General features: G+C 60.7%; 95 protein-coding genes, 1 tRNA gene and 2 pseudogenes (2 of these 98 running past the window's edge). 53 read left to right on the top strand and 45 right to left on the bottom strand.

Annotation, left to right across the window (positions count from 1 at the left end; translation table 11 throughout):
- Positions 1-700, bottom strand: the 5' portion of a protein-coding gene (locus ACIQWO_RS10395) for an MFS transporter (RefSeq protein ID WP_402822875.1). The gene continues 494 nt to the left of window position 1, outside the view; only the first 700 of its 1194 coding nucleotides appear in the window; it begins with the start codon at positions 698-700; its stop codon lies beyond the left edge, outside the window.
- A gap of 212 nt (positions 701-912) precedes the next feature.
- On the opposite strand from ACIQWO_RS10395, the gene ACIQWO_RS10390 reads away from it, so the two are divergent.
- Positions 913-1824, top strand: coding sequence for a LysR family transcriptional regulator (locus ACIQWO_RS10390; protein ID WP_402822872.1), 912 nt, complete (start codon positions 913-915; stop codon positions 1822-1824).
- A gap of 43 nt (positions 1825-1867) precedes the next feature.
- Here ACIQWO_RS10390 and ACIQWO_RS10385 read toward each other — a convergent pair whose 3' ends face one another.
- Complete coding sequence (locus tag ACIQWO_RS10385) at positions 1868-3214, bottom strand: MFS transporter (protein ID WP_402822869.1); 1347 nt, start codon at positions 3212-3214, stop codon at positions 1868-1870.
- 261 nt (positions 3215-3475) lie between these two features.
- Here ACIQWO_RS10385 and ACIQWO_RS10380 point away from each other — a divergent pair, with 261 nt between their 5' ends.
- Entirely contained in the window at positions 3476-4375 is a 900-nt protein-coding gene (locus ACIQWO_RS10380; RefSeq protein WP_402822866.1) for a LysR family transcriptional regulator, read from the top strand.
- Between the two features lie 48 nt (positions 4376-4423).
- Positions 4424-4807, top strand: coding sequence for a hypothetical protein (locus ACIQWO_RS10375; protein WP_039394469.1), 384 nt, complete (start codon positions 4424-4426; stop codon positions 4805-4807).
- 55 nt (positions 4808-4862) lie between these two features.
- Here ACIQWO_RS10375 and ACIQWO_RS10370 read toward each other — a convergent pair whose 3' ends face one another.
- Entirely contained in the window at positions 4863-5219 is a 357-nt protein-coding gene (locus tag ACIQWO_RS10370; RefSeq protein WP_402822862.1) for a DUF2288 domain-containing protein, read from the bottom strand.
- 145 nt (positions 5220-5364) lie between these two features.
- On the opposite strand from ACIQWO_RS10370, the gene ACIQWO_RS10365 reads away from it, so the two are divergent.
- Entirely contained in the window at positions 5365-5787 is a 423-nt protein-coding gene (locus ACIQWO_RS10365) for a hypothetical protein (RefSeq protein WP_039394462.1), read from the top strand.
- A gap of 107 nt (positions 5788-5894) precedes the next feature.
- Here the strand turns inward: ACIQWO_RS10365 and ACIQWO_RS10360 are convergent, their stop codons facing one another.
- Both ACIQWO_RS10360 and pepE read right to left on the bottom strand, forming a co-directional pair.
- The gene (locus ACIQWO_RS10360; protein ID WP_402822859.1) at positions 5895-6839 is read right to left on the bottom strand and encodes a DMT family transporter; all 945 of its coding nucleotides are present in this window, start codon (positions 6837-6839) and stop codon (positions 5895-5897) included.
- 189 nt (positions 6840-7028) lie between these two features.
- Entirely contained in the window at positions 7029-7742 is a 714-nt protein-coding gene (pepE, locus tag ACIQWO_RS10355) for a dipeptidase PepE (protein ID WP_402822856.1), read from the bottom strand.
- A gap of 440 nt (positions 7743-8182) precedes the next feature.
- Here pepE and ACIQWO_RS10350 point away from each other — a divergent pair, with 440 nt between their 5' ends.
- Positions 8183-10363, top strand: a complete 2181-nt coding sequence (locus tag ACIQWO_RS10350; protein ID WP_402822853.1) for a malate synthase G — start codon at positions 8183-8185, stop codon at positions 10361-10363.
- A 90-nt stretch (positions 10364-10453) separates the two neighbouring features.
- Here ACIQWO_RS10350 and ACIQWO_RS10345 read toward each other — a convergent pair whose 3' ends face one another.
- On the bottom strand, positions 10454-10996 hold the full coding sequence (locus ACIQWO_RS10345) for a hypothetical protein (RefSeq protein ID WP_402822850.1): 543 nt from the start codon (positions 10994-10996) through the stop codon (positions 10454-10456).
- A gap of 217 nt (positions 10997-11213) precedes the next feature.
- Here ACIQWO_RS10345 and ACIQWO_RS10340 point away from each other — a divergent pair, with 217 nt between their 5' ends.
- Positions 11214-12482: a DUF445 domain-containing protein gene (locus ACIQWO_RS10340; protein ID WP_402822847.1), complete on the top strand. Its 1269-nt coding sequence runs from the start codon at positions 11214-11216 to the stop codon at positions 12480-12482.
- Between the two features lie 30 nt (positions 12483-12512).
- Here ACIQWO_RS10340 and ACIQWO_RS10335 read toward each other — a convergent pair whose 3' ends face one another.
- Positions 12513-13346 carry a hypothetical protein gene (locus ACIQWO_RS10335; protein WP_402822844.1) on the bottom strand — a complete coding sequence of 278 codons (834 nt, stop codon included), beginning with the start codon at positions 13344-13346 and terminating at the stop codon, positions 12513-12515.
- Positions 13347-13633: 287 nt separating this feature from the next.
- Positions 13634-14575, bottom strand: a complete 942-nt coding sequence (locus ACIQWO_RS10330) for a hypothetical protein (protein WP_402822841.1) — start codon at positions 14573-14575, stop codon at positions 13634-13636.
- Positions 14576-15097: 522 nt separating this feature from the next.
- On the opposite strand from ACIQWO_RS10330, the gene ACIQWO_RS10325 reads away from it, so the two are divergent.
- Together ACIQWO_RS10325 and ACIQWO_RS10320 are read left to right on the top strand one after the other, a co-directional pair.
- Complete coding sequence (locus ACIQWO_RS10325) at positions 15098-16228, top strand: porin (RefSeq protein WP_402822838.1); 1131 nt, start codon at positions 15098-15100, stop codon at positions 16226-16228.
- A gap of 154 nt (positions 16229-16382) precedes the next feature.
- Complete coding sequence (locus tag ACIQWO_RS10320) at positions 16383-17372, top strand: nucleoside hydrolase (protein WP_402823913.1); 990 nt, start codon at positions 16383-16385, stop codon at positions 17370-17372.
- A 118-nt stretch (positions 17373-17490) separates the two neighbouring features.
- Here ACIQWO_RS10320 and ACIQWO_RS10315 read toward each other — a convergent pair whose 3' ends face one another.
- A complete protein-coding gene (locus ACIQWO_RS10315) occupies positions 17491-18519 on the bottom strand; it encodes a LysR family transcriptional regulator (protein WP_402822835.1) in 1029 nt (342 codons plus the stop codon).
- Between the two features lie 200 nt (positions 18520-18719).
- Between ACIQWO_RS10315 and ACIQWO_RS10310 the strand changes: the two genes are divergently transcribed.
- Together ACIQWO_RS10310 and ACIQWO_RS10305 are read left to right on the top strand one after the other, a co-directional pair.
- Positions 18720-20111, top strand: coding sequence for an NCS2 family permease (locus ACIQWO_RS10310; RefSeq protein WP_402822832.1), 1392 nt, complete (start codon positions 18720-18722; stop codon positions 20109-20111).
- Positions 20112-20181: 70 nt separating this feature from the next.
- Positions 20182-21291, top strand: coding sequence for an adenosine deaminase (locus ACIQWO_RS10305; protein ID WP_402822829.1), 1110 nt, complete (start codon positions 20182-20184; stop codon positions 21289-21291).
- Between the two features lie 278 nt (positions 21292-21569).
- Here ACIQWO_RS10305 and ACIQWO_RS10300 read toward each other — a convergent pair whose 3' ends face one another.
- A complete protein-coding gene (locus ACIQWO_RS10300) occupies positions 21570-21887 on the bottom strand; it encodes a DUF4148 domain-containing protein (RefSeq protein ID WP_402822826.1) in 318 nt (105 codons plus the stop codon).
- A gap of 433 nt (positions 21888-22320) precedes the next feature.
- On the opposite strand from ACIQWO_RS10300, the gene ACIQWO_RS10295 reads away from it, so the two are divergent.
- On the top strand, positions 22321-22446 hold the full coding sequence (locus tag ACIQWO_RS10295) for a hypothetical protein (RefSeq protein ID WP_402822823.1): 126 nt from the start codon (positions 22321-22323) through the stop codon (positions 22444-22446).
- Positions 22447-22639: 193 nt separating this feature from the next.
- Positions 22640-22891 (top strand): hypothetical protein, encoded by a 252-nt coding sequence (locus ACIQWO_RS10290; protein WP_402822821.1) that lies wholly within the window; start codon positions 22640-22642, stop codon positions 22889-22891.
- A gap of 106 nt (positions 22892-22997) precedes the next feature.
- On the opposite strand, the gene ACIQWO_RS10285 is transcribed toward ACIQWO_RS10290, so the two are convergent.
- Both ACIQWO_RS10285 and psrA read right to left on the bottom strand, forming a co-directional pair.
- Positions 22998-24305 (bottom strand): MFS transporter, encoded by a 1308-nt coding sequence (locus ACIQWO_RS10285; protein ID WP_150575023.1) that lies wholly within the window; start codon positions 24303-24305, stop codon positions 22998-23000.
- Positions 24306-24549: 244 nt separating this feature from the next.
- Complete coding sequence (psrA, locus tag ACIQWO_RS10280) at positions 24550-25647, bottom strand: iron-containing alcohol dehydrogenase PsrA (RefSeq protein WP_402822816.1); 1098 nt, start codon at positions 25645-25647, stop codon at positions 24550-24552.
- Positions 25648-25796: 149 nt separating this feature from the next.
- Between psrA and ACIQWO_RS10275 the strand changes: the two genes are divergently transcribed.
- Positions 25797-26660, top strand: a complete 864-nt coding sequence (locus ACIQWO_RS10275; protein WP_402822813.1) for a LysR substrate-binding domain-containing protein — start codon at positions 25797-25799, stop codon at positions 26658-26660.
- Here ACIQWO_RS10275 and ACIQWO_RS10270 read toward each other — a convergent pair whose 3' ends face one another.
- Together ACIQWO_RS10270 and ACIQWO_RS10265 are read right to left on the bottom strand one after the other, a co-directional pair.
- A complete protein-coding gene (locus tag ACIQWO_RS10270) occupies positions 26661-27512 on the bottom strand; it encodes an undecaprenyl-diphosphate phosphatase (protein ID WP_402822810.1) in 852 nt (283 codons plus the stop codon). It abuts the gene before it with no gap.
- Between the two features lie 254 nt (positions 27513-27766).
- Positions 27767-29083, bottom strand: coding sequence for an O-acetylhomoserine aminocarboxypropyltransferase/cysteine synthase family protein (locus ACIQWO_RS10265; RefSeq protein WP_402822807.1), 1317 nt, complete (start codon positions 29081-29083; stop codon positions 27767-27769).
- Positions 29084-29335: 252 nt separating this feature from the next.
- Between ACIQWO_RS10265 and ACIQWO_RS10260 the strand changes: the two genes are divergently transcribed.
- Complete coding sequence (locus ACIQWO_RS10260; RefSeq protein WP_402822804.1) at positions 29336-30265, top strand: dienelactone hydrolase family protein; 930 nt, start codon at positions 29336-29338, stop codon at positions 30263-30265.
- Between the two features lie 499 nt (positions 30266-30764).
- Here the strand turns inward: ACIQWO_RS10260 and ACIQWO_RS10255 are convergent, their stop codons facing one another.
- Positions 30765-31073 carry a DUF4148 domain-containing protein gene (locus ACIQWO_RS10255; RefSeq protein ID WP_402822801.1) on the bottom strand — a complete coding sequence of 103 codons (309 nt, stop codon included), beginning with the start codon at positions 31071-31073 and terminating at the stop codon, positions 30765-30767.
- Between the two features lie 254 nt (positions 31074-31327).
- On the bottom strand, positions 31328-37273 hold the full coding sequence (gene uvrA, locus ACIQWO_RS10250) for an excinuclease ABC subunit UvrA (protein ID WP_402822798.1): 5946 nt from the start codon (positions 37271-37273) through the stop codon (positions 31328-31330).
- 566 nt (positions 37274-37839) lie between these two features.
- Between uvrA and ACIQWO_RS10245 the strand changes: the two genes are divergently transcribed.
- From ACIQWO_RS10245 to ACIQWO_RS10230, 4 genes are all read left to right on the top strand, one after another.
- Positions 37840-38373, top strand: coding sequence for a sigma-70 family RNA polymerase sigma factor (locus ACIQWO_RS10245; protein ID WP_402822795.1), 534 nt, complete (start codon positions 37840-37842; stop codon positions 38371-38373).
- Positions 38370-39470, top strand: a complete 1101-nt coding sequence (locus ACIQWO_RS10240) for a FecR domain-containing protein (protein WP_402822792.1) — start codon at positions 38370-38372, stop codon at positions 39468-39470. Before ACIQWO_RS10245 ends, ACIQWO_RS10240 begins: the two co-directional genes overlap by 4 nt.
- Before the next feature lie 126 nt (positions 39471-39596).
- Complete coding sequence (locus ACIQWO_RS10235; RefSeq protein WP_402822789.1) at positions 39597-42110, top strand: TonB-dependent siderophore receptor; 2514 nt, start codon at positions 39597-39599, stop codon at positions 42108-42110.
- Between the two features lie 132 nt (positions 42111-42242).
- Positions 42243-43883 carry an SH3 domain-containing protein gene (locus tag ACIQWO_RS10230; protein ID WP_402822786.1) on the top strand — a complete coding sequence of 547 codons (1641 nt, stop codon included), beginning with the start codon at positions 42243-42245 and terminating at the stop codon, positions 43881-43883.
- On the opposite strand, the gene ACIQWO_RS10225 is transcribed toward ACIQWO_RS10230, so the two are convergent.
- The 3 genes from ACIQWO_RS10225 to ACIQWO_RS10215 all read right to left on the bottom strand — a co-directional run bounded on the left by ACIQWO_RS10225 (position 43884) and on the right by ACIQWO_RS10215 (position 46373).
- Positions 43884-45116: an NAD(P)/FAD-dependent oxidoreductase gene (locus tag ACIQWO_RS10225; protein ID WP_402822783.1), complete on the bottom strand. Its 1233-nt coding sequence runs from the start codon at positions 45114-45116 to the stop codon at positions 43884-43886.
- Between the two features lie 133 nt (positions 45117-45249).
- Positions 45250-45603 (bottom strand): RidA family protein, encoded by a 354-nt coding sequence (locus tag ACIQWO_RS10220; RefSeq protein WP_039394400.1) that lies wholly within the window; start codon positions 45601-45603, stop codon positions 45250-45252.
- 110 nt (positions 45604-45713) lie between these two features.
- Entirely contained in the window at positions 45714-46373 is a 660-nt protein-coding gene (locus tag ACIQWO_RS10215; protein WP_402822780.1) for a TetR/AcrR family transcriptional regulator, read from the bottom strand.
- A 158-nt stretch (positions 46374-46531) separates the two neighbouring features.
- Here ACIQWO_RS10215 and ACIQWO_RS10210 point away from each other — a divergent pair, with 158 nt between their 5' ends.
- Positions 46532-47833 carry an NAD(P)/FAD-dependent oxidoreductase gene (locus ACIQWO_RS10210; protein WP_402822777.1) on the top strand — a complete coding sequence of 434 codons (1302 nt, stop codon included), beginning with the start codon at positions 46532-46534 and terminating at the stop codon, positions 47831-47833.
- 149 nt (positions 47834-47982) lie between these two features.
- Positions 47983-48339: a DUF3331 domain-containing protein gene (locus ACIQWO_RS10205; RefSeq protein ID WP_402822774.1), complete on the top strand. Its 357-nt coding sequence runs from the start codon at positions 47983-47985 to the stop codon at positions 48337-48339.
- 156 nt (positions 48340-48495) lie between these two features.
- On the opposite strand, the gene ACIQWO_RS10200 is transcribed toward ACIQWO_RS10205, so the two are convergent.
- Positions 48496-49026 carry a DNA-binding protein gene (locus ACIQWO_RS10200; protein WP_402822772.1) on the bottom strand — a complete coding sequence of 177 codons (531 nt, stop codon included), beginning with the start codon at positions 49024-49026 and terminating at the stop codon, positions 48496-48498.
- Positions 49027-49569: 543 nt separating this feature from the next.
- Here ACIQWO_RS10200 and blaPNC point away from each other — a divergent pair.
- Positions 49570-50793 carry a PNC family class C beta-lactamase gene (gene blaPNC / locus ACIQWO_RS10195; protein WP_402822769.1) on the top strand — a complete coding sequence of 408 codons (1224 nt, stop codon included), beginning with the start codon at positions 49570-49572 and terminating at the stop codon, positions 50791-50793.
- A 162-nt stretch (positions 50794-50955) separates the two neighbouring features.
- The gene (locus ACIQWO_RS10190) at positions 50956-51945 is read left to right on the top strand and encodes an alpha/beta hydrolase (protein WP_402822766.1); all 990 of its coding nucleotides are present in this window, start codon (positions 50956-50958) and stop codon (positions 51943-51945) included.
- Between the two features lie 29 nt (positions 51946-51974).
- Here the strand turns inward: ACIQWO_RS10190 and metC are convergent, their stop codons facing one another.
- The 7 genes and pseudogenes from metC to ACIQWO_RS10155 all read right to left on the bottom strand — a co-directional run bounded on the left by metC (position 51975) and on the right by ACIQWO_RS10155 (position 58893).
- Positions 51975-53228: a cystathionine beta-lyase gene (metC, locus tag ACIQWO_RS10185; RefSeq protein ID WP_402822763.1), complete on the bottom strand. Its 1254-nt coding sequence runs from the start codon at positions 53226-53228 to the stop codon at positions 51975-51977.
- Positions 53229-53321: 93 nt separating this feature from the next.
- Positions 53322-54923: a rhodanese-like domain-containing protein gene (locus ACIQWO_RS10180; RefSeq protein ID WP_402822760.1), complete on the bottom strand. Its 1602-nt coding sequence runs from the start codon at positions 54921-54923 to the stop codon at positions 53322-53324.
- 226 nt (positions 54924-55149) lie between these two features.
- Positions 55150-55746: a hypothetical protein gene (locus tag ACIQWO_RS10175; RefSeq protein WP_402822757.1), complete on the bottom strand. Its 597-nt coding sequence runs from the start codon at positions 55744-55746 to the stop codon at positions 55150-55152.
- A 97-nt stretch (positions 55747-55843) separates the two neighbouring features.
- Complete coding sequence (locus tag ACIQWO_RS10170) at positions 55844-56611, bottom strand: amino acid ABC transporter ATP-binding protein (RefSeq protein WP_402823910.1); 768 nt, start codon at positions 56609-56611, stop codon at positions 55844-55846.
- 81 nt (positions 56612-56692) lie between these two features.
- Positions 56693-57349 (bottom strand): annotated as a pseudogene (locus tag ACIQWO_RS10165) (amino acid ABC transporter permease); the annotation flags it as partial.
- 2 nt (positions 57350-57351) lie between these two features.
- Positions 57352-58044 carry an amino acid ABC transporter permease gene (locus ACIQWO_RS10160; protein ID WP_039394371.1) on the bottom strand — a complete coding sequence of 231 codons (693 nt, stop codon included), beginning with the start codon at positions 58042-58044 and terminating at the stop codon, positions 57352-57354.
- Positions 58045-58059: 15 nt separating this feature from the next.
- Complete coding sequence (locus tag ACIQWO_RS10155; protein WP_150663771.1) at positions 58060-58893, bottom strand: transporter substrate-binding domain-containing protein; 834 nt, start codon at positions 58891-58893, stop codon at positions 58060-58062.
- A 226-nt stretch (positions 58894-59119) separates the two neighbouring features.
- Between ACIQWO_RS10155 and ACIQWO_RS10150 the strand changes: the two genes are divergently transcribed.
- Positions 59120-59998 (top strand): LysR substrate-binding domain-containing protein, encoded by an 879-nt coding sequence (locus tag ACIQWO_RS10150; RefSeq protein WP_402822751.1) that lies wholly within the window; start codon positions 59120-59122, stop codon positions 59996-59998.
- A 36-nt stretch (positions 59999-60034) separates the two neighbouring features.
- Here the strand turns inward: ACIQWO_RS10150 and ACIQWO_RS10145 are convergent, their stop codons facing one another.
- A complete protein-coding gene (locus ACIQWO_RS10145) occupies positions 60035-60493 on the bottom strand; it encodes a MarR family winged helix-turn-helix transcriptional regulator (protein WP_402822748.1) in 459 nt (152 codons plus the stop codon).
- A gap of 177 nt (positions 60494-60670) precedes the next feature.
- Here ACIQWO_RS10145 and ACIQWO_RS10140 point away from each other — a divergent pair, with 177 nt between their 5' ends.
- Together ACIQWO_RS10140 and ACIQWO_RS10135 are read left to right on the top strand one after the other, a co-directional pair.
- A complete protein-coding gene (locus ACIQWO_RS10140; protein ID WP_150663769.1) occupies positions 60671-61081 on the top strand; it encodes an organic hydroperoxide resistance protein in 411 nt (136 codons plus the stop codon).
- A 27-nt stretch (positions 61082-61108) separates the two neighbouring features.
- On the top strand, positions 61109-62458 hold the full coding sequence (locus ACIQWO_RS10135) for an epoxide hydrolase family protein (protein WP_402822744.1): 1350 nt from the start codon (positions 61109-61111) through the stop codon (positions 62456-62458).
- 99 nt (positions 62459-62557) lie between these two features.
- On the opposite strand, the gene ACIQWO_RS10130 is transcribed toward ACIQWO_RS10135, so the two are convergent.
- The 6 genes from ACIQWO_RS10130 to ACIQWO_RS10105 all read right to left on the bottom strand — a co-directional run bounded on the left by ACIQWO_RS10130 (position 62558) and on the right by ACIQWO_RS10105 (position 70184).
- Positions 62558-63130: a DUF1993 family protein gene (locus ACIQWO_RS10130; RefSeq protein ID WP_402822741.1), complete on the bottom strand. Its 573-nt coding sequence runs from the start codon at positions 63128-63130 to the stop codon at positions 62558-62560.
- A gap of 119 nt (positions 63131-63249) precedes the next feature.
- Positions 63250-64113, bottom strand: a complete 864-nt coding sequence (locus tag ACIQWO_RS10125) for a class I SAM-dependent methyltransferase (RefSeq protein ID WP_402822738.1) — start codon at positions 64111-64113, stop codon at positions 63250-63252.
- A 104-nt stretch (positions 64114-64217) separates the two neighbouring features.
- Positions 64218-65114 carry a LysR family transcriptional regulator gene (locus ACIQWO_RS10120; RefSeq protein ID WP_402822735.1) on the bottom strand — a complete coding sequence of 299 codons (897 nt, stop codon included), beginning with the start codon at positions 65112-65114 and terminating at the stop codon, positions 64218-64220.
- Between the two features lie 52 nt (positions 65115-65166).
- A complete protein-coding gene (locus tag ACIQWO_RS10115; RefSeq protein ID WP_402823907.1) occupies positions 65167-65817 on the bottom strand; it encodes a cysteine hydrolase family protein in 651 nt (216 codons plus the stop codon).
- A 230-nt stretch (positions 65818-66047) separates the two neighbouring features.
- Positions 66048-67994, bottom strand: a complete 1947-nt coding sequence (locus ACIQWO_RS10110) for a hypothetical protein (protein ID WP_402822732.1) — start codon at positions 67992-67994, stop codon at positions 66048-66050.
- A gap of 246 nt (positions 67995-68240) precedes the next feature.
- Complete coding sequence (locus tag ACIQWO_RS10105; protein ID WP_402822729.1) at positions 68241-70184, bottom strand: hypothetical protein; 1944 nt, start codon at positions 70182-70184, stop codon at positions 68241-68243.
- 307 nt (positions 70185-70491) lie between these two features.
- On the opposite strand from ACIQWO_RS10105, the gene ACIQWO_RS10100 reads away from it, so the two are divergent.
- Entirely contained in the window at positions 70492-71157 is a 666-nt protein-coding gene (locus tag ACIQWO_RS10100) for a hypothetical protein (protein ID WP_402822726.1), read from the top strand.
- A gap of 174 nt (positions 71158-71331) precedes the next feature.
- Here the strand turns inward: ACIQWO_RS10100 and ACIQWO_RS10095 are convergent, their stop codons facing one another.
- Complete coding sequence (locus ACIQWO_RS10095) at positions 71332-72192, bottom strand: nickel/cobalt efflux protein RcnA (RefSeq protein ID WP_402822723.1); 861 nt, start codon at positions 72190-72192, stop codon at positions 71332-71334.
- Between the two features lie 109 nt (positions 72193-72301).
- Here ACIQWO_RS10095 and ACIQWO_RS10090 point away from each other — a divergent pair, with 109 nt between their 5' ends.
- Together ACIQWO_RS10090 and ACIQWO_RS10085 are read left to right on the top strand one after the other, a co-directional pair.
- Positions 72302-72571 (top strand): metal/formaldehyde-sensitive transcriptional repressor, encoded by a 270-nt coding sequence (locus ACIQWO_RS10090; RefSeq protein WP_150574985.1) that lies wholly within the window; start codon positions 72302-72304, stop codon positions 72569-72571.
- Positions 72568-73215, top strand: a complete 648-nt coding sequence (locus ACIQWO_RS10085) for an ATP-binding cassette domain-containing protein (protein ID WP_402822720.1) — start codon at positions 72568-72570, stop codon at positions 73213-73215. The genes ACIQWO_RS10090 and ACIQWO_RS10085 overlap by 4 nt, the downstream gene beginning before the upstream one ends.
- Before the next feature lie 108 nt (positions 73216-73323).
- Here the strand turns inward: ACIQWO_RS10085 and ACIQWO_RS10080 are convergent, their stop codons facing one another.
- Positions 73324-75444 (bottom strand): hypothetical protein, encoded by a 2121-nt coding sequence (locus ACIQWO_RS10080; RefSeq protein WP_402822717.1) that lies wholly within the window; start codon positions 75442-75444, stop codon positions 73324-73326.
- 281 nt (positions 75445-75725) lie between these two features.
- Between ACIQWO_RS10080 and ACIQWO_RS10075 the strand changes: the two genes are divergently transcribed.
- The 3 genes from ACIQWO_RS10075 (at position 75726) to ACIQWO_RS10065 (ending at position 78546) form a co-directional block, all read left to right on the top strand.
- Positions 75726-76196: a low affinity iron permease family protein gene (locus tag ACIQWO_RS10075; RefSeq protein ID WP_402822714.1), complete on the top strand. Its 471-nt coding sequence runs from the start codon at positions 75726-75728 to the stop codon at positions 76194-76196.
- Between the two features lie 243 nt (positions 76197-76439).
- Positions 76440-78326: a methyl-accepting chemotaxis protein gene (locus ACIQWO_RS10070; RefSeq protein WP_402822711.1), complete on the top strand. Its 1887-nt coding sequence runs from the start codon at positions 76440-76442 to the stop codon at positions 78324-78326.
- A gap of 135 nt (positions 78327-78461) precedes the next feature.
- Positions 78462-78546 (top strand) — tRNA-Leu (locus ACIQWO_RS10065).
- 69 nt (positions 78547-78615) lie between these two features.
- Here the strand turns inward: ACIQWO_RS10065 and ACIQWO_RS10060 are convergent.
- The 3 genes from ACIQWO_RS10060 to ACIQWO_RS10050 form a co-directional block, all read right to left on the bottom strand.
- Positions 78616-79152 (bottom strand): hypothetical protein, encoded by a 537-nt coding sequence (locus ACIQWO_RS10060; RefSeq protein WP_402822708.1) that lies wholly within the window; start codon positions 79150-79152, stop codon positions 78616-78618.
- A gap of 131 nt (positions 79153-79283) precedes the next feature.
- On the bottom strand, positions 79284-80612 hold the full coding sequence (locus ACIQWO_RS10055; RefSeq protein WP_402822705.1) for an MFS transporter: 1329 nt from the start codon (positions 80610-80612) through the stop codon (positions 79284-79286).
- Positions 80613-80751: 139 nt separating this feature from the next.
- Complete coding sequence (locus tag ACIQWO_RS10050) at positions 80752-81633, bottom strand: oxaloacetate decarboxylase (RefSeq protein WP_402822703.1); 882 nt, start codon at positions 81631-81633, stop codon at positions 80752-80754.
- Positions 81634-81863: 230 nt separating this feature from the next.
- On the opposite strand from ACIQWO_RS10050, the gene prpR reads away from it, so the two are divergent.
- Positions 81864-83876 (top strand): propionate catabolism operon regulatory protein PrpR, encoded by a 2013-nt coding sequence (gene prpR, locus ACIQWO_RS10045; protein WP_402823904.1) that lies wholly within the window; start codon positions 81864-81866, stop codon positions 83874-83876.
- Positions 83877-83950: 74 nt separating this feature from the next.
- On the top strand, positions 83951-84784 hold the full coding sequence (locus ACIQWO_RS10040) for a GyrI-like domain-containing protein (protein WP_402822700.1): 834 nt from the start codon (positions 83951-83953) through the stop codon (positions 84782-84784).
- A gap of 18 nt (positions 84785-84802) precedes the next feature.
- On the opposite strand, the gene ACIQWO_RS10035 is transcribed toward ACIQWO_RS10040, so the two are convergent.
- Positions 84803-85606 (bottom strand): class I SAM-dependent methyltransferase, encoded by an 804-nt coding sequence (locus tag ACIQWO_RS10035; RefSeq protein ID WP_402822697.1) that lies wholly within the window; start codon positions 85604-85606, stop codon positions 84803-84805.
- Positions 85607-85815: 209 nt separating this feature from the next.
- On the bottom strand, positions 85816-87159 hold the full coding sequence (gene gdhA, locus ACIQWO_RS10030; protein WP_402822694.1) for an NADP-specific glutamate dehydrogenase: 1344 nt from the start codon (positions 87157-87159) through the stop codon (positions 85816-85818).
- A 251-nt stretch (positions 87160-87410) separates the two neighbouring features.
- Between gdhA and fmdA the strand changes: the two genes are divergently transcribed.
- From fmdA to ACIQWO_RS09985, 9 genes and pseudogenes are all read left to right on the top strand, one after another.
- Complete coding sequence (gene fmdA, locus ACIQWO_RS10025) at positions 87411-88649, top strand: formamidase (RefSeq protein ID WP_402822691.1); 1239 nt, start codon at positions 87411-87413, stop codon at positions 88647-88649.
- Positions 88650-88674: 25 nt separating this feature from the next.
- Positions 88675-89013, top strand: a complete 339-nt coding sequence (locus ACIQWO_RS10020) for an FmdB family zinc ribbon protein (RefSeq protein WP_402822688.1) — start codon at positions 88675-88677, stop codon at positions 89011-89013.
- Positions 89014-89326: 313 nt separating this feature from the next.
- Positions 89327-90652 carry a CitMHS family transporter gene (locus tag ACIQWO_RS10015; protein ID WP_402822685.1) on the top strand — a complete coding sequence of 442 codons (1326 nt, stop codon included), beginning with the start codon at positions 89327-89329 and terminating at the stop codon, positions 90650-90652.
- Positions 90653-90853: 201 nt separating this feature from the next.
- Positions 90854-91930: a porin gene (locus ACIQWO_RS10010; RefSeq protein WP_402822682.1), complete on the top strand. Its 1077-nt coding sequence runs from the start codon at positions 90854-90856 to the stop codon at positions 91928-91930.
- A gap of 59 nt (positions 91931-91989) precedes the next feature.
- Positions 91990-93273 carry an MFS transporter gene (locus tag ACIQWO_RS10005; RefSeq protein ID WP_402822680.1) on the top strand — a complete coding sequence of 428 codons (1284 nt, stop codon included), beginning with the start codon at positions 91990-91992 and terminating at the stop codon, positions 93271-93273.
- A gap of 176 nt (positions 93274-93449) precedes the next feature.
- Positions 93450-94241: a 2-keto-4-pentenoate hydratase gene (locus ACIQWO_RS10000; RefSeq protein WP_402822677.1), complete on the top strand. Its 792-nt coding sequence runs from the start codon at positions 93450-93452 to the stop codon at positions 94239-94241.
- A gap of 40 nt (positions 94242-94281) precedes the next feature.
- Positions 94282-95052, top strand: coding sequence for an alpha/beta fold hydrolase (locus ACIQWO_RS09995; protein ID WP_402822674.1), 771 nt, complete (start codon positions 94282-94284; stop codon positions 95050-95052).
- 104 nt (positions 95053-95156) lie between these two features.
- Positions 95157-95360 (top strand): annotated as a pseudogene (locus tag ACIQWO_RS09990) (GntR family transcriptional regulator); the annotation flags it as partial.
- A 48-nt stretch (positions 95361-95408) separates the two neighbouring features.
- On the top strand, positions 95409-95843 hold the full coding sequence (locus tag ACIQWO_RS09985; RefSeq protein WP_402823901.1) for an FCD domain-containing protein: 435 nt from the start codon (positions 95409-95411) through the stop codon (positions 95841-95843).
- 4 nt (positions 95844-95847) lie between these two features.
- On the opposite strand, the gene ACIQWO_RS09980 is transcribed toward ACIQWO_RS09985, so the two are convergent.
- Complete coding sequence (locus ACIQWO_RS09980; RefSeq protein WP_402822671.1) at positions 95848-96648, bottom strand: GntR family transcriptional regulator; 801 nt, start codon at positions 96646-96648, stop codon at positions 95848-95850.
- A gap of 144 nt (positions 96649-96792) precedes the next feature.
- Here ACIQWO_RS09980 and ACIQWO_RS09975 point away from each other — a divergent pair, with 144 nt between their 5' ends.
- Genes ACIQWO_RS09975 through ACIQWO_RS09955 form a run of 5 tightly spaced genes read left to right on the top strand, consistent with a single transcriptional unit; the run spans position 96793 to position 101844 of the window.
- Positions 96793-97953 carry a Rieske 2Fe-2S domain-containing protein gene (locus ACIQWO_RS09975; RefSeq protein WP_402822668.1) on the top strand — a complete coding sequence of 387 codons (1161 nt, stop codon included), beginning with the start codon at positions 96793-96795 and terminating at the stop codon, positions 97951-97953.
- Between the two features lie 29 nt (positions 97954-97982).
- Positions 97983-99224 carry an NAD(P)/FAD-dependent oxidoreductase gene (locus ACIQWO_RS09970; RefSeq protein WP_402822665.1) on the top strand — a complete coding sequence of 414 codons (1242 nt, stop codon included), beginning with the start codon at positions 97983-97985 and terminating at the stop codon, positions 99222-99224.
- Between the two features lie 8 nt (positions 99225-99232).
- The gene (locus tag ACIQWO_RS09965; protein WP_402822662.1) at positions 99233-100174 is read left to right on the top strand and encodes a 2-hydroxyacid dehydrogenase; all 942 of its coding nucleotides are present in this window, start codon (positions 99233-99235) and stop codon (positions 100172-100174) included.
- An 18-nt stretch (positions 100175-100192) separates the two neighbouring features.
- Positions 100193-100510: a non-heme iron oxygenase ferredoxin subunit gene (locus ACIQWO_RS09960; RefSeq protein WP_402822659.1), complete on the top strand. Its 318-nt coding sequence runs from the start codon at positions 100193-100195 to the stop codon at positions 100508-100510.
- A gap of 56 nt (positions 100511-100566) precedes the next feature.
- Positions 100567-101844, top strand: coding sequence for a Rieske 2Fe-2S domain-containing protein (locus ACIQWO_RS09955; protein WP_402822656.1), 1278 nt, complete (start codon positions 100567-100569; stop codon positions 101842-101844).
- On the opposite strand, the gene ACIQWO_RS09950 is transcribed toward ACIQWO_RS09955, so the two are convergent.
- Positions 101808-102797, bottom strand: a complete 990-nt coding sequence (locus tag ACIQWO_RS09950; RefSeq protein WP_402822653.1) for a LysR substrate-binding domain-containing protein — start codon at positions 102795-102797, stop codon at positions 101808-101810. The two genes, ACIQWO_RS09955 and ACIQWO_RS09950, sit on opposite strands and share 37 nt — an antisense overlap.
- 316 nt (positions 102798-103113) lie before the next feature.
- On the opposite strand from ACIQWO_RS09950, the gene ACIQWO_RS09945 reads away from it, so the two are divergent.
- The 5 genes from ACIQWO_RS09945 to ACIQWO_RS09925 all read left to right on the top strand — a co-directional run bounded on the left by ACIQWO_RS09945 (position 103114) and on the right by ACIQWO_RS09925 (position 106982).
- Positions 103114-104049 (top strand): hypothetical protein, encoded by a 936-nt coding sequence (locus ACIQWO_RS09945; RefSeq protein ID WP_402822650.1) that lies wholly within the window; start codon positions 103114-103116, stop codon positions 104047-104049.
- A gap of 95 nt (positions 104050-104144) precedes the next feature.
- On the top strand, positions 104145-104969 hold the full coding sequence (locus ACIQWO_RS09940; RefSeq protein WP_402822647.1) for an aspartate dehydrogenase: 825 nt from the start codon (positions 104145-104147) through the stop codon (positions 104967-104969).
- Positions 104970-104976: 7 nt separating this feature from the next.
- A complete protein-coding gene (locus ACIQWO_RS09935) occupies positions 104977-105276 on the top strand; it encodes a hypothetical protein (protein WP_402822644.1) in 300 nt (99 codons plus the stop codon).
- The gene (locus ACIQWO_RS09930; protein WP_402822641.1) at positions 105260-106078 is read left to right on the top strand and encodes a hypothetical protein; all 819 of its coding nucleotides are present in this window, start codon (positions 105260-105262) and stop codon (positions 106076-106078) included. The genes ACIQWO_RS09935 and ACIQWO_RS09930 overlap by 17 nt, the downstream gene beginning before the upstream one ends.
- A gap of 55 nt (positions 106079-106133) precedes the next feature.
- Positions 106134-106982 (top strand): alpha/beta fold hydrolase, encoded by an 849-nt coding sequence (locus tag ACIQWO_RS09925; RefSeq protein WP_402822638.1) that lies wholly within the window; start codon positions 106134-106136, stop codon positions 106980-106982.
- Positions 106983-107100: 118 nt separating this feature from the next.
- Here ACIQWO_RS09925 and ACIQWO_RS09920 read toward each other — a convergent pair whose 3' ends face one another.
- Positions 107101-107643, bottom strand: a complete 543-nt coding sequence (locus ACIQWO_RS09920) for a hypothetical protein (protein ID WP_402822635.1) — start codon at positions 107641-107643, stop codon at positions 107101-107103.
- A gap of 712 nt (positions 107644-108355) precedes the next feature.
- Positions 108356-114784 (bottom strand): NACHT domain-containing protein, encoded by a 6429-nt coding sequence (locus ACIQWO_RS09915; RefSeq protein ID WP_402822632.1) that lies wholly within the window; start codon positions 114782-114784, stop codon positions 108356-108358.
- Between the two features lie 243 nt (positions 114785-115027).
- On the opposite strand from ACIQWO_RS09915, the gene ACIQWO_RS09910 reads away from it, so the two are divergent.
- Positions 115028-115343 carry the 5' end (the start) of a metallophosphoesterase family protein gene (locus ACIQWO_RS09910; RefSeq protein ID WP_402822629.1) on the top strand. The gene runs 1421 nt beyond the window's last position, so 316 of the gene's 1737 nt are visible here — the first part of the coding sequence; the start codon lies at positions 115028-115030; its stop codon lies off the right edge, out of view.

The raw sequence follows: 115343 nt of genomic DNA, 5'->3' as shown, positions 1-115343 counted from the left end.
AGAAGCCCGTCACCGTGGTGAGCAACGGCGCGATGTACGTGAACACGCCGAACACGCCCACCCATCCCAGCACGGTCGTCAGCAACCCGAGCAGCACCGGGCGACGTGCCAGCGCACGCAAGTCGGCACGCCAGTCGCCAGCGTCTGCCGGGGCCGCGATCTTCGGCACGAACCGGGCGATCACGAGGAATGCGAGGGCACCGATGACCGTCACGGCCCAGAAGCTGGCGCGCCAGCCGAAGTGCTGCCCCAACCACGTGCCGAACGGCACGCCAAGAATGTTGGCGACGGTCAGGCCCATGAACATCACGGCAATTGCCGACGCACGACGTTCGCGCGGCACGAGACCCGTCGCGACGACCGACCCGACGCCGAAGAACGTGCCGTGCGCGAACGACGTCAGCACACGCGCCGCCATCAGCGCGCCATAGCTCGGCGCAAGCGCACAGGCGGCGTTGCCGATGGTGAAGATGGCCATGAGCACTAGCAGCACCGTCTTGCGCGGCCAACGAGCCGTGGCGGTCGTCATGATGGGCGCGCCGACGACGACACCCAGCGCGTAGCCGGAAATCAATAGACCTGCGGCCGCAATCGACACGCCGAAATCGGCGCCGACGTTGAGCAGCAGGCCCATGATCACGAATTCCGTCACACCGATGCCAAAGGCACCGGCGGTCAGGGCATAGAGAGCGATAGGCACAGAAAACTCCTGTCTGAAAGACTGAATATCGGGCAGGCTCTGCCGTCGAATCGATATGCCGAATTTGTTAGCCATCCGACGCGCGTGAACCGATGTGCGGAATATAGACGTCCCTTCATTGATGAAATAGACTGCGCGAAGGAAATTCATTTGTGACTTCAAGTCACAAGACCACGCAAACGCCGTAACCTCAAAAATCGAGGACACCTCCGATGGGCCGACAGGACGTCAACCGCTCAGGCGACATGGAAGTTTTTGCGCGGGTGGTGGAGCTGGGTGGCTTCTCGGCGGCGGCGCGTGCTTTGCACATGACACCGTCAGCCGTGAGCAAGCTCGTCGCGCGACTCGAAGGGCGGCTGGGCGCGCGACTCTTCAATCGCTCCACGCGACGCTTGCAACTCACCCCAGAAGGCACCGCATTTCACGAGCGCGCATTACGCGTGCTGGCCGACATCGACGCCGCTGAGCGCGAAGCAGCGGCGGGCGCGGTGCCGCGCGGTTTGTTACGGGTGAATTCGAGTGTGCCCATCGGCACGCTGTATCTGCTGCCGGTTCTACCGGCATTCCTCGCGAAGTACCCTGAGATCCGGCTCGACCTGACGCTCACCGACACGGTCGTCGACTTGCTGTCACAACGTGCCGATGTGGCCGTGCGTGCCGGTCCGTTACGGGACTCACGGCTAGTGGCGCGCAAGCTCGGCGAGAGTCGCGTGCACGTGGTGGCATCGCCCGACTATCTGGCGCGCAACGCGGCGCTGAAAACACCGGCCGACCTGATCCGTCACAACGTCATGGCGTTCAATTTCGAGCGTCACATTCAGGGGTTGCCGTTCCTCGACGGCGCGGGCGGCGTCACGTTGTATCCGCCTGCTGGCAACGTGCTGGTCAGCGACGGTGAGACCATGCGCAAACTCGCACTCGAAGGGCTGGGACTCGCGCGCCACTCTCGATATCACGTCGACGCCGATCTGCGCGACGGCCGTCTCGTGACCGTTCTCGAAGACTACAACCCTGGCGATCTGGAGCCGGTGCATGCCGTTTATGTGGGACAGGGCGGCCACTTGCCCGCCCGCGTCCGCGCGTTTCTCGACTTCCTTGTGGAGAACGTGCACCTGCCGTGTTGAAGTCTTTGTGGCGGCGGGCGCTTACGTTCTCTTCACGCTCTCCTCATGCCGTCTTCACTGCGCGATGCGACCAGACGAACAGCGGCCATGCGAGTGCTGCGCAGATCATGCCGCCCGCCCAGACCAGTCCCCATCCGCCGAGCGAGAGCAGCAGCGGAATCGCCAGCGGCGTGAGGAACATCGTCAGGAAGACACCGGTGTTGCCGATGCCCAGCGCCGTACCCGCGCGGGACGCCCCGGCGAGCGTGGCCAGTTCCGTGAAAGCCACGCCGTGCCACGCCGAGGCAACTACACCGCCCACAATCAGCAGCACGATCATCACCGGGGTGCCGTGCGCGAGCCACTCAGGACGCATCGAAAGTAATCCCACCAGCGCGCCCAACATCGCGAACACCACGCCGACCACCAACGTGCAAACGCGCAGATAGGCGGGACGGTTGCGGCGCTTGTCGGTGAAACGTCCGCTCCACACGCGTGTGATTGCCGCGCCCGTCTGCACAGCCCCCAGCGTGAGCGAAATCGTCAGCACGCTCACATGGGCGAAGTCGTGCAGGAAGACCGTGCCGAAGGTGAGCACGGCGATTTGCGGCATGGCGAGCACGGCCATGCCGAGCGCGGTGCTGAGCAGGCGGGCGTCGCGCAACGGCGTATAGGCGGCAGCAGGGCGCCCGTTGGCGCTGGTCGATGTGGGGCGCGCCGCTTCATGCAGTTCCTCGGGCGGTTCGAGCAACCACAGCCATGCCATGCCCGATGCGGCCACACACGCGACTGCCAGGCCGATGAAGACCCCGCTGAAACCGAAGTGGACCGCCGTCCCCGGCAACAGCAACGCACCGATCCCGCCGCCCATCGGCACCGCGCATTGCCGCACGCTCATCGCGAGACCGCGCTCGCTGTCGTGAAACCATCGCATCACGGCGCGTCCGCTCGAACCGTTCACGCTGCCGCCCAGCACGCCGATCGCCAGCATTCCGGCCGCGAGCATCGGCATCGACGGGACGAAGTGCGTCGTCGGCACGACCCACAGGCCGAGGCCAAGCAGCGCCGCCGCTGTCACCAGCAATCCGACGAGCAACACGCGCCGGTCGCCCCATCGATCCGTGAGCATGCCCCACGGCAATTCCGAGATGGCAATGCCAAGGCCGATCATGCCGAGCACGAGGCCGAGGTCGCCGTTGGCCAGTGCGTACGCGCTGCGCATCTGCACGGCCGTGGCGGGAATGCCGCCCATCGCCGCCGCGAAGCTGGCATTGGCCGCCACGCCGACGCCCAGCACCTTCCAGCGATGGTTGCGGTTGAGTTGTGGGACGGCGGCATCCGGGGCACGCGGCACAGCAGTGACCGGAAGACGATTCGCCGCAGCAGGGGCAGAGCAAAGACGTTCGTTCATAAGTGACACGGTGCGCGGGGGGGCAAACACACGGCTCTCAAAGGGGGAAGGGAGAACTGGGGGCATCCCGGGGTCGCGCTTACGCGTAAAACCGGATGCCATGCTCCGCATCGTACGGAGGTACAATCCATCGGAAAAGCGGGAAAACTCGATGACATATATCGCGTTTTCCGGATTAACTCCAATGGCCTGCCGACGCGTCGTCAGTCCCTCGCAAGTCACGTGTCCGTCCCACGAATCGCCGTTCTACCGAGTGCCGCCATGAATGCCCGCGCCTTCGATCTGACCCAGCTACGTACGTTTATCGCCATTCACGACGCCGGTAGCATTTCGGGCGCCGCCGAACAGATCTTCCTGTCGCAATCGACCGTCAGCGAACAGTTGAAGAAGCTCGAAGAGCGGGCCGGACAGTCGCTGCTCGTCCGCTCACGCAAGGGCATGCGCGCCACGCCCGCAGGCGCGCGGCTGCTCGGGTACGCGCGTCAGATCACAGCGCTGTCGGAAGCGGCGTTCGAGGACCTTCAGGGGGTGTTGCTCGACGGTGAGCTGCGCATCGCGATCACGGACTATTACCGTCCGCACGACGTCGCCCGCGTCCTCAAGCGATTCACGAGCCTCTATCCGCGTCTGCGCCTGCATGTGAGCGCCATGCAGAGTTCGCAGATCGAGCGCTCGGCCATGACGGGCGAGCATTTCGACGTAGGGCTTGCGTTACGGCTGATGAACGAGGACGTGACCGATGGCACCGCGACCCACGATGACCTCGGCGGGGCGTCGGCCACGCTGGTGCGTCGCGAGCGGCTCGTGTGGGCGATGGCCGCGACGCAGACGGCCCCCGTCGACATTCCGCTGCCGCTCGTGACGCTTCCCCGCACGTGCGCGTTGCAAACGCTTGTCGCGGGCGTGTTGGAGCGGCACAAGGTGGCGTACCGGGTATCGCATTCGGCGGCTGGGGTCGCGGGTATGCAGTTGGCGCTGGCCGCCGGGTTGGGGGTGTCCTGCCTGAATGAGTCAGCGCTCACGCCAGAGTTGATCGTCTGCCCGCCGTCGCTCGGCCTGCCGCCGCTGCCGCGCGCCGAATTCCATCTGCTGCCGGGACGCGCCGATGAGACCGACCTGATCCGGCATGCGCGCAATGCGCTGTTGCGCCTGTTCGCGTGATACCTTTGCCGCTGATCTCGTTCTTGCCCGCAATTTGCGGTTGCCGTCATGCCGGAAGCCACGCCCAATCAACCGATTCGTCTGAATTTCAACACCCGCCGCGCATTGCTGTTCGCGCTGACGGCAGAGCGTCTGTCGGCGTTTTACGAGCATGGGCAATGGATGACGGACAAGCAGGGCGCGACGCTCGCCCAGATGTGGCTGTCGCGTTCGAAGTTGCAATTGCCGCTGGATGAGCGCCGTTTGCTGTCGTCGTTGAGCGACGATTTCGCCCGCGAGCTGGCGGGCACGCTCTCACGCGAAGCCGGGCTGTACACGGCGCATGAAATGACGGAGTCGCTCGACGCGGACTATGCGTACGCGTCGGTGGTGGCGCAGGACCTGCTGGAAGATTGCACGCGACGCCTCGTTGAAGCGGGCATCACGGAATAAGGCCGATCGCCCACGAAAGCGCCGCTATTTGCGCGCAGAATGGTCCGATACGTTGTCAGGTCTTGATACCGCGCTCTTGCACGAGTACCCACGGCGCGACGACGACGGCCCACAGTTCGGGCGTACGCGCGGCGAAGTCCGCGGCCGTGTCGGCCTGCATGCGTTGCACCATGCCTGACGTCAGCCATTGCGTGACGGTGGGTTTGTCGTCGTTGGCGACGGCTTCGGCAACGGAGACGAGGTCGACGCCGGGCGTGACGAACAGCAGAACGCCGCGTGCGAAGAACGACTCCAGATCCTTCCAGTCGATCTTGGCGGTTTCACCGAGCAGGCGCAGATAGGCCTCGCTGGGCTGGGTGGACGCATCGGAGGACGTGGCGGGGGTCGAATCGGTGGGCTTGGCGGAATCCATTACAGCGGCCGGTGAAGAAAACCCGCATTGTAATGCGCCCCGGCGAGCGCGACGGTGGTAGCATCGGAACCCCGCGTGCGGGCCGGTGTCGCAGTCACATGGCACGGCTGCCGCGAGGTGGCTAACGTTTTACCGAGGACCCCGCATGCCCAAACAAAAAACCGACCCCAAGCTTGAACAGGCCCTGACGCGCGGCGACCTCGCCATGCGCCAGATCAACTCCGCCCGTGCAACCGCGCTGCTGCGCTCGCTTGGCGAGATGATCGTGGCGGCGTCGGCGACGATCGGCGTCGAGGCAACGGTGGATGTGCCGAACGGCGACAAGGTCTACGATCCGGAAGACGGCGTCTGGCCGCAGGCACTCGTGGTGTCGTTCGACGGCCCCATCGAAGAGATGGACGAAGAAGAACTGCGTACGGTGCAATTGATCGCTGACAAGCATCCCGAGACGTTCGTGGCGGTGTGGCACCGTGCGGACGGCAAGATCGGCCGTCAGGAAGCGCGTCCGCTCGCGATGGTCGCGTTCCTGACCGACGTCGAAGTGCCCTGGCTCGACGACGACGCTTAAAGGCTGCGTCGATGCAAATGAGGGACGGCATCACTGTCGTCCCTCATTTGCACGCCTCTGAAACCGCCGCCCCTGGCTCACGCCGGGGCGGCGGTTTCGTTTGGGCGCTACTGACGCTGCACGGCGTCGCACGGCCCCGTGCGCGGGCGTCGTTGCCAGACCGCAATCACAAGTCCTGCCGCGATGGCCGCAGCACCGAGTACGCCGGTCTGGCTGAGCGCATCCCCAAAGACGAGGAAGCCGAACGTCGTGGCGAACAAGGGATCGCTCGTCTCGATGATCTGCACCTTACTCGCTTGTCCGTGCGCCACGGCACGCGTCGTGAAATAGAAACCGCCAATCGTGGGCAACACAATCAGTGCACCCAGCGTCAACCACTGCCAGCCGACGGGCAGCGCGAATCCCTCCTGCATCAGCGGTATCGACAGAAAAACGCTTCCGAACCCGAACAGCCAGACCAGCTGGGGCAGTCCAGCACCGACGCGAAACCATTTCGAGAAAAAGATGAAGAGGGCGTAGCCGCATCCACCGGCCAACGCCAGAACGATACCGTCGACGGTCCCTGAAATGCCGCCCTCGGCAAAGCACATCACGCCGACGCCCGCGACAATGACCAGAAAGGCCGCTCGCTTCTGCCACGTGATGCGCTCCCCGAGGCAGAGCGCGGAAAGCACGATGGTGGCTCCGCCAGCGGCGTAGGTAAGAAAGGAGACGAGCGGAATCGACGCCTGAGCGAACGCTTTCGTCTCGAAGAAGTAAAGACAGAAGATGCCGAGGAACGAGAGACAGGCGAAGCGCGGCCATCGGGAAGCAAGCGCCGCCGTCTGCCTGCGCAGCGCTTGTGTGCGGCTGCACAGGGCGAACACCAGCACGAACGCCCCGAAGCACCTCCAGAATGCTAGCGACGCCGACGTCGCCCCTTGCTCAAACCCTATGCGCGTCAACACCCCGATCGTGCCATTCAGACCAGCCGCCACCAGCGCAAAGGTCTCGGAGCCAAATCGCGCTTCGGGCGCTTTAGACGATTCAACACTGATATCTCTCTGCTCCACGATCCCCTCGATAAGCTGTGCGCTTCGGGGGGAAAGCGTCGCCAAGAAATTCGAGTCGGGATTGTGCCAGCAGATGCCCATCGGCTGACGCGACTTCAGCGCCGAATGAGCGATTTCGGAATTTACGGAAGACGCAGCGCGTGGTGCGTCATCCGTCAACGAAGGCGACGCAACGTCGCCCATAAAAACTCAAATCGACGCCAGCGCAAACGTACTGCCAGTAGCGATCTTGTCGACGGCACCGCCCTGACGGAAATGCAGGGCGTCGAATTCGCCGAGCACCGTCGCATTGTCGCCGTGCACGTGCAGCGCCACGCCTTCCGGAATCGCGACCACGCTTTCGTCCGGATTGATCGCCAGATACTCCGCCAGACGCTCCTCGCGCGATTCACCGTTATGTCCCGACGGCTTGCCGCTGATGAAGTGCGGGTTCACCTGAAACGGCACCACGCCCAGCGCCTTGAGCGTCGGCGGCTCCACAATCGGCATGTCGTTCGTCGTGCGGATGGTCGGGCACACCACGTTCGCCCCCGCGCTCCATCCCACATACGGCATGCCCGCGTTCAGCCGCTCGCGCAACAACCCCACGATGCCCGCGTTGTACATCCGGTCGAGCAATACGAACGTATTGCCACCACCGACGACCACCGCTTCCGCTTGCTCCACCGCCGCCCGCGCATCCTTGTGATGATGGATCGACGTCAGCTCGTAACCGAATCGCTCGAACGACGGCTTCACGCGCGATTCGTACTCGTCGAAACTGAACGTGATGCCACCCGCGTACGGCACGAACAGCACCCGCTCCGCGCGACCTTTGAGCACCGCATGCACCTGTTCCTCTGCATGCTCCAGATAGCCCGACACGCCCTTGCGCGAGCTGCTCATCATCAAGATCTGTTTCACGACTTCATGCCTCCTGGGCCGATGGTCTTTTTTGGGGGAAACGTCGAGTGTACCCGTCGCACGAACGATCAAATTCATATCGAAAGGAAACGCCACGCCGCATTCTCGGCGTCACCCCTTCATTTCTCATAAAGTGAAACGCCATACCGAATGCTGCAACTGCACACGAAAAATCGGGCATCGGCGGCAAAGCCTTATGGCGTCGATGTCATACGCAAACCCTTATCCCACCTATAAGCCGGGCGGGTGCGAGGACGCGAAATACCGGGTTTCCGAGTGACCTGAGAAGGATTACACTCAGACTCTTATATAAGACTGACCCCGATTGCCCCATAACGTCTGCTCTCCTGACGATGTGACCGTCGCGAAAAGCGTCGGCACACCAGCATTAGAACGGACGGAGTCGCGTCAACCTGGTTTTCAAACTCGAGTACAGCATCATGACTTCCACTTCCAAGCGTGGCGGCCTGACGGTCGCAGACAATCTGATCGCGTTCATCGAAAAGGAAGCCCTGCCGGGCACCGGTGTCGATGTCGACGCGTTCTGGAAAGGCTTCGACGCCATCGTCCACGATCTCGCCCCGAAGAACCGCGCACTGCTCGCCGAGCGTGACCGCCTGCAAGGCGAACTTGACGGCTGGCACCGCGCCAACCCGGGCCCGATTGCCGACGCCGCCGCCTACCGCGCCTTCCTCGAAAAGATCGGCTACCTGCTGCCCGCCCCGGCCAGCGTGAAGGCCACGACGGCCGAAGTCGACTACGAAATCGCCGAACAGGCGGGCCCGCAGCTCGTGGTGCCGCTGTCCAACGCTCGCTACGCCCTGAATGCCGCCAACGCGCGCTGGGGCAGCCTGTACGACGCCCTGTACGGCACCGACGCCATCCCCGAGACCGGCGGCGCCGAGAAGGGCACCGGCTACAACCCGAAGCGCGGTGAACTCGTGATCGCCTTCGCACGTGGCTTCCTCGATCAAGCTGCTCCGCTGGCCGAAGGCTCGCATAAGGACGCCACCGGCTACGCCGTCGAGAACGGCAAGCTCGTCGTAACGACCAAGAGCGGCAAGACGACGCTCGCCACCCCGGCGCTGTTCGCCGGTCATCAAGGCGACGCCGCGAAGCCGACCGCCGTGCTGATCAAGCACAACGGCCTGCACTTCGAAATCCAGTTCGACGCGAATCACCCGATCGGCAAGACCGACGCCGCCCATATCAAGGACGTGCTCGTCGAAGCCGCCGTGACGACCATCATCGACTGCGAAGACTCGGTCGCCGCCGTGGACGCCGACGACAAGGTCGACCTCTATCGCAACTGGCTCGGCCTGATGCAAGGCACGCTGACGGAAGAAGTCGCCAAGGGCGGCAAGACCTTCACGCGTCGTCTGAACGCCGACCGCGAGTACACCGGCGCCGACGGCCGCGCACTCAAGCTGCATGGCCGCTCGCTGCTGTTCATCCGCAACGTCGGCCATCTGATGACGAACCCCGCCATCACCGATCGTGAAGGCCACGAGATTCCGGAAGGCATTCTCGACGGCGTGGTGACCGTGCTCGCCTCGCTGCACGACCGCAAGCATCGCCTGAACTCGCGCACCGGCTCGATCTACATCGTCAAGCCGAAGATGCACGGCCCGGTCGAAGTCGCGTTCGCCGACGAACTGTTCGGTCGCGTCGAAGACCTGTACAGCCTGCCGCGCAACACGCTCAAGATGGGCATCATGGACGAAGAGCGCCGCACCAGCGTGAACCTCTCGGCCTGTATCGCCGCCGCTGCCGCACGTGTGGCGTTCATCAACACGGGCTTCCTCGATCGCACGGGCGACGAAATGCACACCGCGATGGAAGCCGGTCCGATGATGCGCAAGGGCGACATGAAGTCGTCGGCATGGATCACCGCGTACGAGAAGAGCAACGTGCTGGTCGGTCTGGCTGCGGGCCTGCGCGGTCGCGCGCAGATCGGCAAGGGCATGTGGGCCATGCCGGACCTGATGCACGCCATGCTCGAACAGAAGATCGCGCATCCGAAGGCCGGTGCGAACACGGCCTGGGTGCCGTCGCCGACAGCGGCTACGCTGCACGCGCTGCACTACCACGTGGTCGACGTGCAAGCCGTTCAGCAAGAACTCGAAAAGATCGATTACGCGAAGGAGCGCGACGCGCTGCTCGCCGGTCTGCTGACGGTGCCGGTCGTGGCCAAGGCCGAGTGGAGCGCTGAAGAAATCCGCAAGGAGATCGAGAACAACGCGCAGGGCATTCTCGGTTACGTCGTGCGCTGGATCGATCAGGGCGTGGGCTGCTCGAAGGTGCCGGACATCAACGACATCGGTTTGATGGAAGACCGCGCAACGCTGCGTATTTCGAGCCAGCATCTGGCGAACTGGATGCGTCACGGCGTGATCACGCGCGAACAGGTCGAAGAGACCATGAAGCGCATGGCTGCCGTCGTCGATAAGCAAAACGCCGGTGACAAAGCGTACGTGCCGATGGCGGGCAACTTCGACAACTCGCTGGCGTTCAAGGCCGCAAGCGCGTTGGTATTCGAAGGTCTGACGCAACCGAACGGCTACACCGAGCCGCTGCTGCACAAGTACCGTCTGGAACTGAAGGCGAAGCAACGCGGGTAAGCAAATAGCGCGGCCCAGTCGCGCGATCGGGTATCACCCCAGAGGGCGATACCCAGCGAAACGGCACATGATGAATGTGCCGTTTCGCGTTTACGTTGCGATGTCGACAGACGAGGGGGGGCGATAGCCAACACGGTCCTGCAGCGGAAAACTCGTGGGTATGCCGTCGTGTATGGCGGTATTGCCGTACGGCCCGGCGTAAGAGAGGACTACGGCCCCCTTTCCCGCTTCGCCTGCGATGTCGAGCGCGACGCGAAGAAATATCCACGGCTTGTGCGGCACTTTGCCGAAAGTCGCAATGACCTCATCATCGCGATACAACGTCACATGGCGCTCCGTCGGCACCATAGCAATGACCGGAAATGCTCCATTGATTGAACCCCGGATCGAGGCACATGTTTCGATGTCTCCATATAGGAGGACGATGGCGCTTTCCAACCGGGTTTTGTCCTCGGCACAGGCACGCAGGATCGTCCTGCCCAAGTCGCCGCCCACATGCTCCCGAACGTCCGGCGGCAAGACGCCTCGCTCGCTCTCGCAATCGATCAATACGGTGTATTTGTCGGCGAGTACATCGTGCAGCGCCCGCTCGACCGACGCGTGGATATCGTCCGAGGGCAACGTTTGGCGCAAGGCAGCAGACGTTAAGACGGTGGGAGGTAATGCGGAAGGAGAGAACATAATCGATCGCTTTTTCGAAGGGGACGAGAGATGAGCACGACATTCATCGTGCGCGCAGCGTCGAAGCACAGACTTCCACTTTTCGCCTCGTATCGAAGTCAAGCGCGGAATGAGGTAGTCTTTCCACGTGTTTGTCAGACCTCCCCGTCCACTCGAAAGCTCGCTACGCATGGACCCCGCCATCGCTCTGCAACGCGCCGAACGGCGTGCGCTGTCATTCCTTCTCGTCGCATTGGCGATCTTCATCGCCACGCTTTTCATGCCCGTTCACTTCCTCACCGGCTGGATTCGCGCCGCAGCCGAAGCGGCGATGGTGGGCGGGCTGGCGGACTGGTTCGCGGTCGAAGCACTGTTCCGTCGCATTCCGATCCCGGGACTCGCGCGGCATACGAACATCCTGATCCGCAAGAAAGACGCCCTCGGCGACGGCCTCGCCCGCTTCGTCCGTGAGAAGTTTCTCGACACGCCTTCCGTCGTGCGGCTCATCGAGCAACAGAATCCCGCAGATGCACTCACCCGTTGGCTCGGTTCGTACGAGAACACGCGTCAGTTGAGCGCCGTGCTGGTGAAGGTGACGAGCGGTGTGCTCGACGTGATGGACGAGCGCAACGTGCAAGCCTTCATCCGCCGCGCGCTCGACACGATGATCGACCGCCTCGATCTCTCACAATCGGCAGCAGCGATTCTCGACACGCTCACGCGCGACGGACGTCATCAGGCACTGCTCGACGAAACGCTCGACTATCTCGTCGAGTTGCTCAACGAGCCGCAAACGCGCGAGTTCATTTCGGCGCGCATCGTCGACTGGCTCAAATCCGATCATCCGAAGAAGGAGAAGGTGCTGCCGTCGGAATGGATCGGTAACAAAGGCTCGGACATGATCTCGGCAGCCGTGACACGGCTGCTTGCGCAGATGGAAGCGGACGAGTCGCATCAGTTGCGTCAGGCGTTCGACCGTGCCGTGGCGGGACTGATCGAGCGACTGAAACACGACGCCGAATTTCAGGCGAAGCTCGACGGCTTCAAGACGCAGTTGAAGGGCGACACTGCGCTGAACGCCTACGTGGGCGGTCTGTGGAACGAATGGCGCGACTGGGTAAAGCAGGATCTCGCGAAGGAAGATTCGGTAATCGGCGCAAAGATCAATGGCGCAGCAGCATGGATCGGGCAGGAACTCGCGCGCAGCGAATCGTTGCGAAAGGCGCTCGACGCGCAACTTAGAGATGCGGCCGGGCGTATGGCCCCGGGCTTTGCCGATTTCGTGACAGAACACATTCGGGCGACGGTGCATGGCTGGAACGCGGAGCATCTGTCGCAGCAGATCCGTCTCAGCGTGGGGCAAGACCTGCAATACATCCGCATCAACGGCACGCTCGTCGGCGGATTGATCGGTGCCGTGCTGTATCTGGTGGCGCAGGCGCCGGTGTTGATTGGGTAATGCCCCGCTTTTCATGGCCGGGAGAAGTCATCAGCCCCGGCGGTCATAAAAGTCCATATTTAGATCTGTCCATGCACTTTTCTTTATCCCCAAATAGTCGGTCAACTTTACAAACCAGTGCCGATCATCCGGTCGGAATTGTTCGTCTTCACGACGGTTATTTTTGTCAAAAAACCAGGGCTGATCGCTTTCCCCGTTCCCTAACTCATATCCATTTCGGTGTGCGAACGCCATTCTTCTGATGTACGTATTTTTAAGAAACTCATCCTGGAATTTGCGCGCATCGTCGGGATGCATGAACTTGTCTTCAAAGAATACTGGTTGATAGTCACGCCACGCCTCTGCCATTGCCTCGAAACCCCCGCCGTAGGCGAGCAATACGGATGGACGGTCACTAATTTGCGTCATTCTTCCATAAATCTCCTTGCGGCAATCTGGCATGAGCGTGATGTGTTCGTCGGTCGTACCCGTAACGACAATCTCGTGATCCCATCGCCCGTCTTCTTCCGGGTCATTACAAAAATTCCTAATCGCAAGCGTCTTTATCCCCAGATCCGACGCCACCCGCAGCGCCGCTGCCGGTAAACTATTTTTCCGAGGATTCGCAACGACGGTAAGCGAATACCCATCCCCTGGCCCCTGGTTGTACATCCTGGAAAGCGTCTCCCGAATATCGTCGAGGATTTCCTGCCTTCTATTCCCGTCTACGGGCCACTCTCCAACGATAGCCACGGAAGTTCCGTAACGTAGTAAGGCAGACACCGCTTTTTCCAACATGTCGTCGGAGGTCGCTATAGGCCGATCGGGATCAACCGCCTGAGTGCTGATCGACGGTGCCAACGGTGCATTCGGATTGACGTTCATGAGTTTCTCCTCGCAGGTAGCGATGTGGAAGGGGCATTGCTGTCCGTCGGCGTTTCGGATCGAAACCGGAGGCGGCGGTACTATCCACGCCTTCGCTACGCCGAAGACAACTCCAACATAGAACCTGCAACCCAACTCGATTTTCAAAATTCGCTCGGGGACTCGTGCGCCACTCCCTCCAACATCGGTGCCGTGCTGTATCTGGTGGCACAGGCACCGGTTTTGACGGGACGTTAGACCGTCGGGATCACCGGCGGCCTAATGCCTTATCGAAGGGTGCAAACGTATCAGTGCAGTGCTTGTGACTGGAGCGAGGGGGGCGTGTCCAGGCTCTGCCCGGATGACACGTCCTCTGCCTTCACCTTCGCATCGTTCAGGTTGTTCGGCGCAAGGCATTTCGGCACCAGCGTTACAGAGGTAAGTTTTGCCCTGCGAATATCACCCGCAGTAATCGCTACCGCCAGCCCTTCGAGGTTGTAAGTGATCGTCGCGATGACATCCTCATCCAAAGCACACTCTTGCGACGTCTTCGGATCGCCGCACAAGCCCGAGATAATGATGTGAATATTGCTGCTCGGTCCCGATGCTATCCGCTTGAGTTCGGCATGAAGATCTGAAAAGATCGAACCGTTATCCCCATAGCCGCCATCGGGCGGGGTGTCTGCAATCAGAATAATGTTCGTTCCGCGCTTGGCTTCTTTGAGAACGCTACTTGCAACCGACGGACTGTCCGCCCCATAGACGACCAACACCTGCCCGATCGCGCCTCGGTTTATCGAGTTAGCCGTCAAAAGTACGTCGCTGAACAGATCAGGTCGCTCGTTTCCAGATTGCTCTCCCAAGATTGTGAGGTGCGCAGCGTTAATGTGATTTTCCCGCTCGTCAGCGCTCGCGTCGCGATCAAATCCAATGTTCACGCATTCGCCGCACCTGAAAGCCTCTGCCAACTTTGACGCGAGCTGGCCGCCCTCCCTTTCCTCTCCGGTCAGGACGACAAATTCCTTATTAGAAGCGGCAAGGAATTTTGACGACACGGCTGCGCTCATCACATCTAACAATTCCCTTTCGGCGCGTCTTTGTCCGATATCTCCAAGCACCATGACGACGTTTTTGCCTTGAACATGATCAAACAACGCTGTATCCAGTGACGGAGGCGTTGCCTCATCTTCCGTCACAGCGGAAGTCGGGGATTGATACACCAGGGGCGGATTGACTGGACCCATTTCCATATTGCTTCTCCTTGAGATTCAAAACGGATTTAACGTCAAGGCGTGACCGCCATCTCGCAGACTCACGAAATCGGTCGAAGTCACGACATGTGTTCGCGCGAACGGCACTGCGCGAAATCATCCTTCTCCTGCCCTCGTCCTGGAACTTGCATGATTCGCCCCCGCTGCGCTGCGGTTTTGCCCGCGCTGACCCGGCAGTCCTCATATCCTTTGCGCCTCGAATTGCCAGCTTCACGATCCGGCGACACCGAGATTGAGACAACGCCCCATCCCACCGGCGGGTCGAGCCCCCCGACTCAATATCCGCCTTGTCGGACACACACAACACTCGTCACCACGCTCCGTTTCGGTGCATTCCGCCGCCCACCGAGATTCCACGCGGGCCTCGCCTTTGTATCGATGAAATTTATCGATATATAAAAAATCAAAATTATATTTATACAAGACCCTTCCCTATAGTTCGGTCCGAATCGCGCCAACTCTCGCAAGCGCGCGGACTTAGACCTTAGAGAAGCACACCTCATGAAGACCACGATTCTGGCCCGCCTGGGCCGTGCCAGCTTTATCGCCGCCATTGGCGTCGCCGCCACCGCCGCACACGCACAAAGCAACGTCACGATTTACGGCCTGATCTCGGGCGGCGTGGGTTATGTGAGTAATACGGGTGGCAGCAAGAATTGGCAGGCACTCTCGGGCACCAACCAGAATCCGCGCTGGGGCTTCCGTGGGTCGGAAGACCTCGGTAACGGCACCCAGGCCATCTTCACGCTCGAAGCAGGCTTCAGCATCGTGAACGGCACGGGCGCGCAAAACGGCCGTGCGTTCGGTCGCCAGTCGTTCGTCGGCCTCTCGGACAAGACGTGGGGCACGTTCACGCTGGGTCGTCAGTACGACACGATTCACGACTACGTCGGCCCGATCATCATTTCGAGCAACGGCGTGAACATCGGCGATAACGACAACGGCTACAACGATCTGCGCATGCAGAACTCGGTGAAGTGGGTCAGCCCGACGGTCGGCGGCTTCCACGGCACGGCGCAATACGGCTTCTCGAACTCGGCCACGGGCTTCCGCAACAACAACGCCTACAGCTTCGGCCTCGGCTACAAGTACGGCGACTTCGACTGGAACGCCGCGTACGCGCAGTACAACAATCCGTATAGCGGCACGAACAACGACGGCGCCATCGCCAACGACTACGCCAGCCCGCTGTTGATCTTCTCGAAGAGCGCCACGCGTGCGAACGTCTACGCGAGCCAGCAACGCATCTTCGCCACGGGCGGTTTCTACCGCTGGGGCCCGGCACTCATCGGCGCCATGTTCTCGGACGTCAACTACACGTACCTCGACAACTCGCACCTGCATCTCCAGAACTACAACCTGACGCTGAACTACAACGTCACCCCGGCGCTGGTGCTGGGCGCGGCGTACGGCTTTACGTCGGGCAAGTACGATGTGATCAATACGCGTCCGCAATGGCATCAGGTCAACCTGCAAGCCGACTACTGGCTGTCCAAGCGCACGGACGTCGCACTCACGCTTAACGCACAGCAAGCCGCTGGCGACGCCAAGTACGCGCAGCTCTTCGGCTACGCTGCGTCGAGCACGAAGCGTCAGATGGCCGTGACGCTGGGCATGCGTCACACGTTCTAATTCAAGCGGGTTCGACAACATGACCACAATGACCGAACTGAACGATACGACGACCGAAGACCGCCAGCACAGCCGCCGCAGCTTCCTGCGTACGTCGCTGGCTGCGTCGATGGCCACCGTCGGTGCATCAATGACCGGTAGCGCCTTCGCGCAAATGACGAAGACCGAAGGCGCGTCGCCGCTCACGGCAGAAGGCTCGCCGCGTCGCACGGTGATCATCGACTGCGACCCGGGTCAGGATGACGCCGTCGCGATCCTGATGGCGTTGGGCGCAAGTGACCAGATCGACCTCAAGGCGCTGACCGTCGTCGGCGGCAATGTGCCGCTGAGCCTGACCGAGCGCAACGCGCGTATCGTGCGCGACTGGGCCGACAAGACCAAGACGCTGCCGGTGTACGCCGGTTGCCCGAAGCCGCTCATGCGCGAACTGGTGACGGTAGCGAACGTGATGGGCCGCTCGGGTCTCGAAGGCGCGCCGTTGCACGACCCGCGTGCGCCGCTCGCACCGCAGCATGCCGTCACGTATCTGATCGACACGCTGCGCGCAGCGGCACCGGGCAGCATCACGATCGTCGCCATCGGGCCGCTCACCAACATCGCCACGGCACTGACGGCCGCGCCCGAAGGCGCGAAGGCCATCCGTGAAATCGTGTTGATGGGTGGTGCATGGTTCGAGCGCGGCAACTACACCCCGGCCGCCGAATTCAACATCTTCGTCGATCCGGAAGCCGCGAGCATCGTGCTCGGCGCTGGTGTGCCCGTGACCATCGTGCCGCGCGACGTCAGCCTGAAGACGCTGATTACGCCAGATCGCGTTGCCCCGTTCCACGCGCTGAAGAATCGCTGTGGTCCGATCGTCGGCGACATCTTCAATGCTGCGCTGGCGTATCAGAAGCGTCGCCGTGGCGTGGACGAGGCCCCGATGTACGACCCGTGCACCATCGGTTATCTGATCGACCCGACGATGTACGGCGGCCGTCGCGTGAACGTGGCCGTGGAGACGACGGGACAGCTCACGCTGGGTGAGACGGTGGTGGACTGGAACGGTCGCACGAAGCGTCCGGTGAACGCGCTGTGGCTCACCGATATCGACGCCGACCGCTTCTACGCCACGCTACTTGAGCGCATTTCGCGTCTGCCGTAATCGGACGGCAGCGTCACGTAGAAGACTGAAGCGAGCGAACACGGCGGCCCATCGAAAAGATCGGCCGCCGTGTTCGTACGTATGGACTGACGATGGACGCGCACGAAGCGCATTCGATTCACGTCACCAGATGTTGCGCGATCCAGTCGCGGCAAGCACTCACCTGCGGGCCGCGCTCCTTGCCGACGAGCGACATCAGCGCAACGGTGCGCGTCACACGCGGGGCGATGACGTCGAGCGCCACGAGCGCGGGGTCATGCAGGTGCAGGGTGTAGAGCTTGGGCAGAATCGCCAGCGCGAGGCCGCTTCGCACGAGCGCATAAAGCGGTTCGGTGTATTCCATGCGGTACTTCGGTTCGAGCCGCAGGTTTTGCGACCCACCCGTGCGTTGCAAGGAATCGCTGACGTTGCCGCGCACGAACACCGCCAGATCGCGCTCGGTGAGTTGCGACCAGCTGACGGACTCGGCGGACGCGAGCGCATCGTCGCGACGCGCCACGAGCACGATCTCGTCGTCGAACAGATCGTCGCAGCGAAAGCCCTCGGTGTTGGCCGCGTGACCGGCCTCGTCGGCTTCGTCGCGAATGCCGACACCGAGGTCAATCTCGCCTCGGGCGAGCGCTGCGACGAGCTCACTGTTCGGCAAATCGGACAGGGCGAAGCGCACGTTCGGATGGGCGTCTCGCAAGCTGCCGAGCACCGGCAACAAGCGGGCGGCGACCGACGGAATGAAACCGATGCGCACCGTCTGCGCCTGCAGCGTGAAGGTGCTCGTCATGTCGTCGAACGTACCGCGAGCGGCGTTCAGCAGACGCTCCGCCAGCGGCAGGATGGTGGTGCCCGCCTCGGTCAGCGTCAGACGATGGGCCGAGCGCTCGAAGAGACGTCCGCCGAGCAGGAACTCGATCTGACGGATGGCGGCGGTGAGCGCCGGTTGGGTGACGGAGAGCGCCTGCGCTGCCTGCGTGAAGCTGCGCGAATGGGCGAGGGCAACGAAGTACTGCACCTGTCGCAGCGTCAGCGCGGGCAGCGGCGGCACCTGCGGCGTAGCGGTGGACGAAGCCGTGGAGGCGACCGGCGTTTTGGACGTGGGCGTCTCGCCCGCGCGGCTCGCAGTGTTTTCGTTACGACGGGACGAAGTCGCCATGGCGCGCTCCAGAGGTGCCAGCAGTGTGTCGGACACAACAGTTTTGCGACGCCAGCCAGCCGGGACGGCCCCAAGGAAGCCCCGGAATCCGCCAGCGTCGCGAAGAATAGATTCGAATTATCGAATCATAAGTAATTTCATTTTTTATTTATAGTCGCACGCACGTAAAGTGCCACGCAAAGACCTTCTATTCTTGGCTTATGCAGACCTCTTCTCCTGAGCACAACGAGCGCACGGCTCCTGCCGGGCACGGCCAATCCCATGCAGCTACCGCCCCCGGCGGCTGGCTTGAGCGCCGCTTCGCCATCGGCAAACGCGGCTCGAGCGTGCGCACCGAAGTGCTCGCCGGTATCACCACATTTTTGGCGGCGGCCTATCTGCTGGTCGTGATTCCGTCGCTGCTCGCCACGGGCGGCATGGATCGCGGCGCGGCCACCACATCGGTCATGCTGGTGTTCGTGTTGTTCTCGTTGCTGATGGGTTTCTACGCGAACCTGCCGTTCGTCGTCGGCCCCGGCATCGGCGGCTCGGTCATCGTCGGCGTCACGCTCGCGGCCACCGAACACGTTGCCTGGCAGACGGGCATCGCCATCGCGTTCCTCTCCGGCCTGCTGTTCTTGCTGCTGACGGTGATCGGCGCCCGCAGCGTCGTGGCGCGTTTGATTCCGACGGCCATCAAGCTGGGCCTCGGCGCATCCATCGGGCTGTTCATTGCGGTGCTGGGTGTGCGTAACGCGGGCATGGTCATCGCCAATGCCAAGACGAATGCGTTCGCGCTGGGTGACTTCAGCAAGCCGGGCACCATCGTTGCGCTGATCGGCCTGGGCGTCGCGGTTCTGCTGCAAGGCCGCAAGGTGCCGGGCGCAATCCTCTGGTCGATTCTGATTGCCGCGCTCGCCGGTGTGCCGCTTGGCGTGACGAAGGTCCCCGAGTCGTTCATCTCGCTGCCGCACAGCATTGCGCCGGTCGCGTTCCAGCTCGATCTGAAGAGCGCGCTGACGATCTCCGCACTGCCGTATCTGTTCGCCTTCTTCGCGGCGGAATTCTTCTCGACGCTGGGCACCACGCTCGCTGTCGGCGGCAAGGCCGGTTTGCTCGACGAGCACGGCAACATGGAGAACATCAACCGTCCGTTCCTCGTCGATTCGATTGCCGCGACGGGCGGTGCGCTGCTGGGCATTCCCGCACTGACGGCCCTGGTCGAGTCGGCCGCTGGCGTGGAAGCGGGCGGGCGTACGGGTCTCACCTCGATTGCTGCTGCCGTGATGTTCGCGCTGGTGTGCTTCTTCGTGCCGGTGGCGCTGGCCATTCCGAAGGAAGCTACGGCCCCAGCACTGATCCTGATCGGCCTGTCGATGTTCAGCACGATCCGTCATGTGCCGTTCGACGACTTCAGCGACGCGTTCCCTGTGCTCGCGATGGTGCTGCTCACGCTGCTCTCGAACAGCTTCGGTACCGGTATCGCCGGTGGCCTGCTGTGCTACGTGCTGGTCAAGGCGCTGATGGGCCGTTTCAAGGAATTGCCGTGGGGCCTCTACGTGCTGGCCCTGCCGCTGGCGTATTACTTCTGGACGGTTGTGGGACGTCACTGATCGACCTGGCGGCGAACGACGCGTGTCGCGCCGCCCCCCTATGCCGATGACTTCACCAAGACAAGACGTTATGACAGAGACACCGGGCCACGTGCCCGCCGCACGCACCGGCGTGCAGATTCAGCAAGCGCATCGCACGTTCTTCCATGCGATGCCGAAGGTGGAATTGCATTGCCATTTGCTCGGCGCAGTGCGTCACGACACGTTCGTGGCGCTCGCCGAAAAGTCGAACGCGCCGCTCGATCGCGCCGAGATCGACGGCTTCTACACGCGCGGTGAAAAGCCCGTGGGCGTGCTGCGTGTGTTGCGCGCGCTCGACGAACATCTGCTGACCTCGCCGGACGATCTGCACCGCATCGCCTACGAATATCTGGCGGACGCCGCCGCGTACAACGTGCGCTACAGCGAGTTCTTCTGGAACCCGACGGGCACCGTGCGCACGTCCGGCATTCCCTACGCGAAGGCTCAGGACGCCATCGTTGCCGCCATTCGTGACGCCCAACGCGATCACGACATCGTCGGTCGTCTGATTCCCAGCATCGACCGCGAGGCCGATCCGCGCGAAGCCGTCGAGATGGTCGAGTGGATGCGCGCGCATCGCGCCGACGAAGTCATCGGCATCGGCATCGACTATCGCGAGAACGACCGACCGCCCGAGCTGTTCTGGAAGGCGTATCGCAACGCGCGTCTCGCAGGCTTCAAGACGACGGCGCACGCGGGCGAATTCGGCATGCCGTGGACGAACGTCGAGACCGCTGTCGAGTTGCTCAAGTGCGACCGCATCGACCACGGCTACACCATCGTCGACGCGCCGGATTTCGCGCGCGAATGCGCCGAGCGCGGCATCGTCTTCACGGTCGTACCGACGAATTCGTACTACCTGCGCACGCTCACGCCGGAGCGCTGGGCCAAGGATCACCCGATCCGTCGCATGCCCGGCCTCGGCCTGAAGATCCATCCGAATACGGACGATCCGACCCTGCACAAGGTCAACCCCGCGCAAGCCTGGGAGCTGATGTTCAGCCACTTCGGCTTTTCGCTCGGCGACCTGCGCGAGTTCATGCACAACGGTCTGGACGGCGCGTGGATCGACGACAGCACGCGACGCGAGTGGCACCGCAGCTTTGCCGCCGACTTCGATATCGCGCGTAATGCACTGACTCGGTCGTTGGCGGGCTGACACCGCCGCGACAACGCTTTTCCTTGGTCTCACCCGACCTTCAGCCGCCTCCGGGCGGCTTTTTTTGCCTGACGCTTTACCCGACGACCGGTCGTACGCGAAAAATTTCAAATCGAATTGCGTAACTCGTTCAGCGCGAGATGACCGCGTCAAGCGCCAACGCTTCGTACCCGGATGCCATGAAAAAAGCCGCCGACCTCATGCCGGTCGGCGGCTTCGCATCGCTTGGGGTCGATGCGTGGGTGCTGCGGTACTGCTGTACTACAGGGACGGTCAGATTACGAACGGCTGTCCTGTGCGAACACGTTGCGGTCGCTCAGTTGTGCACGAACGTCGGCGCGGGTCAGCGCTGCGGCGACCGGAGCGGCGTCTTGCGTTTGGGCAGCGGCCACCAGCGGTGCGCCGGTTTCGCTTTGCAGCAGTTGACCGTTTGCGGCGGCCTGGACCAGTTCAGCGCGGACTTCGGCACGGCTCAGTTGGCTTTGCGTTGCGGCCGGGACGTCAGGCGTATTGTCGTTGTAACGAGCGTCTGCGAAAGCCGAGGCGGAAACGAACGAAGCGGCGGCAACAACGGCAGCAAGGATACGGGTGTTCATGGTGAGACTCCTGTCAATTTGATTGAATACTTCGGGTTCAGCTAGCGTTCGGGGCATCATCAGCGTCGAGGCCGGGGGGCACTTCGTTTTGCTGCGTTGCGGTGTCCGTCGCGTTGGCATGAGTGAATCTTAGGGAAAACCCGTGGTTTTTTCGCAACTGAGCGTCTACGAAATGCAACCGATCGTCCGATTCGAAAAAACTATTGAAAATCAACCACTTAATGCCGTTGAACAGGATATGTGAGGTGATTTCGGCCCGTTTTTGAGCCGTTTTTGACCGGCATGCCGCTGTGCGCAACAGGGTCTTTAGCGCGATGGGGTTTATCGCGAAGTGCGTCAGCAGTAGAGTGACAACATGATGAAGTCAGCCGACATCGTGGCTCGCAGGGTGCGCCGCACCGCGGACGATGCCGGTCAGTACAGGAGCATTACCATGGCTGCCCTCGGTTCTTTCCTTTTGCTGGCGAGCGCTTCGCTGCTCACCGCGTCGTATCTTCGCAGCCGTGCCGCCCATTCGCGCCGTCAGCAGGAAGCCCGCGTGCGCGTGACGCGCCGCTGATTGGCCGTTGACCGGTCCGTCGAGCGCCGATTGCGCGACGGCCGGAACAATTTGGCTTAACTGAGCGTCGATTATTTCATTTTTAGCAATGCGTCCTTATCCAGGACCGCGTTTTTCTCCTTGTGCCGCGAGCGTAGATTGGCGGCAATGACGGCGCCCATGGTGGACGTCTCGCCAGACAGGAGAAATGAAAATGAAACACGCTCTGTTCGCATCGACCCTTGCCGCCGCCCTGCTGAGCGCAGGCGTCATGACCAGCGCAAGCGCTGCCGAAAACACGCAGCCGCCCGCCCAGCCGCAACAAGTTCAACAGCAAGTTCAGGCACAGACGCAAGTGCAGGCACAACCGGGTGCAGTCGCTGCGCAAGCCGGTTCGGTGGTCTCGCCGGTGTATGAAGTGCCGGGTCGCACCAACCGCGCCGGTTCGATCTACTTCGGTCAGTAATCCGCGCAGCAAAAAAACGGCAAGCCGGGGAGCCATCCACCGGCCTGCCGTGTTCCCGCAAGCGCGGGATCCTTCCCTCCAGATTCTCCCCCGCAGCAAATCCGCTTCAATAAGTCCGCTTCATCGCCTTCGCACACGCGGCAGACAGACATCCCACCCCCAGCACGTACACCGCAATCCACCACGGCTTGTGTCCGCCGTACTCCAGCAGCGTCGCGGCAATCAATGGCGTGATCGAACTGGAAACGATGCCCGACACCTGATAGACGACCGAGATGCCGGTGTAGCGCACGCGCGTGTCGAACAGTTCGCAGAACAACGACGCCTCCGGGCCGTACACGAACGCGTACACCACGCCCAGCGGCACGATCACAGCAAGCGACACCCACCAGACGTTCGACGAGAAGTGCATCACCGCGAGCGCGGGAATCGACGACACGCCACAAGCCAGCGCCCCCCACGCGAACACGCGACGCCGCCCGACGCGATCCGATAGCTTCGACGCGTAGGGAATCGTCACGACCAGCACGAGCGCAGCGAGGGTGACGGCCAGCAGAATCGGTGTCTTGGGAAAATGCAGTGTGCCGACGAGATAGGAAATCGCGAACACCGCATAGACGTTGAACACCACGCCGTCGATATACCGTGCGCCCCAGCCGAGCAACACGTTGCGACGATAGTCGCGCACGATCTCGGAGAGCGGCACGTGCGCCACGTGCTGACTGTCCTTGATGCGTGCGAATTCCGGCGTCTCCAGCACGCGCAACCGGATGAACATGCCCACGGCCACGAGCACCAGACTCAGCATGAAAGCGAGACGCCATCCCCACGACATGAACTGCGCGTCGGTCAGCGTCGACGAGAGCAGGGCGACGACGCCCGTCGACAAACAGAGGCCCACCGCCAGCCCGATCTGCGGATACGCCGCGAACTGACCGCGCTTGTCGCGTGGCGCGTATTCGAACGCCATCAGCACCGCACCGCCCCATTCGCCGCCGAGGCCGATACCTTGCAGCAATCGCAGGAAGAGCAGGATCAGCGGCGCGGCGATGCCGATGCTGTCGTACGTCGGCACGAGGCCGATCAGGAACGTCGACACGCCCATGATGGTGAGCGTGACGATCAACAGCGGTTTGCGTCCGAGCCGGTCCCCGAAGTGTCCGAAGAGAATGCCCCCGAGCGGTCGCGTCGCAAATCCCACCGCGTACACGGTGTAAGCGAGCGCCGTGGCGACGAAGGCGTCGCCGCTGGGGAAGAAGAGTTTGTTGAACACGAGACCGGTGATGGTCCCGTAGAGAAAGAAGTCATACCACTCGACGGTCGTGCCGATCAGGCTGGCCAGCGCGACCGTGCGCACCGCTTTTTCGTCGTTGACGGCATCGCGCGCGCCAACGCCGGTGAGAACCTGTTCCATTGCGCCTCCTGTTGATGCGCCGCGCCCCGGCGACGCGCTGCGACGCACCGGTCTGCGCCGGGCGTCTGTCTCCTGATGTCTCGGTGCCGCCCATGCCGGTGACCGGTGCGCGACTATCGTTTTGATGATGGATGTTGCGGGGACTGCGGGTAAGACGCGAAAACACGCAAACGGGGACTACTGGAACAACGACAACGTCGACAACACCGGGCGACGAACGCGACACCGCCCGTTCAAATCAGGTTCAGGCCACAGCACCGATGAAGTTACGTCCGCGCGGACCGTCGAGCGCGGCCGCGATCATCGCCGTCGATTCCGGCTCGCTCACGCCGTACGCAGAGAATTCCGTCGCCACGCCCAGCCCGTTGAGGAAGGCCGTCAGCCGCTCGGGTGCGCCTGCGATGTCGCCGTCGAACACTTGCGCCAGCACGGCGTCGCGATCGGCGCGGCGGCCGATGGCCAGACGCATCACCGTCGGCAGCGTGAACGAACACGCGATGCCATGCGGCAAGCCGTGACGAATCGTCATGTCGTACGAAATCGAATGCGCCAGCGCCGTCTTCGTATTGGAGAACGCCATGCCCGCCTGAAGCGCAGCGAGCGCTGCCTGCGAGCGCAGCGTCATGTCGTCGAGCGCTGTCATGAGACTCGGCAGCACACGCATCATGTCGCGCGCGGCCGTCACGGCGAAGGTGTCGGAGACGGGATTGGCGTTCACGTTCCAGATCGCTTCGAGCGCGTGGGAGAGGGCGTCGAGACCGCTCTGCAACGTGACGCTGCGCGGCAGGGAACGCGTCAGCACCGGGTCGACGATGGCCGCCTCGGGCCACGTCTCGGGCAGATGCAGCGAGTACTTCTTGCGCTTCACGTGGCGGTCCCACAGTGTGGCCCACGGGGTGACTTCGCTGCCGGTGCCTGCCGTCGTGGGAATGGTGATGAGCCGTTTGGTGCGCGTAGGACGGAAGGTGCCACCGGCATCGAGCGCGTCCACCAGCGTGGCGAATCTGTCGTCGTCGCCAGCGACCATCAGCAGCTTGGCCGTGTCGAGCGCACTACCGCCGCCCAGCGCCACGATGACTTCGCATTGGCCGTAGCGCCGCCAGAAGTCGCCGTACATCGGCGCGAGTTCGCGCACATCCGGGTTCGGGCTGACCTGATCGATCACGCCCGCGAGCCGTTGGCCCAGCAGCGCTTCGATGCGCCCGGTCATGCCGAGCGCACGCGCCTCGGGCATGGTGACGAGCACCACGCGACGGTTGCCGACAAGCTCGGGCAGGGCGTCCAGCACGCCCGGACCGAAGTGGACGTCGACCGGATTATGGAAACGCGAACGTGCAGTCATGATGGTGTTTGGGCCGCCGCGCCGGATGACGTTGCGATCGATTGGCGAAGATTGAGCTGGATTATGGTGAGCGCCGTCCTATACTTCCAATTCACATTTTTTCGTCAATCTATTGATAAAACCTATACCTCGTCACGGGAGCGACATCGATGCGGATTACCCAGTTGCGTTCGTTTCACGCGGTCGCGCACCACGGCAGCGTCACGCGCGCCGCGCAGGCGTTGCACGTCAGTCAGCCAACGATGACGACGCAGATCCGGGCGCTGGAGGAAACGTACGGGGTCGAGCTGTTCTATCGCCACGGTCGCGGGCTGACGCTGACGCCGACCGGCAAAGCGCTGTACTCGGTGAGCCTGCGCATCTTCTCGGACGAAGCGGAAGCGCTTAGCCTGCTCAAGGAGCATGGCGGGCTGCGTACCGGGGAATTACGGCTGGGCGCGGTGGGACCGCATCACGCGATGGAGATCGTCGCGGCGTTTCAGCCACGCTTTCCGGGAATTCGCATCTCCGTGCGGCCGGGCAATTCGGAGGAGATGATCGAGAGCCTGTTGGCGTATCGCACCGACGTCGCCGTGCTGGCGCGTTATCACGACGACGCGCGTCTGCACGCCGTGCCGTATCGCACGCATCCGGTCGTGCTGCTGGTGCCGCGTACGCATCGCTTCGCGCGACGCCGCAGCGTCAAACTGGCCGATCTGGCGGATGAACCGATGTTGATGCGAGAACCGGGGTCGACGACGCGTCACGCGCTAGAAGCGGCCATGCAGGAGGCGGGTGTGGTGCCGAGCGTGGCGATGGAGATCGGCAGCCGCGAGGCGATCCGCGAAGCGGTGATTCTCGGACTGGGGATCGCGGCGGTGTCCGCACGCGAACACACGCCGGATGAGCGGCTGGCGACGGTCGCCATCGGCGACGCACGCGTCGAGACGACCACCGTCATCGTCTGTTTGGCCGAGCGGCGCGAATCGCGCGCCATCGCGGCCTTTCTGGACGTCGTCGCCGGGCTGGTGTGATTACAGGTACTGACTGGAGGCCAGCACGACGGCCGACGCCACAAGGCAGTAAATGCCGAACAGATACCAGCGACCGTGTTCGAGCCAGCGCGACAGCCAGCGCAGCGCAATCAGCCCCGCGAGGAAGCTGAACACCATGCCGATGAGGCTCGGCGTGAGCACCGACATGAAGTGGCCGGAGAGCGTCTGAGCGCCGCCCGACTTGTACAGACGGTAAGCCTCTTTGACGATGACCGGCGGCGTGAGCACAACGGCCAGCGCGAAGCTGAATTCCTCGACGCGCACCTTGTCGAGACCGCGCAGCATGCCCGTCGAAATGGTCGAACCCGAGCGCGAGAAACCACGGAACGGCAGGCAGATACCCTGCACCGCGCCGATCCATGCGGAGTCGCTGCCGCGCATCGGACGGTCGCCCATCGGCGGACGCTTGCGGCCCGAGATCAGAATCAGAATGCCCGCCATCGCGAGACCGGCGGAGATGACGTACAGATTGCCGAACAGATGCTCGATCTCGGCATGCTCGGAGCCGCGCATCAGCACCTTCTCGATGAAGAACATCAGCGCCAGACCGATCACGCCAGTGAAGGCCGTCGCAATAATGACCTGCTTCGCGTTGTGAATGAAATCGTGCTTCGACGAGAAGTAACGTTCGCGCCACGACTTCCAGAAGTAGACGATCACGGCGAGCATGGTGCCGGTGTGCAGCATCACGAGCAGCAACGTCATGGCGGGCGTCGACGGGTCGAGACCCATCAGCTTCTCGGCCATGATGACGTGTGCCGAACTCGACACCGGGAGCAACTCCGCCACGCCCTGCACAATGGCGAGCACCAGCACTTGCAAATAGTCCATGCGCAATCCTTGAGAAATGGGCAAGGACAGTACGCCAGCATGATGACGTTTTTGTGACAGTCATATGACGGCGGTGCCGGTCACCTGCCCCCAACCGGCTGCCGCGCATCATACTCCGTCAGAATTGGCCGTAAATGAGGTCCGCGAGAGGCCGTGAATCCAGGCGGCAACGCACGGCTTCTTGCCGCATTTCGCGGTATTTCGCAGTGACAGGCGCGACGACCTTCGTTGCGCCTGTCGAAACGACAGACTGCTTACTTGCGAAGCGCCTGATCCAGATCGGCGAGCAAGTCGTCGATATGCTCGATGCCGATAGACAGACGCACCGTCTCCTCGCTCACCCCGGCCTTGCGCAGTTCGTCCGGCGACAACTGGCGGTGCGTGGTCGACGCCGGGTGTGTGGCGAGCGACTTGGCGTCGCCGATGTTGACCAGACGGGTGAAGAGTTGCAGGGCGTCCTGGAACGCGGCACCGGCGGCGTGCCCGCCTTTCACGCCGAAGGTGAGGATGCCCGGGCCGCGTCCCGACAGATATTTCTTCACCAGCGCATGGTCCGGATGCTCCGGCAGGCCCGCATAGTTCACCCACTCCACCTTCGGATGCGTCTTCAGATACTGGGCAATCTTCAGCGCGTTGTCGGTGATGCGGTCGAGGCGCAGCGCGAACGTCTCGATGCCCTGAAGAATCTGGAACGCGTTGAAGGGCGAGATGGCCGCACCGGTGTTACGCAACGGCACCACACGCGCGCGGCCGATGTACGCAGCCGGACCGAAGGCTTCCGTGTACACCACGCCGTGATAGCTCACATCCGGTTCGTTGAGTCGCTTGAAGCGGGTCTTGTGTTCCGCCCACGGGAACTTGCCCGAGTCCACGATGGCCCCGCCGAGGCTCGTGCCGTGCCCGCCGAGATACTTCGTCAGCGAATGCACGACGATGTCCGCGCCATGCTCGAACGGGCGCAGCAGGTAAGGCGACGGCACCGTGTTGTCGATGATGAGCGGAATGCCGTGACGATGCGCGATCTCGGCGAGCTTCGCGATATCGGTGATGTTGCCCAACGGATTGCCCACCGACTCCGCGAAGATGGCTTTCGTCTTCTCGTCGATCAGCGGTTCGAAGGATTCCGGCTCGCGCGGATCGGCGAAGCGCGTGGTAATGCCGGAGAGCGGCAGCGTGTGCGCGAGCAGGTTGTAAGTGCCGCCGTAGAGCGTGCTGGCCGCGACGATGTTGTCGCCTGCCTCGGCAATCGTCTGAATCGCATAGGTGACAGCTGCCTGACCGGACGCGAGCGCCAGTGCCGCCACCCCGCCTTCGAGCGCCGCGACGCGCTGTTCCAGCACGTCCTGCGTCGGGTTCATGATGCGCGTGTAGATGTTCCCGGGCACCTTGAGGTCGAACAGGTCCGCACCGTGCTGCGTATCGTCGAAGGCGTACGCCACCGTCTGATAGATCGGAACGGCCACGGCACGCGTGGTCGGATCGGGACGATAGCCGGCGCGCACGGCCAGTGTTTCGAGTCGCCATTGCGGCGTTTGTGACGTGGTGTCGCGTTTGTCGTTGTTGTCTGCCATGTCGAGAGTCTCCGGATGAATGTGACGTTCCATTGGCGGAACGAATCGACGCATTGCTTAGGTCTCCGATGGCATTCTAATCTGCGGCACCGCGCCGTCTTATCTCCGATGCATGGATGCTTAGCGAGGAACGGCCGAAGGGGTCGCAACCGTTCGTAATATGGCGAACGACACGGTGGCGGAAACACACGCTAAAGTCCGGCACATAGCGGTGCCAACACCGGCGACCGCACGTCCTGGCGAAGACTCCCTATGCCCGCTACGTCACTGCCTTTTTCCTCTCGCGCGCGTCGCGCCGTCGCATCGTTCGCCATCGCCCTTGTGGCGATGTCCGCGCTCTCTTTCGTCGGGACCGGCATCGCCGAGGCGCAGGAAAAGCTCAGCATCCCGTCACTGGACATGGACGCCAATGGCGCCCCCGTGATGATCGACGCCTATCTGTTCCGTGCGGCCAATGCCAGCGCGCCAACACCCGCCGTGGTCTTCATGCATGGCTGCAATGGCATGTTCTCGCGCAAGGGTGCTATCGACCGTCGCGAACTGGACTGGGCGCAGCGGTTCAATGCGCAAGGGTATGCGGTGCTCATGGTCGACAGCTTCACCTCGCGGGCGCAAGGCAGCGAATGTGCGAAGGGCGGGCCGGTGCGCCCTTGGGAGGAACGCCCACGCGACGCTTATGGCGCGTTGCGTTACCTGCAATCGATACCGGGCATCCGGCCGGACCGGATCGCGTTGATGGGCTGGTCGCATGGTGGTGGCGGGACAACGCTATTTGCCATCGGCCCGAAAAGTCCCGGCCGCACGCAGGACGCGACGTCCGCGCCGGACTTCGTGGCCGCCGTTGCGTTCTATCCCGGCTGGTGCAACGCGAAGGCACAAGGTGCGAACTGGTCGACGAAGATTCCGCTGCTGGTGCTCACGGGTGCGGAGGACGTCTGGACTCAAGCGGCCCCGTGCGACGCGTTCGTGAAAGACGTCACCACACAAGGTGCGCCGGTGACGTTCCACATCTATCCGGGCGCGTATCACGACTTCGATTATCCGAATCTCCCGGTCCGCTCGCGCCCCGAGTTCACCAATCCGAAAACCCACGTTGTGCCGATTACCGGCACCCAGCCCGAGGCACGCGACGACGCGATAAAACGCGTTACCGAATTTTTGGCAACAGCTTTTGGGAAGTGAGTTTTGCGGTTCTTTCCGACGGACGAGGAATGGACTGCCGCAGAGGCACGCCAGACGGGCCTCTGTAATCAGATCACGCAGATCTATTCACAGGCCATCCACAGCTTAGTCACAGAAATTTTGTAGATTTCCACAGGAAATCCACCGGCTTATCCTAGTTAAACACACAGGATATCCACCACATATCCACGGGATATTCACCGGTTATCCCCGCCGTTTTGCCGACTTTTACCCCACCTGTCCACCGCATATCCCACGGGTATCCACAGGCTTACCCACAGCACTGCCACAGCTTGCTAACAAGGTTATCGACAGACTTGTCCACAGTCGTTGCGCTACCTGACGGAGCGGGTCGAAGTGAAAAGCGAGCGCCCAAAACAAAATCGGCCGCGAAAATTGCGGCCGATTTGGTATCGGAGACTGCTTGCCCGGAGTCGCGGCGCGCTGAATTAGCGCTGGCTCACGGGGTTACGGCAAGTACAGCGATTCGCAAAAGCGATTAGTTACCGAAGTAGGTCGTACCGGCTTGTTGCAGGCCGCCAACCGAACCCATCGTGACCGGGGCGCTGGCCGTTGCCGGTTGTGCGCTCGGGACTGCCTTCGGATACACGGTGTCGTGTTGCACCACGAGACCGGCCTTTTGTGCCTGCACCAGTTCTTCACGAACTTGAGCGCGGGTCAGCACGCTGGTTTGCGGAACCCACGAGAATTCCGAGGGACCGTCGAAAGCGTCGCTAGCGAAAGCCGAACCGGCCGAGACAGCCAGCATTGCGGAAACGAGAGCCGAGGTAATAAGAGTGCGCTTCATGGTATTTCTCCTGTCTGTTTGAAAGAGGCGATGTTCAATTCATCGTCGACAGTTGAAGTGTATTAGTAGCACCTATCGCAATAAAGTCGATAATTGTCTATTCTTAATTTCTATTTTGGAAATAATTGGGAACTTCTCGGAGTGTCGTGAAGCATATTTTTTCGTATACGATTTACTCCTCCTGAACCGCAAATAAAGACGGGACGCCTGTATCAGGCGTCCCGTCGGGCTACCGCGAATATCCGGCTGGCCGCTTATTTCGCGGTTGCTTCCTCCGGTGCCACGGCCGTGGCGCCGGTTCCAGCCGTCTGGGCGAGCACCGGTTTGAGTGCGACGCCGGTGTGGCTAGCCTTGACCTTCGCCAACTCGTCGGGCGACGTCGCGGCCACCACGGTGCCGCCGTCCTTGCCGCCCTCCGGCCCCATGTCGACGATCCAGTCGGCTTCGGCAATCACATCGAGGTTGTGCTCGATGACGACGACCGTATGCCCACCGTTCACCAGCCGGTGCAGCACGTTGATCAGACGTGCCACGTCCGCCATGTGCAACCCGACTGTCGGCTCGTCGAGGACGTACAGCGTGTGCGGCGATTTCTGTCCGCGACGCGTAATGTCATCGCGCACCTTGGTCAGTTCCGTCACCAGCTTGATACGTTGCGCTTCGCCACCCGACAACGTCGGCGACGGCTGCCCCAGCGTGAGGTACCCCAGCCCGACGTCCTTCATCAGTTGCAGCGGATGGGCAATGCTCGGCATCGACGCGAAGAACTCGACGGCTTCATCGACTTCCATCGTCAGCACGTCGCCGATGCTCTTGCCGCGCCACGTCACCGCCAATGTTTCGGCGTTGAAGCGCTGCCCGTGGCAGACGTCGCACAGCACCTTCACGTCCGCAAGGAAGCTCATACCGATGGTCCGCACGCCCTGACCTTCGCAGGCCGGGCACCGGCCCTCGCCCGTGTTGAACGAGAAGCGCGACGCCGAGTAGCCTCGCGCGCGGGCTTCGAGCGTGTCGGCGAACAGACGTCGGATCGTGTCCCAGAACCCGATGTAGGTGGCCGGGCACGAACGCGGTGTCTTGCCGATAGGCGTCTGGTCGACTTCGAGCACGCGGTCGATTGTCTCCCAGCCCGTCACGGATTCACACCCGTGCCACGCATGCACCACCGGACGACGCGGCTCTGCGGGCGCCTCCGACTTCGCGCGCGGCTTGCCGTCCGCCTTCACTGCATGGCGCACCGTGCCCTTACGCGCACGACGCTCCGCAGGCGACGACATCACCGAACGCCCCACGGCATCGAGCAGGTTTGTCATCAGCACATCGCGCGCGAGCGTCGACTTGCCGGAACCGGACACACCCGTGATCGCCGTGAGCCGCGACAGCGGCAGCGAGGCCGTCACGTTCTTCAGGTTATGAAGCGTCGCCCCGTGCACCGTCAGCCAGTTCGGCGGGATGACCTCAGCACCATTTGCGCCCTTCCCCCCCTTCGCCGGTGCAACGACTTCCCGGCGCGGTTGAATCGGATGCTGCAACGGATGAGCGAGGAACTTGCCGGTCAGCGAATCGGGATGCGAGGCGAGATCGTCCACATTGCCCTGCGCGACGAGCATGCCACCGCGCTTGCCTGCTCCCGGACCGATGTCGATGATGTGATCCGCGCGACGAATCGTGTCTTCGTCGTGCTCGACCACGACCAGTGTGTTGCCCTGGTCGCCAAGTTTGCGCAGCGCGCCGAGCAGAATGCCGTTATCGCGCGGATGCAAGCCGATGGTCGGCTCGTCCAGCACGTAGCACACGCCCTGTAGATTGCTGCCGAGCTGCGCCGCGAGACGAATACGTTGCGACTCGCCGCCCGAGAGCGTCGGTGCAGCGCGATCGAGCGTGAGGTAGCCGAGACCCACCTCTTCCAGAAACTCCAGACGCCCCTGAATTTCGCTGATCAGATCGCGGGCGATGCTCGCATCGCGACCTTGCAGTTCGAGGCCCTGAATCCACTGACGCACGTCCGTCACGGTCCATTGCGCGACGTCGGAGATGGCGTGTTCGTCGAACGTCACCGCACGCGCCACACCGTTCAGGCGCGCGCCGTGGCAATCCGGACACGGCTGATCGCCCACATCTTCCGGCTCCTGATCCTGCGACGGCAGCGAGTGCTCGCGGCCGCGATTGTCCTGATTGAGGACGGTGTCGTCGAACGCTTCACGCTGTTCGCGCGTGAGTGCGAGACCCGTACCAACACATGTCGTGCACCAGCCGTGCTTGCTGTTGAACGAGAACATACGCGGATCGAGATCCGGATAACTCGTGCCGCACACCGGGCACGCACGCTTGACCGAGAACACCTCGATCTCGCCCACGCCTTCGCCCGGTTGCTCGTCGGTCATCGTGTCGCCCAGACCGTCGAGCGGGGCGAGCAGATGCATCACGCCCTTGCCCAGCTCCAGCGCCGCCGCCAGCAACGTGCGCAGCAAGCCTTCGTTCTCAGGCGTCACTACGACATCGCCCACCGGTAATTCGATGGTGTGTTCGCGGAAACGGTCGAGCTTCGGCCACGGATCGACCGGCAGGAAAACGCCGTCGACCCGCAGATGCGAATGGCCGCGCGCCTTGGCCCACTTCGCCAGATCGGTGTAAATCCCCTTACGTCCCACCACCAGCGGTGCGAGCAGTCCCACGTGCTGGCCGCGACGGTCGCGCATGAGTTGCGCAACGATGGAGTCTGGGCTTTGCGCCGTCACCGGCGCGCCGTCGTGAATGCAATGCTGAATGCCGAGCTTCACGTACAGCAGACGCAGGAAGTGCCAGACTTCCGTGGTCGTCGCGACGGTACTCTTGCGTCCGCCACGCGATAGACGTTGCTCGATGGCTACCGTCGGCGGAATGCCGTACACGGCGTCGACTTCCGGACGCCCCGCGGGCTGCACGATGGACCGCGCATACGCGTTGAGCGATTCGAGGTAACGGCGCTGTCCTTCGTTGAACAGGATGTCGAACGCGAGCGTCGATTTGCCCGAACCCGACACACCGGTAATGACGCTGAACTTGCCGCGCGGGATCGCAACGTCGAGTGACTTCAGGTTGTGCTCGCGCGCATTGACGATGCGAATGTCATCGCCTCCCGCAGGCTTGCGATGTGCACGGGCTGCGCGCAATGCGGTTTGCAGCGGCATCCCGGCATCGCTCGACGCTTTGCCCGATGCCACAGCCCGTGCGGGTGCGACCACCGTGCGTTCGTACTCCGCCAGCGCGCGCCCGGTGTGCGACCCGTCGCAGGCCACGACATGCGCGAGCGTCCCTGCACACAACACCTCACCACCGCCTTCGCCACCTTCCGGTCCGAGGTCGATGATCCAGTCGGCCGCACGCACCACATCCAGATTGTGTTCGATGACGAGCAGCGAATTGCCACCGTCGAGTAACTTGCCGAACGCGCGCATGAGTTTCGCAATGTCGTCGAAGTGCAGCCCGGTCGTCGGTTCGTCGAAGATGAAGAGACGGCCACGATGCGCGACCTTCTGCCCGCTCGCCGTCTTCTTCTGTGCTGCTTCCGCAAGGAAACCGGCGAGCTTCAAACGTTGTGCTTCGCCACCGGAGAGCGTCGGCACCGGCTGGCCGAGCTTCACGTATTCGAGACCGACGTCCACGATCGGCTGCAACACGCGCAGCACGTCGCGATCCGACGAGAACAGCTTCACGGCCTCGTTGACGGTCAGTTCCAGCACGTCCGACACGCTCAGTTCGCGCATCGTCTCGCCGGGGATAGCGCGCTGGATCTTCACGTCCAGCACTTCGGCGCGGTAGCGCTTGCCGTCGCAGTCCGGGCAACGCAGATAAACGTCACTCAGGAACTGCATTTCCACGTGTTCGAAACCCGAACCACCGCACGTCGGGCAACGGCCATTGCCGGAGTTGAAGCTGAACGTGCTGGCGTTATAACCGCGTTGCAGCGCGACCGGTTCGGCCGCGAACAGTTTGCGGATTTCGTCGAATGCACCGACGTAACTTGCCGGATTCGAGCGCGCCGTCTTGCCGATAGGCGACTGGTCGACGAACACGACGCCCGACAGTTGTTCGGCACCGATCAGTTCGTCGTGCGCCCCCGGGGCTTCGGTCGGGTCACCGAAGTGACGCGCCAGCGCCGGGCTGAGAATGTCCTGCACCAGCGTCGACTTACCGGAGCCGGAAACGCCGGTCACGCAGACGAGGCGGCCCAGCGGAATGTCGACGTCGACGTGCTTGAGGTTGTGCTCGCGGGCACCGGTCAGTGTCAGACGCGGCGTCGCCTCGTCCACCGGACGCGCGCGCCAGTTCGACGCGTTCGCCACATGCTTGCGGCCGCCGAGGTAGCTGCCGGTGAGCGTGTCGGCCTGGCGCACTTCTTCCGGCGTGCCGTCGAACACAATCTGCCCGCCGCGCTCGCCCGGCCCCGGTCCCATATCGATGACACGGTCGGCGGCCAGCATCACGGCCGGATCGTGCTCCACGACGACCAGCGTGTTGCCCGCGTCGCGCAACCGATGCATCGCAGCGACGATGCGGTCCATGTCGCGCGGATGCAATCCGATACTCGGCTCGTCGAGCACGAACAGCGTGTTGACGAGCGACGTGCCGAGCGCCGTCGTCAGATTGATACGCTGCACTTCGCCGCCGGAGAGCGTGCGGCTCTGACGGTCGAGCGTGAGGTAGCCGATACCGACGTCGCACAGATACTTCAGACGCGTGCCGACTTCCTCTTGCAGCAACTTCAGTGCGTCATCGAGCAGGCTCGACGGCAACGTCAGCGAATCGAAGAACTGACGCACACGCGTGATCGGCATGAGCATCAGATCGTGCATCGTCAGACCGGGCAGCGCTTCGAGTTGCTCGCGCGACCACGACACACCACGCGGCATGAAGCGCTGCGCGGGCGGCAACACAGCGTCGGCATTCTCTTTCGAGCCGAGTCGCCACAGCAGGCCTTCGGTCTTCAGACGCGCGCCGCCACACGTGTCGCACGTGGTGTAGCTGCGGTACTTCGAGAGCAGCACGCGGATGTGCATCTTGTACGCCTTCGACTCCAGATAGCCGAAGAAGCGGCGAATGCCGTACCACTGCTTGTTCCACTCGCCTTGCCAGTCGGGGTCGCCTTCGATGACCCATTCGCGATGTTCGGGCGAGAGCTTCGACCACGGTGTATCACGCGGGATGCCTGCTTTGCCTGCGTACTCCAGCAGGTCTTCCTGAATCTCTTTCCACGCGGGGGTCTGAATCGTCTTGACCGCACCGCCGCGTAGCGTTTTGCGTTCGTCGGGAATGACCAGACCCAAGTCGACGCCGATCACGCGACCGAACCCGCGACACGCTTCGCACGCGCCGTACGCGGAGTTGAACGAGAAGAGCGCGGGTTGCGGATCGGCGTAATGCAGGTCGCTATCGGGGCAATGCAGGTCCTGCGAATAGCGCCAGATGTCCGGCTCGCCTTCTTCGGCCAGCACATAGACGTTCACCCGGGCGCGGCCGCGCTTGAGCGACGACTCGATGGCCTCCATCGCGCGCGCCTTTTCGGTGTTCTGAAGGCGGAAGCGGTCGGCGACGACGTCGAGCACCTTGCGCGTGCCCTCAGTGGTCGTGATTTCGCGCTCGGCCTGCACGCGCGTATAGCCGGACGCGGAGAGCCATTGCTCTACTTCGTCGGGGGTGACGCTGCCGGGCAGTTCGACCGGGAAGGTGACGACCAGACGCGGATCGCTCTGGGCGGTGCGCGCCATGAGGTCGGCGTAGATCGTCTCGGGCGTGTCGTGACGCACCGGCTGGGCGGTTTCGCGATCGAACAGCGCCGCCGCGCGAGCGAAGAGGAGCTTGAGGTGATCGTTGAGTTCGGTCATCGTGCCGACCGTCGAGCGCGAGCTGCGCACGGGGTTGGTCTGATCGATGGCGATGGCGGGCGGCACGCCTTCCACATGGTCGACCTGCGGACGGTCCATGCGGTCGAGGAACTGGCGGGCGTAAGCGCTGAACGTCTCGACATAGCGGCGCTGGCCTTCGGCGAACAGCGTGTCGAAGACCAGACTGGACTTGCCGGAACCGGACGGACCGGTCACGACGGTCATCTCACCGGTCTGGAGATCGACGTCGAGGTTCTTGAGGTTGTGCTGGCGGGCGCCACGAATACGAATGGCGTGGCTGGCCGACGGGTCGGGTTTCGAGGAGGACTTGTCCACTGGGTATCAGAGCCGTATCAGTGCGAAAACGACAAAACGACAGAGCGCATACGCGCCTCGGGGGAACTACTGTATCAGGCCGATACGACAGCCGCTGGCAGCATCCAGACGTCGCCGGCACGCTGCGATTGTACTGTATATTTGTACAGCATCCATCCAATCCCCCATTCGCGGTGGTCTTAATCCGATCAAGTCCATCGCGCCACCTCACATCACTGGAAACCATGCCCAAAGAGTCCCAGCCCCAAAGCCGTCCGCTTACGTCCGTCCTAGAAAAATTTGCATGTTTAGGCATCGAAATGGATGCCATTGATCGACGCGGGGATGAGCAATCGGACCGCGTCCCTATCGGGACAAACAGCGCAGATGCATGCGCTCGCACACGTGCTTACGACACCGGTCGGTGAAATCGATGAAGAAAATTCCGATTCTTAAGCGTTGCATCACCTAATCCCCCTCCATCCGTCACCGCACGATAGGTCATGATATGATGCGAATGATTATCATTAACCTCAAAAGCTGCTAGATCAGCGACGGTTGCCGGTTCAGGCGACCAAGCCAACATCATGATGCGTGACGACAACGGGGAACGCAAAGATCACGCACGCGCGGACGCGTCCGGCGTGGCCGCGCTCTATCACGATCATCATGGCTGGCTGCGCAACTGGCTGCATCGCAAACTCGGCAATCACGGCGACGCCGCCGACCTCGCACACGACACTTTCGTGCGTCTGCTCAGCAAGGACACGCCCGTCTGCCCGCGCGAACCCCGCGCCTTTCTCACCGTCGTCGCGCAAGGGCTGGTCGCCAATCTGTATCGCCATCGCAAGATCGAAGCCGCTTATCTCGACACGCTCGCCGCACAGCCCGAAGCCGTCGCCCCCGATCCCGAGACCCGCGCCATCCTGCTCCAGACACTCATCGAGATCGACCGTCGCCTCGACGGCCTGCCGCCTGTCGTGCGCCGCGTCTTCCTCATGTCGCAACTCGACGGCCTCGCACAGCGCGACATCGCCGAGACCGTCGGTATCTCCATCGCCACCGTGCAACGCCATATCGTCAAAGCCCTGCACGCCTGCTGCTTCGGAGACGCCACATGAGCCGCCCGATGCCCGCCGACCAGAGCGCCGTCAACCTCTCCGCCACCACGCCGCTACCGGAAGCCGTCACGCTTGCGGCCACCGAATGGTTCGTCCGTCTGCAAGCCGTCGGGGCCAATGACGCGGATGCCGACACGCACGCCGACTGGCAACGCTGGCACGACGCCGACGCGCGACACGCGCTCGCGTGGCAGCGTCTGGTGGACTTTGGCGCGCACCTTCGGACGATTCCGCCGCTGGTCGCGCACAACACGCTCGTGCGTGCCAACGCGAATCAGAGCCGACGCCGCGTGCTCGGCCTCATCGCCGTCGCAGGTGTGACGGGCGCGGTCTGGTCCGCCAGCGACTCGAACACCGTGCGCGCCTGGCGTGCCGATCTGAGTACCGGCGTCGGCGAACGCCGCACGGTGCAGCTTGCCGACGGCACCGTCCTCGCGCTCAACACCGATTCCGCCGTCGACATGCACTTCTCGCAGGACGTGCGTCGTCTGCGACTCGTGCGCGGGGAAATCGCCATCACCACCGGTGCGGACGCCGACCACGGGCATCGCCCGTTCTTCGTCGACACCGCGCAGGGCAGTCTTCAGGCGCTCGGTACGCGTTTCGCCGTCCGTCAGCACGACGACAGCGCTGCCGTGGCCGTATTGGAAGGCGCGGTTCGTGTGGTCCCGGCCAACGCGGCCGATGCCGCCGTCGTTCTCACCGCCGGGCAGGGCGCCACCTTCGACGCCACGGCCCTGCGCTCACGCTTCGACGATGTGGGCGTCGCCAATGCCGCCGCCGCGTGGACGCAAGGGATGCTCGTCGTGCACGCCATGCCGCTCGGCGCGTTCCTCGCCGAACTAGGTCGCTATCGACGCGGGCATCTCGGCTGCGCGCCGGAGATCGCACGCTTGCCGGTATCGGGCATCTATCCGGTCGACGACACCGATCGCGTGCTCGACATGCTGTCACGGGCCTTGCCCGTCGACGTCCAGCGCTACACCCGCTGGTTCGTGCGCGTTCAGCCGGGCAGCCATGCGAACGCAAACACCGGCCGTTCACCCACCGAAGTGCCGACGCGTCGCGCCATCGGCGGCGACCGCACACACACCTGAAACAGCCGTCGCCAACGCGACGAAAAATTTTTTGACGTCGGACTGAGGGGTTTTCGAATCTCGCGGGGCATAGACAGGAAAGCCCAATTCGATGTTTCGATGCTCCCAGGAAAGGAAACCGCCGTCATGTCTTCTCACGTCAGCCACACGCTCTCGCGTGCCGCACGTGCCCGCACGCCCGTTCATCACGCCAGTCACACACACCGCGCCGTCGCCCTCGCCGCCGGGGCGCTCTTCACGCTGACCGCCCTGTCAGCACTGACCGTCTTCACGTCGCCGGACGCGCATGCACAGACACCGGCACCGGCGACCACCGCCGCACGCGCTGCGCAGTCGCTGCACATCCCCGCCGGTTCGCTGCAGCAGGGACTGGTCGCGTTCGCGCAGCAGACGGGCCTGATGATCTCGTACGACGCCGCCCAGATCGCCGACAAGCGCACGGCAGGCGTCTCCGGCACGTACACGCCGTCGCTCGCCCTCGCGATCCTGATCGAAGGCAGCGGCCTGCAAGCGACCGGCCAGCCGAACGGCGGCTACATCGTCGCGCCCGGCCCGAACGCCACGGCAGGCGCGGCCACGGGTGCAGCCGTGGCCCTGCCGCAGACCGACGTGACCGCCCGTGCCGAGCGCGACGTCGCACGCGGCCCGGTGGTCGGCTACGTGGCCACGCGCAGCGATACGGCGACCAAGTCGGATACGTCGATCATGCAGACATCGCAATCGATCAGCGTGATCCCGCGCGATCAGATGAACGATCAGGCCGTCCAGACGGTGACGGACGCGCTGAAGTACGCCGCGGGTGTCAACGCCGATCCGTTCGGCAGCGACACCCGCGCCGACTGGTTCTACATTCGCGGCTTCAATGCCGACGTCTACTGGGACGGCCTGCGTGTGCCGCAAATCGCGAACCGCCCCGGCAGCTACGCCGCCGTTCGCGTCGATCCGTACACGCTTGAGCGCGTGGAAGTGCTGCGCGGACCCAGCTCGATCCTCTATGGCGCAGGCAACCTCGGCGGTCTCGTCAATCTGGTGAGCAAGGCACCGAGCGCGGAAGCCTACCGCGAGATCGGCGTCGACTACGGCACGTTCGACCGTCGTCAACTGCGCGTGGACATGACCGGCCCGGCCAACGAAGACGGCACGCTGCTTTATCGCATCACCGGCCTTGGCCGGATGTCGAACGCGCAGACCGACAACGTGAGCGACGACCGTCTGATGATTCAGCCGTCGATCACGTGGCGTCCGAACGCGCAGACGAGCTTCACGTGGTTCGTCAATTACATGCAGGACAACATGGGCTCGTCGGTCAGCTACGGCCCGGCGCTGGGCATGGTGAAGGACTCCCGCTGGGGACGCATCGACCGCGATCTGCTCACCGGCGATCCGTCGTTCGACCGCTATCGCAAGACGCAGGTCGCCACCGGCTACCGCTTCGAACACCGCGTGAACGACGCGCTGCAATTCCGCTCGACGGCACGCTTCACGCACATGGATCTCGACTACAAGTCGATCTATGGCACCGCGCTGCTGGCCGATCAACGTACGCTGCAACGCACGGCCTATCAGGCCGCGCCGATCCTGAACGGCTGGCAGCTCGACAACAACGTGCAGTACGACACGAAGACCGGCCCCGTCGCGCACAAAGTGGTCGGCGGCGTGGACTTCCAGACGCAGCGCTTCCTGAACCGCGTGTGGTCGGGTTCCGCACCGTCGCTCGATCTCTACGCACCGGTTTATGGCGTGAAGGGTGTGTTGCCCGCCAACCCGACGACCAGCACCGACCAGACGCAAACGCAGCTCGGTCTGTACCTGCAAGACCAGATGCGCTGGGACCGCTGGTATCTGACGCTGGGCGGCCGCGAAGACTTCACGTGGTCGACGACCGACAACAACATCAACAATTCGTCGGTCAAGCAAACGCCGAACAAGTTCACGTGGCGCGCGGGCCTGCTGTACGAATCGGCCATCGGTCTGTCGCCGTACTTCAGCTATTCGACGTCGTTCCTGCCCACGCTCTCGACCAATCTGGCGGGTGCACCACTCCAACCGACGACGGGTCAGCAGTACGAAATCGGCGTGAAGTACCAGCCACTGAACACCGATGCTATCTTCACGGCGTCGCTGTTTAACCTGACGCAGCAAAACGTCTCGACCGCCGATCCGACCAACACGCGCAACACGATTCAGACGGGCGAAGTGCGTTCGCGCGGCGTGGAGCTCGAGGCGCGCATGAGCCTCACGTCGAAGCTCAACATGGTGGCGAGCTACACGTATCAGGACGTGGAAGTCACGCGCAGCAACAACACCGATCTGGGCAAGCGTCCGTACGGCGTGCCGCGCAACATGGCGTCGCTGTGGGCCGACTACAACTTCGGCAATGTGGGCGACGCCAAGATCGGCGCAGGGGCCGGTATCCGTTATCTCGGCCAGACGGCGGGCGACTCGGTGAACTCGTTCTCGGTGCCCAGCGTGACGCTCGTCGACGCATCGCTGCACGCCGACATCGGCTGGCGCTGGCGTCTGCAACTGAACGCGACCAACCTGTTCGACCGCACCTACGTGGCGGGCTGCAACACCACCGTGCAGTGCTACTACGGCACCGGCCGCACGGTGATCGGCAGCGTGACCGCACGCTGGTAAGTCGCCGACGATGTGGGAACGAGGCGTTATGCATGCCTCGTCCCCACATCGCTAACGTGTCGTGAATACCTTGGGGAGTCGGCCCGCATCGATGGAGTAGCATGGCGGCATCCGGGCTCTCCTTTGCACGACATGGGCGCAATTCTCGCGGCGCGCGGCACCTTGCAGCGCGCGCTCTCGTACCGCACCGCCGTCCTTTCGGACAGCCAGCGTCGCTTTAGATGGCTGGCCGCCGCTATGCCGCTCATCATGCTCGCGGCGTGCGCCAGCGCTCCCGCCCCCGAATCGTCGCCTGCGACCGGGCACACGGCATCGGCGCCGCCCCTCGCGCGTTACAACATCAGCCGCTTCCCCATCGAGCATTACGATCAGGACGTCGATCACTGGATCCGGCCTGACGCCCCCGGTTACGATCAGCCGCTGCTTTCCGCGCAGGAACAGACCCGCCGCTTTGACGCGTTTCGCGCGCGCTACTTCGGCACCGCGCCGCGCGATCCGTCGCCGTGGAACGGCACGTGGCTGGCTACATCGCTCCTGAATGCGGGCGGTGCCGCCCAGCTTGCCGATTCGCAGGCACGCCGCGTCAGCCGCTTCGACAATAGCCGCCCCGGTATTCGCAAGACGTACGGCGAGAACTTCCAGCCGCACACACAGGCGTGGATCCGCGCCATCGAGTCCAACATGACGCTCGCGCAACTCGACGCCGATCACGCCAGTTGGCAATACGACCCGCGCCGACGCGGCATCACCGTCGACAACGCACTCGTGCGACTGCTGCCGACGAACGATCCCGCGTTCTACGATTTCCGCGAAGCGGGCGAAGGCTATCCGTTCGACGCCTTGCAGGATTCTGCGCTGCGCCCCGGCACGCCGGTCTACACGCTCGCACGCAGTCAGGATGGCGCGTGGCTGCTCGTGTATTCGCCCGACCTCATCGGCTGGATCGATGCGCGCAAGGTGGCGTCCGTCGACGCGCACTTCGTTGCCACCTGGCGCGCCGCCGCACAACGCGGTCTCGGTGCCGTCGTGCGTGGCGATACGACGTTGAGCGACACCGCCCCCGGCACCACCTCCGCCATCTACCGAACGTTCGCCCCCATCGGCACCGTGTTGCCGCTCGTGCAGTCGCGAGACGGACGTCAGATGGCGATGTTCCCCATCGCCGACACGCAGCGACAAGCGCAAGTGCGCATGGCTGCGCTCGACGCATCGAGTTTCGTGCGAATGCCGTGGACGCTGACGCCACGCCACATGGCGCAGGTGATGAAGCAGCAGATCGGACGTCCGTACGGCTGGGGCAACACGCTCTTCTACAACGATTGCTCGGCCGAGACGCGCAGTCTGTTCGCGCCGTTCGGCGTGTGGCTGCCGCGGCATTCGTCCGATCAGTTGCGCGCTGGCAAGCGCACCGATCTGCGCAATGCCGACATCGACACACGCCTGCGCACACTCGCCGAGCGCGGACGTCCACTCATGACGCTGATCCACATCAACGGTCACATCATGTTGTATCTGGGCAATGCGGAACGCGACGGCGTGAGTGTGCCGATGACGTATCAGAACGTGTGGGGGTTGTCGCCAGCGGATAACAGCCGTCGCAATGTGATTGGCGGCTCGGTCATCCTGCCGTTGCTCAAGACCTATCCGGAAGACCCGGCGGTACGTTCACTCGCTGGCAAGCCGCTGTTCGAAATCAGCGTGATCGGCGATGACGAATCGAACGAGTCGACGCCATCACCCGGCGTCGACTCCCCGGAAGAGATGCCGCAGTGATCAGAAGCGTTCGGCCCTGAACGGTGTGGGATCGACCACAGGCGAGTCGCCCGTCATCATCTCCGCGACGAGGCGTCCCGTCACCGGTCCGAGCGTGAGGCCATGATGCGCGTGACCGAACGCGAACCACAGGTCGCGATGCCCCGGCGCGGGGCCGATGATCGGCTTCATGTCCGGTGTGCAGGGACGGCGTCCGAGCCACGGCACTGGGTCGACGCGTTCGCCGAGCGGGAACGTCTCACGCGCCAGCGGTTCGACGGCCGCCAGTTGCACTGGTGTGGGCGGCGTGTCGCGCAGGCCGAGTTCGACGCCCGTCGTCAGACGAATACCGCCCGTCATCGGCGTGATGAGGAAGCCGTACTCCGCATCGAGCACCGGTTGATTCAGCTTCGCGTCCGGCTGCGCGCGATAGTGCATGTGATAGCCGCGTTTGACGGCGAGCGGGAAGCGGTAGCCGAGTGCTCGGGTCACGGTGTCCGCCCACGGTCCTAACGCAACGACCGCGCGACGGCCTTCGATGCGACCGACTTCGGTTTGCACCGACCAGTGCGGCTGCAATGTGGTCGCGTCGCCGGTGAAAATGCGTCCGCCGAGCGATTCGAAATAACGCGCATAGGCGGCGACCAGCGCGCCGGGATCGCTCACCGAATCGGACGCCGTATAACGTAATCCACCCACCAACGCGTGCGTGAGCGATGGCTCGTCCGCACGCAATTGCGCGGCATCGAAATGCTCGAACGGCACGTCGTATTCGTTGCGCCAGCGCTCGGCGTCACGTTGTGCAGCGTCCATCGCAGACGTTGTGCGAAACACTTTCACCCAACCGCCTTCACGCAACAACGCTCCTGCACGAGACGCCGCAATCAGGTCGCGATGCTCCGTCACGCAATGCGCAATCAGCGTGCTGTATTCGCGCGCGATGGCGGCATGACGTGCGGGTTCCGAGTGATACCAGTAGCGCGCGAGAAAGGGCCCGACAGAACCCATCGCGGACGGGTGATAACGCACGTCCGTGGAGCGATTGCGCGCGTAGCGCAGCAGCGTGCCGAGGTCACGCGGAAACGCGTACGGATAGACGCCTTCGCGTTGAATCAGCCCGGCGTTGCCGAACGAGGTTTCGTTACCGGGCGACTTGCGGTCGATGAGCGCAACCGACATGCCGCGTCGCTGCAAGTGCACAGCCACGGAAACACCAACGATACCGGCACCGAGCACTAGGGCGTCGTACGTCATGAGCAGGTGTCCGACGCGCTGTCAGACCATCAGAGAAGGGGGAGGGAGCGGGCTCATGCGCGTCACAGATCACGCGCGAATGAGCACGACGTCCATGCGATGCACGCGCACGGACAGGTGACGAACGGCGAAATTACGCCAGTGCGGTCACGGCGATTTCGACTTCCAGGCCAGCGCGCATGAGCGGCGATTGCACGCAGGCACGCGTCGGGGCGTGGCCTTCGGGCACCCAGGCGTCCCACACGGCGTTGAATTCGGCGAAGTGCTTGGCGTCCGACAGCCAGATGTTCGCGGTCAGCAGACGCGACTTGTTCACGCCCGCTTCGGCGAGCAGCGAATCGATGCGCGTGAGAATTTCGGTGGTTTGCTGCGTGACGGACACGTTGGCGGTGTCGGGGACCTGACCGGCCAGATACACGACGCCGTTGGCGATCACGATCTGGCTCATGCGAGCGTTGGTGTGCAGACGCTTGATTTCGTTCGACATAGGGGGGCACCGTAAAGAAAAAGGCGGGCCGGGAGTCGGCCCGGGTGCCGCTATCTTATACGACGCTTGCGGACTTCCCGCATTGGGACGTCCATCTTCTCAGCGTTGCCTCACTGCCGGATCAGCGCCATCGCGCAATCGAGCACCGTGCGTTTGAGATCGGCCATGCCTTCAGGCGGCAGGAACGGACCCATCATGTGGCGGTAAGAAACGGTCTTGCTGATGGCCGACGTCAGCATGAAGAACATCACGTCAGCGTCGGATACCGGGCGGTTCTGCGCCTTGAGCCAGTCGGCAACGAGCGGCACCATCGCGTCGCGATACGGGCGCACGAGCCGTTGCGTGATGATGTCGAGCCGCTCGCCTTCTTCGGTCGCCGCCGTCGAAAAGAACATGCCGACGTCCGGGTTATCGAAAACGGCTTCTACGAATACGCGCACCGCTTTTTCGATGCGCTCGGACGCGTCGCCCGGCGCGTCGCGCAAGGCATGTGTCTCTTCGACCATCGCATGCGTAAGTGCCGCAATCTGATCAACAACCGCGACCCAAAGCGCTTCTTTCGAGCCGAAATGGTGCGAGATCAACGCAGCATCGACCCCGGACGCTTCGGCAATCTGCCGCACGCTACTCGCATAGAACCCTCGTTGCGCGAAGATGCGACGGGCGTTCAGAAGCAACGCGTCGGCACCATGCGTGCAGTCGCACGTAGGACGCCCACGCGTGCGTTTGCGGGGCGGTTCGGCTTGCGAGAGAGCTTTATCAGGAGTCATTGAGCGATGGGTGGGTCGGATTTCGCGACGGCAATACGCCAAGTCTACCCGACCCGAACGTACCTGCCTCCCCAGACACGTCCTATTTGACATGCTGGGTACACGGTCGCTATTATGCGCTTATTCATCACTTGTTGAATTGGACATTTCCCCCCCAAATGTCTCGCGCAAACCGAATCGTGATTGTCGGTGGCGGTATCGCCGGCTTGATGCTGGCAACTCGTCTGGGCAGAACGCTCGGCCGTGCCGGTGCTGCGCGCGTGACACTCGTCGACAGCCATCCCACCCATCTCTGGAAGCCGATGCTGCACACCGTTGCGGCAGGCACGTGCGACGTTGCGCACAGCCAGGTGGCGTACCTCTCGCATGCGTGCAGCAACGGTTTCACGTATCAGGCGGGACGCATGAGCGGCCTGGACCGCGAGCGCCGGGAGATTGTGCTGGAGGAAATGGAAGGGCACGACGGCAAGCGTTTGCTCAGCGAGCGTCGTGTGCCTTACGACGCACTGGTGCTCGCGCTGGGTTCGCAAGCCGACGACGCATCGCTACCCGGTGTGCGTGACGTTTGTCACTTCATCGACAGCCAGCCGCAGGCGACCGCCTTCAACGCTGCATTGCATTGCGAATCGCTACGTAGCGCCGTGAACGACGATGCGTTGCGCATTGTCATCGCTGGTGGCGGCACCACGGGCGTTGCGCTGGCGGCGGAATTGAGCCGCACGTTCGCGATGGCGGCCGGTTACGGCGATCCGCAGATTTGCGAGCGGCTGAAGCTCACGCTGATCGAGCGCGGACCGCGCGTGCTCGGCGCGTTTCCGCCCGACGTCTCCGCCTCGACACAGGATCAACTCGAACAACTCGGCTTTCGTGTGCTGACAGATACGCGCGTCGTGTGCGCCGACCGTGACGGCTTTTACCGCGACGACGGCCAGCTCATTCCCGGCGATTTGCTGGTGTGGGCGGCAGGCGTGAAAGCGCCGGATTGTCTGCGCGGCATCGGCGGACTGACGACCAACGCAGCGAATCAGGTCGTCGTGCGCGCCACGTTGCAGACGGCGCAGGACGAACGCATTTTCGCGCTGGGCGATTGCGCGTCGTTCACGTCGTCAGGCGTGGGGCAGGGCGAGTGTGCATTGCCGCCGACGGCACAGGTGGCAACGCAACAGGCGGCGCATCTCGGCCGTCATCTGGGCGCGTGGCTTGAAGGCCGCGCAATTCCGCCGTTCGCTTATCGCGACCCTGGCGCGTCGTTGTCGCTGTCTGGCTACAACGCGTTTGGCGCCCTCGGGCGATTCGGCTTTTTCAAAGGTGGCATCGTGCGCGGACGCTTTGCGCAGTGGAGCCACGCCATGTTGTACCGGCGTCATCAGCACGCGCTGCACGGGTTCGCCCGCGCGACGGTGTTGCTGGGCGCGGAAAAACTCGGCGGCCTTCGCGGGCCGCGCATCCGGCTGGCCTGAACATGCGAAGCGATCAAACCAATTGCCCGAACCGAAGCGGCAGCAGCCGCGCCTCTGGGACCGCAGCGTCCTCTTCTTCGTCGGTGTCCGCACCGACGTCCCGGACGTCTCGCACGTCGCGCTCGTCACGTGCATTGCGTGAACAGGGCGTGTGGCAGCACACCGTTGCCATGCTCGACGCCGAGCCGGTCGTCTGCCGACCGGTGATCCCGTACACGCGACGCGCACCTATCGTGCGCGTGCTGGAAATCTCCAGCGAGCTGACGATCACGGTGTCGTGGAACGACGCCACCGGCGGCAACTACGGCGCGCAGATCTGGCGCATCCGCAAGGCGCACCATCCCGGCGTATGCGCGTTGACGAACGAGACCATCGACGTGGGCGATTTCGTTTATCGCCCGTTGTTCGGCGATATCCCCCCGCTCAACGCCGACGCGATGATCTCCGCCGAGGCGATCCGCGTCATGCGCGAGGCCGAGAACCGCGAACCCGAACCGGCGCTGTAATTGCACGCCACACTTTCCACCGTTCATACCCGCGCGCTGAAAAGTAGTTCCCCCCTCCCCCTGTTTGATTTCAGCGTGTTGCCGCCCCTTGAGGGCGGTTTTTTTTTCGTCTGTCCAAAATCAATCCAGAGTGCGGTTAAGGGCTTCGAGTTAAGGTCAGTGCTCTACAGGGTAGGCCGTGGCGAATCTGACGTCGACGAGCGGCCCCATCAGCGCGGCTTCCCTGGCGTGGTTCACTTGCATAGCGACTACTGCGATATCAATCAGAGGGCGCCCGAACTTGTACCTGCGCGCCTCAAGAAATTGCAGCACTAAAGCAAGGTGCCAAATCGCCGTACTCCCGGCATGGACTGGCGAAGGGAATGCGGTCCAATGCATGACCATGAGTTTGCGCAAGTTCTGTCGTGTCACGCCGACGAGATCGGCGGCATCGGTCAGGCCAACAAAGTCGGGCCCCGCCTCAACGAGCTTCGCAGACGGGATCGCACGGTTAATGTCGGCGATCGCGCTTAGCATCGCCTCTTCGGCAGACGTGGAATCACGGGTGAAATCGAGACACAAATGCCCTGCGAGGCCCGTCCCAACCAGCGCGTCGGTGCATCCCGCTTCGCCCAAGCGCTCAATCAAGTCATCCAGATCCGAATCGGCCGGGTCTAATTTGTACGACAGTGTGAATTCGTATTTCATTGGGTATCTCGTTCAAGAACCTTCACTCAAGACCTCAGCCTGATCCACAGCTTGCGGCTCTTCTGGCTTCCTGTTTCTCAAGCAGTTGTCGATTGCGCGCTTCAATTGATTGACGTGATCGTCGGCATCCTTCGGCGTACACCAAATGCTGTTGATGCAGAATCGACCATTGCGACAGGCCGAATCGTTGTCCGGGCAAAACAAGGACCCCCACGCGTGCCCTCTGCCTTGGCGTATCTTCACTGTCCAGCCACACGCTTCGGCGTAGCAAATAGCTTTCTCTATGTCCTTGTTGGAGTGTCTCGGGCGAATCATTGGCAACTGCGAAAGGTTAGTCAGGAGATCGAAGGTTGTCAAACGACAACCAAGGTGATTTGAGGAGTCCGCCGAGCACGAACGCAAGTTCGACAGAGCGTTGCAACCGTTACAACGGTTACATGCACCCATCACAAACCCAATCCCCTTTGGGTTTACGCTTCGCCCACAGCTCACGGCGATGCAGAATGTACGCCCCGGTGAGCCCTCATACGGAGATGAGCGTCGATGACCAAACCCCATATCACCCTGTTTGCCGCCCTTGCGGCGACCGCCGCCATTAGCTGGATGGCCTTTAGTGCGCGCAGTTATGCTGCCGAAGCCGGTGCGCAAGTTCAGACGAATCCCCGGCAAGACGAGATCAAAGCGGTCGTCGATAAGACCATCGCGCCGCTGATGGCGCGTCAGGACATTCCCGGCATGGCCGTCGGCATCATCTTCGACGGACAATCCTATGTCTTCGATTACGGTGTCGCCGACAAGGCCGCCAACAAGCCCGTCACCGACGACACCCTGTTCGAGATCGGCTCCGTCAGCAAGACGTTCACCGCCACGCTCGCGACATACGCTCAGACCACCGGCGCGCTCTCGATCACCGATAAAGTCAGCCGTCTCGCCCCGGAATTCGCGGGCACGCCGTTCGGCGACGTCAAGCTGCTGAATCTCGGCACGCACACCACCGGCGGCATGCCGCAACAGGTACCGGACGACGTCACCAACATCGACGAGATGACCCAGTACCTCAAAGCGTGGAAGCCCGCCAAGCCGACCGGCACCGCACGCACGTACTCGAACATCAGCATCGGTGCGCTCGGCTGGATCACCGCCCGCGCCATGCACGGCAATTTCGCCACGCTCATGTCGGATCACGTCTTCAAACCGCTCGATCTGAAGCACACCTTCATCAAGGTGCCGGAAGATCAGCAGGCGAACTACGCGTGGGGATACAAGAACGGCAAGCCGATTCGCGTCTCGCCCGGTGTGTTCGAGCAGGAAGCGTACGGTGTGAAGACGACCGCCTCCGACTTGCTGCGCTTCGTCAACGCGAATATCGGAAAGGCGGTCCATGACCGGCGTCTGCGTCACGCCATCTACGCGACGCGCACGAGCTACTTCTTCGATGCGCCGATGACGCAAGACCTCGCGTGGGAACAGTATCCGTACCCCGTCACGGTCGAAGCGCTGATCGAGGGTAACTCCACGCGGATGTCGATGGAATCGACGCCTGCGCGCGAACTCACGCCGCCGATGGCACCGGCACCGGTATCGTGGGTCAACAAGACGGGATCGACGAGCGGGTTCGGCACGTATGTGGCCTTCGTCCCGTCGAAGCAGATGGCGATCGTGCTACTCGCCAACAGGAACTATCCGATGGACGAACGACTACGCGCCGCCCATCAGATTCTGACGACGCTCGACGGCACGAACCCCGCGGCCGCATCTGCCAAGTAACCGATGCAGCGTCGGATGGACGTAGCGCTCGTATGTGCCATCGCAAAACGAGCGCTACACGTCACATCGAAACGAAGACGCCCAACGCATGGGATGTGCAAACGCGACGCTTCGGCCCGGTGCTATGGTGCGACGTATCACCGTTTCGCCGACATCACGATCATGATCAAGTCCGTTCTCCCGTTCGCGTTGGGTCTTGCTGGCGTCGTGGCGCCCTCGGCCGCGTCAGCCACGACCGTTTCCACCGAAATTCAGGCATCGGGGCCGCATGGCATGCAAGGGCCGCTTGCAGGGACGTTCGTCGCACCGTCGAATAGTCGCGCCACCGTCCTCATCATCCCCGGCTCCGGCCCGACGAATCGCGACGGCAACAGTCCGCTCGGCGTGAAAGCTTCGATGTACCGTCAACTCGCAGAAGGTCTCGCGCGGCAACACATCGGTAGCGTCCGTATCGACAAGCGGGGGATGTTCGGCAGTGCCAAGGCCGTGCCCGACGCCAATGCCGTCACCGTCGACGACTATGTTCAGGACACGTTTTCGTGGATCGCTACCATTCGCGCGAAGACCGGCGGACGATGCGTCTGGCTGCTCGGTCATAGCGAAGGCGGGTTAATGGCGCTCGCCACGGCGGCACGGCATCCCGAATCGGTGTGTGGTCTGATTCTCGTGTCGACGGCGGGCAGAGCGTTGGGTGACGTGATTAGCGAGCAGCTTCATGCGAACCCGGCGAATGGCACGCTGGCCGACGCCGGTGATGTCGCGATTCGCGAACTGGTGCAGGGACACCGCGTCGAGGTATCGACGCTCCCGCCACCGCTTGTACCGCTCTTCAATCCGGCGGTACAGGGCTTCCTGATCAGCCTGTTCGCGCAGGACCCGACCCAACTGATCGCTCGCGTTCGCGTACCAGTGCTCATCGTGCAGGGCGAGCGCGATCTTCAGGTGGGCACGGTGGATGCCCAACGCCTCAAGCAAGCGCATCCCACCGCGACGCTCGCGCTCCTGCCGGACGTCAACCACGTCCTGAAGACAGTCACGAGCGACGATCGCGCCGCCAACATCCAAACCTACGGCGACGCGACGCTGCCGATCGCACCGAGCGTTGTCGACGCCATCGCCAAGTTCATCGACGCGAATCCGGCACCGAACTGACAACCAACGCGCGCCGGATGCGCATCGACTTACTTCCCGAACACCGTATCAAACGCCGCAGCCAGATCATCAATAAGATCCTGCGGATCTTCCAGACCGATGTGCAGACGGACGATGGGACCGGCATGCGACCAGTCTTCGCACGTGCGTGTGCCGACCACGTTCGACACCGTCGCCAGACTCTCGAAGCCGCCCCACGACGCACCGATGCCGAAGAGCTTCAGCGAATCGACGAAGCGGTCCGCCTGCACGGGCGTCGCGTTGGCAAACTCGAACGACACCAGCCCGTTCGTGCCCAGACAATCCCGACGCCACAGTTCGTGCCCCGGGTCCGTCGGCAGCGCCAGACAGAACACGCGCGCCACGTCCGGCAATCCATCCAGCCAATGCACCACCTCCAGCGCATTGCGCTCGTGCATCGCCAGACGCGCCGCAAGCGTGCGCGTGCCACGCAACACGAGATAGGCATCGTCGGGGCTGACGGCCACGCCTTGCGCGTCGGCCATCGTCGAGAGGGTCTGCCAGACTTCCTGCGTTGTGGTGACGGTGCCCATCATCACGTCGGAATGACCGCTCAGGTACTTCGTCGCGGCCATCACCGAGATGTCCGCCCCGAGCATCAGCGGACGGCATTGCACGCCCGATCCCCACGTATTGTCAGCCACCAGCAGCGCCCCGTGACGATGCGCCAGATCGGCCAGCGCCGGAATGTCGCACATCTCGTAGACGAGCGAGCCGGGAGCTTCCACGTAGATCATCTTCGTGCGCGCCGTCATGTGCTCGGCAGCGTCGCTGCCGTCCGCACGGAAGAACGTGACGTGCACACCCCATGGCTTGAGGAACGTCTCGACGAAATGACGCACCGGCTGATACACGCAATCCGCAATCAGCACGTGATCGCCAGGACGCACGTAAGCAAGGAACACCATCGAGATCGCTGCCAGTCCCGTCGGGAACAGACGCGCGCGATATCCACCTTCCAGCCCGGCGACGACATCTTCGAGCGCGAAGCCCGTCGGGTTGCCCCGCGCGCCGTACGTGAACATGCGCTCCGTGCCGCGACGGCGACGTGCATCGTTCAGATCGTCCATCGATTCGAACAATACCGTGGAAGCACGCACGACCGGCGGGTTGACGGCACGACCGCCAATGACGGCCGTGTCCATGCCACCTTTAACGAGGCGCGTTGCAACACGCGTCGAGCGACCATCATGCGGCGTGTCGTGCTCGGCGGAGGGAGTGGATTCGGAAGACGAAGAAGACGGGGGGGATTGTCGGGACATGGTCTGGCGTAGAGAGGACAGTTCGGACGGTTCAGGTCATGCATCGTCGGCGCGCAGGACCGAGAGGGTCACTTGCGCGCCGAAAGTCACAGCTTACTTCGCGACGGCGGCATCACCAATTCGGAAAGCACCGCGCTCGTGCTCGTCCAGCTGCGCGAGCAGGCCGGTTTCCCACGCCAGATACTGACGCGCGGCCGCTTTGTTGCCATCGTGACGGTCATGCACGAAGAACAGATAGTCGATGCAATCCGCGTCCGGCGGCGAGTCCTGCGTCGCTTCGACCGGCAATCCGGCGGCAGCCCATGCCTTGAACCCACCCGCAAGCACCGAGAACGTGCGCGTGTCCTGCGCATTTTCACGACGCCAATCCGCCACGAACAACTCGGCCACACCGCGCTCGTCGGCGATCAGCACGACATTGCCCGACGCGGGCAACTTCGGCAGACGCGGACGAATCGCCCATTGCGCGCCCGTCGCATGCTCACGGCGGAAGCTCATGCTCGGACGCACGTCGACCACCGTCACGCTGCCGTCGGCCAGCGCCGTCTTCAGCGCCGCGACGTCGATCTCCGGAAGCGTCGTCTCGACACCCGGCGTCGGCGCGGCCAGCGATGCACCGCTGGCGAGACCGTCACGCAACACGTAAGCGTCGTGACCCAACTGACGCAACCAGCTCGCGACGATGGGCGCACGCACACCGTCGTTGTCGAACAGCACCACGCGCGCATGACGCACGCCCACGTACTGATCCGTCGCCTGAATCAGTTGCCCACCCGGCGTATGCTGCGCGCCCGGCAGCGTGCCTGCGGCATATTCCTCAGGCGTGCGCACGTCGCACAGGAACAGCGTGCGCGACGTATCCGTCGCCCATTGCGCAAACGTCGACGCATCCACTTCCGGCACGGCGAAGCGTTCGGCCAGCACGCCGCTGGCTTCGCGCATTTGCATGACGCTGGCAGGCGACACCGCGTCGGGGTAACGACGCGTGCTGCCATGCTCCAGCGGCAGGTCTTCCAGATACCAGCCCTGCGTGCCGTTCTCCAGCGCCATCACCGGATTGGGAATACCGAGGTTGATGAGCGTCTGCGCGCCGATGATGCTGCGCGTACGACCCGCGCAATTCACGACGATGGGCGTGGTCGTGTCCGGCACCAGATCGCGAATGCGATAACCCAGTTCGCCATTCGGGCAGCAGATGGACGAGGGGATCGTCATCTTCAGATATTCGTTGACGGGACGTCCGTCGAGAATCACCACGTTGTCGCCGCGCTCGCGCATGGCTGCAAGCTCACGGGCCGTAACGCGTGGTGTGTGATAAGCCATCTCGACGAGTTCGCCGAATGTCTTCGAGGGCACGTTCACCCCGGCGAACAGCGTGAAGCCCGCCGCTTGCCACGCTTGCGTGCCGCCTTCGAGCACGTACACATCCGAATAACCCAGCGCATCGAGACGCTGTGCCGCCAGCACCGCCACGCTCTGGTCGGTGTCATAGACGACGATGCGCGCGTCACGACGCGGTGCCAGACGCACGATGTCGAGTTCGAGACGGCTGTAGGGCAGCGTCACGCCATAGAAGAGATGCGCCTCGCCGTACTGGCCGTGCTCGCGCACGTCGAACACGGCGATCTCGGCGCCGTCGTGCAGCCATTCCTTGAGCAGGGCAGGCGACACAAAATGAGGAGTGAACGAAGTCATAGCCGGTGTCGTAACGTTAGGTCGTTGATCAATTTCGCCTGCCGCATGCCAGACCGCGCGAAGGCACGCCAAAACGTAGGCATGAGCAGGCCCGCACCGCTCGTGCCAGTGGCATGGGCGGTGTGATGCGGGTGGCGCGATTGGCGTCGCGCCGTCGGTGCGTCTTGTCGCTTGCCGTCGGCGATGCGCGTGCCGACGGTCAGTGCTGCGTCAGAAAGTCAGGGAATCAGCGGCGCGTCTTCACGCCGATATCCATCACCTGGTACGTGCCCTTGGCGAGATCGAACGTGATGCGCTCGGTCAGCGTCTCCAGCGCACGGCCGTACATGTGCAGATGGCGAATCGGCGCGTCGCCCTGAATCTCGACTGCGTGAATGTCGTCCGACGCCAACGCAATGCCGTGGCCCGGGTCCACCACAACGGTGTCGCTTACTTCGAGCGTGCCGACACCAGGCGTCGTGCCGTCGTCGGTACGGCGGTAGACGTAGTTGTATTCCACGCCGTCGACCGCCGCGATGCACGCCCACGTCGTGTGGTTGTGCGGCGTGATCTTCTTGCCGGGACGCATGACGTTCAGATACAGGGCGTAGGTCTTGTCGGCATCTTCATGAATCAGATAGCGTGCTTGCAGCTCGCCGTCAGTCGGCGGCGGGAAGTCAGCCTCGCTCCAAAGTGCGGTGCGCGCGGCGAGCGCCTTGACCTGTTCGAGCACTTCGGCCAGTGCGGGACGCGTCTCGCCCGCCGGGGCCAGCGCGGCCTTCATGGCAGCGATGGCGTCGCTCACAGCGGCCTGACGTTGTTCGGGAAGTTGAGTCGTGGACATGGTGAAAGTCTTCTCCGTAGTGCTTTGTTATGTGAGGTGCGCGGGTGTGGCGCTATCGTGTGTTCGGTGTGGTCGATTCAAGCGTGCGAGGACGGAATCACGCAGGCACCGCATCGCGCGGCACGCTGATCATCGGCGACGGCCGCAGCACGTCCTGCAGGAATCGCTGCGCACGCGCGTGCTTCGGTTGGCTGAAGAACTCCGACGGCGGTGCGTCTTCGAGCAACTGGCCCTGATCCATGAACCACACGCGGCTCGACACGTCGCGTGCGAAGCCCATTTCGTGCGTGACGATCATCATCGTGAGGCCTTCGTCCGCGAGCGAGCGCATGACTTGCAGCACTTCCTGCACCATCTCCGGATCGAGCGCGCTCGTCGGTTCGTCGAACAGCATGAGCGGCGGTTTCATCGCTAACGCCCGGGCAATGGCCACGCGCTGTTGCTGGCCGCCCGAGAGGTTCGAGGGCATCGCGTCGATCTTGTGGGCGAGGCCCACTTTCGTGAGCAGCGTCTCGGCCTGCGCGACCGCTTCGTCGCGCGACATGCCGAGCACCTTCGTCGGCCCAAGAATCAGGTTCTGCCGCACCGACAGGTTCTGAAACAGGTTGAAACTCTGGAAGACGAAACCGATGCGCGCGCGCAATTGGTTGATCTTCATGTCGCGGGCGTTGACGTCCTTGCCCTCGAAGAGAATGCGTCCCTTCTGAATGGCTTCGAGTCGTGTCACCGTGCGAATCAGCGTCGACTTGCCCGAACCGGACGGACCGCACACGACGACAACCTCGCCGCGTCCGATCGTGGCATCGATGCCCTTGAGCACGTGATGTTCGCCGTAGAACTTGTCGACCTTTTCGAATGCGAGCATGGTCATGATCGCGCTCTCCTTCATAAACCGTCTTGAAACCTGCGCTTGCGCCAGTCCCGCGCGCTGGCGGGCGATACGTCGCTCCAACCAGCCTGCGAATCGGGAAATGGCGAAACACAACACAAAATAGAACGCTGCGAGCACGAGGAACGTTTGCAGCGGCTTGGTCAGCGTGATCGTATTGACCTGCGCCGCCGAATACGTCAGCTCCGGCACACCGATCACGTAAGCGAGCGACGTCGCCTTGATGATCGATACGAACTGGTTGACGATTGACGGCAGCATGTTCGCGAGCGCCTGCGGCAGTTGCACGTAACGCATGCTTTGCAGCCACGACAGGCCGTTAGAGCGCGCCGCTTCCATCTGTCCGCGCGGTAGACCTTCGAGACCTGCGCGCACGATCTGCGACAGGAAAGCGCTCTCGTAGACGATGATCGCGCACACGGCGGTGGTGAACGCCGAGACCTCGGCCCCCACCAGCAACGGCACGGCGAAGTACGCCCAGAAGATGATCATCAGCAACGGAATGCCGCGCACGAAGCGTGTCCAGATTCCGGCGAGGCGTCGCATCCAGCGCCACGGCGAGACCTGCGCCAGACCGATCAGCACCGAAATCGGAAACGAAATCACCAACCCCAGCGCCGACAGAATCAACGTGATCGCCACACCGCCGAGCGGTCCGTTAGGCCAGCTACCGACGAGGAACAGTGCGAGATAGTCGTGAAGAATCTCGTACATCGTCAGACTCCCGAGGGCGCCGTGCGGCGCTTGGCGAAGTGCTCGGAGAGCGCCATGAGCGCGAGCGTACCGATCAGATACAGAATCGTGGCCACCAGAAACACGTCGAAGGTACGGAACGTCAGGTTGTCGATCTGACGCGTGCGGTACAGCAACTCATGCACGCCGATCGCCATCGCGAGCGAACTGTTCTTGAACAGCAGCAGCGACTGGTTGAGCAGGGCAGGCAACGCCACGCGAATGCCTTGCGGCAGGATCACGTAGCGAAACGACTGCAAGTACGTGAGGCCGATGGACCACGCGGCCTCCTGCTGCGTATGCGGAATCGCACGCAGGCCCGAGCGCAGGTCTTCCGAGATGAACGCACCGGCGTTGAGCGCCAGCGCGACCGTCGCGAAGAAGAACTCGGTGTTGCCCGCGTTGATCCAGTCGCGCAGACCTTCCGGCAGCAGTTGCGGCACGCCGAAGTACCAGACGAGAATCTGCACCAGCACCGGCACGTTGCGGTGGTACTCCACCACCACGATCACGAAGCCCTTGAAGAGCTTCACCGGCAGGGCGCGCAGCGTGGTGAGCACGATACCCACCACGATGGCCAGCATTCCCGAGACCACGAACAGCTTGAGCGTGGTCAGTACGCCGTCGCGAAACAGCTTCAGGTAACCGTCTTCGAGCAGAAACGAGAGATCGAACATTGTGCGACGTCTCGCTCACTGCACCTTGATCGGCTCGACCTTGTAGTCGCGCGTGAACTTGTACACGGACTTGCTGCCGAGCCATTTCTCGAAGCTGTCCTGCAAGCCGTTCGTCTTGTCGTAGTCGACCAGAATCTTGTTCACGGCGTCACGCAGCGCAGGCTCGCCCTTGTTCATCACCACGCCCCAGCGCTCTTCGAACACCGGCTTGGTCAGCAGACGGTACTGCTGTCCGCCCTTGGCTGCCGCTTCATTGGCGAAGCGCGCGAGGATCAGTTGTCCGGCGACCAGTCCTTCGACCTTGCCCTGTTGCAGCGCGAGGAACGCCGACGAGATGTCGTGGAACGTCAGCAGATTCGAGTCCGGCAGACGCGTCACCGACACCGCCGCCGAGCTGGAACCTTCCGAGGCCGCGATCTTCTTGCCCGAGAGCTGATCGAGCGTCTGCACCGGCGAGTCAGCGCGCACCAGCACGCGAATCGGGGCGACGAAGTACTGATCGCTGAAGTCGACCTGCGCGGCGCGCGCAGGCATCCACGCAACGGCGGCAGCAAGCACGTCGACGCGGCGGGTCTTGAGTTCGGGGATACGGGCGTCGGTCGACAGGGCGCGGTGTTCGAGCTTCACGCCGAGGCCTTTCGCGAGCGCAGTGCACACGTCGACGTCGAAGCCGACGATCTTGCGCGTGGCGGCATCGGGGAAGGCATACGGTTCGCTGGCGTTTTGCGTGCCGCAAACGAGCGTGCCGCGCGCCTTGATGTCAGCCAGCTGGTCGGCGTGTGCCAGGTTCGTGATGCCCGTCATGGCGAGTGTTGCGAACAGCGCGCCAGCAAGGTGTCGTTGCCACATGATCCTGAGTCTCCTTGGGTTTGACCGAAGGGTGTCGATTCATTGTCGTGTGCGCGAGAGCAAATGACGTGAATCGATTAGCGGGGGACCGATCAATGCCGGCTTCCACCCCCGGTCACATAAATATTGCTTGAGTGTCAGGCAGGTTATCCACCAAAATTGCTCAGAACAATTTAATTTTTATCCAGAAAACATTAACGTTTCTGAAGTATTCAGTCAGACGACTATGCGAAATCTCGATATCGATCTGCTGCGGACTTTCGTCGCGATTGCGCAGCATGAGACGTTTGCGGCGGCCGCCACGCGCGTGGGTCGCACGCAATCGGCCATCACGCAGCAGATGCAACGCCTTGAGCAGGAAATGGGTTGCCCGCTGTTCGAAAAGCAGGGGCGGCAGAAGACGATGACGACGGACGGTGTGCGTCTCGTCGCGTATGCCAACAAGATTCTTGCGCTCAACGATCAGGCCGTGCAGGTGATGCAAACGCGCGGACCGGCGGAGAAACTGCGCATCGGCTCGCCGCACGATGTGGCCGAGTCGATTCTGCCGAGCATGCTGCGACGGCTGTCGAAACTTTCGGCGGAATTACAGCTGGAAATCATCGTCGGACGCAGCCCGCATCTGATGGACGCGCTGCGCGATAACGAACTCGATCTCGCGATCTCGACGCGCTACGACGAAGGCTTTCCCGGTATCAAATTGCGCACGTCGCCGATGGTGTGGATCTGTGCCGACGACTTCATCTTCAACGCGTCGGCCCCCGTGCCGCTCGTAATGGCAGACGAGTTAAGTCTGTTCCGTCGCCTGTCCATCGAGCGGCTGAATGCAGCGGGCATCGCGTGGCGTACGAGCTTCATCTCACCGACGCTCACCGGCATCAAGGCTGCGATCAGCGCAGGCCTTGGCGTGACAGCGCGCACCACCGAATTGCTCGACGCCAACATGCGCGTGCTCTCGGAAGCCGACGGGCTGCCCCGTCTGCCCGACGTCGCCTTCTATCTTTACGTACAACCGACGTGCACCAGTCAGGTCCTGCGTGAGCTGTTCGAGTCGACGGAACACATCGCGACGCGCTTCGGGCCGCCGTTTCTGATCGGCGAGTGACGCACGGGCAACTCGCGTTCGACGGTAGTCAGATAATCAATCGCCGTTAGCGTGCTTGAGCAGACTGTCGCGCATTTTCGCGATGGTCTTTTGCGTGCGATCGAAATCGTCGAGGTCGAGTCCGGTCGCCGCAATCAGATCGCGCTGCGCACCCTTCTTGCGCAGCTGCTTCCCTTCTTCCGTCAAGCTGACGATGACCTGCCGCTCGTCGGCGGGGTCGCGCTGACGACGCAGATAGCCGAGTTCTTCGAGCTTCTTCAGGATGGGCGTGAGCGTGTTCGACTCCAGGAACAGCTTCTCGCCCAGCCGTTTGACGGAAACGTTGTCTTCCTCCCAGAGCGCCACGATCGCAATCCATTGGGTATAGGTCACGCCCAGCTCTTCAAGAATGGACTTGTAGGCGCGCCCGTAGGCCAGATTGGCCGAGTACACCGCGAAACACATGAAGTCGCTGAGGTTTGGCAGCGCGGTTTCGGTGGGCTTCGATTTGCTCATGATGTTCAGTTCTCGTGGGTTCGTTCGATTTCACCACAATATACATCGCATCCGATTTAATCGGAAGGTGTTGACTTTTGATTTCGCCTGTCGCATCATTCATCGCATCCGATTGAATCGGATACGAACAAAAGACGATTCGCAGGCAATCTCAACCCAAATCGAAAGGAAAACATCATGGCTAGCAAGATCCTCTACACCGGCAAGACCCACACCACTGGCGGCCGCGACGGTTCCGCCCGCAGTTCCGACGGCAAGCTCGATGTCCAGCTGTCCTCGCCCGGTTCGAGCGGTCCCGGCACGAACCCTGAGCAACTTTTCGCCGCTGGCTGGTCCGCCTGCTTCATCGGCGCGATGGGTCTGGCCGCTGGCAAGCTGAAGATTCAACTGCCGGTCGGCACAGCCGTCGACGCCGAAGTCGATCTGGCCAACGAAGACGGCGCGTACTTCCTGAAGGCTCGCCTGAACGTCAGCCTGCCGGGACTCGAGCGCGACGTCGCCCTGTCGCTCATCGACGCCGCGCACCAGACCTGCCCGTACTCGAAGGCCACGCGTAACAACATCGACGTCGAGCTCAATCTCGTCTGACGCCTCTTTCCCCCCGAGACACAGAAAATGCATTCAGCAACACTCCCCCGTCGCGCCGGTCCTGCGCGCTCGATGCGTGCGCTGGCGGTGATAGCCGCGCTCGCGTCCATCGGTTTGTTCGTGCCCGCATGGACCAATGCGGCGCAGCCGATTGAAGTGACGCAGGCGACGCCAGCGACAACCGCATCGATGCAAGCCGTCGACACGTCCATCCGTCCGTTCCAGTTCCATGCGTCGGAGCAGTCGTTGAAGGACCTGCGTCAGCGCATCGCCGCCACCAAATGGCCGAGCCGCGAACTGGTGAACGACGGCACGCAGGGCGTGCAGTTGGAGACGATGAAGAAGCTGGCGCAGTACTGGGCAAACGACTACGATTGGCGTCGCGTGGAGTCGAAGCTGAATGCGTTGCCGCAGTTCGTGACGAACATCGATGGCGTGGACATCCACTTCATCCACGTGCGCTCGAAGAACAAGAACGCATTACCCATCATCGTGACGCACGGCTGGCCGGGTTCGGTCATCGAGCAGTTAAAGCTGATCGATCCGCTCACGAATCCGACGGCACACGGCGGCAGCGCCGACGACGCGTTCGACGTCGTGATTCCTTCGCTGCCGGGCTACGGCTTCTCGGGCAAACCCAACGAACTGGGTTGGGACCCGGCGCACATCGCTCGTGCGTGGGAGGAATTGATGCGCCGACTCGGCTATCAGCATTACGTTGCGCAGGGTGGCGACTGGGGCGATGCCGTGACCGAGCAGATGGCCGTGCAAGCGCCGCCGGGACTTCTGGCGATTCACACGAACATGCCCGGCGCCGTGCCCGACGAGATCCAGCGCTCGCTCGACGCCCACAAACCGGCACCGGCCAATTTGTCCGCGGATGAAAAGCGCGCCTACGAGCAACTCGATTTCTTCTACTCGCATGGATTGGCCTATGCGCAGGAGATGACGGCACGACCGCAGACGTTGTACGGCATCGAGGATTCGCCCGTCGGTCTGGCCGCGTGGATGCTGGATCACGACGCGCGCAGCTACGAACTCATTGCGCGCGTGTTCGACGGTAAGCAAGAAGGTCTGACGCGCGACGACGTGCTCGACAACATTACGCTGTACTGGCTCACGAATACGGCGGTGTCGTCGGCGCGGCTGTACTGGGAGAACAAGTTGGCGTTCTTCGCGCCGAAGGGCATCAAGATCCCGGTCGCCGTCAGCGCGTTCCCTGACGAGCTGTATCAAGCGCCGGAAAGCTGGGCGAAAAAGGCGTTCCCGAACCTGATCTATTACAGCCGTCCGGCCAAGGGCGGGCACTTCGCCGCGTGGGAGCAGCCGAACGCGCTGACTCACGATTTGCGTCTGGCCTTCAGGCAGGTGCGCTGATCGTGCAGCGTTGAGGGATTTGAGTATCGCGAGAAGTAGGAAGTGAGAAGCAAGAAGGGCGGAGAAGCTTCCGCCCTTCGTCCGTTCCGTCAGGGAGTGTCAGCCCTTGGGCAGCGTGCCCGGACGCAGATACGCGAGCGCATGCGCCACGTACTCGCCCTTGCCGAGTTCCACGCCGTGCTGACGCAGGATACTGTAGGCCGTATTGGTGTGGAAGTAGAACTGCGCGAGCGCCCAGTCGCGCGCGTACTGCTCGCCGGTCATGTCGAAGACGACCCCGTTGGGCAACTCAAGCGCGATATCGATGTATTCGCCTGCATCGAGCGCATTGCCCGGCAGCGCTTCCAGAAATGCGATGGCGGTGGCGAGGCGCGCTTTGGCTTCGGCGAAGGTGCCGGGGTGCTGGCTGCTGTTCCAGCCTTCGCGTTGAATCTCCTTAGTCGCCTCCGGAATGGCTTCGCCACGCAGGCGATGTACCGGCTCCATCGACAGGTAGCTTGCGAAGCGTGCTTGCGCGGCGAGCGGGTACATGTCCGGCGCGAGACGCAGCGTCATCAGCGCATCGGCATCCTTGCCGTTCGCTCTCTCGTACGCGGCCGCCTTGTCGAGCCATGCGGACTGGCCGCGCAGCATGTGCAGGAATGTAGGGATGAGAAGTTCAGTCAGCGTCATGCGGTCCCTCCAGTGGACTTTTCTGAATACGCGCGGCAAACCGCTCCGCCGGGGCAGCATATCGCGATCACACATATTTCGCAGTACAGGACACCGAAAAAAACTGCTCAACCGTCGCGCTACGTCGTGGCGATCAGCAACTCCTCGGCGTTCACCGGTGGATGCAGGCCGTCGGTACGATTGGCGAAGTAACGTGCCGTGAGTGCGGTGGCGGACACGTGTTGCGCATCGGCAAAACCGTTCTCGCGAGCGAACGCCATCATGTCGTCCGGTGTGAAGAAGCTGATGAACGGCGTGCCGCTTGCGCGCGCACCTTTCTCGGCCATCTCCAGCCCGGGACGCACCTCCGGGTCTGCCATCTCCAGCGGAAGAAGAAACGTCATCGCAAGCGTCGATCCGTCGCCCGCGAACGACGCCACCTCGCGCAGCGTCGCTCCGTTGGCTTCACGCGTCAGATACATGCTTACCCCCGTCGAAACGATCACGGCGGGCTGGCTCGCATCGAAGCCATGCTGCAACAACGCGTCGCGCCACGAATCTCCCGCCTCGAAATTCACGGGGACGAAATGCAGCCAGTCCTGCACGCCGTAGCCCAACGCGACGAGACGGTCGTGTTTCCAGCGCTGCGGCCCCGGCTTGTCGACTTCGAAAATCGAGAGCGATCCGGCGAGTTCGGGATGACGTTGCGCGAAGCTATCGAGCCCCGCACCGAGAATGACGTACTGACGAACACCGCGCTTCATTTCCGCGATGACGAGGTCTTCGATGTACCGCGCCCGCGCGACGATGGACGCGCGAAACGGACGGGTGAACACCGGATGCATGTCGCCGCGCTCGCGCCAGTCGTCCGGTGGGTCCAGTAGACGCAGGCCGACGTCGTCGGCCAGTACGGGGGGCTCGGCGTCGACTTCGAGATGCAACGCGCGCCACAACGCCACACGTGCAGCGGTGCTTTCGGGGGCGATGTCTTTCGGATCGGTCATGAGAATAGCCTCGCGGGATCGGAACGAATTCCCGGATTCTGTCACGAGGTGCATGAGCTTGTCTGGCAGTCGCTATTGATGCTTTCGATGCGCAGGTGATGGGCTCACGACTCTTGATAGTGCTCGGCCATGAAGCCGATGAACGCGCGTACTTTCGGGTTGACGTGGCGCGTCTGTGGATAGAGCGCGTAGTAGTGGCTGCGGCCGAGCGTGCATTGCGGGAGCACGCGAACCAGCGTGCCGCGCGCGAGTTCGGCGCGCACAGTGCGTTCGGTGAACGCTGCGATGCCCGCGCCCGCGAGGGCTGCGGAGAAGAGTGCGGTGATGGCGTCTGTGGCGAATGCGCTGGAGAGCGATACGCGCTGTATCTGTGCGTCCGGCGTGGTGATCGTCCATGCGTCGGGCGAGTTGGGCCTGGCGAAGCGCAGACACTGATGCGACGCCAGCGCGTCCGGCGTGCGAGGCAGTCCCGCTTGCGAGAGATAACCGGGGGAAGCGACGAGCACCGTCTCCGATGCCGTCAGCAATTTCGCCTGAAGGTTGCTGTCGGCCAACGGCGTGCTGCTGATGCGCAGCGCGAGGTCGAACCCTTCTGCGAGCAGATCGACGTACTGATCGCTGCACGACAACGTCAGCTCGATATCCGGATAACGCAGACGAAACGCGGGCAACCATGCGGGAAGTTCGAGCGTGCCGATGGCCAGCGGCACCGTCACACGTAACGGGCCGCTCGGCTGTTCGCGCTCGTCGGTCATGGCGTGCGTCATGGCATCCACGCGCCCGATGATATCGATGCAATGCCGGTGATAACGCTCACCGGCAGGTGTGAGCGAAAACTGACGCGTGCTGCGATTGACCAGCGCTACACCCAGCGCGCTTTCCGTCTGCTTCAACTGACGCGACACACTCGAATGCGACATGTCCAGCATCTCACCCGCCGCCGAGAAGCTGCGAGCTTCGACGAGTGCGTGAAAGATGCGCATTGCCAGCAATTGATCCATGTCGTCGAGCCGTCGAGCCGTTGAAGCAAGGGAATTGGCGCCGGGACCGGGTTTAGCGCACCGGCAGCTTAAGGATCTGCCCGGTCGTCATAACGTCGCCAAACGTATCTTCGATCTCCGCGAGGGCCGCGCGATGCAGTGCGGCGCTCTCCACACGGGTACCGTCGAGACGCGTGATGTCGCGGGTTGCAGTCGCGTCCGATGCTACCACGACGCGATAGCCCAGCGGCGCGGCATCACGAGCCGCACCTGCGACGCACGCATGCGTCATCAGGCCGGTGATCAACAGCGTATCGACACCGAGCTTCTTGAGCTGTGCATCGATATCCGTACTCGCGAACACGCTGACGGACGTCTTTTGCAAGACGATGTCGCGAGCGCGCGGCGCAGCACCCGGTGCGAAGTCCACCGTCTTACCATCCTTGGCGAAGACAGCGGCGCCGGCAGGGGCGACGTGCTGAATCTGGATGACAGGCATACCGGTGCGATCTGCCAGCGCAAGCAACTTCTGCGTGTTGGCAAGCGCCGATGCGCGATCCTTAATCGGCATGCGGCCGGTGAAGTATTCGTTCTGGAAGTCGATCACGAGCACGGCCGTGCGCTTCGGATCGAGATGATCGACGGGCGTTGCGCCGAGCATGGCGCGGATGGTCGGTGCGGGCGCTTTTTTCGATTCGCCTGCGGTGACGGCGGAAGCCGCCATCGAGAGCGACAGTCCGATCGTCGCGAGCTTCAGGGTTTTGAGCAGTGGCTGCATCATGATGAGAGTCCTCCATCGGGGTTTGAGAGGAGCTCAGTGTAGGCACGCGTCCTCCCTCGAACCAGAGGGCGCCGCGCACAGCATTTGTGCAGTGAATGCACGAATCGTAATGCGCTGGATACGCCGACGCCCCTGTGTTGACGCTAAGGGAGCCGACGAACGCTGCGTGTGTTCTAGTTCGACCGAACCATTCTGCGCGCCTGCATGTACGACCTAAGGTGCTCATCCCAAACTTCCGCAAATTTCCGCTTCGTGACCGTGTTGACCATGAGATCCCGAAGGTCCACCGACGCCGCCATCGCCTTCAACTTTTTGAGGGTGTCGTTATTCAACGGTTGCATTGTCCAGTTGACCGTCACCTGCATCGCATCCGCTCTGTCCTGCCACGACAGGTTGGTAAAGGAGGGCGGCATCTCGAACGCTCTCCCGCTACCATTCATCCCCGTATTGCAAATGGACATAAGGAAATTTACGGCCCACTCGAACATTCTTGATTTGTTATGCGGGATGATGAACGCCTCGCCAACGTTGTCCGGCAACCCCGACTCTTCCAGTGCCCACTCGTCGATGCCTAGTTCCCTCATGGCAGCAGAATACGCAACGGAGCCCTGCTTAAAGTTCTCTGAAATCCATTCTTTACAGCCCCGGGTTCCGACAACGTCTCCCAAGCTTTCCCCATAGCGCTCAGAAAAAATTGCCGATAAATCTATTACCGCAAAAATCTTCTCCAGAGCCATCCCCCAATCGCCGAAGTGGGAGAGAACGTCTGTCGCAGCGACACGCTTCTGACCTCGGGTCTTATCGTCGAAGAGACTGCTTACATGGGATCGAATTTCCCATCTGTAACTTTCTCTATCGCGACTCCATGCGGAAGGATCTTTGAGCCTCGCCCGCGCCGAAGCCTTAAGACTTTCCAGCAAATCGAATCGGTCATTTCCCTTAGATCTGCCGACCGCTTCCGCCGAGACGTTGCCAAACTCCGATTTGGCGCCTTCGCAATAATTCTTGATGGATCCATGAAACATATCAGGCCCTAATGCTTCCACCATCCTTGACAGATCATCCCTGAAGAACTCTTGCAACAGCTTGGATCCGGCCCATTGGGTATCTTCGTCGAGACGCGCCAACTTCAAGACGACCTCCCGCAGGACAAAATTCGCGTCTCTTCCGTCATCGGCGATCTTGTCGATCTTTTGTCTCAGTTGATTGGCGAAATGTATGCGCTTTTTCTGATCTTCGGGAACATCCGGCCGCAGAATCGCCAGTTCCTCCCAGTCGGCAAAGATCCCTAGAGGCAGGAAGACATAGCCGGTCGCTTCTCCGAGACACTTGAGTGCACCGGAGGTATCCGCATCGTTAAGCGCCAGATCTATCGGCAACTCCTGAAGTTCCGACTGGGATATCTGCTGAATCCTCTCCGGAACAATTTCGCAGTATTTCCTCAATGCAGCCAGACGATATTTCTCGTCCAAGTCACGGATGTCACGAAGCAGATCCAACACAAATTGTGTTAACGGGCCACCATCGATTTCGCCCAGTTGGTCAAGCAATTTACCCAGTGAATTCTTTGGATCGCCGGTCGATTCCGACGTTGCGTCGCGCTCATCTTTGTCACCAAGGGCAGAAACTAAATCTCTCTGGATCAACTGACGTATCGCCAACTTTTCGTCGGATCCGATGATGCTGGAGAACATCACCATTGAGTTCAGTGCATCCTCCTTGCGGTCAGGACAGTGGTCATCCATCAGTTGGAGGTACTCATCCGCCGGAAATCCCCGAAACTGTTGCGGACAACTTCGGAGCAAAGACGCCAATCCGTCGCGACGGTTTTCCGGGTTGTCCATATCCAACCGCACCTTCACCGCTTCCCGAAAATCTGCCTTGAAACGCTCGTACTCGGGACTTGCTCTGTCGCACAGCCAGTAATGGGCGTCCAATTCCGGCAGTCGCTCTCGCCCTTTCCATCCGGGGTCGCCTTCCCACACCACATCGAACGACGCTGGCGCCACGAACTTCAGATCTGAGGAAATTGTCGATGCGGCGGCCGACCGAGCATCGGGAGGTACTTCGGTAGGCAACAAGGGCTTGTTAGTGATCGGCGCAGTAGAAATCGGATCCATGATCTATCTCCTTCGGTGAACGGAGATTTCATAGTGGTTCCGATTTGTCGACGTCCTTTGGGTTACCGACAGGCGCCTGTCGGATTCCAGTTGTGGCCGATTCGCGTTGGGGGCTTCGCCCTGGGGCATGCCGATATATCCCCCATTTCCGACGCAATCCGGGAGATACCGTTCACCGGCATACGTGAGTGAAAGCCGACGCCTTCCGTGCTGAAGCTGATGGCGCCGACGAACGACGGAGGCGCTTTAGTTCGACCGCACCATGTTGTACTTCTGCATGATGACCCTAACGCTTTCGTCCCCGGGGAAGTCCCTTACTTCCGCGAATTTCCGCTTCGTGACCGTGTTGGCCATGAGACCCTGAAGGTCCAACGAAGCCGCCATGGCCCTCAACTTTTTGTAGGTGTCGTTGTTCAGGGGCTTCATTGCCCAATTGACCGTCAACTGCATCGCATCCGCTCTGTCCTGCCACGACAGGTTGTTAAAGGAAGGAGGCATTTCAAACGCGGCCCCGCTGCCATTCATCCCAAAACCGCAAATCGACAGGAGCTGTCTTTCGGCCCACTTCATCTGGTCCGATGAGTTATGTGGAATGATGAACTCCTCGTCAACCTTATTCGGCACCGTTTTTATCGTGTCGAGACCTAGCAGCTCCGTGGCCAATGCGAATTCCTTGTCGGACACCGAATAATTCTCCGACAACCAAGCTCTAGCCGCTTCCTCGCCGACAATACCGGCGATGGTCTCTCTGCGGTAATCAGACATAACCGTCGCGAAATCTTGCAACGATAAGAATTTCTCGTGACTGTCCGCCCATTCATCAAAACCGTAAAGAACATCCATTACGGCCGCGCATTTTTCAGCGCCTTCCTTACCAAACAACACCCTTCTCAAGGCGAAATTAATATTATCGTAGTATTCATATTGATTGCGAATCCAGTTTCTATAATTTTTGATTCTTGATTTAGCCGATTCTTTAAAATTCTCCTGCAAATTTAGCTGCCCAGTTGCCCGCAATCTGCCATTAATTTCTCTTGAAAAATCAGCAAACTCCAACTTGGCGCTATCGCAATAACTTCCGATTATTGCTAGGGATCTTCTGCCTCCAGTTGCTGCAAACATGCTCGACAGCTCATCCTTGAAGAACTCGCACAGCAACTTGGCACCGGCCGATTGAGTGTCTTCGTCCAGGCGGGCCAACCTCAGGACGATCTCCCTCATGACAAGATTCGCGTCCCTTCCGTCATCTACGATCTTGTCTATTCTTTGTCTCAGTTGGTCGGCAAAGTCGGTGCGCCTTCTCTGATCGGCCGGAACGTCCAGTTTCAGACTCGCAAGTTCTTGCCAATCAGCAAAGATTCCGTGCGGCAGGAAGACGTAGCCGGTCGTCTCTCCGAGACATTTGAGCGCACTGGATGTCTCCGCTTCGCTAAGTGTGAGAATGGCCGGTAGCTCTTGGAGGTCCGACTGAGAAATCTGCTTAATTTTCTCCGGAATGATTTCACACAATCTTGTCAACGCACTCAGACGATATCTCAGCCTTAAAATACTGACATCACTCAGCAGATCCAATACGAACTGGCGCGATGAATCGGCATTACTCTGATCCAAATGTTCCAGGCATCGATCTATCGCAATTTTAATTCTTCTGTCCTGCATCTCCTTTCTGTATGGTCTGTCCTCATCGTATTCAATGTAATTATCCAGCTCCATTAGAATTTCCCAACGCATCCCCCGCTGCGAATCGGATCCGGTGATGTCGGAAAATTGCATCAATTTTCCTAATCTGCCTTCCCAGCTATCACACGATTTTCGCAACAGCTTGTGGTAGTCATCTGCCGGAAACCCCCGAAACTGCCCCGGACTATTGCGCATGAATTGCAGTCCGTCACCTTTATTATTTTTTTCCTCAGTATTCGCAGCTAACCTTACTGCCGCCCGAAAACCGGCTCTGAGGCTTTCGTATTCGCCGCCCGCTTGGTTGTGCATCCAATAGGGGGGGAGCGCTGCCGGAAATTCCTTGTGCCCTCGCCATTCGGTTTCGTCTTCCGACTGCACCGCTCGCGACGCGAGCACTAGATCCGAGGCAATTGTCGGCGCCGCGTCGAGCCGGTTACCGGACGCCGCCACAGGTCGCTCGACGGGCAATTGTGTGTTGTTGACAACCGAACCGGGTGAAATCGACTCCATGATCTATCTCCTTCGGTGAATGGAGACTTCATAGTGGTTCCTATTTGTCGACGCCCTTCGGGTTACCGACATGGACCTGTCGGATTCATCTGGCGACTGATCCACGTTGGGGCCTTCGCCTTGGTGACTGCCGATATTTCGCCCAATCCCGATTAGGCCCGCCAAGCGTTTCCCCAGTCAGTTGCCGCGCGAAATTCACAAGTGCCTTCGGAGGTCGCCGCGTTGCCGAAGCGGCGCGTCGGAAAGTGGAAGTGCGTCGCACTATCGGTGCCAACCTGAAACTCCCACCCACTGAAGGAGTTGCGTCATGCCTCTGACCACAGATGTGAATACAAGTGATGCGACCTATGTCGCACAACTGGCGTCACGGCAGGTCGAGCCAGAACCTGGTCCGCAGGACAATCCGGCCATGGCTGGCGACCTGTGTCGTGTGTCTCACTGCGCGTGTCACGCGATGTTGTTTCCGGACACGGAAAAAAGAGATATTCAGATTTTGGTCACGGCACGCTCGGCAGGGATTCAACGGCTCGCCATCTCGTTAAAGACAAATCCAGACGTGACTGACCCTAGCGAGTCAGGCAAGACAATCGACGAGACGAAAGAATCCGAAGAGAGCGGCAAGGCAAAAGACTCGTATGAAGCCATCCAAACGGCAAAGAACGAAATGCAGAAGGCGGTGTACGACAGGCATCATTCGTCCGAGAGAACCACGGTGCCGAGATCGTTTTCGAAGTTGAGTGAGGATGGGAAGCGAACGGTTTTCGCGGCTACTGTTCATTATGTGTTGTCGAACTCCAGCGAAATCACGCCTATATGGTTTGCCGACATCCTTGACTTTGCTGCGGACGGCGGGCTCATCGGATATTTCCACCATGCCGTCTCGCAGACGACGTATGACAAGCTGAACGATCTGGCGGAAAACCGTTTGGCGAAATCCGTGATCAAAGCGTTCGGTATGCTGCGAATCGAATAATTCGAAGTCCATTCCGGGTTCGCCGCGTGTTTGTGTTTGCGATGTATCGGCGAACCTTGCCGCCACCGCCTTCGTCGCGCAACGCGAAGCTGACGTCGCGGGGCGTACGCTTATCTATCGCTTCAACCTGCGGGAGACGATCGTGGCGTCCGCGCGCGTAAGGACCGACACGATTTAGACGTTGAGAAGCATATGCGACGCGCCTCGATAGATGACGTACACACCGACCAGCACGATCAGCGCGCCCGAGAAGTACGGTGCCTTGCGCGCGAATTCACCAAACCCGCTCCAGCGCCGCGACACATGACGCACGCTCAGCGCTGCCAGTGCGCCAGACGCCACCATCGTCATGGCCAGCCCGATGCTGAAGCACAGCACCAACCCCGCGCCCAATGCAAAACGCTTGAGTTGCAAACACAACAGCAGCACGGTGATCGATGCAGGACAGGGCACGAGCCCGCCCGTCAGACCGAACATGACGATCTGGCCAGTGGTGACTTCGCGCCCTGAGAAGCGATTTTCAATGTCGCGGGCGTGCGCCCGCTCGTGGGCGTCCTGATAGCCGTCGCCGATGGCTTTCAGCGCCTGCGGGTGAGCATGCCGATGGTCGTGGTCGTGGTCATGGTCATGGTCATGGTCATGGTCATGGTCATGGTCATGGTCATGGTCGGCACGATGATGCGAATGCTCGCGACGACTGTCGCGCCATGTGCGCCAAAGCATCCATCCGGCGACCACAAGAATCAGAACACCCGATACCACTTCGAAGTACGGCTCGGACGTTTCGAGGTTCCAGTTGCGCCCGAAGTACATTCCCGCCATGGCGACGAGCCAGACCACCGCCGTATGCGACACCGTTGCCGAAAGCCCGAGCAACACCGCCTGTCCGACGCTGCCGCGAATCGCAACGATGAACGCCGCCATCATCGTCTTGGAATGGCCAGGCTCCAAACCGTGTAATGCGCCGAGCAATATCGCGCTCGGAATGAACAGCCAGGCGCTGCCTTGCTGGAGAAGGGTCGGGAAATCGGCCATTTCAGGAGACTCAGTAGGGTTGTGCGATGCCTCGCAATATACTCCCCACCAGTATATTTGTGTTAGCATTTTTTCATTCGATTTTCAATGGACAGGGGCGCGACGAGCCGTGCACACGATTCGGGACAAGAACAAGCTATTGGCACGCGTGCGTCGCATTCAAGGGCAGACGCAGGCGCTGGAGCGGCAGTTGAGCGAGGAGGGCGACTGCGTCGAAATCCTTCAGCAGATCGCAGCCATTCGCGGCGCGATCAACGGGCTGATGGGCGCGGTTATCGAGGGACACCTCGTCGACCACGTCATCAACGAACCGGATCAGGCTCACCGCGAAGCCGAACTGGCCCCCTTACTTCACGTCATCAAGGCTTATCTGAAATGAGCGAAGTCATGCATCAGGAGTCGCTGCTTCGCTTCGAAGGGCTTACCCGACGTTTCGACGATTTCACCCTTTTCGAGAACCTCCGTTTCAACGCGGGTCCCGGTTGCTTCGCGTTGCGCGACGAAGGCGGTGGCGGCAAGACGACGCTGCTCGGCATGCTCGCAGGCACCGTGGATGCAGGGGATGGAAAGGTATGGATCGACGGGCATTCGATGCAGCGCGAGCCCGACGCCGCAAAGGCCGCCCTGGCCGTCGTGCCGTTCGATTGCATGACCGAACCCATGCAAACCGGCCGTGACTTCCTTGAGCAACGTGCGGCACAGCGTCAGGTGAGCGTGAGCGCAGACATCCTTGATCTCGCCGAGCGCTTCAGCCTGATGCCGCACATGGAAAAGCGCTTCGAGCAAATGTCGACGGGTACGCGTCGCAAGTTCTACCTGACGGCGATATTGTTCGGCGCTCCGCGTGTGATCCTGGCAGATGAACCCACCGGCGGCCTGGACGGTCCTTCACGCGCCGTGCTGATCGATTTGTTTTCTATGCTTGGCAAGGATCACTGCGTTCTCTTTTCGACGCACGATGATGAACTCGCCGAGGGATGTCAGGCAACGACCCTCACTTTTCCCGAGGCATTTGCACGATAGCGCATGCAAGCCAGTGACCCTGTAAAACGCATTGTCACTTGCGACGTTTGAAGCGGTTCGCCAACGCGAACGCGCGGCGAACCCTGAGTTGACTTCGGATTGTTTGAACTAGTAGGCCATCCAGTAATCTTGAATTAAACTCAGAAGAGAGCTCGGATCTCTCAACTGCTTCACAGAATTTAAAGTATCTTGCGACACAGTTCCCATCAAGTAACTTTGAATAGATCGGTTCGACGAAAATCGATACAGCCAAAGAGATGTATCGCTGTTAACTGGACTAAATATCCAATCGACAGTCAGCTTTACAACCTTCTGCTTTTCCGTTTCCGTTAAACTAAAAAACGAATTCGGTATTTCAATCGTGCGGACGCGCCTCATACTAATACGGGACGCCTCCCACATCTCCTGCTTCACTCTCTCGATTTTTATTTCATCGTCCCGCGGCGGCGGAGTGAACAGATCCAGAACACGATCCTTGTATCGTTCTATTTTAAACGTCTCGCCAACCCACCTTCGAATTTCATCTAACTGGATGTCCTCACGCAATCCAGGAATGTGATCGACGATTAAACGCAACACTTCATAGTTTAATTCGTCACTACCCATATTTAGCGCATATATCATCCTTCTTCCGACAGTAAATTCACGACCGGAACTCACAACAAGCAAGTCGTCGACGATATTTTCGATCCTCCTCCTAAGCCTATAATCAAAATAATATTCGTCTCCATTAAACTCCGAAGAAACTTTTCTCAACCTTTCTACGAACTCCCCCACCAACCTCGCATATTGATCAAAGCCATTAACCTTCGAAAACTCCGACATGGCATCATCAACGGAATGTTTCGGAATTATTTCATAAATCAGATCGCAAACCCTGGACGGACCAAATTCAGAAAACATATCCGACAAATTCTCAGAAAAATATCGACAAATTAATTTAATTGAATTCAATCTAAGATCATCATCTATTCGACTCAAACCAAGAATGATTTCTCTATAGACATCATTAATTTTACGTCCATCAATATCGACGATTTTTGAAACTCTGCCCTCGACATTTCTTACAAATTCGGCACTCGCTATCCGACCCTCTTTGGTAGTGGGATCGGCTGCAGCCGCTTTTTGCCACGTCACGTATAAATCATCGGGTAAAAATATACATCCGGTCGCTTCACCAAGGCACCTAAAGGCCTCAGAAATTCGCTCAGCATCAGAAAATGTGCCGCAAACAAAATCATGAAGCCTGGACTGAGGGATTTTTTTTATGTTTTCCGGAGCGATATCACAGTATTTCATCAATGCTGTTAGCCGATATTCTTCGGAAATTCTTTTTATTCCGAAAAATACGTCGTCAAAAAACTCTTGCTCCCACGTGACACCCCGCCCTCTACAGTATTCCAGGAATTTTTCGAGCGATTTTCTAAACCTTAGATCCCCCTCACGGGTCGAATGTTCGTCGCCCTCCAAAGCAGCTTTCAATGCGATCGATATTTCATCAAGCATTACCGGCCTGGCATCACACTTCGATTTGGACGAAAAATAAACCAATCCATCCAGGCGGGTCTCCCAGCCTTCGTAGACTCTAAGTAACAACGATCGGTACTCTTCTGGTGGAAATTCTTTGAATTCGGCACCAAAGCTTTCAACCATATACTCAAGGCCATCGAGCTTTCCATTCAATTTCTTTTCATCTATGCGACATAGCATCTCTCGAATGAGTACCTCCCTAATCGGACTCAAATTTGATGTGTATTTTTTTATTTCATAAATCATCTCATTTTTCTTATCACCAACATCCTTCTCCACCTTAGCTTCAAGCTCCTTTAGCTCCCCCCTCTTGGCGATCACAGAATTTAGCGAATCTCGCTCAAAAATTTCGAACTTGGTCTCCCTATCAGATTTAAGGCTATTTATTTTCTCATTTGCTTCAGCACAATAATTATTGACACTTAAGTTGATCGCCTGCTTAAAATCATCTTTGAACGTCTCGTATTGAGTTCTATTTTTGTCGTATACCCAATACTCTTCAACCGCCGCAGGCAGTCCTAACAACCCCCTTGATTCCCCTTCACTAATGCCCGCGTCCGCTAACGGTATCGGACGCATCACAATCAGATCCGCTGACATTGCTCCGACGCCATCCGACTCAGAATTGCCAGGTTCTGCCGACATCAGTGAAATCGGTGGTGTCGCCACCGTTGACGATCCATTGATATTTTCAATCACGATTCAACTCCTTCTTTGAATGGAGATTTCATAGTGGTGGCAATCTGTTTGAATTCTTGGCGTTTCTGGCGTTTGATTGTCGGATTCACGTTTTCGCTCACTCCGATTGGGTCATAGGCAGCGGCACTCGATGCGCCAATTCGCAAATCGCCCCTGACACGATCCCAAACTGATTTCTCAGGCCGCAATACGGCTGTGTCAATTCGACCTTCAGTGGACCTCGGTGTGACCGTAGCCTTGTGCCATCATTGGCCTATCTCTTAACGCAACGGGAGACGGTCATGAACGGCAGATGGTTTTCGAAGTTTTCGAGCTACCTTTCCACGGTGACCGGGCGTCCGGTCTCGTTCGTGCTGGCGGTCGCACTCGTCCTCATCTGGGCGGTGACCGGGCCATTCTTCGGCTACAGCGACACGTGGCAGCTGGTCATCAACACATCGACCACCATCGTCACCTTCCTGATGGTCTTCCTTATTCAGAACACGCAGAACCGCGACACGGCGGCGATGCACATCAAGCTCGATGAACTGATTCGTGCGATGGAAGGCGCGCACAACGCCTTGCTCGATCTGGAAGAACTCGACGAAAAAGAACTGATCCGCTTCCGCAAACGCTACGAGGCGCTCGCCAACGAGGCACGCCTTGCCCTGCGAAAGGGCACCCCCGATACCGATTCGCCGTTCATCGATGAAGGCGATCACGACGACGATGACCCGGACGCAAAGCCATCGACGTTTCAACGAACGAAATGAGGAAAAACTACCGGTGGAAAGCACCGTTAAAGGGCATCGGACCCGCCGTTGAAACGCAGCACACGGGCGTTGATTCCTGCTCACTAAAGTTATTGCGGCACCCAGCCGTAAGCGCAGAGAGCAAGGACGTAATAGACGTAGTGGAAGTCACAGATTCACTGTTTCGCTGCGAGGGCGCCCCCAATCCGCCTGAGCGGCCGCCCCCAATCAACGGCTCGCACGCGGGCCTACCGATGAAAGCCCATGAAAGTCACTTCGTTGCGAACCCGGATTCTGCTCATCACCTGTCTGACGGTCGTGGGCGCGCTGATCCTCTCAGGCGTCACGACCTACGTGATCGTGCGCGACAGCATGATGTCCAGCATCGAGCACACGCTCTCGGCCGTGGCCAACGGCAACGCGGGCACCGTCGAGCGCTGGGCAGCCGATAAGGCGCAGGCGGTCGTCGCCACGTCGCAAGTGGTCGAAAAGGGGGACCCCACCGGCCTCGTGAAGCTCATGGGCAAGACCAACGACTTCCCGATCACCAGCATCGGCTGGTCGGACAAGACGTTCTTCTCCACCGCGCCCACCCCGGCGGACTACGATCCGACGGCTCGCCCCTGGTACAAGAGCGCGGTTGCGGCCGGTAAGCTGACCGTCACCAAACCGTACGGCGATTCGTCGACGGGCATTCCTTACGTGGCCTTCACTGCACCGCTCGTGCGCGACGCTCAGACGACCGGTGCCATCAGCGGTGCCGTGGCACTCACCGGCGTGCAGGACATCATCAAGGCCGTTCACCCCACGCCGTCGAGCCTTGCGCTGGTCGTCGCAAGCGACGGCCAGGTGATCGCTCACCCGGACAGCAAGTACTCGCTCAAACCGTCGACCGACGTCTCCGCCGCGCTCACCGCCGACTCGCTGCCCGGCATGGCTGCCGACGGCGCAGCACCGGTCTCGATGGAACTGTCCGGTGCAGCCAAGCTGCTCAAGGCCAAACGCATTCCCGGCACCGACTGGTATCTGGTGGTCGCACTCGATCGCGCGGAAGCCACATCGGGCCTCACGCACGTGCTCACGGCCACCATCGTCACGTTGGTGGTACTCACGCTCGTCGCGCTGTTGATCGCCTCGATCTTCACCTCGCGCGCCTTCAAGCGCCTGTCGATCGTGCGCGATGCGATGGATACCATCGGCTCGGGCGACGGCGACATGACCCAGCGTCTGGATGTCACCGGTCATGACGAAGTCGCGCAGATTTCGAAGTCGTTCAACGCCTTCGTCGACAAGATCAGCTCGGTCATGCTCGACGTGCGCACCGGCGTGTCGTCGATGACGTCGGCCACGAGCGAGATCGAAATGGGCAATCGCGATCTGTCACAGCGTACCGAGGCATCGGCCGGGTCGTTGCAGGAGACGTCGTCCGCGCTCACGGAACTGACGTCCAGCGTCAAGCAGACGGCCGACACCGCCGAGCACGCGACGCGACTGGCCAACGACGCAAGCGCCGCCGCCGCACGCGGGGGCCAGGTCGTCACCGACGCCGTGGGCACGATGGCCGCCATTACGCAGTCGTCGGAGCGCATTACGGAAATCATCAGCGTCATCGACGGCATTGCCTTCCAGACGAACATCCTGGCGCTCAACGCCGCTGTGGAAGCGGCGCGGGCGGGCGAGCAGGGACGCGGCTTTGCCGTGGTGGCTGGCGAAGTGCGTACGCTGGCGCAACGCAGCGCGGCCGCCGCACAGGAGATCAAGGGGCTGATCGAGACGTCCGTTCAGAACGTGAAGAGCGGCACGGAGCGCGTGCAGGCGGCTGGCACCACGATGCATGAGATCGTCGACGGCATCACGCGCGTCCAGCGTCTGGTGAGCGAGATTCACGGCGCGATGACCGAGCAAAGCGCGGGCATCAGCCAGATCGACCGGTCGGTCTCGGAGATGGATCAGGCGACGCAGCAGAACGCCGCACTCGTGGAAGAGTCGGCGGCCGCATCGGCCATGCTCAGCGAGCAGGCGCGCATGCTGGCGGAGACGGTGGCCCGCTTCCGTCTGCGCGAAGGACACGCCATGGATTCGCGCGGCTTTGGCGGTGGTCATGCACCGGCGCTGACGGTGGTCAGCGGATCGCAACGGCTAGCGGCCTGAGATATACCGCGCGTATATCTCTCCCGTCGGTGTGTCGGTAGTGAGCGCGTCGCGCGCGCAAGACGGTTGCGCGGCGCGCGAAGCATTCACAAAATCCAATTTTCCCGTTACAATCGCGCTCCCTTGCAGGACAAAGCCGACGTGGTGAAATTGGTAGACACGCTATCTTGAGGGGGTAGTGGCGAAAGCTGTGCGAGTTCGAGTCTCGCCGTCGGCACCAAGGTTTCAGAAGGCAGAAGATCGAAAGGTCTTCTGCCTTTTTCGTTTTCTGCGTCGCTTTTCTTCCCAATCACCGCAGCATGCCCGCCCTGCGCAACAGCCGTTGCACCAGCGGCCAGTGCTCGCGCGAGAACTTCCCCAGACCGACCCGGTGCCAGTGACGTTGCACCGCCGCGCGCCCGTCGGGGCCATCCGTCAGAAAGCATTCGAGCGCAGCGGGGCGAAGGCGCATGTCGATCCTGGCGAACTTCTGCATCAGAAACCCGAACAACGTGTAGCGGCCTTGCCCGCCCGGAATCCGCATTTCCCATCGGGCGACAAACGCGCGCCAGGCGAGCGTGCCGCTTCCGTGCCGCACGGCGCAGATCCATTGCGTGACGATGTCGTCGTACGCGTCGTCGCCCAGTCCCAGAAAATCGGTCTGAAAACGAAACGCCGTGTCGGTGTCAGGCGGCACGGTGGGAAACGGCAGTGACCACGACGGCCCGGGCACATTGACCGCACCTTCGAGATCCCATGCCACTTCCGGCGTCAGGCTCCCGCGGCACAACTCCTCCGCATCGGAAGGCAGGACAAGACTGAGGTCGGGGATCGGCGACAGCATCATGGGCGGAACTCCGCAGCGGTGGTCGGCCCACGATGCCACGCGTGGGCCAACGCACTTTACGGATCTGTCACCGGATTTCGCGAATCCGGCGGAAGCCGGGAATCTGCCCGTCAAAACGCACGGGAAAGCGCTCAGTCGAACTTGCGACCGCGCGTCTCCGGCATCTTGAGATAGACGACGAGCGAAATCGCCGCGCAGATCGTCACGTACCAATAGAAATACGACTCGTGACCGCTCGCTTTGAAGCGCAGCGCCACGAACTCCGTCGTGCCGCCGAGAATCGCTGTCGTCAGCGCGTATGGGAAGCCCACGGCGAGCGCACGAATGCGCGGCGGGAACAGTTCGGTTTTCGCCAGCATGTGCACTGACGTGAAGCCCGAGAGCATGACGAGACCGGCGAACGACAGCGCGAACGCCACCAGCGGGTCTTTCGTGTGACTAAGCGCCGTGAAGAGCGGCACGGAGAAGAGCGTGGTGCTCACGCCGAAGATCATCAGTACCTTGCGACGGCCGATCACGTCAGACAGCAACCCGAACAGCGGTTGCAGCGGCATGTACAGCAGCAGCGCAAGCGTGGAGACGAACGTCGACGTCTCCTTCGTGAGACCGACCGAGTTCACCAGGAACTTCTGCATGTAGACGGTGAACGTGTAGAACGCGACCGTGCCGCCGATCGTGATGCCGATGGCGAGCAGAATCTGACGCCAGTGCGCGAACACCTCACGCGCAATCGACGTCTCGCGCTTCTTCGCGCTGTCGACGAACGCCTCGCTCTCCGTCACGTTGCGACGCATGTATAACGCGAACAGCGCCAGCACGCCGCCCAGCACGAACGGAATACGCCATCCCCAGTGCTCGATCTGCTCAGCCGTCAGCAACCAGCGCTGCATCACCAGCATGAGCCCCAGTGCGACGAGTTGCCCCGCCACCACGCTCACTTGCAGGAAGCCGAGGAAGAAGCCCTTGCGGTTCTCCGGCGCGACTTCGCTCAGATACGTCGCGCTGGTGCCGTATTCGCCGCCCATCGACAGACCTTGCAGCAGACGTGCTGCGATCAGCACGATAGGCGCGAAGATGCCGATGGTCGCGTAACCGGGTGTGAGCGCGATCATCATCGAGCCGACGCTCATCGCCAGCACGGAACCCGTGAGGGCCGCCTTACGACCGCGACGGTCCGCGTACAGACCGATAAGCCAACTACCCAACGGACGCGCCACATAACCCACTGCCGCAATCGCAGCCGTGTTCATCAGTTGGACGGTCGGGTTGTCGCCAGGGAAAAAGGCCTTCGCGAAATAGATCGAGAAGATGCTGTAGGCGAGAAAGTCGTACCACTCGATCAGGTTGCCCGCGAGGCCGCCGACGATGGAGCCGATCTTGACGGGGGCGCGAGTGGTGGCGGTGGAAGCGTTGCGGGAATGCGGTTGACGTGCGGCGAGGGAATCCGAGGGGGGCGTCACAATCTGTCTCCGATACTTTTTGTTTGATGCCGTCTTGCAGTGATGCGGGGTTGCGGCAATGCGGTGCGGCTTTGGATGGAACAGGCGACGCACCCGAATCGATGCGTCACCGACTTGCGAATGTCGAAACTGGTGCCGGTCAGTCGGCGGCGTACTTTTTGTCGAGGGCGTCGTAGAACGGCTTGTTCACCAGACGCTGACGCTCCGCGAACGGCACCACCAGCGACGGGTCTTCGTCCAGACGCCCGCTGTCGCGCAGCGTGCCGAGCGCTTTCTGCATACCGAGCACGGCGCTTTGCAGCGCGGCGTTCGCGTACAGCACGATGCCGTAGCCCAGTTCGGCCAGACGCGGCTGCGATTGCGTCGGCGTCTTTCCACCGATGACGATGTTGATCAGTTGCGGACGATCGAACAGTGCGGGCAAACGTTCGATGTCGGCCAGCGTCTCCGTCGCTTCGATGAAGAGGATGTCGGCACCGGCTTCGATGAAACGACGGCCGCGCTCGATGGCCGCCTCGATTCCTTCGACGGCAGCCGCATCGGTGCGGGCGATGATTTGCAGGTTGCCGTCTTCGCGCGCATCGACGGCGGCGCGGATCTTACCCACCATCTCGTCGGCGGAGATCACGGCCTTGCCGTTGAAATGGCCGCACTTCTTGGGCAGCACCTGATCTTCGAACTGGATGGCGTCCGCGCCGCTGCGCTCCAGTACGCGCACCGTGTGACGCACGTTCAGCGCGTTGCCGAAGCCGGTGTCGGCGTCGACGATGATCGGCAGCGACACGGCGTCGCGCACGCGTGCCGTGTGCTCGGCCATCTCGGACAATCCGACGAATGCAAGATCGGGCAGACCGAGCGACATGTTGGTGACGCCCGCGCCGGTGAGATAAAGCGCCTCGAAACCCGCGTCTTCGATGACGCGTGCCGAGAGGGCATTGAAAGCGCCGGGCACGAGCAACCCCTGGCGGGCCTCGACCTTACGGCGGAATTCGGCGCGGCGTTGTGCAGTCGCGGTAGTCATGATGACGGTCTCCGTGTGAGTTATCGGTAAATGGAGACACCGTTTGCAATCTGCGTGCCAGACGCGACATCACTTGAGAATGCCGAAAATTCCGTCGTCGAATCAGCGACTTGCGCTGGGCAGTCCGATTTCTGAGGATATGGCAAAATCGGCGAACGGAAATTGGAACGTTTCGTGAAACACTCATGAAACGTTCCATCAAGCCGTCAGAGCAGTCCGGAGACAACGTCATGCCCCCCAGCCATTCCGGTGCGGTGCCGCCGCGCCGCGTCACGCCCGCGCCACTCGATCCTCGTGCCCGACGCCCGGGCATCGCCCTCGTGAGCATCAGCCGCTTGCAAACCCTCTGCGAGACGGTCGCGCCGCGTTACACCGACCGCGCGCGCTTCTACTCCGTACGTGAAGGCTACGGCGCGGCGGTCACGGCGTTGCAGTCGTATGTCGAGTCGGGCGCGGTCGATGTGGTGCTCGCCGCCGGGTCGAACGGCGCGTATCTGCGCGAGAACCTCTCCGTGCCGGTCGTGACGGTCAAGGTCAACGGCTTCGACGTGCTCAGCGCCATCACGCGTGCGACGACGACCTGGCCCGACCAGCCGCTCGGCCTCGTGCTGCACGAGACCGTCTCGCGCGAGCTGGACGACCTTGGGCAATTGCTCAAGATCCAGATCCGTCAGCGCGCGTATCGCTCCGTCGACGAGGTGCAGGACGCCGTCGACACGTTGGCCGCGCAAGGCTGCAAGGTCATCATTGGCCCCGGCATGGCGTGCGACTTCGCTCAGGAGGCTGGGCTTGAGCACGTGTTCCTCTATTCGCTCGGCGCGGTGGAAGAGGCCTTCGAGCGCTCGGTGGAACTTGCGCGCGTGAGTCGCGAGAAGGAATCGAAACGCATGCGTCTGAACACCATCGTGGCGCACATGCGCGACGGCGTCGCGGCGTTCGACGACAACGGTCAGCTCGAAGCCGTGAATCCGGCGATGTTCACGCTGCTGGGTGTCGACGCCGAACGGGTCGCCACGCACGGCGCGCGCCAGTTCGAACTCACACGCAAGCTCGGGCCGCTGCTTCGTGAGTTGTCGGACGATGGCGTGGCCGTCGAGGAGCGGCTGGCGCATATCGACGGGCGTGCGTTCATCACGAGTTGCGTGCCGATCTACGAACACGGCATGCGCTCGGGGGCGGTGGTCACCGTGCAGGACGCACAGATGGCGCAGCGCATCGACCGGTCGCTTCGGACGACGCAGCGCCCGAAGCATCTCGTGGCGAAGCACGAGCTTGCCGAACTGGTCGGCGACTCGCCGCACATCGAGAAGGTTCGACGTCTCGCTCGCGCGGGGGCCGCGCACGACGCGACGGTGCTGCTGACGGGCGAGAGCGGCACCGGGAAAGAGCTAGTGGCGCAGGGGATTCACAACGCGAGCGCTCGGCGCGGCAATCCGTTCGTCGCCTTCAACTGCGCGGCGTTACCGGAGGGACTGATCGAGAGCGAGCTGTTCGGGCACGACGAAGGGGCGTTCACGGGGGCGCGCCGTGGCGGGAAGGCCGGTCTGTTCGAGATCGCGCACACGGGGACGATCTTTCTCGACGAAATCGGCGAGATGCCCGCAGCAATGCAAAGCCGCCTGCTACGTGTATTGCAGGAGCGCGAGGTCATGCGGCTGGGGTCAGGGCGTCCGGTATCGGTGGACGTGCGTGTGATTGCCGCCACGCATCGCGATCTCAACGCGCTGGTCGCCGAAGGACGCTTCCGTGCCGATCTCTACTTCCGTCTGAATCTTCTGCAAGTGACGCTGCCTGCACTCCGCGAGCGGCGCGACGACATTCGTCTGCTCGCGCAGACATTGCTCGCGCGAAATGCCGCGCAGTATGGATTGGATGCGCGTGCGTCGAAGCCCATTCTCGACGTACTCACACCGCTGTTCGATCGTTACGACTGGCCGGGGAACGTGCGCGAACTGGAGAATCTGCTGGCACGCGCGGCCATCTATCTCGATAGTGACGTCGTGCGTCACGCGCAGACGCTTCACGAGGTGTTTCCGGAGTTGGCGCAACTCGGCACGCAGAAACGCGGGGGCGATGGCCAATCGCTGGCGTCGACATCGCAGGAAGCGGCCGCACGTGAAGCCGTCACGCGCGACGCCGCCCTTGCCGCCTTGCAAGCTGCCGGCGGCAATCGCGCCGCCGCCGCCCGCGCGCTGGGGATCGGTCGCACGACGTTCTGGCGATTGATGAAATCCGACGGATGAGCGGCACGCAAGAACGATCAAATGGTCCTCGCAGCATTCCCCTATAGTCACGCCGACACGTTCTCGGAAATGCCATGCATCCGGTTGCCAAAGCACTCTGGTTTATCGAAGTCCGGTTGGGTGACGCGCTAACGCTCGATCACATCGCCGACGCAAGCGAGATGACGCGCTTCTCGCTCTCACGTCTGTTCTCCGTCACGACCGGATGGTCGGTGATGCGTTACGTGCGAGCCCGTCGTCTGACGCGCGCGGCCTACGCGCTGGCCGACGGTGCGCCGGAGATTCTCGGTGTGGCGCTCGATGCCGGTTATGGCTCTCACGAGGCGTTCACACGCGCGTTCTCCGACGCTTTCGGCATCACGCCCGAGCAGTTGCGCGCGCGTCGTCACCTTGATGGTTTGAGACTCGTGGAGCCCCTTCGCATGAAAGAAATTGAGTTCGTCACCCTTGCCCCGCCGCGCTTTGAGACACCTGCGCCCATCTTGATTGCGGGCATGAGCGACCGGTTTACATTCGCCACCAACGAGGGCATTCCTGCGCTTTGGCAGACCTTCGGCCCTCATATCGGCCACGTGCCGGATCAAGTGAGCGATGTGACGTACGGCGTGTGCTGCAACCCCGATGGCGACGGCGGATTCGAATACATCGCCGGGGTGGAAGTGACGCGGCGCGATCGCTTGCCCGCGTCGTTCCGTTGTGTGGAGATTCCGTCGGTACGCTTCGCTGTGTTCGAACACAAGGGGCACATCTCAACGATTCACAAGACCGTCTACACGATCTGGCATCAGTGGCTGCCGCAGTCGGGACTGCAAGCCGCCGACGCGCCCGACTTCGAGCGCTACAGTGCCGATTTCGACCCTGTCGCCGGCACGGGAACGTTGGAGATCTGGATACCGGTGCAGGGGTGATGTGCTGACGAATCGACGTCAGAGCTTCACGGCGTAGGTCGCGACGAATGTCGGCATGAACCGGTCGATGACGAAACGCGGATTCGGCTGCTCGTCTTCCAGAAAGCCCTTCAGCACGAATCCCGCTTCGAGTTGCCCGGCGATCTGCTCGCTGAGGCTGTGGCCGAAGACGAGCGCGTCGCCAGCGGATTGTTTTGCGGCGAGTTCGTCGGGCGTCAAATCGCGGACGTCCGAATACGGCACTTTGAAGCGCGGGCGAATGATGCCTTGTTTCGCGTCCTCGGGATTGCGGTCGGCGACGAACACTACCGGATTAAAGAAGCTGCTGAGCAATCGACCGCCCGAGCGAAGCACGCGGAAACATTCACGCCAGACGGGTTGAATATCCGGGACGTATTGATTCGATATCGGGTGGAAGACGACGTCGAATGACGTGTCCTCAAACATCGAAAGGTCGCGCATGTCGCCTTGCAGCGTCGTGAGCGTCAGGCCGTCGCGTTGCGCGACCATGTCGTCCTGAGCGAGCTGCGCGCAGGAGACGTCCAGCACGGTGACGTCCGCGCCCGCAGCGCTAAGCACCGGCGCTTGCTGACCACCGCCAGATGCGAGGCACAGCACGCGAAGACCGCGAACGTCGTCCGGCAACCAACCGGCAGGTAGCGGCGACGGCGTGAGATGCACGCGCCAGTCGCCCTTGCGCGCGGCTGCGATAACGTCGGCACTCACGGGGCGCGACCATTCGCTTTGCTTCGCCGACTGGCGATCCCAGGCGGCGCGGTTGTGCTCTAAAACGTCGGGAAATTGAGGGTTTGATTCGGGCATGGTGTTCTCATCAAGACAAAAAGCAATGCGCTCGCGTGACAGGCAGCGAGAGGACGTGATGCAAATACGCATCCGGCATTACTTGTTCATTTTGATGGACTCCGGCCGAAAGGAAGGGATGTCGCGTATGTTACGCCATCTCTTCCACAAATGAAAAAGCGCTGCCATTTACGACAGCGCTTTTTGGTGATGCGATAGGACCGTCCCGATCAGATCACGCCTTGTGCCAGCATGGCGTCGGCGACCTTCACGAAGCCAGCGACGTTGGCACCGTTGACGTAGCTCACCGAGCCATCCGCACGACGGCCGTGATGCAGGCAGACTTCGTGGATGCTTCGCATGATGTCGTGCAGTCGCGCATCGACTTCCTCGCGCGGCCACGAGATGCGCATGGCGTTCTGACTCATCTCAAGCCCTGACGTCGCGACACCACCGGCATTGCTGGCCTTGCCCGGCGCGTACAGAATCCCCTTGCTCTCGAAGCGCTTCGCCGCTTCGTTCGTCGACGGCATGTTGGCACCTTCCGCGACGCAGATCACACCGTTTCGGATGAGCGTTTCGGCATCGTCGGCGTTGAGTTCGTTCTGCGTGGCACAAGGCAGCGCGACATCGACCGGGATATGCCACGGGCGCTCGCCCGCGAGGAACTTGCTGCCGGTGCGTTTAGCGTAGTCGCTCACACGTCCGTAGTGATGGTTCTTCACGTCCATCAGCTCAGCGAGCTTTTCGCTGGTAAAACCGTCTTCGTCCACGACGGTGCCACTCGAATCCGACACGGTGACAACCTTCGCGCCGAGCGCCATCGCTTTCTCCACGGCGTACTGCGCGACGTTGCCCGAGCCGGAGACGCTCACGCGCAAGCCCTCGAAGCTGCGGCCCGTCTGCTTGAGCATTTCTTCAGCGAAGTACACGGTGCCGTAGCCCGTCGCTTCGGGACGAATCAGCGAGCCACCGAAGGACAACCCCTTGCCGGTGAAGACGCAATCGGCGCGGTTCGAAAGCTTCTTCATCATGCCCGCCATGAAGCCGACTTCGCGACCACCGACGCCGATGTCGCCCGCAGGCACGTCGGTATCGCTGCCGACATGACGGAAGAGTTCGGTGACGAACGCCTGGCAAAAGCGCATGACTTCGCCGGGGCTTTTGCCCTTCGGATCGAAGTCGGAGCCACCTTTACCGCCGCCCATCGGCAGCGTGGTGAGGGCGTTCTTGAAAGTCTGCTCGAAGGCGAGGAATTTCAGGATCGAGAGATTGACGGACGGATGGAACCGCAAGCCGCCCTTGTACGGACCGATGGCGGAGCTGTGCTGAATGCGATAGCCACGATTGACCTGCACGTCGCCATGATCGTCGACCCACGAGACGCGGAACATGACGGTGCGCTCCGGCTCGACCAGACGGTCCAGCAGACCGTGCTCGGCGTATTTGAGATGTTGCGATATGAACGGCCAAAGGCTTTCCATCACCTCCGTGACAGCTTGCAGGAATTCCGGTTGGCCGGGGTTGCGCTCGGCGGTGGAGCGCAGAAAATCGTCAAGTGATTGATATTTCATCTCGGATGCCCATCAATGGTGCTTATTCTTTTGAAGAGAAAGTATTTTGCACCAATTAGGATCGCGATATGATCAAAAAACAAAAAAATCAGTAGAAATACGGTGGTTTGTGCTGTGATTCGATGTAGTGCAAAGTAATTGTGCTGTTGATGTCCGAAGTTCTCGAATACCTCTCTGTGTGAATCCGACGCCATCAGGCGTCTGTTTGATCGCTGGTGTCCCCCACTGGCCCATTACCAGGAGCGAGCGCAATGGCAGAAACTCTCATCAAGGTCGACCTGAACCAATCCGCCTACGAAAACGAACAAGTCCACAACCGTTGGCATCCGGACATCCCCATGGCCTGCTGGGTCAAACCCGGCGACGACTTCATTCTCGAAACCTACGACTGGACCGGCGGCTTCATCAAGAACAACGACAGCGCGGACGACGTTCGCGACATCGACCTCTCCATCGTCCACTTCTTGTCGGGCCCCATCGGGGTAAAGGGCGCAGAGCCGGGCGACTTGCTCGTTGTGGATCTGTTGGACATCGGCGCGAAAGCGGACAGTCAGTGGGGATTCAACGGCTTCTTCTCGAAGACAAACGGTGGCGGATTTCTGACGGATCACTATCCGCACGCACAGAAATCGATTTGGGATTTTCATGGGATGTTTACGAGTTCACGCCACATTCCCGGGGTGAATTTCGCAGGGTTGATTCATCCGGGATTGATCGGTTGTTTGCCGGATCCGAAGTTGCTTGAGACGTGGAATGCGCGTGAGACAGGCTTGATCGCGAAGGAACCGCAGCGGGTGCCACCGCTCGCGAACCCGCCGTTTGCGGCGACCGCGCATATGGGGAAATTGTCGGGTGCGGCGAAGGAGAAAGCGGCGGCATCCGGCGCGCGGACAGTACCGCCGCGCGAGCATGGCGGCAACTGCGACATCAAAGACTTGTCACGTGGCTCGAAGATTTTCTTCCCGGTGTATGTGGATGGGGCCGGGCTTTCAGTGGGGGATCTTCACTTCAGCCAAGGCGATGGCGAGATCACGTTCTGCGGCGCGATTGAAATGGCTGGCTGGGTGCACATGCGCGTGAACGTCATCAAGGGCGGAATGGAGAAGTACGCCATTCGTAATCCGGTGTTCCAACCGAGTCCGATCACGCCGACGTATAACGACTATCTGATCTTTGAAGGCATCTCTGTCGATGAAAAGGGCGGCCAGCACTATCTGGACGTCACGGTCGCTTATCGCCAGGCGTGTCTAAACGCCATCGAGTATCTGAAGAAGTTCGGCTACTCGGGTGCGCAAGCGTATTCGATTCTCGGATGCGCGCCGGTGCAAGGGCATATCAGTGGTGTGGTCGATATTCCGAATGCCTGCGCGACGCTCTGGCTGCCGACGCAAATCTTCGACTTCGATATACGCCCGAATGCCGATGGACCGGTGAAACATGTGAAGGGTGGCGTCGATATGCCGTGTTCGCCAGATTTGGCGAAGTCCTGATGCGTCGAACGTGACGGAGATAGCAATGCCGATATACGACTTCGAATGTGCGGACTGCGGGACGTTCGCCGTGATGCGCCGGATTGCAGATCGCGATGCCCCGTGTCATTGCCCTGAGTGCGGAGGGGAGGGATCGAGAGTGATAACAGCACCGGCGCTGGCGTTGATGGGGAATGCAAGCCGTTCCGCACATGCGACGAATGAACGCGCGTCGAATGCGCCGAGGCAGTCCGGGGATGCGTCGACGCTGAGACATCGGGCGGGATGTAGCTGCTGCGCGGGAGGGAAGGTTGCTCTCGCAGGGACAGCGGCATCAGAGGGGCTTAGGCGTCCGGCAGGCAGGCCGTGGATGATCAGTCATTAGCGCTTTGGGCTTTGTGTTCGCATGACAGGTGATAGCCCCTCGGGTCGCAAGATCCGAGGGGCTTTTTGTTTGAATCACAATCTGCTGCCCCTCGCTTCGGAAAATAGCCCCACCCCGTCGATGCACCGACATTTGGGATTAATCCCGGAAATCGCCGTAGCTTCAGACGATAGACTGCTGAACGTCCGACATCTTCCCGCCTAACGCCTGTCAGGGTTCCGACACGGCGCCTCACGCGTCGCGATCCGATGCAAACAACGGCTCACGTCCTGACGCCGCTCCGCATTCACACCGTTCATAACAGGAGACAGATTTGCTTACAGCAGTCGGTGTCGCAATCATCGTTGTCGTCGTTGGGTTGTTACTCACACGCAGAAGTAATCCCATCGTCGGCCTTACCTTGGTGCCTCTGATCGGTGCCGTACTTGCCGGATTCAACGTCGATCAGATCGGTGCTTTCTTCAGTTCGGGCTTGCTGAAGGTCATGCCGGTAGCGGCGATGTTCATGTTCGCCATTGTCTTCTTCGGCGTCATGCAGGATGCGGGGCTGTTTCGTCCACTCTTGCGCGCAATGTTGGTGGCGACGCGCGGCAACGTGATCGCCGTCACAGTCGGGACGGCGTTGCTCGGCATGGTCGCACATCTCGACGGCGCGGGCGCGACGACGTTCCTTCTCACGATTCCGGCGCTGCTACCGCTATATCGGCGATTGAACATGAGTCCGTACCTGATGCTCATGCTGCTCGCACTTGGCGCGGGAATTTTCAACATGACGCCGTGGGCGGGCCCGCTCGGTCGGGCCGCGGTCGTATCCGGTATCGAGGCGACCGAGCTTTGGCGCCCATTGATCGCGATTCAAGGGATCGGCGCGGTGTTGCTGGTGATGCTGGCGGTGCTGCTTGGCGTCAGGGAGGCAAAGCGAGCACGTGCGTTAAACACCCTTGGTGTGTCTTTGTCGGGGGCGAGCGATGAGACGTGCCCGGTCGATGACGTTGGTGTGAGCAAAGGGTCAGGGCATCGAAGACTGATGTGGCTCAACGGTGCGATCTTCGTCATGGTATTGGTGGGACTCGTCACAGGCGCGCTACCGTCAACTTACGTCTTCATGATCGGTCTCGCCGTGGCGCTCTCGATCAATTTTCCGAACGCGCGCGACCAGATTGAGCGCATCAAGATGCATGCTCCTAACGCGCTGGTGATGAGTTCGATCATCATGGCTGCCGGTGCCTTTCTGGGCATTATGGACGGTAGCGGCATGCTCAAATCGATGGCCGGCGATCTGACGCGAGTCCTGCCAACCGCGCTGACGCCACATCTGCACCTTGTGCTGGGATTCTTCGGTGCGCCGATGGAGTTGGTGTTGAGCACGGATGCGTATTACTTCGGCTTGTTGCCCGTCGTTCAGGAAGTGGTATCGAACTTCGGTGTGTCACCCTCGGCCACCCTTTATGCGATGACGATCGGCAACATCGTCGGCACCTTCATCAGCCCATTCTCTCCCGCCCTGTGGCTAGCCCTCGGGTTGGCAAATCTCGAGATGGGTCGGCACATCCGCTATTCCCTTCTTACCGTCTGGGGATTCTCTGTCGTACTACTCGCCTGTGCCGTGGCGCTTGGAAGGATTCCGATTTCGATGTGAGCACCGTCAGTTCCCATCCCGGGCGGATTTCCGTCCGACGTTTCCATCCACACGGTCGGTGCCCAAGCGCACTCGACGCGTGCATGAGTTTGCGTAGGGTATGCGTGTCGTTTTTTTCGATTGTCGGGAAAAAAATGGCTGCCTACCTTCCCACCACCGGTCGACGAACCGGGAGCGCACGCACAAGGATTGGAGACCCGGATGAGAAGAAATGCGGTATGCCTCGTTGCATTGTTCCTAATGTCGACGCAAGCAATGGCGCAGTCGAACGTCACGCTGTACGGCGCGATCGACGAAGCTATGGTTTACGCGAACAACGCTGGCGGCGGCAGCGTCGTGCAGATGCTGGACAGCTTTCACTGGAACACCGTATTCGGCATTCGGGGAACCGAGGACCTCGGCGGCGGATTGAAGGCCGTGTTCGATCTCGCCAGTTACTTCAACCTCTCGAACGGCAAGCAGTTCAGGGCGGACACCTTCTTTAGCCGCAGCGCCTGGGTCGGGCTGTCCAAGGAGCAATACGGCACGCTGACGTTCGGCCACCACAACGACTTTTCGGTACTGCTGCTCACCAATTCGCCCGGCTTCAATGCCACGTTTTCCCAAACGCCCGCAAATGCGGACCACATGGCGGGCGGCTACCTGAACAACGCGATCTCCTATCGCTCGCCGACGGTGGCAGGATTCACCTTCTCCGGCCTGTATGCAATGCCCGGGGGTGCATCCGACACCTATAACCGCGGTCGGGGTCTGAGCTTCGCTGTCTCTTACGCGGACGAGCGGCTGCGCGGCGCCATCGCGGCAACCAAGATCAACGGCGTGAACTTTACGCCGACGCTCGCTGGCATGAAGTCATTCCTCGGGCAGACCGTCACTCCCTACCGATCCTTCGCCGTCGATTCGCAGAACATCTACGGCGCTGGCGCTTCGTACAAGATCTTCGACAAGTGGACGGTCGGGATGAGCTTCACGGACGTGGCATTTGCGGGCTTCGGGAAATACGAGTCGATTCGAAGCGCGACGGTTGACGTGATCTACGACATCGAACCGGATCTCAAATTGACGCTGGGATACGGGCGTGACGCACTGGGTTCTGGACGACTTTCCAACTACAGCCTGTTTCTCGACAAGTTTCTGTCGAAGCGCACAGACATCTATGTGGGCGTAAGTCTGGCGACCGCTTCCGGCCCCACCCAGTCTGCCGTGCTGTTCCCACTCACGCCATCGACGACGAATCACCAATTTGCCGTGGCGACCGGCATTCGCACCTTCTTCTAGTCGATCCGCTGTCGGGTCAGGAAGGGAATTCGTCGACTGTTTTCGAAATTTGGAGGGGCATGATGGAAAATGAATTGGCACCCGCTGCCATTAGCGGGGCGAACGACAAAGTCAGGATGAACGACGCGTGGCTAATGGTCCTGCTGTCAACGATTGGCGTTGGGGTGTGTAGCACGTCGACGATTCTGATGACCGCAGGCGTGTTCATCAAAGCGTTAGGGGCGGCCTTCCAATGGGACCGAGCGCAGACATCTATCTCGCTCTCGATCTGCGCGCTGAGTCTCGCTGTCGCAACGCCGGTCGTGGGGTCGCTGATCGATCGCTTTCGCATCCGGCCAGTGCTCGTGACTTCGCTACTTCTGTACGGTGCGACGGTGGTGGCGTTGCCATCGATGATCACATCGTGGGGACTGGCAGGTTACTACGCGGGCTTTCTCATGATCGGCATTCTGAGCGCTGGCTCGAACACCATCGTATATCTGCGCCTGATCTCTGCATGGTTCGACCGGTCGCGCGGACTGGCCATCGGCATCAGCATGGCCGGGGTTGCGCTCGGTGGCGCCATTGCCGCCCCGTTGGCTGCGACGGTCGTTCAGCGTTTTGGATGGGCCGCCGGTTACTACGCGCTGGGTGCGATTCCCATCATCGTGGGCGTGCCGTTGGGCTTGTTGTTTCTCCGTGAAGCACCGACGCAGCCCGCCGGGACGTCTCCTGTTGCCGGGCAATCCAACCTGAACGGTGCCAGCCTCTCTCAGGCACTTGCCGGTCGTGCCTTCTGGCTGGTGGGTGCCTCGGCGTTTCTGATGGCCGTCGCGATTAACGGCGCGCAAGCGCATCTGGTGCCGATGCTGCTTGATCGCGGTGTCTCACTCGCCTCCGCTGCGCTGGCGACAACCGTTCTGGCGGTGGCCGCGCTCATTGGCCGAGTCGCTGCGGGCTACTTGTTCGACCGGGTGTTCGCCCCGCGGGCAGCGATAGCCATCTTCGCGCTGTCATGCGTGGGATGCGCAGGTCTGCTCGCCACGAACACGCCGATGTCCGTATATGTGTGTGCCGCATTGCTTGGGTTTGGCGCGGGCGCAGAATCGGACTTGCTGGGATATCTCATCAGCCGCTATTTCGGGCTCGCTCACTTCGGCAAAATCTTTGGTTGGGTGTTTGCCTCGTTCATGACGGGTTCCGCCGTCGGTCCGGTTCTGTTTGGCATGGGGTTTGACGCCTCCGGAAACTACGTTGCGCCCCTCTATGGCGCTTGCATTGCGCTCGTGGTCGTCTGCGCACTCTGTGCGTTGCTGCCGCGCTTCGAATCGACAGTGAAAGCCTCATCGGAAGGCATCAGGTAACGGGATCTAACGCGCGATTGCTTATGTACGCATGACTGCACGTGCGGCAAACGCGTCGAAAAAAGCGTGCATGGAAGTTTGACACTTTGCATACAGTGCACAAAACTACTTGCATCTATTGCTGCGCCTTTATCGGTCGATAAGATCGGTAGATCGCATTGCATTCCGGAGGCTGGATGAACGAAGTTGAGCTTGAGGCGCGCATCGCGTCGGCATTGCGCGCCGCCTATAAGGACGGTCCGATTGCCCCGTTTGCCTCTTATGTGGCGGGCAATGTCGATGCCGCTTATCGCATTCAGGACCGCAATACCCACCACGCGCTGGAGATCGAGGGGCGGCGCATCACGGGACGGAAGATTGGTCTGACATCGATGGTTGTCCAGAAGCAGCTTGGCGTCGATCAGCCCGACTACGGCGTTCTCTTCGACGACATGGCCATCGAAGATGCTGGCGTCGTCAGCATGGCAGGTCTGCTGCAACCAAAGATCGAGGCAGAGATCGCGTTTGGATTCTCCTCCGACCTCGATGACCCGGGACTCGATCTCGTGGAACTCGCCAGCCGCATCGAATGGGTTGCGCCAGCGCTGGAGATCGTCGATAGCCGCATCGAAGCGTGGAAGATCGGCATCGTCGAAACGATCGCCGACAACGCCTCGTCGGGGCGCTATGTCATCGGTCGGAAAATACCTTTCACTGCCGCTGTCGAGTTAGTCGATTGCCAGATGCGCATGTGCGAGAACGAAAGAGAGGTCTCCGTCGGCAGCGGTGCAGCCTGTCTGGGAAACCCGCTGTCGGCAACGCTCTGGCTGGCAAAGAAGTTGATCGAAGTCGGTCGCCCCGTGCGCGCCGGAGAGCTGGTGCTAAGTGGCGCGCTCGGACCGATGGTCAACGTGCAAAGCGGTGCGGCGTATTGCGCCTCGATCGATGGCCTGGGCGACGTGTCGGTCCGATTCAGCTCGCGCACCTAGTTCGGCCACCGGGGCCTGGCTTGTAAATTTGGAGATTGGTTTGCCATATTTGAATCATCACGATAGCTGGCTGTATTACGAAGTTCACGGCAATGGTCCGCCCGTTGTTCTGCTGCACGGTGTCGGGGGAAACCACGCCAGTTGGTTCCATCAGGTGGCGGCGTGGAGATCGGAATTCACCGTGATTCTGATCGATGCGAGAGGCTTCGGTAAATCGACGGACGCAGAAGTCGCGGGACGTGGCGAATTCACCAACGACCTGGTTGCCGTTCTGGACGAACTCGATCTGCAACGTATCGCCTTCGTTGCGCAATCCATGGGAGCCGGAACCGCTATCGACTTTACCTGCCGCTTTCCGGAGCGTGTGTCGTCTCTTTTGATCGTCGACTCGCTGGTCGGCATCCAATTGCCAGAGCCCATCGCCTCGCAGATGAGCGAAGTGCAGCGAGCCGCAAGCGGCTTGTCGCAGGCAGAACGGGTGTTAGGCAAGTCGCATTTGTCGAAATCACCCGCCATGACTGAGTTGTATCTGCAGATCGCGGGCTTCAACACGTACACGGTGAAGACGCTAGGCGGAGTTCAGACGTCGTACTCGCCGCAGCAGATCGTCGCGTCCGGCGCGCGTATCGGATTTGTGGTGGGCGACGAAGATGTTCTGTTTCCTGCAAACATCGTGTCGGACGTCTGCGAGTATTTTCCGCAGGCTGAGCTGATCACGTTGCAGGGTGCCGGGCATTCCGCTTACTTCGAGGTGCCCGATGCGTTCAATGCCCGCGTCGGGGCGTGGCTGCACAAGGAAGCGTTGCAGTAGAAAAGAGCGTCTGCGGGGTTGATCTTCGTCTGACCTGCCGGGGGGCGGTGTTCAGCACCGAAGGTCAATCTCGCGACGCGCCTGAGCGGAGTCGATAGCCGGTGATGAGGCCGACAGTGACGATAGCAAGTGGACCACTGCCGGACGCCCGGCAGCGCTTACGTGACCGGATATACGACGCGATTCGCGATCTGGTGGAACGGGGAAAACTCCAACCCGGTCAACGTCTAACCGAAACACACCTTGCGGCGAGGTTCGGTGTCTCTCGGACACCCGTTCGGGAAGCGCTCTTCCAGTTGGCCCGTGAAGGCCTCCTAGAACCGCTTGAGCGGGGCTACGGTCTTCGCGAGATGCCGATGTCGGGCGTTCTGGCGCGCCTGGACGTCAAGCACTTACTCGACCCGGTCATGACCGTCTACGTTGTCGAGACAGCGTCTCCTGTGCAGATCGAGCAGCTTTGCCAATTGGCACGGGACGCCATGACGGCGCTGGGTTCCGACGCGTCCCCGTTCGCACTGGCCAGCAGCCTCCATCGACTACAGAAGGATCTTGCCACCGCGTGTTCGAACCCAGTTCTCGCGCGCTGCTGTGTAGCAGCGGAAGACGATTTCCTTGCCGCGCGACCTTTGCTGTTGCGCGGGGAAAAAGGCCGATCGATCACGGCGGACTATCTCGAGGGGCTAATGACGAGCTTACGTGCGCGCTGTGCCGAAACGGCGGCGTCCAGCGCGCGAAACTACATCGCCCGACTCGTGGATTGGTGTCGGGAATCCGGCACCTTCCCCGGTTGAGCGCTCAGGCAGCCGCCTTTGCCCTTTTGCGTCGAGCCGGGCGTTCCGCTGCCTCGGCGTGCGTCTCTATCAGCATCTCGACATATTCCTTCGCGGCGCGGCCAGCACCTTTGACGTCGCGCGCGCAGATCGCCTCCAGCAGCAGCCCATCGCGATGCACGGAAATGGCCCGGTTCGCTGCGTCCTTGTAGTGCTCGTTGCGAACCAGCAAGAACTGGTCTTCGAGCACCGCGCATACCCGCGTGAGCGCCGTGTTATGGCTCATTTCGAGCAGCGTTGTGCGGAACTGGTGCGCCGCCGCGACAAACGGCGTGAACTTCGACGTCTCGGCCGCCTTTTTCATCTTTTCGTAGGCTTGCGTCAGCGTATCGATCTGTTCGTCGGAACCGTATCGGGCCGCGTGCTCTGCCAGCGGCGGGTCGAGCAGTAACCGGACTTCCATGCGCTGCAGAAAGTCACGCGGCGTATCGGTCATGAGCGAATAGCCACGATCCGTGCGCACGACCAGCCCCTCGCGCGCCAACTGAAACAGCGCCTCGCGCACCGGTGTCCGAGAGACGCCGTAGCGCTCGGCCAGCTCCACTTCGACAAGTCGTGAACCCGCCGGGAAAGTCCCCTCGTACAGATCCTCTCGCAGCAGCTGGTAAATCTGATCGCGGAGTCGATCTCGTTGTACGACTTTTCGGGTAGTGCCCATGGCGCTTTCGGAGAGGTTATTTAAGAGGGATTCTACGACGAAATAGCGCGAAAGAACGGTTCCTTCCGCGTGCAAAAGCGCCTTTCGCCACGCATTCGGTCCGCTCATGTATGAGGCGTCGATAAATCGTTTGTTGCCCAAAAACGGCAGCACTACGATGCCAGGTACGTCGAGAAACGAACGCAGATTGCGACGATCCGTCGTAATTCATTGCATACAGTACACATAGAACATACCCCGGAGACACACACCATGAGTGAACAGGCCCATTTTGTAGACGACAGCTTGCTGGATAAGGTGCCGCGTTGGCGCAACTACCTGGCGGCCAAGCTGGGGTTCCGCAACCACTGGTATCCGGTGAAGCTGTCCCGCGATGTCCTTGAAGGCAAGGTCACTCAGGCCAAGGTGTGTGGAGAAGAGATTCTGTTGAAGCGGGTCGACGGCGAAGTCAAAGCAATTCGCGACCGCTGTGTGCACCGTGGCGTCAAGTTCTCGGAGAAGATCGAGTGCTATACCACCGACACGATCACCTGCTGGTACCACGGGTTCACCTACAAGTGGGACGACGGCAGGCTCTGCGACATTCTTGCGTCGCCGGACAGCAAAGCCATCGGTCGACGCCACGTCAAGAGCTACCCGGTTCAGGAAGCCAAGGGGCTGGTGTTCGTTTTCGTCGGCGACGAGGGATTCGAGACGCCGTCGCTTGCCGAGGACGTGCCGCCCACGTTCCTCGACGACGACCTCGAACTGCACTGCGCGATCTACGAAGTGGAGTCGAACTGGCGCGTCGGATGCGAAAACGGATTCGACGGTCTGCACGTCTATATCCATCGCGCGTCCGAACTCGTCCCCGACACCAAGCGTTCGCTGCCGATCGGACACCTTGCGAAGTCCGGGGAAGTCGAAGTGCATGAAGCGCAAGGCATGCCGAAGGGTGTCTACGACGCGTTCGCCAACCACACCAGCATCTGGGAAGGGAAGGTGGATGGTGAGGTGGTTGTCGCCGGTACGAAACGCGTATCGGATAAGCCCACACGTACGACGGCCGCCTCGCTGTGGATGCCTTGCGGACTGCGCGTCGACGATTTCCCCGATCAGGACATCACCCAGTTCGAGTTCTACGTCCCGGTGACGGAGTCGAGCCATCTCTACGTGATGCTGGTCGGAAAACGTGTCGCGACGGCGCAGGAGAGCGCTGACTTCAACCACGAGTTCTGGAATCGCTGGAAGCCGATCGGTTTCGAGAACTTCAATGCGCAGGATGTTCAGGCCCGTCTTGCCCTGCAGAAGTTCTACAAACGGGACTCGGCCTGGCTCGACGAAATGCTGATCGAAGGCGACTTCCCCATCATCAAGTGGCGAGAGCTGTGCCACCGCCATGCGCGTGGCATTCAAAAGCCGGAGCATCTGTGAGCGCCGTGCGCCACAGCGAGAGATCCGTCATGAAGCAGACACAGTGTAACGAGCCGCTGGTGATCGTCGGTGCGGGCATTGCGGCGGTTTATGCCGCAGAGAGCGCGAGAAAAGCCGGGTTCGACGGACGCATCGTCATTTGCGGCGACGAACCCGAATCCCCTTACGACCGACCTCCGTTATCCAAAAAAGTGTTGCAGGACGCAGACGAGTCGGCGCGCATTTCATTGCGAGACAACGCCTTCTACGATGCACACAACATCGATCTGCGTCTCGGACACGCCGCGCAACACATCGACCGTCATGCCCGAACGGTGACGTTTGCCGACGGCGCGAAGCTCGCCTACGGCACGCTCGTGCTGGCCACCGGCTCATCGCTGCGCACCTTGCCGCTGCTCGCGCCGACCATGAAGAGCGTGTTTTACCTTCGGCAGATCTCGGACGCGATAGCGTTGCGCGACACCCTGGCGCGCGCACACAAGCTCGCCGTCGTCGGCGCAGGCGTCATCGGTCTTGAGGTGGCATCGGTCGCCAACGGCATGGGGATCGACGTGACGGTGCTCGAAGCCGGTAGTCGCCCCATGGCGCGCGCGACGTGTGCCGAGGTTTGCGAGTTCGTCGTCGGTGAACACACGCGACGCGGCGTCGACATTCGCACCGGTATCACGATTCAGGACGTCATCGACAGGCCTCTGGGCTACCGTCTCGCGCTTTCGGACGGCGGCTATCTGGAGGCCGATGCGGTAGTCGTCGGTATCGGTGTCGTCCCGAACATCGCGCTTGCGCAGGCGGCCGGACTTGAGGTTTGCGACGCTGGCATTTGTGTCGACGGGCAGGGCAGAACGTCCGACGAACATATCTATGCGGCGGGCGAGGTGGCGTTTCATTACAACGCCCGGTCCGGTCGCGCGGAGCGGCAGGAGAACTGGCACCACGCAGTTGCCCACGGCGAGCATGTGGGTCGTGCGATGGTGTGCGGTGCGCCGGACTATGACGAGATCAGCGGGTATTGGTCCGATCAGTACGACTTCAGCTTGCAGTCCTTCGGGAATCCGATTGGCGAGCGCAACGTTGTGCGCGGCGATCCGACGACGGGTTCGTTTTCCGTCTTTCATATGCAGGACGACGTCGTGGCCGGTGTCAGTTCGGTGAATGCCCCAAGGGAAATGCGCGTGGGCAAAGCGCTCGTTCGCGCTTCGGCTCGCGTGCCCGTTGCCGTCTTACGGGATACCGCCGTCGATCTGGCCAAGTGGCCGTCTGCCACACAGTGAGGACAGCGATGAGGATCCTGTTTTCAATGGCGGGCAAAGACCCCAAGCCGTGGCTCTCCGCTCTTCGACAGGCGTTGCCCGATGCAGACATACGTGAGTGGGCAGTCGGCGACGTCGGGCAGGCCGACTATGCGCTCGTATGGAAGCCGTCACCAGAAGTCTTGCGACATCGAGCGGGACTCAAGGCGATCTTCAATATGGGCGCGGGTGCCGATTGGATTCTGGCGCTGCTGGCGAACCATCCCGAACTGGCGCGCGACGACATCCCCATCTATCGAATCGAAGACGCTGGCATGGCGTCGCAGATGGTCGAGTATGCGACGTACGCCGCGCTTCGGCACTTTCGACGCTTCGATAGCTACGAGCGCCAGCAACGCGACGAGGTCTGGGAGCCACTCGAGCTTCCCGTCGCTCGCGATTTCAAGGTCGGTGTGCTCGGTCTGGGCAGTCTTGGTGCGGCGGTTGCGCGTCACCTTGCGTTGTTCGGCTTCGACGTTCGGGGCTACAGCAGGTCACCGAAGTCGATGGAGGGTGTGGCGTGTTTCAGCGGTCGCGAGCACTTGTCGTCGTTTCTGGATGGCGTGTCGGTGCTGATCAATCTGCTTCCCAATACGCCACAGACGAACGGCATTCTGAACGCAGACACGTTCTCAAAGCTTGCCCGAGGCGCGCATGTCGTGAATCTCGCGCGTGGCGATCATCTGGTGGACGACGACCTGCTCGACGCGATTGAGCAGGGGCAGATTTCGGGCGCGTCGCTTGATGTGTTCACACATGAGCCGCTACCGAAAGACCACCCGTTTTGGGGGGATCGAAGAATCAGTATCACCCCGCATATTTCGGCGCTCACGCGAATGGAACAGAGCGTCGAGCAGGTCGCGCAGAAGATCTACGAGGTTGAGCTTGGTAAGGTGCCCACCGGCAGGGTGGACGTGTTGTACGGATATTGAACGGAACGGGTAAGGCTAATGGAAAAGAAAGTTTTCTTGTGTCGCAAGTCGGATGTGCCGGGCGAAAGCGTCATTCAGGTCTGTCCGAAAGAAGTGGATGACGGACTCGCCGTGTATCAGGTCGACGGGAAGTTCTACGTGACGGAAGACCTCTGCACACACGGCATGGTCGCGCTGTCGGGCGGCGACCTTCAGGGCACCACCATCTATTGTCCGCTTCACGGCGGCGCCTTCGACATTTGCTCGGGCGCTGCCGTGGAAAAACCGTGCACGACGCCGCTCAAGACTTACCGCGTGGTGGTGGAGGGCGACGAGATATTTGGCTTGATCGACTGACGCTCGATCCGAAGGTCGCGTCAGGCAGCGTCGGTTCAATTTAGGAGGGGATACGCATGTTCAGCAAAGAAGATAACGAGAGACTGTGTCGCGTGGGGCCCGCCACGCCGATGGGAAAGACATTCAGGAACATGTGGATGCCGTTCCTGATGCCGGAGGAACTACCGGGACCGGATTGCCCGCCCATTCGTGTTCGTCTGCTGGGTGAGGATCTGATTGCATTCCGCGACACCAACGGCAAGATCGGTTTGCTCGACCGCTATTGCCCGCATCGTCGCGTCGATCTGTTCTTCGGGCGCAACGAGGAATGTGGTCTGCGTTGCGTGTATCACGGGTGGAAGTTCGACGTATCGGGCGCGGTCGTCGACATGCCTGCCGAGCCGGAAAACACGCGCATGAAAACCGACACGCGGATCAAAAGCTATCCGGTGATCGAATGGGGTGGCGTGATCTGGGCGTATATGGGGGATCCGGCGCAGATGCCCGACCGTCCGCCTGAGCTTGAATGGGGTCTTGTGCCACCCGAGTTCCGCTTCATCACGAAGCGTCTGCAACGTACGAACTATGCGCAGGGTGTGGAGGGCGGGATCGATTCCAGTCACGTCGGGATCTTGCACAGTCATCTCGACGCAGAACATCCCGAGTTGCCGTTTCGTCAGCGACAGATCTCGCCCAATCTGTCGATCCCCTACCTCGCGTCGGATACGGCACCGAAGTTCTTTGTTCGTCCCACCGATTACGGCATGGCGATCGGTGCGCGTCGGAATGCCACTGACTCGTCATACTACTGGCGCGTCACGCAGTTTCTTGCGCCGTTCTACACGATGATCGCCCCCATCAAGGAGGGCCGTGCGTACATGGGGCATGCATGGACGCCCATCGACGACGACAACTGCTGGGTATTCACGATGACGTGGAACAGCGATCGCCCGCTGAGCCAGGAAGAATTGGATCACGGGGCCGTCCACTCGGAGGTCATGGACGACGGCTCATATCGCCCGCTGATCTGCGCCGACACCGACTACGGCATCGACCGGTTACGCCAGCGATTGCACAGCTCGACGGGCATCGAAGGGATCGGCATGCAGGACACTGCCGTCCAGGAGAGCATGGGGCCAATCGTCGACCGCTCGCTTGAGAACCTGGGTTCGGGAGACGCCGCCATCGTGGGTTTCCGCAAGGCGCTGCTCAAGCTGGCGACGCAGTTGGAGACGACCGGTGTGCTCGACGTCGCACATCGTCCCGAATGGTATCGAGTTCGCTCGACGGCCGCGATTCTCGATCACGGCGTCGATTTTCAGGCGGGCACGTCGGCAGCGACAACCGTCGTCTGATTCATCGCGTCGCCCAGGCGACTGGCTTCGTCAATCAGCCAGTCGCACAACTGACGAATCGCTTCATCTTCCTGTGCTCCTTCGCGGGTCAGCAAATGGTAGGCCCCTGCACTCGGGACTTCCACGGGCAGGGGCACGACCAGCTCGTCACGCCACTCATAATTCTCAAGCACCACCTTGGGCACAAGCGCCACGCCTTTGCTGTCTCGCACGGCCTGAAGGGTGATGAAGAAATGCCCGAAGTCGAGCGGGGTGTCGTCGTCGGGCACTCTCAAGCCATGTAAAGCGAGCCAGTCGGGCCACGCGTGTCGGCGGCTCGCCGTGTTGATCAGGCGGTACTGCAAAAGATCCGAAGGCTGATCGATCGGTCCCACCGCGTCGAGCAGATGCCGCGACACGACGGGCACCAGGATGTCCGCGAACAGCGGCTCCACGTACACCTTCTTCCAGTTCTCCGTCATATCGAGATCGATACGAGGCGCGCGCCGATCATATCGCTGCCCCGGCACCTTACCCACGCGTATCGCGACATCGACCTTCTCGCCATGCAGGTTGACCGGATCGATGGACGAGATCAGTCGCACTTCGATATCCCGATGGCTCTCGGTGAACTGCGCAAGCCTCGGCATCAACCAGCAAGTCGCGAGCGTCGGCAAGACATCCAGTGTCACGACACGGTGGGTATCGCGAATGGTGCGGCGCGTTGCGGCCGAAATAATGTCGAGCGCCTGCTGAATCGATCGGAAGTACTCCAGCCCCGCTGGCGTCATCTCAATTTTCCGCGTGAGCCGGACGAACAGCTTCTGTCCAAGGAAACTCTCTAGCAAGCGGATTTGTCGCGAGATGGCACCCTGGGTCAGATGCAACTCCTCCCCGGCTTTAGTGAAGGACAGATGTCGCGTCGATGCTTCGAAAGCGCGAAGGGCCAGCAAGGGGGGGAGACGATAGCTCATTTTGTACCACCTGATTCGTTATGCCTGAAGGACACCGTCGACGTATGTCACTTCATGTAACGCATTACTTAATACACATTCCCGGCGCAGAAAAAATCGTTTGTTGAGGGCTTTGTGTACTCCTACCATCGGAACTCCTATTCGATGGGTCACGCGTATTTCGGCATGTCAGTGCGGACACTGGCGACGGACTTGTCCATTCCACAGCCGATTACGGATTCGAATGTATACAGTACTCAATGGATTCGATACTAGAGAAAACGCTATGGCAAAAATTGTGATGGGCATCGGTTCTTCGCATAGTCCGACCCTTTTGATGAAGCCGTCTGCATGGCTGGCGCGCGCGGCAACCGACGATCAGAACTTCTTTGTGCTGCATGACCACACCGGCGCACGCGTGAGCTATAGCGAGCTTCTGGAGAAGGCCGACCCTGCGATCCTCGACGAGATTACGCCCGCCAAACTCGAACAACGGCACGCGCAGAATCAGGCGGCAGTCGCCCAACTTGCGAAGACGCTGAATGACGTCAACCCTGACATCGTTGTCATCATTGGAGACGACCACAAGGAAGTCTTCCATGACGACAACATGCCTGCGTTGTCGGTGTATTGGGGCGAGACGATCCCCTATCGACCGACGGGCATCATGAAGTGGAAGTACGACCCCGATCTGGATCAGGAACTGTGGTATCCGCAAGCACCGGCGGACTATCCGGTGGCCTCGCAATACGCCGAGCGAATGATCAAGGGCATGATGAACGATGGCTTCGACGTCGCTCAGTCGAAGTACTTCAAAGACCAGCAGGCGATGAGCCATTCCTTCGGCTACGTCTACTACAAGCTGATGACCGGCCGCGCGTTCCCGTCGATTCCCGTCAGTATCAATACCTACTACCCGCCGAACAACGTATCGCCGCTTCGTGCGTATCAGATCGGACAGTCGATCCGTCGTCAGATCGAGTCCTGGCCGGAGGATCTCCGCGTTGTCGTGATGTCCACGGGCGGCTTGAGTCACTTCGTCGTCGATGAGGCATTTGACCGGCGTTTCCTCGACAAGCTGGCGGGTGGCGGCCCAGACGTGCACGCCGAACTGCCGCTTGAAAAGTTGCAGTCCGGCAATTCCGAGTTCCGCTGCTGGTCAGCGTTGGCGGGGGCTGTCGACGGCATGAAGATGGATCTGATCGATTACATCCCGTGCTACCGGAGTCCTGCGGGGACGGGATGTGCGATGGCGTTTGCAACGTGGTCGTGAGCATCGCGATTTGAGGCGTGGGTGCCGAATGTAATCCGGCACCCGCCTCGTGAGACTTCGATCAGTGATCAGTGGGCAGATTCGGACGGATAACCATGCAAGCAAGTCAAAACGAAAAGAAGAAGCGAGTCGGCATCGCGGTGCTCGGCACGGTCGGGAAATCGATTGCGAAGGCACTCGATGAAGGGATCCCTGGCATTGAACTGGTAGCAGTCGCGGCGCGCAATGTCGACGTTGCGAAAGAGTGGGCGGCCTCGTTGCACAGTCGTCCTGTCGTTGCCAGCTTTGAAGAGATGGCGCAGATGTGCGACATCGTGATCGAGTGCGCACCGGCGCATCTCTTACCCGAGATCGCGACACCGGCACTGAGGCTCGGCAAGCAAGTCGTCGTGCTGAGCTGTGGCGCGCTTCTCGACAACGAGACGCTCATCGATATTGCGCGCGAACACGGCGGGCAGATTGTCGTCCCGACGGGCGCTTTGCTCGGGCTGGATGCGGTCACGGCCGCCGCCGAAGGTCGGATCACATCGGTGAACATGGTCACGCGCAAGCCGGTCAAGGGATTGCTCGGCGCACCGTTTCTCGAATCGCAGGGCATCGTCATCGACACGATTGAAGAGAAGACGCGGGTCTTTTCCGGTACGGCACGGGAAGCGGCCAAAGGCTTTCCTGCCAATTTGAACGTGGTCGTTGCGCTCTCGCTTGCGGGCATCGGACCGGATCGGACGAGGCTCGAAATCTGGGCCGATCCGACCATCACCCGAAACATGCACACCATCACGGTGGAGTCGGACGCGGCCATGTTGTCGATGTCGATTGAGAACATTCCGACCGACAACCCCAAGACGGGACGCATCACGGCGCAGAGCGTTCTGGCGCTGCTGCGCAAGATGACCTCGCCGATGCGTGTCGGCACGTGAGGGACGCATGAGCGCTCCACGACGTCCTCCTGTTGAGTTGCACCGGTTGATCAGTGAACTCGTGCGAAATCCCGAGCTGGTGGCTCGCTTGCGCGAGGCTCCGGATCAGGTACACGAAGCATTCGGTGTTCCGGAGGATCAGCGTGTGCAACTGAACGCTGATCCGCGCAAGGCCCTCCGCGATCTTGAGGTGCACCCCAACTTGCAGTTCAAGTATCTCGGCGCACGCGGCCTGTTGAAACTCGCACCGGCGTCGATTTCCCCTTTTCTTGAGAAGCGAGGTCATGGCAATGGGTCGGATTGTTAGTGCGGCCGCGACGTCCCATACGTTCGGTGTATCCGAAGGGGTTGAAGCGCAGGCGCAACGTATCTTCGACGGCATCGATCGGATCGGCGAAGCGATCCGCGCATCGAAGCCCGATGTGCTGCTCATCGCCACCAGCGATCACCTCGTGAACTTCTCGCTGGACGCTCAGATTCCCATTGCCGTGGGCATCTCGGATGAATGGATGCCGTACGGGGATCTGGGTGTTCCCCGCGAAGCGTTCCCCGGGCATCGCGAGTTTTCCACCGAACTCGTGGCCTTCGCGGCCAAGCATGCGTTCGATCTGACGGCCGTCGAGAACGTGAGACCCGACCATGGGCTGGCGATGCCGAATGCCATCGTCAATCGTGATCTGGACATCCCGGTGGTACCCGTCTACATCAATACAGTCATGACACCGGCACCGACATGCGCGCGTAGTTATGCGCTCGGTAAGACGGTACGGGCATTTGTCGAGCAGGCGCGTCCTGACGCGGAACGCGTTGCGATTCTGGCGACCGGCGGACTCTCGCATTGGATTTGCTTGCCGGATTCCGGACGCGTCAATGCACTCTGGGACTTGAGTCTGATGGAGAAGGTCGTCTCGGGGCGAGGGAAAGAACTCGCAGCGTTGTCGTTCGATTCGATCATGAAAGACGGTGGAAACGGTGGGCTGGAAATGGCGACGTGGGCGTTCATGGCCGGGGCCGTCGGGGAGTGCACAGGGAAGTTGGTCTACTACGAGGAAATGACAGCGTGGTGGACCGGAATGGGGGGCGTTCTCATGGAGATGGATGCGTCCTGAGTCTCGCCGACATCGGCGACTGAATCTATCCGAACATTTGAAATAAGGTTTGCTAATGAGCTATCCCAAACTGCCTGCTGACATTCAGGCTGCCAGTCGTTTTGTCGACGTGGACGGCATTCGAACTCACTATCTCGATATCGGCCACGGCGATCCGCTGATCCTGATTCATGGCGGTGGTGCAGGGGCCGATTGCTGGGGCAACTGGAGAGGTTGCCTTGACGCGTATTCGAAGCGCTATCGCGTGCTGGCGTACGACATGCCGGGGTTTGGCCGGACGGATAAGCCGTCGCCGGAAACGTATGCGTACACACAGGAAAACCGCAATCTGCATTTGCGTGGATTTATCGAAGCGCTGGGTCTTGGCGCGGTTCGGGTGATCGGAAATTCGATGGGTGGGGCGACGGCGCTGGGTCTTGCGATCACGTCCCCTGAGCGGGTGAAGAAGCTGGTGCTGATGGGGAGTGCCGGGCTGAACATCGCCAATCCCGATCCGTCGTACATCAAGAATTTGCAGGCTTACGACTACACGCTGGAGGCCATGCAGCGGATCATGCGTGCGATGGTGGGCTCGCGACACGTCGTCGATCCGGAGATCGTTCAGTACCGTCACGAAATCATGCAGAACGAGGATGCCCGGCAGGCGATACAGCACATCACCCGTAACAAGCTGACGTACGAGCGCGAGCAGATCGCGTCGGTGAAAACGCCGACGTTGGTCGTGGGCGGCAAGGAAGATAAGGTGGCGGTGCTGGCAAGAACGTACGGGTATCTGGAGTTGCTAGAGAATTCGTGGGGATTCGTGGTACCTCATGTAGGCCACTGGGTCATGATCGAAGCCCCACGAGAGTTCGCTGCGGTCACGCTTAATTTCCTGCAGGACGATGCGTTTGGTGAGGGGTGATTGCCTCGCGTCTGAATGACGTCTGCAATGAAAAATGCCCCATAGGTTTTCGGCTTGTGGGGCGTTTTCTTTGGTGGTTCTTTTATCGGCGGGACATCATTTGTTAGCCGAACTTCGCTCAGTCTTCTTTCGACTTCTCGCCGCGCTTGCAAATGGACCCATCGGTGTGCGCTACGGTAAGACCAGGCACTAGTCCGCGCTTGATGGTTTCACCGGTTGGCTCGGTTAAGACCAACTTGATCTCGTGGTCACCATCGAGCCACACATTGGAAGTCGTCCGCCATTCCCAGTCCCCCGCAGGATTCTTGATGGACTCATTCTTTGCGGTCACCGTTGGATCGCCGAACTGTGTTGTCAGCGCATTCTTTTCGTCGGCATAGCGCTTGTCGGACAACTCCAGTGTCTTAGAGACGGAATACAACCTCGCATCGCAAAACGTCGCAACGTACGTCGTCATAGACGCTGAGTCAGGATCGCGTCGAAGAATGAACGTTGCTGTCGGCTTCTCGTCAAGAATGTCTCCGCGAGCCCGTGCCTCGTTCAGCACCTGCGCTTTGCTCGCCCCGCTCGCGAACCCCCACACCTCGAACGCCATAGCCGTTGGTACAGCGAGGATCAAACTGGCCGCGATGATGGTCAGTGTGCGTATGTGTATTCCCATGCGGATCCCACTCTCGATTAGTAAAGAAAAACGCCCGGACAGGCCGGGCGTTTTTCAGTCGCACTTACTCTGGCGCCCTACGACAGGTGCAGGGACCGAAAATTCGCTAGACTGCGCCCCCTTATGAAACAGGCAGTTACTCACGAATTCTGTCACATATTTTCGCCTGCTTGACCGAATTAGTAAGATTTGCCTGATTTGTGTCGCGAAATCGTTAGATTGCTCCGCCAGCCCCCGTGGCCCGCCGAAATTCGCGGCTCGATCGATCAATCTGACCACCCGAACAAGTGATCGCCATTAAGATACGCATCCCCGTGCAATGCGCTGTTCGCGTATCGGATCCTGATCGACCCACTACGGGTCGACATAAGGCGCAGGTCGGCCTGAGTAAAATCTCGCCCGACCTCGCCCTGGATCACCCCGTCTGCGACGAGCGACTGAAGTGTCCAAGCCTGCCACCCGCAGCGGGCGTGCTTTGACGCAAACCTTATCGCTACGCCCGCAGTCAGGTATAGCCGGGTCGCAACATCCATGTAACGAATCTCCATCACATCGTCGTAGTGCAAGTCGCTCACGTCACCGAGTGCTCGTCGAAAGTGGTCGATGGTAACTACGAGGTTCTTCGAGTTTTCCATAGTTGTCGCTAGCTTCATGGTCGCCGCTTTCGTGAAATTCAGACAATTCGCTTGCAGCAATGAATTGCCCAACACGTCTAGTCTTGCTTTGAGGCATTGGTTGCTGGCCAAAACTCCAGCGTGCCGTCATCAGCTCTTAACCCCAAGAAAACGGATTTGACGCCTTCTGATGGGTCATAGTCACGCGACGATCCGTACTTGCATAGCTTCACCGTAAAAACGAGATTGCGGTCGAGGTCGGACAGCGTTGCGTCCAGCCATCCCGGAGAGGCCCATAGCATTTCACCATCATCTTGATAGCGGGAACGGTGATCGCTGGAGTCAGGCTTCCAATTTCCCCACACTTGGCTCCTTAAAGCTAGGCGTCCATCTCTTGCGCGCCATTCAGGACTTCCCGGCTCATTCAGCAGCGACAGGCTCTTCGTGATGTCAATACCGAGACGCGGTCGTCTTGCCGGCCCCTTGGCGGCCATCTCATCACCCTCATCTATACCAAGCCTGTGTGCTTCAGGTGCCCACACAAATGGAGCAAAAGGATTGTCTTTTCGATAGCGGCGATCGTAATACCCGTCGTCCCAGAACTCCGGTAACCAAAAATCATGTTCTTTTCGCTTCGCAAAGGCCCTGCAGCGACCTGCGACATCCTTTCGCGCTGTCAGCGCAGACGTGAACCGTACGCTTACTCCGTCAGGAGACGACCAAGTCCCATACAACGGAAACAGTGCGTCAGTGTTGGCCCCGCAAAAACCTAATTTGCGCAGTATCACGTCCTGATCTTGCAGTGTTTCCTGTTTGGCGACTCTCTGACCTAGTAGATACTCCTTCGCCTGTTGAGGAACTGCATCCTTATGGTCGGACAGCCATGAACCGTCATCGAATGTGACGTCAAAGCGATCGCGCCACTCGAGCCAAGGTGAGTTATCTTGGTCTTCGTAGCTTCGAACGACCGTTGGCATCGTCCTTAACAGGTTGGTAGCAACGCTAAGCAGCGCATGTCTCTGAATATGCTCTCGATAGGACTCATATCGCTCTCCTTGGTCTCGCCAGTGTCGCCTGCTGCCTGGGAAATCGTTCATTGAAGTGGTCTTCGGCCATTTGCGCTTTATCTCTGTCGCGATAGCGTCTTCAATCGTTCCTGTGGAAACGTTGAATATGCGAGCGAGGCCACCGATCTCGTTTTTCGTGAACTCGTAGTCGAATCGGATATCCGATGTCCGCGTCACCTCACCTGGGTAGTCGTCGCTGATGGCAACGCCATACGCAGGTTGGTTGATTTCACGGAGCAGAGCCCCCAACTCCTCATCGTGAGGCTCTTCACCTCCAATGTGGCTCAGGCACCTCGCAAGGTGAACTTTATTTATGACGTGCAGATCAGGTCTCTGTGCGAGAGCGCGTAGCTTGTTTCGAAGTGTGCCCATGGTCTCTCCATGGTGCAAAGCAACTCGCGCCAATCCCATCAGCAACCATTGCTGGGAATTCTGAAACGACAGTTTCCTGTCGGTCGAAGCCAAGGTCGGGGATTCAGTTTGGTCAAACCGATCAACTAACAGAGATAGGTCTTCGTTGAGTCCTAGCTCAACCAGCGTCTTCAAGCCCCTAGAAACGGTCCAACGAACGTAGGCGTCATCGTCGCCAAGAAGATGCCATATGACGTCCACGATAAACGCTGAGTCGCTCGTCGAGATTTCCTGGTGCTGCCGAAATGGGCCCTCTCCGATCTCATCAGCAATGCGAGCCGCCGGGCCGGAAAGTAGTGACTCTAATGCACAAAGTCCCGTTTTAGCATCAGCTACTTCGCATAATGCAGTAGCAAGTTGGAGCCACTCATTTCCATCGAGGTCGACCTCGTCGGCAGCAACCTTACGGAGAACGAGCTGCAGCACAAACCTCTGATCGTTGCAGAGATCCGACAGTCGACGGATATCGCGCGTCACGTCGGAGAACTGTCCTTCGAACAGTTCCGGACTCTTGCACTCGAACAGACGCACAACCAACACCTTTGCCTCTGAGACCAGATGCTTGGATGAATCAATCCAAGCAGTGAAGCAACCCGAGAGGATTTCTAATGACTGAGCGAAACTCAGCTCAGACGCACTACAGATCGCGGATAAAAAGGGCAGCCGCTTTGAGTACGGGCAAGTGACACGCAGCTTGTTAATAAATTGTTGTCGAGCAGAGTAGCTCAGCTTGTCGTCGGAGGCTATGGTTCTTAGGTGTTCATCAATCGAACTTTCCGAAGTGGGATCGCAGGCGGAAGCCAATGCGGCGATGACGCTCTCAACCTCGGCCTCACTTCGCTTTGAGGATTTGCTTGCCAGGAAGTCCGACGACGAGTTACTTCGACTACGAGACTCTTCCTGATTACGCCGAGCAACAGCACAGAGTCGCTCAATCTCTTCACGCACTTCAGTGGTGGTTACACTTGGATACTTATTGCTCGCTTCTAGGAGCCCCTCCCAAAGCGCGGGCCAACCACCGGACGGGTACTCACCACGCCATTTCTCGAAGATCGCCAGAAAAATCCGCCGTTGGTTCCCGGCATCGGTCAGCCCGAGCAAGTCGGCAACCCCGTCGGCAGTGCGCCAATCCCACCATCCGTGTTCCTCACAAATCGTGAGAACAAATGCCGCGCGGCGTGGATCAAGCTTGCCATTCTTGGCAAGAAAACATACAAGCTGCGGCAATCCATAAGACAGGTCTGCGACGTCTTGATCATGCCAGCGCACCAACTTGGCTATTGCTGGGAGGCCAATGGAGGTGGCAGCCGCTCGCGCGAACAACGTCCATCCAAACTTCCTGGCATCGTATTGCACCAACGTTTGGCAAAGGTTCATTAGCCGTTGCGCCAACGCGGGCTTTAAAAAACCACCTTGCTGGGCACATGAGAAATGAAGCAGTGCGTAGATTTGGTCGTAGCTTTCTCCACCTATCTGGTCTAACTCGGCCAGTCCCTCCCGATAGTACTCTCGGGCCTCATTGATACTCATGTGGACCAGGGATTCTGCTAACTTTATGTAGGAGGCGCCACGTCCTCCGACGTCGTCATCTCTGCGAATCTGCTCCGCGACGTGACGTGCGAACTTTCCCGCGAGCTCATGGAGCGCAGGTCGCCGGGCCAACTGCCCCAATACGTCAATCTTCTGCGGGACGAAGAAGTGCCCTGTAGAGATCAGGCCAATAAGTACCTCGGCTTGAGCGACCGATACTTCGCGTGCATGGTTCAGCAGAACACCCATACAACCCAGCCCTAAAGTGCGGACTAACGAATCCGCGGCACTATCTGTTCGCCAGTGCACATCTCGACGCAAAAGTTTTTCCCAGACGTCCAAAAAGTCGGAAACCGAAACGAAACGTCCATTGAGGACCGCATCTTCGATTGGCTTGGTTAATGCTCGCGCCACGTCGATACCATGGCTAATGTCCCTGCAGACTCGCTCGTCGAATCTCGCCTCGAGCTGCTTTTTACCTCTCTTCTTGGAATTTCCAGTAGATGAGGTTTTGCGAAGCTTCTGCAAAAACGTCGCCAGCTCAGCTCCAGTCGTGATGGACTTTGCCAGCTTGGTAACCTTCACGCCGTCGGGCAGGAGATCGTGATAGGCGACCGGCCTCTTAGCAGACCAAGCACGAATGCAGGCTCGGAGGATTGGAGGCCAAGCTCTGGACAGACCGTAACGCTCGCCATAGTCGTAAGCGGACGGACGTGCACGAGACGCATTTCCGATAATCGCGGCAGCGGAGGTTCGCGAACCGTAGAAGAGCGCAGCCAATGCCGCTAACTCGGTGGGATTTGCACTCTCCTGTTCGTTCTCAGTGGAGAAGCCCTCGTTGGTCCGGTCTTCGTCGGGAGGGAACTTCGCGATCTTCTGCGCAAGTACTTTCGCGTTCTTTCCATCGACGTATCGACAACGCGCGAGCATCCATAGTCTCAGCGATCGCGTGTCGCAGTTATTGCTGACGGCGAACGAAGTCAAGTCCTTCAGCACGGTTGTCTCGTTTGCTTGGTCAAACAATTCCAGCAACCTCAGGAGCTCATAACAAGCGGACAGCGAAAAGCGTTCATTCCGCCTAGCCAGATTGCGATTGACTGATTCAAACCGCCCTTGAACCGATTGCTGGAAGAGCACCGCTACGTAGTCTTCCATCTCCGGACCAGATTGGTCCCGCCGGAATCCGTCTCGCCGCTGTGAGGCATTCCAGTTAATCCAGCGAATGGTACTTTCGCACTGTATCTGCGCCTCTTCGGCATCGCCCGCAAATTGGTGCGCGACCGTCAGCCGCGCACTTCTTGCACCACGCCACCCGGAACGATCCGATGCAAGACGGCGATAGGAGTCGGCGTCCCCAAGTACGATCGCAAGAGCGGGCGAGCTTCGAATAAACTCATCTCCTCGCATGTTTGCAGCGGCAGACTGAGACAGTCGCATGCTGAGTTCAAGTGCCCTATCGAAGTCATCCTCCGCGACCGCTAACCGAAAGGCTGCTCTAAGACGCGCAAGCGCTAGTCGGCGGCGACCGAAATCCGACTGTACTGACGCTGGAAAACTAGTTGAATCAGCGAGTGCGAATGCCCTGTCGCTATCCTTGATCACGACTAGGAAGTGCGGCAGTGCCTCGGCGGCGTAGGTTGACGTTGCCTGCGATGACAGAAGGCGGTCAGCAATGCTTTTTTGAGCTAATGACCGATCAGAGTAAGTCTCCCGAACGTATGTTTCGGTTGGCTCGTCTCGGAAAATCGCACCGTGCGACGTGATCTCAAGCATTGGGGCCAAATCCGATGCCGCAGACTTGACCTGCGCAGCAGACCACCCAAGCGCGTTCGCTAGCTCTTCCAGCGGGATCGGCGGTGGAAGGAGTGACAGTGCAACAAAAAACTCGGTTATTTCCGAATCAGGCCACCCTGCAATATGAAGATCCGAGACAATCTTGGTGCAACGCTGGGCGATAATCTCCCGAACGGAGATCGGGAGATCCGAAGTTGTTCCGATAACATTTGTGTCCCACGTTTGAACAAGGTAGTCGAGGACGCGTGCGTTGCGGCCGGAGCGCGCTAACGCTGTGGTGATCTCCGCGTAAGAAGCACTGGGCTTACGTTCTTTAAGGAATTCGCACGCCTCTGAATCGGTGAATGGCCCAAGCGCCAGCTCATTCACCCTAGCGGAACCGATAACTGCCCCTTTTCGGTGGGGGCGCGCTGTGAACAACAGCTTTACGCCCTCGATCGGATCTTCGTCGACGGTAGACAGTAGAAGCCTAGGAAATGCAGCTTCATGACGATAGTCGGCCTCAAGCTGAGCATTGTCGGCCGCATCGATAATAATAAGCAGCGCCTGCTTTTTTGATTGAGTTCGAATTGCCAGCGCAGCTTGTTCCAGTCGCCTGCGTGCCGCCTTCATGATTTTTCGATTATCATCGCCGCCCGGTAGCATCGGGTCACATAACGTTCGCGATGCCAGTTCGTTGACGATCTGAACCAACCCTATTCTGGGAAGATGACGGGAGTGATTCTCAGAGCGGTATGAACCACCACCAAAGCAATCAAAAACAACGACCTCAAACTCACTCGCCATTTTTTCGGCAAGGCTTTGGATGAGCACCGTCTTACCCACCCCGCCATCGGCGTGGACAACAACGGGTATCTCTGAAGTCTCGATCAAACCCGAAACGACTGAGAGTTCAGCCCGCTCGACGACCGCACCGACGTCGATAAACCGTGTATCCGCGGGGAAAAGATCCTCCGGCTCACAATCAAGTGCATCCAGGACATCTTCTCGCCGAATCAGATTCTTGCCTTGGCCGCTCGGGCTTGCCTTCTTCAAGACAAGGTCCTGGAGCTCATGGAGGCGGATTCTAGCCTCAGAATCAGCGCCAGCGGACCAGTCAGTAAGCGTCCGCTTCAACGCATTATCCAGCCCGGCAACGCGCTTCTCGCCAGCCTGAAATACTGTCCGCGAAAAGAGGCGCATTGAGTCTGACAGGCCGCTATCTTTACACCACTTTTTGAGATTTTGGGCCTGATTGGCCGCCTCGCGATCGGAAGGCGTTGTTCCCTCTACAAGTGACCTGATCGCTTCCCAAAGACTTTCAGTAAATTCCGCGTTAGTGACGAAAACGAATGAGATCTTCTTGTCGACCTCATCAGGCGCGGAGTTACCCTCGTACCCTAAGATCGAGCTAGAAAATTTCTCGACTGTCTTTTTAAGATAAGCAGCTGTAACAGCTTCTTCGCGAATTTTGTACTTGAATTGAATCGTTTCGAGCCGATCGCAGGACCGAAAATTGTCCCCGCTGCCATAGTAAAGAACAAGGTCGGCGACCTCCTCGGCCTTCACCCCCGGGTCTACGGTCTCGGTTGATGAAATCCCCTCCACGGCGATCGCAAACAGATCGTCATTCGGAAAGACCAACTGCAAGGCGCGCCTAGCAGTCCATCGCTCGTGGAACGTGTGACCGGCACGTGACGCGCGGACTGTGTCGATTTCGGTAACGGCTTTCGCTTTCTTTCCCATCTTCCCCAACGACGTTCGATCTTTTGATTACGCTATCTTAATTGGATCAGCTGTACTCGCAAACGAAGAGGTCTCATGCTCCAGATCATCCCAACTGGCCCACAACTTATCTTTAAGAAGGTTCCCTCGACGTATGACTTGGCTCGCTACTTGCGAGGAGCCATCGATCGCTGTTAGCCAGTATCAAACCCGCCCGTCTTTGATACGATCTGCAGAATCCGCTGTCAACCAAACGAGGTAATTTTGAACTCCGAATGGATATTACTACTTCAAAAGACTTCCAACCCCACCGAGCTAGAGACCACATCGGCGTTCAAGCGCTTGATAGGAGTGGTTCTTTTCGGCACCGCAATCTACTTGTGGCTCACATCGGCGGCGTTATACGTGTTCAGCATAGTCGCGGCACTCGGCTCGACGACCGCAAGCCCACATGTGCCCATGAGGTGGCTGGATTTTTTCATCATCGGCATCACCTCGCTGCTTTTTATTATTACATCATCTAATTGGAACAGGATCCCCGAGATGCTCCGATATTTCGGAAAGCGTCTTGAGGATTTTG

This window comes from Pandoraea sp. NPDC090278, from assembly GCF_044772185.1.
GTDB lineage: Bacteria > Pseudomonadota > Gammaproteobacteria > Burkholderiales > Burkholderiaceae > Pandoraea.
The sequence above is the reverse complement of the archived record's forward strand: the minus strand, read 5'-3'. Positions and strand labels throughout refer to the sequence as shown.

Excerpts from the sequence above, each read along its gene's own strand:
- ACIQWO_RS10390 (WP_402822872.1), top strand. The coding sequence starts at position 913 with ATGGGCCGACAGGACGTCAACCGCTCAGGCGACATGGAAGTTTTTGCG.
- ACIQWO_RS10385 (WP_402822869.1), bottom strand. The coding sequence starts at position 3,214 with ATGAACGAACGTCTTTGCTCTGCCCCTGCTGCGGCGAATCGTCTTCCG.
- ACIQWO_RS10380 (WP_402822866.1), top strand. The coding sequence starts at position 3,476 with ATGAATGCCCGCGCCTTCGATCTGACCCAGCTACGTACGTTTATCGCC.
- ACIQWO_RS10375 (WP_039394469.1), top strand. The coding sequence starts at position 4,424 with ATGCCGGAAGCCACGCCCAATCAACCGATTCGTCTGAATTTCAACACC.
- ACIQWO_RS10370 (WP_402822862.1), bottom strand. The coding sequence starts at position 5,219 with ATGGATTCCGCCAAGCCCACCGATTCGACCCCCGCCACGTCCTCCGAT.
- ACIQWO_RS10365 (WP_039394462.1), top strand. The coding sequence starts at position 5,365 with ATGCCCAAACAAAAAACCGACCCCAAGCTTGAACAGGCCCTGACGCGC.
- ACIQWO_RS10350 (WP_402822853.1), top strand. The coding sequence starts at position 8,183 with ATGACTTCCACTTCCAAGCGTGGCGGCCTGACGGTCGCAGACAATCTG.
- ACIQWO_RS10340 (WP_402822847.1), top strand. The coding sequence starts at position 11,214 with ATGGACCCCGCCATCGCTCTGCAACGCGCCGAACGGCGTGCGCTGTCA.
- ACIQWO_RS10335 (WP_402822844.1), bottom strand. The coding sequence starts at position 13,346 with ATGAACGTCAATCCGAATGCACCGTTGGCACCGTCGATCAGCACTCAG.
- ACIQWO_RS10330 (WP_402822841.1), bottom strand. The coding sequence starts at position 14,575 with ATGGAAATGGGTCCAGTCAATCCGCCCCTGGTGTATCAATCCCCGACT.
- ACIQWO_RS10325 (WP_402822838.1), top strand. The coding sequence starts at position 15,098 with ATGAAGACCACGATTCTGGCCCGCCTGGGCCGTGCCAGCTTTATCGCC.
- ACIQWO_RS10320 (WP_402823913.1), top strand. The coding sequence starts at position 16,383 with ATGACGAAGACCGAAGGCGCGTCGCCGCTCACGGCAGAAGGCTCGCCG.
- ACIQWO_RS10315 (WP_402822835.1), bottom strand. The coding sequence starts at position 18,519 with ATGGCGACTTCGTCCCGTCGTAACGAAAACACTGCGAGCCGCGCGGGC.
- ACIQWO_RS10310 (WP_402822832.1), top strand. The coding sequence starts at position 18,720 with ATGCAGACCTCTTCTCCTGAGCACAACGAGCGCACGGCTCCTGCCGGG.
- ACIQWO_RS10305 (WP_402822829.1), top strand. The coding sequence starts at position 20,182 with ATGACAGAGACACCGGGCCACGTGCCCGCCGCACGCACCGGCGTGCAG.
- ACIQWO_RS10300 (WP_402822826.1), bottom strand. The coding sequence starts at position 21,887 with ATGAACACCCGTATCCTTGCTGCCGTTGTTGCCGCCGCTTCGTTCGTT.
- ACIQWO_RS10295 (WP_402822823.1), top strand. The coding sequence starts at position 22,321 with ATGGCTGCCCTCGGTTCTTTCCTTTTGCTGGCGAGCGCTTCGCTGCTC.
- ACIQWO_RS10290 (WP_402822821.1), top strand. The coding sequence starts at position 22,640 with ATGAAACACGCTCTGTTCGCATCGACCCTTGCCGCCGCCCTGCTGAGC.
- ACIQWO_RS10285 (WP_150575023.1), bottom strand. The coding sequence starts at position 24,305 with ATGGAACAGGTTCTCACCGGCGTTGGCGCGCGCGATGCCGTCAACGAC.
- psrA (WP_402822816.1), bottom strand. The coding sequence starts at position 25,647 with ATGACTGCACGTTCGCGTTTCCATAATCCGGTCGACGTCCACTTCGGT.
- ACIQWO_RS10275 (WP_402822813.1), top strand. The coding sequence starts at position 25,797 with ATGCGGATTACCCAGTTGCGTTCGTTTCACGCGGTCGCGCACCACGGC.
- ACIQWO_RS10270 (WP_402822810.1), bottom strand. The coding sequence starts at position 27,512 with ATGGACTATTTGCAAGTGCTGGTGCTCGCCATTGTGCAGGGCGTGGCG.
- ACIQWO_RS10265 (WP_402822807.1), bottom strand. The coding sequence starts at position 29,083 with ATGGCAGACAACAACGACAAACGCGACACCACGTCACAAACGCCGCAA.
- ACIQWO_RS10260 (WP_402822804.1), top strand. The coding sequence starts at position 29,336 with ATGCCCGCTACGTCACTGCCTTTTTCCTCTCGCGCGCGTCGCGCCGTC.
- ACIQWO_RS10255 (WP_402822801.1), bottom strand. The coding sequence starts at position 31,073 with ATGAAGCGCACTCTTATTACCTCGGCTCTCGTTTCCGCAATGCTGGCT.
- ACIQWO_RS10245 (WP_402822795.1), top strand. The coding sequence starts at position 37,840 with ATGATGCGTGACGACAACGGGGAACGCAAAGATCACGCACGCGCGGAC.
- ACIQWO_RS10240 (WP_402822792.1), top strand. The coding sequence starts at position 38,370 with ATGAGCCGCCCGATGCCCGCCGACCAGAGCGCCGTCAACCTCTCCGCC.
- ACIQWO_RS10235 (WP_402822789.1), top strand. The coding sequence starts at position 39,597 with ATGTCTTCTCACGTCAGCCACACGCTCTCGCGTGCCGCACGTGCCCGC.
- ACIQWO_RS10230 (WP_402822786.1), top strand. The coding sequence starts at position 42,243 with ATGGGCGCAATTCTCGCGGCGCGCGGCACCTTGCAGCGCGCGCTCTCG.
- ACIQWO_RS10225 (WP_402822783.1), bottom strand. The coding sequence starts at position 45,116 with ATGACGTACGACGCCCTAGTGCTCGGTGCCGGTATCGTTGGTGTTTCC.
- ACIQWO_RS10220 (WP_039394400.1), bottom strand. The coding sequence starts at position 45,603 with ATGTCGAACGAAATCAAGCGTCTGCACACCAACGCTCGCATGAGCCAG.
- ACIQWO_RS10215 (WP_402822780.1), bottom strand. The coding sequence starts at position 46,373 with ATGACTCCTGATAAAGCTCTCTCGCAAGCCGAACCGCCCCGCAAACGC.
- ACIQWO_RS10210 (WP_402822777.1), top strand. The coding sequence starts at position 46,532 with ATGTCTCGCGCAAACCGAATCGTGATTGTCGGTGGCGGTATCGCCGGC.
- ACIQWO_RS10200 (WP_402822772.1), bottom strand. The coding sequence starts at position 49,026 with ATGAAATACGAATTCACACTGTCGTACAAATTAGACCCGGCCGATTCG.
- blaPNC (WP_402822769.1), top strand. The coding sequence starts at position 49,570 with ATGACCAAACCCCATATCACCCTGTTTGCCGCCCTTGCGGCGACCGCC.
- ACIQWO_RS10190 (WP_402822766.1), top strand. The coding sequence starts at position 50,956 with ATGATCAAGTCCGTTCTCCCGTTCGCGTTGGGTCTTGCTGGCGTCGTG.
- metC (WP_402822763.1), bottom strand. The coding sequence starts at position 53,228 with ATGTCCCGACAATCCCCCCCGTCTTCTTCGTCTTCCGAATCCACTCCC.
- ACIQWO_RS10180 (WP_402822760.1), bottom strand. The coding sequence starts at position 54,923 with ATGACTTCGTTCACTCCTCATTTTGTGTCGCCTGCCCTGCTCAAGGAA.
- ACIQWO_RS10175 (WP_402822757.1), bottom strand. The coding sequence starts at position 55,746 with ATGTCCACGACTCAACTTCCCGAACAACGTCAGGCCGCTGTGAGCGAC.
- ACIQWO_RS10170 (WP_402823910.1), bottom strand. The coding sequence starts at position 56,611 with ATGCTCGCATTCGAAAAGGTCGACAAGTTCTACGGCGAACATCACGTG.
- ACIQWO_RS10160 (WP_039394371.1), bottom strand. The coding sequence starts at position 58,044 with ATGTTCGATCTCTCGTTTCTGCTCGAAGACGGTTACCTGAAGCTGTTT.
- ACIQWO_RS10155 (WP_150663771.1), bottom strand. The coding sequence starts at position 58,893 with ATGTGGCAACGACACCTTGCTGGCGCGCTGTTCGCAACACTCGCCATG.
- ACIQWO_RS10150 (WP_402822751.1), top strand. The coding sequence starts at position 59,120 with ATGCGAAATCTCGATATCGATCTGCTGCGGACTTTCGTCGCGATTGCG.
- ACIQWO_RS10145 (WP_402822748.1), bottom strand. The coding sequence starts at position 60,493 with ATGAGCAAATCGAAGCCCACCGAAACCGCGCTGCCAAACCTCAGCGAC.
- ACIQWO_RS10140 (WP_150663769.1), top strand. The coding sequence starts at position 60,671 with ATGGCTAGCAAGATCCTCTACACCGGCAAGACCCACACCACTGGCGGC.
- ACIQWO_RS10135 (WP_402822744.1), top strand. The coding sequence starts at position 61,109 with ATGCATTCAGCAACACTCCCCCGTCGCGCCGGTCCTGCGCGCTCGATG.
- ACIQWO_RS10130 (WP_402822741.1), bottom strand. The coding sequence starts at position 63,130 with ATGACGCTGACTGAACTTCTCATCCCTACATTCCTGCACATGCTGCGC.
- ACIQWO_RS10125 (WP_402822738.1), bottom strand. The coding sequence starts at position 64,113 with ATGACCGATCCGAAAGACATCGCCCCCGAAAGCACCGCTGCACGTGTG.
- ACIQWO_RS10120 (WP_402822735.1), bottom strand. The coding sequence starts at position 65,114 with ATGGATCAATTGCTGGCAATGCGCATCTTTCACGCACTCGTCGAAGCT.
- ACIQWO_RS10115 (WP_402823907.1), bottom strand. The coding sequence starts at position 65,817 with ATGGCGGCTTCCGCCGTCACCGCAGGCGAATCGAAAAAAGCGCCCGCA.
- ACIQWO_RS10110 (WP_402822732.1), bottom strand. The coding sequence starts at position 67,994 with ATGGATCCGATTTCTACTGCGCCGATCACTAACAAGCCCTTGTTGCCT.
- ACIQWO_RS10105 (WP_402822729.1), bottom strand. The coding sequence starts at position 70,184 with ATGGAGTCGATTTCACCCGGTTCGGTTGTCAACAACACACAATTGCCC.
- ACIQWO_RS10100 (WP_402822726.1), top strand. The coding sequence starts at position 70,492 with ATGCCTCTGACCACAGATGTGAATACAAGTGATGCGACCTATGTCGCA.
- ACIQWO_RS10095 (WP_402822723.1), bottom strand. The coding sequence starts at position 72,192 with ATGGCCGATTTCCCGACCCTTCTCCAGCAAGGCAGCGCCTGGCTGTTC.
- ACIQWO_RS10085 (WP_402822720.1), top strand. The coding sequence starts at position 72,568 with ATGAGCGAAGTCATGCATCAGGAGTCGCTGCTTCGCTTCGAAGGGCTT.
- ACIQWO_RS10075 (WP_402822714.1), top strand. The coding sequence starts at position 75,726 with ATGAACGGCAGATGGTTTTCGAAGTTTTCGAGCTACCTTTCCACGGTG.
- ACIQWO_RS10070 (WP_402822711.1), top strand. The coding sequence starts at position 76,440 with ATGAAAGTCACTTCGTTGCGAACCCGGATTCTGCTCATCACCTGTCTG.
- ACIQWO_RS10060 (WP_402822708.1), bottom strand. The coding sequence starts at position 79,152 with ATGATGCTGTCGCCGATCCCCGACCTCAGTCTTGTCCTGCCTTCCGAT.
- ACIQWO_RS10050 (WP_402822703.1), bottom strand. The coding sequence starts at position 81,633 with ATGACTACCGCGACTGCACAACGCCGCGCCGAATTCCGCCGTAAGGTC.
- prpR (WP_402823904.1), top strand. The coding sequence starts at position 81,864 with ATGCCCCCCAGCCATTCCGGTGCGGTGCCGCCGCGCCGCGTCACGCCC.
- ACIQWO_RS10040 (WP_402822700.1), top strand. The coding sequence starts at position 83,951 with ATGCATCCGGTTGCCAAAGCACTCTGGTTTATCGAAGTCCGGTTGGGT.
- ACIQWO_RS10035 (WP_402822697.1), bottom strand. The coding sequence starts at position 85,606 with ATGCCCGAATCAAACCCTCAATTTCCCGACGTTTTAGAGCACAACCGC.
- gdhA (WP_402822694.1), bottom strand. The coding sequence starts at position 87,159 with ATGAAATATCAATCACTTGACGATTTTCTGCGCTCCACCGCCGAGCGC.
- fmdA (WP_402822691.1), top strand. The coding sequence starts at position 87,411 with ATGGCAGAAACTCTCATCAAGGTCGACCTGAACCAATCCGCCTACGAA.
- ACIQWO_RS10020 (WP_402822688.1), top strand. The coding sequence starts at position 88,675 with ATGCCGATATACGACTTCGAATGTGCGGACTGCGGGACGTTCGCCGTG.
- ACIQWO_RS10010 (WP_402822682.1), top strand. The coding sequence starts at position 90,854 with ATGAGAAGAAATGCGGTATGCCTCGTTGCATTGTTCCTAATGTCGACG.
- ACIQWO_RS10005 (WP_402822680.1), top strand. The coding sequence starts at position 91,990 with ATGATGGAAAATGAATTGGCACCCGCTGCCATTAGCGGGGCGAACGAC.
- ACIQWO_RS10000 (WP_402822677.1), top strand. The coding sequence starts at position 93,450 with ATGAACGAAGTTGAGCTTGAGGCGCGCATCGCGTCGGCATTGCGCGCC.
- ACIQWO_RS09985 (WP_402823901.1), top strand. The coding sequence starts at position 95,409 with ATGTCGGGCGTTCTGGCGCGCCTGGACGTCAAGCACTTACTCGACCCG.
- ACIQWO_RS09980 (WP_402822671.1), bottom strand. The coding sequence starts at position 96,648 with ATGAGCGGACCGAATGCGTGGCGAAAGGCGCTTTTGCACGCGGAAGGA.
- ACIQWO_RS09975 (WP_402822668.1), top strand. The coding sequence starts at position 96,793 with ATGAGTGAACAGGCCCATTTTGTAGACGACAGCTTGCTGGATAAGGTG.
- ACIQWO_RS09970 (WP_402822665.1), top strand. The coding sequence starts at position 97,983 with ATGAAGCAGACACAGTGTAACGAGCCGCTGGTGATCGTCGGTGCGGGC.
- ACIQWO_RS09965 (WP_402822662.1), top strand. The coding sequence starts at position 99,233 with ATGAGGATCCTGTTTTCAATGGCGGGCAAAGACCCCAAGCCGTGGCTC.
- ACIQWO_RS09960 (WP_402822659.1), top strand. The coding sequence starts at position 100,193 with ATGGAAAAGAAAGTTTTCTTGTGTCGCAAGTCGGATGTGCCGGGCGAA.
- ACIQWO_RS09955 (WP_402822656.1), top strand. The coding sequence starts at position 100,567 with ATGTTCAGCAAAGAAGATAACGAGAGACTGTGTCGCGTGGGGCCCGCC.
- ACIQWO_RS09950 (WP_402822653.1), bottom strand. The coding sequence starts at position 102,797 with ATGAGCTATCGTCTCCCCCCCTTGCTGGCCCTTCGCGCTTTCGAAGCA.
- ACIQWO_RS09945 (WP_402822650.1), top strand. The coding sequence starts at position 103,114 with ATGAAGCCGTCTGCATGGCTGGCGCGCGCGGCAACCGACGATCAGAAC.
- ACIQWO_RS09940 (WP_402822647.1), top strand. The coding sequence starts at position 104,145 with ATGCAAGCAAGTCAAAACGAAAAGAAGAAGCGAGTCGGCATCGCGGTG.
- ACIQWO_RS09935 (WP_402822644.1), top strand. The coding sequence starts at position 104,977 with ATGAGCGCTCCACGACGTCCTCCTGTTGAGTTGCACCGGTTGATCAGT.
- ACIQWO_RS09930 (WP_402822641.1), top strand. The coding sequence starts at position 105,260 with ATGGGTCGGATTGTTAGTGCGGCCGCGACGTCCCATACGTTCGGTGTA.
- ACIQWO_RS09925 (WP_402822638.1), top strand. The coding sequence starts at position 106,134 with ATGAGCTATCCCAAACTGCCTGCTGACATTCAGGCTGCCAGTCGTTTT.
- ACIQWO_RS09920 (WP_402822635.1), bottom strand. The coding sequence starts at position 107,643 with ATGGGAATACACATACGCACACTGACCATCATCGCGGCCAGTTTGATC.
- ACIQWO_RS09915 (WP_402822632.1), bottom strand. The coding sequence starts at position 114,784 with ATGGGAAAGAAAGCGAAAGCCGTTACCGAAATCGACACAGTCCGCGCG.